General features: G+C 73.8%; 62 protein-coding genes and 1 pseudogene (2 of these 63 running past the window's edge). 14 read left to right on the top strand and 49 right to left on the bottom strand.

Going from position 1 to position 115343, the window contains the following annotated elements; translation table 11 throughout:
- From ACPC54_RS08980 to ACPC54_RS08965, 4 genes are all read left to right on the top strand, one after another.
- Positions 1–37: the 3' end of a hypothetical protein gene (locus ACPC54_RS08980; RefSeq protein WP_498962807.1), read on the top strand. Its footprint begins 641 nt before the window's first position; 37 of the gene's 678 nt are visible here — the last part of the coding sequence; its start codon lies off the left edge, out of view; it ends in the stop codon at positions 35–37.
- A 67-nt stretch (positions 38–104) separates the two neighbouring features.
- Positions 105–899, top strand: coding sequence for a DsbA family protein (locus ACPC54_RS08975; RefSeq protein WP_498962805.1), 795 nt, complete (start codon positions 105–107; stop codon positions 897–899).
- Positions 896–1516, top strand: coding sequence for a vitamin K epoxide reductase family protein (locus ACPC54_RS08970; RefSeq protein WP_498962803.1), 621 nt, complete (start codon positions 896–898; stop codon positions 1514–1516). Before ACPC54_RS08975 ends, ACPC54_RS08970 begins: the two co-directional genes overlap by 4 nt.
- 65 nt (positions 1517–1581) lie before the next feature.
- Complete coding sequence (locus ACPC54_RS08965) at positions 1582–2166, top strand: dihydrofolate reductase family protein (protein ID WP_498962801.1); 585 nt, start codon at positions 1582–1584, stop codon at positions 2164–2166.
- A gap of 21 nt (positions 2167–2187) precedes the next feature.
- Here the strand turns inward: ACPC54_RS08965 and ACPC54_RS08960 are convergent, their stop codons facing one another.
- Genes ACPC54_RS08960 through ACPC54_RS08945 form a run of 4 tightly spaced genes read right to left on the bottom strand, consistent with a single transcriptional unit; the run spans position 2188 to position 4497 of the window.
- Positions 2188–3171, bottom strand: a complete 984-nt coding sequence (locus tag ACPC54_RS08960; protein WP_498962799.1) for an adenosine deaminase — start codon at positions 3169–3171, stop codon at positions 2188–2190.
- Positions 3172–3221: 50 nt separating this feature from the next.
- Positions 3222–3344, bottom strand: a complete 123-nt coding sequence (locus ACPC54_RS08955) for a hypothetical protein (protein WP_498962797.1) — start codon at positions 3342–3344, stop codon at positions 3222–3224.
- On the bottom strand, positions 3341–3907 hold the full coding sequence (locus ACPC54_RS08950) for an MFS transporter (protein ID WP_498962795.1): 567 nt from the start codon (positions 3905–3907) through the stop codon (positions 3341–3343). The genes ACPC54_RS08955 and ACPC54_RS08950 overlap by 4 nt, the downstream gene beginning before the upstream one ends.
- Positions 3904–4497 carry an ArsR/SmtB family transcription factor gene (locus ACPC54_RS08945; RefSeq protein ID WP_498962793.1) on the bottom strand — a complete coding sequence of 198 codons (594 nt, stop codon included), beginning with the start codon at positions 4495–4497 and terminating at the stop codon, positions 3904–3906. The genes ACPC54_RS08950 and ACPC54_RS08945 overlap by 4 nt, the downstream gene beginning before the upstream one ends.
- A gap of 127 nt (positions 4498–4624) precedes the next feature.
- Here ACPC54_RS08945 and ACPC54_RS08940 point away from each other — a divergent pair, with 127 nt between their 5' ends.
- Together ACPC54_RS08940 and ACPC54_RS08935 are read left to right on the top strand one after the other, a co-directional pair.
- Entirely contained in the window at positions 4625–4906 is a 282-nt protein-coding gene (locus ACPC54_RS08940) for a DUF6158 family protein (protein WP_498962791.1), read from the top strand.
- Between the two features lie 110 nt (positions 4907–5016).
- On the top strand, positions 5017–6405 hold the full coding sequence (locus ACPC54_RS08935) for an NADP-dependent succinic semialdehyde dehydrogenase (protein WP_498962789.1): 1389 nt from the start codon (positions 5017–5019) through the stop codon (positions 6403–6405).
- A 31-nt stretch (positions 6406–6436) separates the two neighbouring features.
- Here the strand turns inward: ACPC54_RS08935 and ACPC54_RS08930 are convergent, their stop codons facing one another.
- A complete protein-coding gene (locus ACPC54_RS08930) occupies positions 6437–6718 on the bottom strand; it encodes a hypothetical protein (RefSeq protein WP_498962787.1) in 282 nt (93 codons plus the stop codon).
- Positions 6719–6765: 47 nt separating this feature from the next.
- Positions 6766–7755 (bottom strand): non-homologous end joining protein Ku, encoded by a 990-nt coding sequence (gene ku, locus ACPC54_RS08925; protein ID WP_498962785.1) that lies wholly within the window; start codon positions 7753–7755, stop codon positions 6766–6768.
- 138 nt (positions 7756–7893) lie between these two features.
- Here ku and ACPC54_RS08920 point away from each other — a divergent pair, with 138 nt between their 5' ends.
- Positions 7894–8115, top strand: a complete 222-nt coding sequence (locus tag ACPC54_RS08920) for a hypothetical protein (protein ID WP_498962783.1) — start codon at positions 7894–7896, stop codon at positions 8113–8115.
- Between the two features lie 74 nt (positions 8116–8189).
- Here the strand turns inward: ACPC54_RS08920 and ACPC54_RS08915 are convergent, their stop codons facing one another.
- Positions 8190–9821, bottom strand: a complete 1632-nt coding sequence (locus tag ACPC54_RS08915; protein WP_498962781.1) for a tryptophan halogenase family protein — start codon at positions 9819–9821, stop codon at positions 8190–8192.
- Between the two features lie 189 nt (positions 9822–10010).
- Here ACPC54_RS08915 and ACPC54_RS08910 point away from each other — a divergent pair, with 189 nt between their 5' ends.
- Positions 10011–10181, top strand: coding sequence for a hypothetical protein (locus tag ACPC54_RS08910; RefSeq protein WP_498962779.1), 171 nt, complete (start codon positions 10011–10013; stop codon positions 10179–10181).
- A 74-nt stretch (positions 10182–10255) separates the two neighbouring features.
- On the opposite strand, the gene ACPC54_RS08905 is transcribed toward ACPC54_RS08910, so the two are convergent.
- The 4 genes from ACPC54_RS08905 to ACPC54_RS08890 all read right to left on the bottom strand — a co-directional run bounded on the left by ACPC54_RS08905 (position 10256) and on the right by ACPC54_RS08890 (position 17047).
- The gene (locus ACPC54_RS08905) at positions 10256–12232 is read right to left on the bottom strand and encodes an AfsR/SARP family transcriptional regulator (protein ID WP_498962777.1); all 1977 of its coding nucleotides are present in this window, start codon (positions 12230–12232) and stop codon (positions 10256–10258) included.
- A 243-nt stretch (positions 12233–12475) separates the two neighbouring features.
- Entirely contained in the window at positions 12476–15133 is a 2658-nt protein-coding gene (locus ACPC54_RS08900) for an AfsR/SARP family transcriptional regulator (protein WP_498962775.1), read from the bottom strand.
- A 160-nt stretch (positions 15134–15293) separates the two neighbouring features.
- Positions 15294–15509, bottom strand: coding sequence for an acyl-CoA carboxylase epsilon subunit (locus ACPC54_RS08895; protein WP_498962773.1), 216 nt, complete (start codon positions 15507–15509; stop codon positions 15294–15296).
- Entirely contained in the window at positions 15506–17047 is a 1542-nt protein-coding gene (locus ACPC54_RS08890; protein ID WP_498963206.1) for an acyl-CoA carboxylase subunit beta, read from the bottom strand. Before ACPC54_RS08890 ends, ACPC54_RS08895 begins: the two co-directional genes overlap by 4 nt.
- A 595-nt stretch (positions 17048–17642) precedes the next feature.
- Here ACPC54_RS08890 and ACPC54_RS08885 point away from each other — a divergent pair.
- A complete protein-coding gene (locus ACPC54_RS08885) occupies positions 17643–19595 on the top strand; it encodes an ABC1 kinase family protein (protein ID WP_498962771.1) in 1953 nt (650 codons plus the stop codon).
- Positions 19596–19658: 63 nt separating this feature from the next.
- Here the strand turns inward: ACPC54_RS08885 and ACPC54_RS08880 are convergent, their stop codons facing one another.
- From ACPC54_RS08880 to ACPC54_RS08720, 33 genes and pseudogenes are all read right to left on the bottom strand, one after another.
- Positions 19659–19979: a TipAS antibiotic-recognition domain-containing protein gene (locus ACPC54_RS08880; protein ID WP_498962769.1), complete on the bottom strand. Its 321-nt coding sequence runs from the start codon at positions 19977–19979 to the stop codon at positions 19659–19661.
- A gap of 55 nt (positions 19980–20034) precedes the next feature.
- On the bottom strand, positions 20035–21264 hold the full coding sequence (locus tag ACPC54_RS08875; protein ID WP_498962767.1) for a cytochrome P450: 1230 nt from the start codon (positions 21262–21264) through the stop codon (positions 20035–20037).
- Between the two features lie 31 nt (positions 21265–21295).
- Positions 21296–21838, bottom strand: coding sequence for a hypothetical protein (locus tag ACPC54_RS08870; protein WP_498962766.1), 543 nt, complete (start codon positions 21836–21838; stop codon positions 21296–21298).
- Between the two features lie 67 nt (positions 21839–21905).
- Positions 21906–22763, bottom strand: a complete 858-nt coding sequence (locus tag ACPC54_RS08865) for a tryptophan 2,3-dioxygenase (RefSeq protein ID WP_498962764.1) — start codon at positions 22761–22763, stop codon at positions 21906–21908.
- A gap of 31 nt (positions 22764–22794) precedes the next feature.
- Positions 22795–23586: an ABC transporter permease gene (locus ACPC54_RS08860; RefSeq protein ID WP_498962762.1), complete on the bottom strand. Its 792-nt coding sequence runs from the start codon at positions 23584–23586 to the stop codon at positions 22795–22797.
- A 1-nt stretch (position 23587) separates the two neighbouring features.
- The gene (locus ACPC54_RS08855; RefSeq protein WP_498962760.1) at positions 23588–24595 is read right to left on the bottom strand and encodes an ATP-binding cassette domain-containing protein; all 1008 of its coding nucleotides are present in this window, start codon (positions 24593–24595) and stop codon (positions 23588–23590) included.
- Between the two features lie 29 nt (positions 24596–24624).
- Positions 24625–30018, bottom strand: coding sequence for an amino acid adenylation domain-containing protein (locus ACPC54_RS08850; RefSeq protein ID WP_498962758.1), 5394 nt, complete (start codon positions 30016–30018; stop codon positions 24625–24627).
- Positions 30015–37898 (bottom strand): amino acid adenylation domain-containing protein, encoded by a 7884-nt coding sequence (locus tag ACPC54_RS08845; RefSeq protein WP_498962756.1) that lies wholly within the window; start codon positions 37896–37898, stop codon positions 30015–30017. The genes ACPC54_RS08850 and ACPC54_RS08845 overlap by 4 nt, the downstream gene beginning before the upstream one ends.
- Positions 37895–44386, bottom strand: coding sequence for an amino acid adenylation domain-containing protein (locus tag ACPC54_RS08840; RefSeq protein ID WP_498962754.1), 6492 nt, complete (start codon positions 44384–44386; stop codon positions 37895–37897). The genes ACPC54_RS08845 and ACPC54_RS08840 overlap by 4 nt, the downstream gene beginning before the upstream one ends.
- Positions 44387–44483: 97 nt before the next feature.
- Positions 44484–48422: an amino acid adenylation domain-containing protein gene (locus ACPC54_RS08835; protein WP_498962752.1), complete on the bottom strand. Its 3939-nt coding sequence runs from the start codon at positions 48420–48422 to the stop codon at positions 44484–44486.
- A 385-nt stretch (positions 48423–48807) separates the two neighbouring features.
- A pseudogene (locus ACPC54_RS08830) lies at positions 48808–61485 on the bottom strand (amino acid adenylation domain-containing protein); the annotation flags it as partial.
- 246 nt (positions 61486–61731) lie between these two features.
- Complete coding sequence (locus ACPC54_RS08825) at positions 61732–61866, bottom strand: hypothetical protein (protein ID WP_498962750.1); 135 nt, start codon at positions 61864–61866, stop codon at positions 61732–61734.
- Between the two features lie 450 nt (positions 61867–62316).
- Positions 62317–62529, bottom strand: a complete 213-nt coding sequence (locus tag ACPC54_RS08820) for an MbtH family protein (RefSeq protein ID WP_045702199.1) — start codon at positions 62527–62529, stop codon at positions 62317–62319.
- A gap of 32 nt (positions 62530–62561) precedes the next feature.
- Positions 62562–63206, bottom strand: a complete 645-nt coding sequence (locus tag ACPC54_RS08815) for a 2-hydroxychromene-2-carboxylate isomerase (RefSeq protein ID WP_498962747.1) — start codon at positions 63204–63206, stop codon at positions 62562–62564.
- A 13-nt stretch (positions 63207–63219) separates the two neighbouring features.
- On the bottom strand, positions 63220–63966 hold the full coding sequence (gene fabG / locus ACPC54_RS08810) for a 3-oxoacyl-[acyl-carrier-protein] reductase (protein WP_498962745.1): 747 nt from the start codon (positions 63964–63966) through the stop codon (positions 63220–63222).
- 30 nt (positions 63967–63996) lie between these two features.
- Entirely contained in the window at positions 63997–64491 is a 495-nt protein-coding gene (locus ACPC54_RS08805; protein ID WP_498962743.1) for a 3-hydroxyacyl-ACP dehydratase FabZ family protein, read from the bottom strand.
- Positions 64488–64898: a 3-hydroxyacyl-ACP dehydratase FabZ family protein gene (locus ACPC54_RS08800; protein ID WP_498962741.1), complete on the bottom strand. Its 411-nt coding sequence runs from the start codon at positions 64896–64898 to the stop codon at positions 64488–64490. Before ACPC54_RS08800 ends, ACPC54_RS08805 begins: the two co-directional genes overlap by 4 nt.
- A complete protein-coding gene (locus ACPC54_RS08795; protein WP_498962739.1) occupies positions 64895–65155 on the bottom strand; it encodes an acyl carrier protein in 261 nt (86 codons plus the stop codon). Before ACPC54_RS08795 ends, ACPC54_RS08800 begins: the two co-directional genes overlap by 4 nt.
- Positions 65156–65288: 133 nt before the next feature.
- Positions 65289–66392 (bottom strand): beta-ketoacyl synthase N-terminal-like domain-containing protein, encoded by a 1104-nt coding sequence (locus tag ACPC54_RS08790; protein WP_498962737.1) that lies wholly within the window; start codon positions 66390–66392, stop codon positions 65289–65291.
- Positions 66393–66473: 81 nt separating this feature from the next.
- Positions 66474–66890, bottom strand: a complete 417-nt coding sequence (locus ACPC54_RS08785; RefSeq protein ID WP_498962735.1) for a hypothetical protein — start codon at positions 66888–66890, stop codon at positions 66474–66476.
- Entirely contained in the window at positions 66890–67297 is a 408-nt protein-coding gene (locus tag ACPC54_RS08780; protein WP_498962733.1) for a hypothetical protein, read from the bottom strand. Before ACPC54_RS08780 ends, ACPC54_RS08785 begins: the two co-directional genes overlap by 1 nt.
- Positions 67297–67656 carry a hypothetical protein gene (locus tag ACPC54_RS08775; protein WP_498962731.1) on the bottom strand — a complete coding sequence of 120 codons (360 nt, stop codon included), beginning with the start codon at positions 67654–67656 and terminating at the stop codon, positions 67297–67299. Before ACPC54_RS08775 ends, ACPC54_RS08780 begins: the two co-directional genes overlap by 1 nt.
- Positions 67653–68621 carry an acyl-CoA thioesterase family protein gene (locus tag ACPC54_RS08770; protein ID WP_498962729.1) on the bottom strand — a complete coding sequence of 323 codons (969 nt, stop codon included), beginning with the start codon at positions 68619–68621 and terminating at the stop codon, positions 67653–67655. The genes ACPC54_RS08775 and ACPC54_RS08770 overlap by 4 nt, the downstream gene beginning before the upstream one ends.
- A complete protein-coding gene (locus tag ACPC54_RS08765) occupies positions 68618–69472 on the bottom strand; it encodes an alpha/beta fold hydrolase (protein ID WP_498962727.1) in 855 nt (284 codons plus the stop codon). Before ACPC54_RS08765 ends, ACPC54_RS08770 begins: the two co-directional genes overlap by 4 nt.
- Positions 69472–70419, bottom strand: a complete 948-nt coding sequence (locus tag ACPC54_RS08760; protein WP_498962725.1) for a beta-ketoacyl synthase N-terminal-like domain-containing protein — start codon at positions 70417–70419, stop codon at positions 69472–69474. Before ACPC54_RS08760 ends, ACPC54_RS08765 begins: the two co-directional genes overlap by 1 nt.
- On the bottom strand, positions 70416–71555 hold the full coding sequence (locus ACPC54_RS08755; protein ID WP_498962723.1) for a beta-ketoacyl-[acyl-carrier-protein] synthase family protein: 1140 nt from the start codon (positions 71553–71555) through the stop codon (positions 70416–70418). Before ACPC54_RS08755 ends, ACPC54_RS08760 begins: the two co-directional genes overlap by 4 nt.
- Positions 71552–72814: a beta-ketoacyl-[acyl-carrier-protein] synthase family protein gene (locus tag ACPC54_RS08750; RefSeq protein ID WP_498962721.1), complete on the bottom strand. Its 1263-nt coding sequence runs from the start codon at positions 72812–72814 to the stop codon at positions 71552–71554. Before ACPC54_RS08750 ends, ACPC54_RS08755 begins: the two co-directional genes overlap by 4 nt.
- A gap of 62 nt (positions 72815–72876) precedes the next feature.
- Positions 72877–73125: an acyl carrier protein gene (locus ACPC54_RS08745; protein WP_498962719.1), complete on the bottom strand. Its 249-nt coding sequence runs from the start codon at positions 73123–73125 to the stop codon at positions 72877–72879.
- A gap of 203 nt (positions 73126–73328) precedes the next feature.
- Positions 73329–74084: an IclR family transcriptional regulator gene (locus ACPC54_RS08740; protein ID WP_498962717.1), complete on the bottom strand. Its 756-nt coding sequence runs from the start codon at positions 74082–74084 to the stop codon at positions 73329–73331.
- 3 nt (positions 74085–74087) lie between these two features.
- Positions 74088–74837: a thioesterase II family protein gene (locus ACPC54_RS08735; protein WP_498962715.1), complete on the bottom strand. Its 750-nt coding sequence runs from the start codon at positions 74835–74837 to the stop codon at positions 74088–74090.
- Positions 74834–75778: an ACP S-malonyltransferase gene (locus ACPC54_RS08730; RefSeq protein WP_498962713.1), complete on the bottom strand. Its 945-nt coding sequence runs from the start codon at positions 75776–75778 to the stop codon at positions 74834–74836. Before ACPC54_RS08730 ends, ACPC54_RS08735 begins: the two co-directional genes overlap by 4 nt.
- A 564-nt stretch (positions 75779–76342) precedes the next feature.
- Positions 76343–77302, bottom strand: coding sequence for a hypothetical protein (locus tag ACPC54_RS08725; RefSeq protein ID WP_498962711.1), 960 nt, complete (start codon positions 77300–77302; stop codon positions 76343–76345).
- Positions 77303–77820: 518 nt separating this feature from the next.
- Positions 77821–78738, bottom strand: coding sequence for an alpha/beta hydrolase (locus ACPC54_RS08720; protein WP_498962709.1), 918 nt, complete (start codon positions 78736–78738; stop codon positions 77821–77823).
- A gap of 452 nt (positions 78739–79190) precedes the next feature.
- Here ACPC54_RS08720 and ACPC54_RS08715 point away from each other — a divergent pair, with 452 nt between their 5' ends.
- The 3 genes from ACPC54_RS08715 to ACPC54_RS08705 all read left to right on the top strand — a co-directional run bounded on the left by ACPC54_RS08715 (position 79191) and on the right by ACPC54_RS08705 (position 82771).
- Positions 79191–80255, top strand: coding sequence for a polyprenyl synthetase family protein (locus ACPC54_RS08715; RefSeq protein ID WP_498962707.1), 1065 nt, complete (start codon positions 79191–79193; stop codon positions 80253–80255).
- Positions 80256–80830: 575 nt separating this feature from the next.
- Positions 80831–81514 (top strand): aggregation-promoting factor C-terminal-like domain-containing protein, encoded by a 684-nt coding sequence (locus ACPC54_RS08710; RefSeq protein WP_498962705.1) that lies wholly within the window; start codon positions 80831–80833, stop codon positions 81512–81514.
- A 252-nt stretch (positions 81515–81766) separates the two neighbouring features.
- A complete protein-coding gene (locus ACPC54_RS08705; protein WP_498962703.1) occupies positions 81767–82771 on the top strand; it encodes a glycosyltransferase family 2 protein in 1005 nt (334 codons plus the stop codon).
- Positions 82772–82775: 4 nt separating this feature from the next.
- Here the strand turns inward: ACPC54_RS08705 and ACPC54_RS08700 are convergent, their stop codons facing one another.
- A complete protein-coding gene (locus ACPC54_RS08700) occupies positions 82776–83399 on the bottom strand; it encodes an HIT family protein (protein WP_498962701.1) in 624 nt (207 codons plus the stop codon).
- A 116-nt stretch (positions 83400–83515) separates the two neighbouring features.
- Here ACPC54_RS08700 and ACPC54_RS08695 point away from each other — a divergent pair, with 116 nt between their 5' ends.
- Positions 83516–86404 (top strand): FAD-binding and (Fe-S)-binding domain-containing protein, encoded by a 2889-nt coding sequence (locus ACPC54_RS08695; RefSeq protein ID WP_498962699.1) that lies wholly within the window; start codon positions 83516–83518, stop codon positions 86402–86404.
- A 143-nt stretch (positions 86405–86547) separates the two neighbouring features.
- Complete coding sequence (locus tag ACPC54_RS08690) at positions 86548–87063, top strand: hypothetical protein (protein ID WP_498962697.1); 516 nt, start codon at positions 86548–86550, stop codon at positions 87061–87063.
- A gap of 143 nt (positions 87064–87206) precedes the next feature.
- Here ACPC54_RS08690 and ACPC54_RS08685 read toward each other — a convergent pair whose 3' ends face one another.
- The 4 genes from ACPC54_RS08685 to ACPC54_RS08670 all read right to left on the bottom strand — a co-directional run.
- A complete protein-coding gene (locus ACPC54_RS08685) occupies positions 87207–87998 on the bottom strand; it encodes an ABC transporter permease (protein WP_498962695.1) in 792 nt (263 codons plus the stop codon).
- A complete protein-coding gene (locus ACPC54_RS08680) occupies positions 87995–88969 on the bottom strand; it encodes an ATP-binding cassette domain-containing protein (protein ID WP_498962693.1) in 975 nt (324 codons plus the stop codon). The genes ACPC54_RS08685 and ACPC54_RS08680 overlap by 4 nt, the downstream gene beginning before the upstream one ends.
- A gap of 331 nt (positions 88970–89300) precedes the next feature.
- Positions 89301–101027, bottom strand: a complete 11727-nt coding sequence (locus ACPC54_RS08675; RefSeq protein WP_498962691.1) for an amino acid adenylation domain-containing protein — start codon at positions 101025–101027, stop codon at positions 89301–89303.
- Between the two features lie 14 nt (positions 101028–101041).
- A protein-coding gene (locus tag ACPC54_RS08670; protein WP_498962689.1) for an amino acid adenylation domain-containing protein crosses the window boundary here: on the bottom strand, positions 101042–115343 show its 3' portion. 1322 nt of this gene lie beyond the right edge of the window; 14302 of the gene's 15624 nt are visible here — the last part of the coding sequence; its start codon lies off the right edge, out of view; its stop codon occupies positions 101042–101044.

The following is a 115343-nucleotide window of genomic DNA, read 5'->3' as shown; positions in this document are numbered from 1 at the left end:
CCGGCGCGGTCCGCCGGTGTTCGCCCTGGCCGCCTGAGACCTCCGTTTTCCGGCGGTCGGCCCTCTCGCACCCACGCACGCCCGAGAGCACAGGACGACACCCCATGAGCAACTCCCGTAGGACCGACAAGAAGACCTCCGCCACCGAGCGCATGCGCGTCGCCCGCGAGCAGGCCGAACGATCCGAGCGCGTCCGCCGCCGGGTGGTGGTCGGCGTCGCCTCGGCCGCCGTGCTGGCCCTCGCGGCCGGGGTGGCCTTCGCGGTCGGCGGCTCCTCCGGCTCCGGTGCGAACGCCGCCGCCAAGGGCCCGCTGGTAGTCCCGGCCCACACCACCGGCACCGACGGCACCGTGATCACCTACGGCAGGGCCGACGCCCCGCACACGCTCTCGGTGTACGAGGACTTCCGCTGCCCGTTCTGCGAGAAGCTGGAGACCACCACCGGCAAGGCGATCCAGCAGCTCGCCGACGACGGCACGTACAAGATCGAGTACCACCTGGCGACGTTCCTGGACAACAACCTCGGTGGCCAGGGCTCGCGCACCGCGCTGGCGGCGGCCGGGGCCGCGCTGAACGAGGGCGTGGACAAGTTCAAGGCCTTCCACGACGTGCTCTACGCCAACCAGCCGGACGAGCGCAGCGACGCCTTCGCCGACGTCAACCACGTCCTCGACCTCGCCGGGCAGGTGCCCGGCCTCAAGACGGACGCCTTCGTGAAGGCCGTCCAGGAGGGCACCTACGCGCCGTGGGCGGCCAAGGTGAACGAGGAGTTCGACAAGAGCGACGTCACCGGCACGCCGACCGTCGAGCTGGACGGCAGGAAGCTGGACGTCCTCACCGGCGGCAACGCCGTCTCGCCCGAGCAGTTCACCGCGCTGGTCAAGCAGGTCGCCGGATGACGGCCCCCTCGGCCCCCGCCGCCCGGGCGTACGGCGCGAGCCGCCCGTACGCCTGGCTGCTGCTGATCGGCGGCGCGCTCGGCCTGTTCGCCTCGGCCGTCCTCACCCTGGACAAGCTGCGGCTGCTCAAGGACCCGTCGTACGTCCCCAGTTGCAACATCAACCCGATCGTCAGCTGCGGCTCGATCATGCGCAGCGCGCAGGCCGAGGCCTTCGGCTTCCCCAACTCGCTGCTGGGCCTGGTCGGGTTCGGCGTGGTGATCGCGGTCGGCGCCGGGCTGCTGTCCGGCTCGACGCACCGGCGCTGGTTCTGGCTGGGCCTGCAGGCCGGGACGGTGTTCGGGATCGGCTTCGTGACCTGGCTGATGTACCAGGCGCTCTACCGGATCGGCGCGCTCTGCCCGTACTGCATGGTGGTGTGGGCGGCGATGATCCCGCTGTTCTGGTACACCACGCTGCACAACCTGCGCTCCGGCGTGATCCCGGTCGGCCGCCGGCTGCGGCCGGTGGTCCGGGAGGCGGCCCGCTACCACTGGGCCGTTCCGGCGCTCTGGTACGCGGTCGTCGCGCTGCTGGTGCTCAACCGGTTCTGGTACTACTGGAGCACCCTGATCTGATCCCCGCCCGCCGTCCGCTCCCGCCCCGGGGGCGGACGGCGGGCCCTCCGCCCCGCGAGGTCGTCATGCGACGCAGGATCGTGCTCTTCAGCAACATCTCCCTCGACGGCTACTTCGAGGGCCCGGACCACGACCTCGGGTGGCAGCACGTCGACGACGAACTGCACCTGCACTTCAACCGGGAACTCGCCCGAATGGGTGGATTCGTCTCCGGCCGGCGCACCCACGAGCTGATGGCCGCCTACTGGCCCACGGCCGACCGGGACCCGGCCGCCACCGGCCCGATGCTGGAGTTCGCGGACATCTGGCGCGCGATGCCGAAGACCGTCTTCTCCCGCACGCTCGACCACGCCGACTGGAACACCACGATCGTCCGCGAGGTCACCCCCGAGACGGTCGCCGCCCTCACCCGCGGCCCCGGCGGCGACCTCTCCCTCAGTGGCGGGGAGCTGGGCGCGGCCTTCCTCGCCCAGGACCTGATCGACGAGTTCCGGCTCTACGTCGCACCGGTGATCCTCGGCCGCGGCACCCTGCTGTTCCGCCCGACCGAACGGCCCGTCCCGCTCACCCTCACCGGCACCCACCGCTTCACCGGCGGCGTGACCCTGCTGCACTACCGGCGCAGCGGCCCGTCGCCCCTGGACGGGTGACGGGCCGCGCACGGGCACCGGTCAGAAGATGAACTCGGCGACCTCCGCCAGGAGTTCGGCCTTGCGCTCGTCGCTGATGAACGAGGCGCGGAAGGAGTTGGCGGCCAGCAGCCGCAGCGTCTCCCGGTCGAGGGCCAGGGCCGCGCGGACGGCGCGGAAGTTGTCCTCGACGTAGCCGCCGAAGTACGCCGGGTCGTCGGAGTTGACGGTGACCAGCAGCCCCGCGTCCAGCATCTCGCGCAGCGGGTGGTCGGCGAGGGTGTCGATGCAGCGCAGGCGCACGTTGGACAGCGGGCACAGGGTCAGCGGGACCTGCTCGCGGACCAGGCGGGCGACCAGCTCGCCGTCCTCCAGGCAGCGCAGGCCGTGGTCGATCCGCTCGACGCCGAGGACGTCCAGCGCCTCGGTGATGTACGAGGCCGGGCCCTCCTCGCCCGCGTGGGCGACCCGGCGCAGCCCGGCATCGGCGGCCCGGCGGTAGACCTCGCGGAACTTCGCGGGCGGGTTGCCGACCTCGGCCGAGTCCAGGCCGATGCCGGCGATCCGGTCGAAGTACGGGCGGGCGGCCTCGAAGGTCTCCAGCGCGGATTCGGCGGACTCGTCCCGCAGGAAGCACATGATCAGCTGGGTGCTGATGCCGTGGCGCTCCTCGCTGCGCGCCAGCGCGGCGGTCAGCCCGGCCACGACCGTGCCGAGCGGCACGCCGCGGACGGTGTGCGCCTGCGGGTCGAAGAAGATCTCCGCGTGCCGCACGCCCTGCTCGGCGGCCCGGGCGAGGTAGGCCTCGGCGAGGTCGGTGAAGTCCTGCTCGGTGCGCAGCACGGCCATCAGCGCGTAGTACAGGTCCAGGAAGGACTGCAGGTCGCTGAAGGAGTACGCGGTGCGCAGCGCCTCGGTGTCGACGTAGGGCAGCTCCACGCCGTTGCGGGCGGCGAGCGCGAAGGCGAGTTCGGGCTCCAGGGTGCCTTCGATGTGCAGGTGGAGTTCGGCCTTGGGAAGCGGCATCTTCGATCTGTCCGAGCTGTCGGGGATGGAATCTGAAGGTAGGGGTGGATTCATCCTATGATCTGGGGTGCTTCGGCGGGTCGGCCGGGCAACTCCCGCAGGGTGCGCAGCGGCGAGAGCAGCGGCGAGAGCAGCGGCAGCACCCCGAAGAGCGCGAGCAGCGCCGTCGTCATCCACATCGTGGCGCGCGTCCCGTGGCCGCACCGAGCAGTTGGACGGTCAGCCCGGCCAGCCCCCGTCCGGCGACCTGGGCGGCGGAGGCGCTGCCCTCCAGCTTGGCGTTCGCCTCGATCAGGTCGGCGGCGGGCACGAGTTCGGGCAGGTAGGCGCGGTAGGACGCGTCGAAGAACACCGCCGCCGTACCGGCGAGGAAGGCGACGGCGAGCAACTGGGCCAGGGTGAGCACGCCGAGCACGGCGGCCAGCGGCACGCTCGCGAAGAGCGTCGCCGAGCCGAGGTTGCAGGCGATCATCACGATCCGCCGGGGAGCCCGACCGACCCAGACCCCGGCGGGCAGGCCGAAGAACAGCCAGGGCAGCCAGACCGTCGCGGTCAGCAGGCCGACCGCGAACGGCCCGGCGTCCAGCGTCAGCACGGCGACCAGCGGCAGGGCGAGCGAGGTGATGCTGCCGCCGAGCTTGCTGACGCTCTCCCCCGCCCACAGCAGCCGGAAGTCCCGGTCGGCCAACAGCCCCCAGCGGGACGGGACTTCGGCCGACAACAGAGTCGTGCTCACGGCTGCGCCGGGACGCTGTGGGCGAAGGCCAGGACGGTCTCGCGCTCGCGGCCGTCCTCGGGCACCGGCCGGTCCGCCCACCGCTGGATCACCGCGTCCAGGTCGGCGGCCAGCTCCCTGGCCTCCTCGGGGGTGAGCCGCAGCCAGCTCTGGGTGGCGATCGCGCAGCCGTCCTGCCACTCGGCCGGGTAGCCGCCGCGCCGCAGCGCCCACTCGCGGACCAGCTCGACCTGGCGCTCCAGGAGGATCGAGCCGGCCGCGTCGGCGACCGCCTCGGCGACCGGGTCGCCGTCGAAGTCGGCCCTGGCCCAGGTGAGTTGCCGGTCGGCGAGGCGCCACCAGCGCTCACGCCGGTTGCGGGCGCGCTCGGGGGCCTCTTCGATCAGGCCGCTCTCGGCGAGCACCTTGAGGTGGTGGCTGACGTTGCCGACCGCCTGCCCGGTGCGCTCGGCGAGCTGCCCGACGGTGGCGGGGCCGCCCACCTTGAGCACGTCGATCAGGCGGCGGCGCAGCGGGTGGGTGAGGGCGGCGAGCACCCGGGAGTCGGAGATCTCCCGGGTGGAGCGCGGGTCGTCCGTGGTGTCGTCCATGACCGGGAGAATACGCACAAGAGCTCTTGTACGACATCTCTTTTACAACTCTTCTTGTCCGAGCGTGCGGGCCCGTCCGGGTGTACCAAGGTGAGTGGGGGGCTTCCCGCCGAGGAGGTACCGAGACATGCGGCACGTCGACGACCCGCACATCCGGCCCGAGGGCGTCTCCCCGCACGCGCTGGGCAACGACACCCTGCTGCACGAGCTGGAGCAGCTGCACCGCACCCGGCACGAGACGTTCCTGTACGGCTCCGAGGACGCGCTCAAGCGGCACACTCTGCGCATGGGACAGCTGGAGGCCGAATACCTGCACCGGTTCCCCAACCGCCTGGTGACCGCCTCCCGCACCCGGGCCGGGGCCCGGGCGCGGGAGGCGGCGGCGCGCGCCGAGTCCCTGCCGGAGTAGGAGAGGGCACGCCCGTACGGCCCGGTGGGACACGCCGGGCCGTATGGGCGTGCCCGGGGGTGGGGCGTCGGGGAGGGTGGGAGACACGCACTGACCCCCGGGAGCCCCGCATGCCCATCGCCAGCGTCAACCCCGCGACCGGCGAGATCCTGCAGACCTTCGAACCGCTCGACGCCGCCGGCACCGAGCAGCGCCTGGCCCGTGCCGAGGCCGCCTTCCACGGCTGGCGCACCACCCCGTTCGCCACCCGCGCCGAACTGCTGCACCGCGCCGCCGACCTGCTCGACCAGGACCGCGAGGCGGTCGCCCGCACCATGACCGAGGAGATGGGCAAGCCGATCGCCGCCGCCCGTGCCGAGGCCGCCAAGTGCGCCAGGGCGATGCGCTGGTACGCCGACCACGCCGAGGCGCTGCTCGCCGACGAGCACCCGGCGCCGGCCGACGTCGCCGACACCGGCGCCTCGCGGGCCTACGTCCGCTACCGCCCGATCGGGCCGGTGCTGGCCGTGATGCCGTGGAACTTCCCGTTCTGGCAGGTGATCCGGTTCGCCGCGCCGGCCCTGATGGCGGGCAACGTCGGCCTGCTCAAGCACGCCTCCAACGTGCCGCGCACCGCGCTGGCGATCGAGGACCTGTTCCGCCGGGCCGGCTTGCCGGAGGGCTGCTTCCAGACCCTGCTGATCGGCTCCGGCGCCGTCGAGGGCGTGATCCGGGACCGCCGGGTCGCCGCCGTCACCCTCACCGGCAGCGAGCCGGCCGGCCGGGCGGTCGCCGCCACGGCGGCCGACGAGGTCAAGAAGTCGGTGCTGGAGCTGGGCGGCAGCGACCCGTTCGTCGTGCTGGCGAGCGCCGACGTGGCCGCGGCGGCCCGCACCGCCGTCACGGCCCGGACGCAGAACAACGGCCAGTCCTGCATCGCCGCCAAGCGGTTCATCGTGCACACCGACGTCTACGACCCGTTCGTCACCGCGTTCACCGCGGCGATGCGGGCGCTGCGGATCGGCGACCCGATGGACGAGGAGACCGACATCGGCCCGCTGGCCAGCCGCCAGGGCAGGGACGACCTGGAGGAACTGGTCGAGGACGCCCGGGTGCACGGCGCCCGGGTGGAGTGCGGCGGCGGGCGGCCGACCGGCTGGGACGACGGCTGGTTCTTCGAGCCGACGGTGCTCACCGGCATCACCCCGGCGATGCGCATCCACCAGGAGGAGACCTTCGGGCCGGTCGCCACCGTCTACCGGGTCGCCGACCTGGAGGAGGCGGTGGCGCTCGCCAACGACACACCGTTCGGGCTCAGTTCCAACGTGTGGACCACGGACGGGGCCGAGCAGGAGCGCTTCGTGCGCGACGTCCAGGCCGGCGGGGTGTTCTTCAACGGGATGACCGCCTCGCACCCGGCGCTGCCGTTCGGCGGGGTCAAGCGCTCAGGGTTCGGCCGGGAGCTGTCCGGGCACGGCATCCGGGAGTTCTGCAACGTCACCACGGTCTGGATCGGCTGAGCACCCCCGGGCCCGCGCGCCGCCGACCGGGTCAGGAGGCCGCCATCCGGTGCCTGCCCCGGCCGGGCGTGGCCCACCGGGCGAGCATCCCGGCCAGGGCGACGAACGTCAGGAACCAGAAGAAGGCCATCAGGCCGATCATCGGATCCCAGTCCACCTGGACGGCGACCATGGCCAGGCCGATCGAGAGCGCGGTCATCACCGTCACGACCGTGGGGCTGAGGCTGAGCAGCCAGTGCCAGGCGCGCTGCGCCGGGCTCCGGCGCGGCGCTTCGGGGCCGGTGTCGAGTTCCTTGTAGGTCAGCAGGTCCATCGGGATCGCCTCCGGTGTTTCGGGGGTTACGGCCGGTTCCGCGCGGGTCAGGAGGCCTTGCGCGGGGACGCGGACTTCCTGGTCGTGGTCTTCGCGGCCGTGGACTTCTTCGCGGTCGTGGACTTCGCGGTCGCGGTCTTCTTCGCCGCGGCGGCCTTCTTCGCCGGGGCGCGCTTGCGCGGGGCGGGCTTCCCGGGCCCGTCCGCCTCGTCGGCCGCGTCGGCCGCGTCGGGCTCCGCCTCCGCGGGCGCGCCGGCCCGCCCGCCCCTGGCCTGCTTGAGGCTGCTGCGCAGCGCCTCCATCAGGTCGATCACGTTGTCCGGCGCCTCGCCGGCCTCCTCCTCGTGCGGCAGCTCGACGCCCTCCAGCCGGGCGCTGACGACCTGCTGCAGCGCCTCCTGGTAGTCGTCGTGCAGCTGGGAGAGGTCGAAGTCCTCGGACAGGGTGTCCATCAGCGAGCGCGCCATCTTCAGCTCCTGCGGCCGGACCGTGACGTCCTCCTCCGGCGCGATGCCCGCCGCCGGGCGCACCTCGTCCGGCCAGATGCAGGTCTGCAGCACCAGCGTGCCCTCGTGGACCCGCAGCACCGCCGGGGACTCCCGGGTGCGCAGCGCGATCTTGGTGACGGCGATCCGCCCGGACTCGACCAGGGCGTCGCGCAGCAGTGCGTACGGCTTGGCGGCGGCCTTGTCGGCCACGCCCACGTAGTAGGCCTTGGAGAACATCAGCGGGTCGATCTCGCCCGCCTCCACGAAGGCCAGCACGTCGATGACCTTCTTGCTGGGCAGCGGCAGGTCGGCCAGGTCCTCGTCGGTGAGGGTGACGGTGCGGCCGTCCGGCGACTCGTAGCCCTTGGCGATCTCCGCGTACGGGATCTCCGCTTCCTCCCGCTCGCAGTACCGCTTCATCCGCACCCGGCCGCCGTCCTTGGCGTGCACCTGGTGCAGCGGGACGTCGTGCTCCTGGGTCGCGGAGTAGAGGTGGACGGGGATGCTGACCAGCCCGAAGCTGATCGTCCCCTTCCAGGTGGTCTGCATGGGGCCGCTCCTGGGAAAGCGCCGAGGTCACCGACAACGCCCCGAGAGTCCCACTGTGCCCGGGTTCGCCCCGATCGGCCACCGGGTCGCCCGCCCGGGCGGCGGCGGGCCGAGAATGGGCCGTGGAGGTCGGTGCGGATGCCCTTCGAGGAGCAGGCCCCGCCGCCGGAGTGGACCGCCTACCTGGTGGTGTACGCGGTGCGGGGCGAGGCCGGGGTGCGGCGGGCCCGGGTCGCGGTGCTGCCCGGGTACTCGCGGGAGGCCGACCTGCCGCGGATCCTGGCGGCGCGGCTGACCGGGCGGCCCGCGGACGCCGCCCGGATCACCGTGCTCGGCCTGACCGCGCTCGACGAGGCCTGACACGGTCGAGAGCCCTGACACGGTCCGAGGCCTGACGCGGTCGACGCGCCCTGGCGGAGCGGGCCGCGGACCGCTCAGCCGCCGGGGCGCAGCACGGACTGCGGGTGGTCGGCGACCGAGCGGCCGTGCAGGTGGCGCAGGTAGTCGTGGGCGTCCGGCAGGGTCTCGACCAGGTTCTGCTGCTGGCGCTTGATCCGCTCGAAGAGCGGTTCGGCGCCGCGCACCGAGTCCGGCCGGTGGGCCAGCACCGGCAGCGGCGCGTCCGGCTCCAGGCCGAGGCCGGCCAGCACGGCGCAGTAGCTGGCGGCCGACCAGAGCCGGCCCGGCTCGGCCGCGCCGCCGTGGTGCGGCCACTGCTCCGGCTGCGGGGCGCCGAGCGGCAGGCCGGCCCGGTAGGCGACGGTCTTGGCCCGCAGGCTGTCCGGGAGGACGACGTCGCGGTGGGCCCGCCAGAACGGGGTGTCGGTGCGCCGGGAGCAGGCGAAGTGGGCCTGGACGAAGTCCCGGGACTCGTCGAACTCGGCGGCCACCTCCCGGTTGAAGCCGTCCAGCACGGCCGGGTGGAAGGCGTCCGCGGGGAAGTGGCGCACCAGTTGGCGCAGCGCGCTCGCGACGAAGTGCAGCGCGGTCGGCTCCAGCGGCTCCAGCAGGCCCGCGCTGGCGCCGATGCCCACGCAGTTGCGCACCCAGGCGCGGCGGGTGCGGCCGGCCCGGAAGGCCGTCTCGCCGACCTCGGCCTGGGCCGGGTCGACGCCCCAGAGGCGGCAGAGCTGTTCGGTGGCCGAGCCGGCGTCCACGAAGGCGCTGGCGTAGACGTAGCTGGACTCGAAGCGGCCGAGCACCGGGACCTTTCCGGCCCAGCCGGCCGGCATCGCGACGACCGTGCTGTACGGCTCGATGCCGTGGGCGTAGTCGTCGTGCGGCAGGCGCACCGTCACCGCGCGGTCGCAGAGCAGCTGGTCGCCGAGGTCGAGGTAAGGCTCGGCCATCACCTGGCGCAGCAGCCGGGAGCGGGGGCCGGAGCAGTCGACGAAGAGGTCCCCGCTCAGGGCCTCGCCGGCCGTGGTGTGGAGCGTCTCCAGGAAGCCGTTGGCGTCGAGTTCGACCCGGGCCAGGGTGCCCGGCACCCGGTGCGCGCCCAGCCGGAGGGTGGCGTGGCGGCGCAGGAAGTCGGTGAAGCTCGCCCGGTCGAGGTGCCAGCCGTAGCGGGTCGCGGGCCGGCCGTCCATCCAGCGGGGGGAGCGCCGGGCGTCCAGCAGGGGCGGTTCGCGGAAGCAGGCGCGGTCGAAGGGCTCGGTCGGCCCGCCGTGGTGGCGGCGGTGGTACCAGTAGTGCGACAGCGGGATCTCGTCGTACTCGGGCAGCAGGCCGTACGGGTGGTAGAAGGCGTCCGTGCCGCCCTCCGGGAGGGCGCGCGGGGCCGGGTCGCCCGGGCCGGGGGTGCGCCAGTTGAGGAACCGCACGGCCGTGCCGAAGGTCGCCTCGGACTCCCGCATCCAGTCGTCCTCGGCGATGCCGAGGGTGCTGAAGAACGAGCGCTGGAGGGTCGGCGGGGCCGCCTCGATGCCGGCGTCGCCGGCCGTCTCCGGCTCCTCCAGGACGGTCACCGAGACGGTGCCCTGCAGGGCCTTGCGGAGGTAGGCCGCGGTCATCCAGCCGGCCGGGCCGCCACCGAGGACGACCACGCTCGAAATGCGGGCCTGCATCTGTGCTCCCTTGTCCGCCGACGCCGATGCCCGACTCAGCGTGCGGGAGGGACCTATAGCAGGGCTATAGCCGTGCCTATATCGGTGGCGCCGCCCTGACGTCGAAATATATGAATTTCATAGCGTTCGGACGGACGCTCGCGAGGCGGGCGGAGAACACCGTTGCGCAATCCGAGCCGGGAGGTCGAAATGAACCAGAACACCGCCCCGAGCTGTCTGCGGCCTGCGGAGCAGGACGGCACCGTGGAAGCCATGGACAGCCTGGAGCGCGAGTTCCGAGAGTGGCTGGAGCAGAACGATCCGGGCGAGCTGAGCGCGCTCCGCAGCCTGGACGGCGGGCACGCCGGCGGCTGCGGCTGATCGGGACCCCCCTCGGCGGCCGGGTCACGGACCGGGCCGCCGAGGGGGTGCGCAACCGGCGCGGGCCGCGCAGGTCAGAGCGCGTAGGCCCGGACCCGCGCCTGAACCGCGGCGGCGACCGCGCCCACCGGGCCCGCGGCCTCGACGGCTTCCGGCCCATCGGCGGCCCCTGGTCCATCGGTGGCCCCGGCGGCTTCCGCGGCTTCTGCGGCTTCCGCGGCCTCCCGGGCGAACAGCCGGACCAGCGGGGCGAAGCGGAACCGCGGCCGCGGCTCCTCCACCACGGTCAGCAGGCGCGCGTCGGCCAGCGCCTCCAACACCTCCTCGGCCGCCTCCTCCCCGGTCTCCAGCAGCAGCGCCGCCTCCCGCGCGGTGAACGTCGCGGCCTCGGCCGGCGCGAGCCGGTGCAGCGCGGCCCGGGCGGCCGGCGCGAGCGCCCGGTGGCTCGGGGCCAGGCTCTGCCGCACGTCCAGCGCGCCGAGCCGCAGTTCGTCCAGCCGGCGCTCGACCGGGGTCAGCCGGTCCGCGAGCGTGGCCGGCGACCAGTGCGGGTGGGCGGCCAGCCGGGCCGCGCAGATCCGCAGCGCGAGCGGCAGCCGGTCGCACAGCTCGACGATCCGGGCCGCCGACGCCGGGTCCGCGGACACCCGGTCCGGGCCGGTGACGGCGGCCAGCAGCTGGTAGGCGTCGGGGAAGTCCAGCGGACCGAGCGTCAGCGCGCGGCTGCCCTCCAGCCCGGCGAGCGGATCGCGGGAGGTGACCACCGTGCGACATCGCTCCGCGCCGGGCAGCAGCGGGCGGACCTGCCCGTCGTCGGCCGCGTCGTCCAGGACCAGCAGCATCCGCCGGCCGGCCAGCCGGCTGCGGAACAGCTGCGCCCGCTCGTCCAGGCCGTCCGGGATCTCCCGGCCGTCCGCGCCGAGCGCCCGCAGCAGCCAACCCAGCACGTCCGCGGGGTTCTTGGGCCGCTCGTCGCGGCCGCGCAGGTCGGCGTACAGCTGGCCGTCCGGGAACTCCGCCCGGGCCAGCCGGGCCGCCCGGACGACCAGCGCCGACTTGCCCGTCCCGCCCGGGCCGGTCACCACGGTGACCGGGGCCGCCGGGCGCGGCAGCCCCTCGGCCCGCTCGGCCGGCACTCTCAACCTGGCGGCCAGCACCGCGAGTTCGTCGGCCCGTCCGGTGAAGTCCGGGGAGTCGGCGGGCAGCATCGCGGGGCGCAGCGAGGTCCACAGCGAGGCCGGCGCGGCCGGGCCCGGCGGGGCCGCCCCGACCACCGGACGCTGCAGCACGGCCGGGGGCGGCTGCGCGGCCGCCGGGCCGGGCAGTTCGTCGCGCAGGATCGCCCGGTGGATCGCCTGCAGGCCGGCGCCCGGGTCCACGCCCAGGTCCTCGGCCAGCAGCAGCCGCCCGTGGTCGTACACGCCGAGCGCGTCGGCCTGCCGGCCGCAGCGGTGCAGGGCCGTCATCAGCTGGCCGCGCAGCCGCTCGCGCACCGGGAACTCGGCGACCAGGCGCAGGAGTTCTGGTACCAGCTCGTCGTGCCGGCCGAGTTCGAGGTCGGCCTCGATCCGGTGCTCCAGGGCGGCCAGCCGCAACTCCTCCAGCCGGGGCGCCTCGCGGTCCGCCAGGTGTTCGGTGGTGCCGGCGAGCGGGGTGCCGCGCCAGTGCGAGAGCGCGGTGCGCAGCAGCACGGCGGCGCGGTCGTGGCGGCCGGCGGCCAGTTCGGCACGGCCCTCCTCGGCGGTGCGCTCGAAGGCGTGCAGGTCGAGGGTGGCCGGGCCGAGGTCCAGCCGGTAGCCGGGGGCCTTGCGGACCAGGGCGACCTGCGGGCCGAGCCGGCCGCGCAGCCGGGACACGTAGGTGTACAGCTGGGCGTTGCGGGTGGCGGGCGGCTCCCAGCCCCAGAGCAGCGCGCTGAGCCGGTCGTCCGGCATCAGCCGGCCGCCCGCGAGCAGCAGGGCCGCGAGGACGGTGCGCTGTTTCGCACCGTCGAGCGGTATCGCCCGGCCGTCGTCCACGACGTCCACCGGACCGAGGATCCGGAACTCCATGTGACACCCCCACCCCGGGTGTGGCGGCCTCGACGAGCGGGCCGCACCCGGACCTTGTCCCCCAGATGGCGCCGACGATACTGATCAGGGTTTTCCCTGCGATGTCGGCCTGATTTCGCTGCGCTGGATCCAACTCGCCTGCGGCGAAACTGAAATGAAAGAGGCCCTGATCGGCCTGCTCGGTTCCCTCGCCGGCACCGCGACCGGGGTGGCCGCGGTGCCGGGTCGGCGGGCGGGCCGGCCTCATGATTCGAGCAACCGCCACAGCGCCTCTGCGCTCACCGTCTCGGCGCCGCGCAGGAGTTCGTCCAGCCGTCTCGCCTTGGCGCTCCAGAACGAAGCGCCGACCTCCTCGAACAGCCGTTCCGCCTCGGTCAGGCAGCCGGCGGCGGCCACCCGGTCGCCGCTCAGCGCCGTCACACAGGCCATCGCCAGCCCCGCCCGGGCGACCAGGAACCGGCCCGGCACCGAGCGGGTGGCCTCCAGGCGGTCGCTCGCCGGGCCGGCGCCGTCCAGGGCCAGCCGGCGGCCGCCCCGGGCGCTGGGCACGTCGTACGGCCGCGGGTGCAGCGCGAGGTTGTGCCGCACCAGGGCCCGGCCGCAGTGCTCGAACAGCCGCAGTGCGACGTCCAGGCGCTCGGTCTCCTCCTCGTGGTAGCGCCACTGGACGATCTCCAGGGTGCCGAGCGGGCCGAGCGCGTGCGGCGCCGGGGTCTGGGCGAGCTCGTCGCCGGTCCGCAGCGCCGCAGCCGGGACGCGCTCGCCGTACAGGCGGCGTTCCAGCGGGCGTTCGCGCTCGCGGTCGAGGCTGGCGCCGGTCATCGCCAGGTCCCAGGCGAGGGCGGCCTCGCCGGACCGGGCGGCCTGCTCGACCGCGCCGACGATCGCGGCGCGCTCGGCCTCGAACCAGCCCGCCGGGTCGGCCAGCAGGTCGGCGACCAGCTGCTCGGGCAGGTGGTGCCGGTGGTCGGGGCCGTCGGCGTCGGGGTGGTCGCCGCCGTGGACGCGCCGGTGCGCCTCCCGGGCCAGGAACAGCCAGCCGCCGAACGCCCGGCGCAGGCCGGCGCGGCGCTCGGCCTCGCCCACCCGCTCCTCGGCGCACTCGTGGGCGAACAGCCGCAGCAGGCCCTTGAAGCGGTAGCGGACCCGGCCGGCGACGGGGCCCGGAAGCACGTCGAGGAGCTGGGCGTCGACCAGCTCCTCGATCAGGTCCTCGGCCTCTAACACCCCGATGTCGAGCAGCGCGGCGCCGGCCCAGGCGGCGAAGTCGGGGACGTTCAGCAGCCCGAGCAGCCGGTACATCCGGGCGGCCCGCTCGGGCAGGTCGCGGTAGCTGAGCCGGAAGACGGCCCGCACCCCGCACTCGTCCGGGCCGAGTTCGTCGAGCCGGCGCTGCCGGTCCTCCAGCCGGGCCACCAGGGTGCGCACCCGCCAGTGCGGCCTGGCGGCGATCCGGGCGGCGGCGATCCGCAGCGCGAGCGGCAGCCGGTCGCACAGGTCGGCGAGCCGGGCGGCCTCGGCGGGCTCGGCGACGATCCGGCCGTCGCCGACCACCCGGTCGAGCAGGGTGACGGCCTCGTCGGGGTGGAGCGCGTCCAGCGGGAGGTGGACGAAGTCGTAGTCGCCGGCCAGTCCGCCCATCGGGGAGCGGCTGGTGATCAGGACGCCGCAGCGGCCGCTGCCGGGCAGCAGCGGGCGGACCTGGGCGACGGAGCGGGCGTTGTCGAGCACCACGAGGACCCGGCGGCCGCCCAGCACGCTGCGGAACAGCGCGCCGCGGTCGGCGAGGTCGGCGGGGATCCGCTCGGCGGGCACCCCGAGGGCGAGCAGGAAGCGCTCCAGCACCGCGCCGGGTGCGGCGGGTTGGTCGCTCTGGTGGAAGCCGCGCAGGTCGGCGAAGAGCTGGCCGTCCGGGAAGCGGGCGGCGACCCGGTGGGCGCAGTGCACGGCCAGCGCCGTCTTGCCGACCCCGCCGATGCCGGTGACCAGGCCGACCGGCACCGCGTCGTGGCCGTCGCGCGCGTCCAGCAGCCGGTCCAGGAAGGAGAGTTCGTCCGCGCGGCCGGTGAACGCGGCGACGTCGGAGGGCAGCTGGGCGGGGCCGGCGGTCGGCGGCGGGGCCGGCGCCGGCTCGGCGGGCGGGACGAGGCGGGGCGAGTCGGCCAGCACCGCCTCGTGCAACTCCCGCAGCGCCGGGCCGGGTTCGATGCCGAGCTCCTCGATCAGCAGCCGGCGCCCCTCCCGGAACGTCTCCAGCGCCTCGGCCCGCCGGCCGCAGCGGTACTGGGCGAGCATCAGCTGCGCCCGGGCCTGCTCGCGCAGCCCGTTCTCCCGGATGAAGGCCGACAACTCGCCGACCAGCTCCCGGTGCTGGCCCAGTTCCAGGCGCAGCGCGGTCAGCTCCTCGTAGGCGTCCAGGCGCAGTTCGGCGAGCCGGGCGGCCCCGGCCTCGACCCGCTCCCCGGCGACGCCCTCCAGCGCGGCGCCGCGCCACATCCCGAGGGCGGTGTCGAGGAGCCCGACCGCCCCGGCGGTGTCGCCGACCCGGGCGGCCTCCCGGGCCCGGGCCGTGCACTCCTCGAACTCGACGGCGTCGATGCGGTGTTCACCGACGAACAGCATGTAGCCGGGGTGCATGGTGACGATCAGGTCGTCGGCGCCGACCGCCGCCTTGAAGGTCTTGCGCAGGCCGGAGACACAGATGGCGATCTGGTTGACGAAGGTGTTCGGCGGGTTGCCGTGCCACACCGCGTCGGCCAGCGCGTCGACCGAGACCACCCGGTTCGCGAAGAGCAGCAGCATCGAGAGGATGGTGCGCTGACGGGCCCCCGCCACCGGCACGGGGGTTCCGTTCGCCTGGACGTCCAGAGCGCCCAGGATCCGGAACACCACCTGCAGCACCAGCCGCCTCCCTCCGGCCGCAGCCCTATCACAATCGAGCGGCGATCTCGTCATCGCCGTCGTTCGTAACAGATTCCTGACGAGCGTCACAAGTCACGCTTCAGGAAGCTGCCATGACAAGCGACCACTGTCCTCTTGCCCGGTGAGCCCGGGTCGGCTATCAGCTGAGCGCCATCCAGGACCCCGGTCTGATCTCCTCGGCGCGCACCCGTTGCCAGGTGGCCGCACGGCCCGGGTCCCGGCCCGCGGCGCGGCCGCCCCCGCGGGCGGCGAGGGCGGCCAGCACACCGGTCAGCACGGCGAGGTCCTCCGGCGAGGGTGCGCCCCGCAGGACGCGCACCGGGGGCGGCACCGCGCGGGCCGGGGCGCCGGTCACAGCGGCGGGTTGCCGTGCTTGCGGGCCGGCAGCAGCGCGTGCTTGGCGCTCAGCATGGCGACCGCGTCGATCAGCACCCGGCGGGTGTCGGCCGGGTCGATGACGTCGTCCACGAGGCCGCGCTCGGCCGCGTAGTACGGGTGCATCAGCTCGGCCGTGTACTCCTTGACCAGCTGCGCGCGGGTCGTGTCCGGGGTGTCCGAGGCGGCGATCTCGCGGCGGAACACCACGTTGGCGGCGCCCTCGGCGCCCATCACGGCGATCTCGTTGGTCGGCCAGGCGAAGGCCAGGTCGGCGCCGATGGAGCGGGAGTCCATCACGATGTAGGCGCCGCCGTAGGCCTTGCGCAGGATCAGCGAGATGCGCGGCACGGTGGCGTTGCAGTACGCGTACAGCAGCTTGGCGCCGTGCCGGATGATGCCGTTGTGCTCCTGGTCGACGCCGGGCAGGAAGCCGGGCACGTCGACCAGGGTCACCAGCGGGACGTTGAAGGCGTCGCACATCTGGACGAAGCGCGCGGCCTTCTCCGAGGAGTGGATGTCCAGCACGCCGGCCAGCGACTGCGGCTGGTTGGCGATGATGCCCACCAGCCGCCCGTCCAGCCGGGCCAGCGCGCAGATCACGCTGGTCGCCCAGCGCTCGTGGACCTCCAGGTACTCGCCGAGGTCGACGACCTCCTCGATCACCTTGCGCATGTCGTACGGGCGGTTGCCGTCGACCGGCACCAGGTCCAGCAGCGCCTCGCAGCGCCGGTCGGCCGGGTCCCCGGTCGGGACGACGGGCGGCGCCTCGCGGTTGTTCTGCGGCAGCAGCGACAGGAGGTAGCGGACCTCCTCGATGCAGGACTGCTCGTCGTCGTAGACGAAGTGTGAGACGCCGGAGACGCCGGCGTGCACGTCCGCGCCGCCGAGGCCGTTCTGGCTGATCTTCTCGCCGGTCACGGCCTGGACGACGTCCGGGCCGGTGATGAACATCTGCGAGGTCTCGCGGACCATGAACACGAAGTCGGTCAGCGCCGGGGAGTAGGCGGCGCCGCCGGCGCACGGGCCGAGCATCACCGAGATCTGCGGGATGACGCCGGAGGCCCTGGTGTTGCGCTGGAAGATGCCGCCGTAGCCGGCCAGCGCCGAGACGCCCTCCTGGATCCGGGCGCCCGCGCCGTCGTTGAGCGACACCAGGGGCGCGCCGGCCGCGATCGCCAGGTCCATCAGCTTGTGGATCTTCTGCGCGTGGGCCTCGCCCAGCGCGCCGCCGAAGATCCGGAAGTCGTGCGCGTACGCGAAGACCTGCCGGCCGTGCACGGTGCCCCAGCCGGTCACCACGCCGTCGGTGTGCGGCTTCTTGGCCTCCAGGCCGAAGCCGGTGGCCCGGTGCCGGCGCAGCTGCTCGACCTCGCGGAACGAGCCCTCGTCGAACAGCAGGTCGAGCCGCTCACGGACGGTCAGTTTGCCCTTGCCGTGCTGCGCTTCGGTCGCGCGGTCCTGGCCACTGAGGACGCCGTCCTTGAGGTTGCGCAGCTCGGCGACCCGGTCCTGCATGGTGGACGCTGAATTCGACACGGACATCCACTCCCTCCGGTTGAGCGCCCCCGGCGGGGGCTCACCGGCCGACTCTAGGAACGGGTCGGTGGTCACCGCGAGGAATCTGGCCCGGATATGTCCCGATCGTGCCATGGTCGCAATTCCGTTCCGGGTCACCGCGGGCCCCGATCGCCGATGTGTCAGCTACCGGACAGCGTCGAATCCGACTTCCGGCCACTTCCCCGCACCCCTCGCGAGGTGGGAGGCTGGCGGACCGAGCCGAACTCCACGGCCGATCTCCACCCCCCGCACCGGGATGCGCACGACGCGCGGGAAAGCCGCGCCGAAATGCCGGCCCTGAGCGCGTGTCCGGGAAACCGCGACGCCCCGGCCGATCCGATCGGAGCACAAGCCGACAATCGGGACACACGGCCCGCCCGGCACGGGATTCGGTGATGATGGCAGCGGGGGGAGGTGCGTCGCGGGGTGTCCGCTCCCCCGTTCACCGCCCAGGCGGCCGGCCGCTCCCGCGCGGCCGGCCGCGGCCCGACCGTTCGAGAGAAAGGAGGTACGGCCCGCCCCGCCGCCGCCCGGGACAGGCCGTACGTCGCTCATGCAGCTGGCTCTGCTACTGGTCCTGTCCGTCGTCGTGCCGCTGGTCTGCGTCGCGGCGCTCGCCACCGTGGTCCGGCGTCTGCTGGGGCTCCGGATCGGCCACACCCGCGCGATCCTGACCGCCCTGGTCGGCCTGGCGGCGGCCGCGGCGATCGGCGCGGCGATGGGCGACTCCCGGCGCGGCCCGATGGTGACCGTCCAGATCAGCCTCGCCGTCCTGTCCGCGATGATGTTCCTCGCGCTGTCCGAGGTGGTCCTGCCCAGCGGTTCGATCTCCGGTGTGGTCCGCTGGCCGCACGCCTTCCGCCGGCGGCTGGCCCGCACCCGGCGCTACACCGAGCTGAGCCGGATCGCGATGCGGCACGGGCTGGGCCGCTGGCTGCGCTCGCGCAACCGCACCGGGCCGCAGGCCGCGGTGGAGCGGGCCGCGCTGGCGGTGTCGCTGCGGATGGCGCTGGAGGAGGCCGGGGCGACCTTCATCAAGATGGGCCAGCTGCTGTCCACCCGGTACGACCTGCTGCCGCCCGAGTTCGTCGAGGAGCTGACCCGGCTCCAGCACCAGGTCCCGCCCGAGCCGTGGCAGGAGATCGAACGGGTGCTGACCGAGGAGCTGGGCCGGGCGCCCGGCGAGGTGTTCGCCGAGTTCGACCCGGAGCCGATGGCCGCCGCCTCGATCGCGCAGGTGCACCGGGCCCGGCTGCACTCCGGCGAGCAGGTGGTCGTGAAGGTGCAGCGGCCCGGCGCGCGGGCCACCGTGCAGCGGGACCTGGACATCCTGTTCCGGATCAGCCGCAAGCTGGCGGAGCACACCGAGTGGGGCCGCACGGTCGGCGCCATGGAGCTCGCCGAGGGCTTCGCCCGGTCGCTGCACGAGGAGTTGGACTTCCGGGTGGAGGCCCGTAACACCACCGCCGTCCGGGCCGGCATCGCGCGCTCGGCCACGGCCTCCGCCGTGGTGCTGCCGGACGTGCACGAGGAGTTCTCCACCCAGCGGGTCCTGATACTCACCTGGATGGACGGGCTGACCCTGGGCGGCGCCGGGGCCCCGCCGCCGGGCGAGGAGACCGCGCGCGAGGAACTGGCCCAGCAGCTGCTGGAGTGCATGTTCGAACAGATCATGTTCGGCGGGGTGTTCCACTCCGACCCGCACCCCGGCAACATCATGCTGCTCGCGGACGGCCGGCTCGGGCTGCTCGACTTCGGCTCGGTCGGGCGGGTCGACCGGGTGCTGCGGACCTCGCTGCGCAACCTGCTGCTGGCCATCCACCGCACCGACCCGGTGGCGCTGTGCGACGCGCTGCTCGAACTCGTCGAGCACGCCGAGGAGATCGACGAGACGAAGCTGGAGCGGGCGCTCGGCCGGTTCATGGCCCGGCACCTGACGCCGGGTGTGCGGCCGGACCGTGAGATGTTCGCCGACCTCTTCCTGCTGGTCGCCAGGCACGGCCTCACCTGCCCGCCGGAGATCGCCGCCGCCTTCCGCGCGCTGGCCACCCTGGAGGGCTCGATGGAGCTGCTGGTGCCCGGGTTCGACATCATCTCCCGGGCCAAGGGCTTCGCGAAGACCCAGGTGCAGCGCAAGCTCACCCCCGCCTCGATGGCCGAGACCGTGATCGAGGAGGCGCTGGCGATGGCCCCGATGCTGCGCCGGCTGCCCCGCCGGGTGGAGCGGATCACCAGCTCGCTGGAGCACGGCCGGCTCGGCGTGCAGGTCCGCTTCCTCGCGGACGAACGGGACCGCCGGTTCGTCCGCACGCTCGTGCACGAGGTGCTGCTCACCTTCATCGGCGCCGTGCTCGGCCTGATCGGGGTGCTGCTGCTCGGCACCAAGGGCGGTCCGGTGCTCGGGCACTCGCTGCAGCTGTTCCAGCTGCTCGGCTACAACCTGCTGGTCATCGCCAGCGTGCTCGCGCTGCGGGTGGTGTTCTCGATCTTCCGCTCGCAGCGCTGACGACCCGCAGCACGGCGCGGCCGCCCGCCGCGAGGGGACGGGCGGCCGCGCCGCGTGCCGGGACTACTGCGGCCTGCGCTCCCGGGCGTAGGCCTCCACGATCTCGGCGACGTAGTCGGCCAGGCCCGTGCGGAAGGCCTCGAAGCGGGCGTACGGCTCCGGGTAGGCCACGTAGAACCGGCCCATCTCGATGTAGAGGTCGAAGTCGACCGGCCACACCTCCGCGATCCAGCCGTGGTGCTCCGCGAGGGTGTCCAGCGCGCGCGGGTCGTCCGGCGCCGCCTTCTCGTCGAAGAGGGTGATCAGCTTGGTGATGGTGCGGTCCCAGCACCCCTTGACGTACGCCTCCTCCTCCGGGGAGAGCTCCTTCTCCTCGATGCTCATGCGGTGTTCCTCTCCTCGATGTGGTGCTCGTTGACGGCGGACTGCGGTGAGGTGCTCAGCGCTCCGGCCGGAAGGTCACCGGCAGGGTGCTGTAGCCGAACAGGAAGTTGGAGTAGACCCGGCTGGCCGGCCCCGCCTGCTCGACCTCGGCGACCTGCGCGCGCAGCCCGTCCAGCAGGGCCTTCAGCTCCTCGCGGCCGAGGAAGGCGCCCAGGCAGAAGTGCGGGCCGTAGCCGAAGGTGACGTGCTTGTTGGGGGTGCGGGCGAGGTCGAAGGCCTGCGGGTCGGCGAAGACCTGCTCGTCGAAGTTGGCGGAGGTGTTCCAGAGCGTGACGATGTCCCCGGCGGCGATCCGGTGGCCGCCGATCTCCTGGTCGACCAGGGCGCGGCGGCCGAAGTGCATCGCCGGGGTGGTCCAGCGCAGGATCTCCTCCGCCGTGCTCTCCACGCCGACCTTGCCGCTCTTGAACGCCCGCCACTGGTCCGGGTGCTGGACGAAGGCGAGGACGGCGCCGATCGAGGCCATCCGGCTCGACTCGTCGCCGCCCAGGATGAGGCTGTAGCAGTTGAAGACGATCTCGTCCTCGCTGAGCGGCACGCCGCCCACGGACCCGGTGGCGAGCGCGCTGATCACGTCGTCGCCGGGGTTGCGGCGGCGGGCCTTGGCGAGGTCGGAGAAGTACAGCAGGATCTCGTTGCGGGCCAGCCAGGCCTCGTCGGCCGTGCCGTCCGCGCTGTCCGCGCTGAGCACCTGCTTGTTCCAGTCCAGCAGCATCTGGCGGTCCTGCGGCGGCACCGCCATCAGGTCGCAGATGGTCCCCATCGGGATGTGCTCGGCGACCTCGGCGGCGTAGTCGAAGGTGCCCTTGGCGAGCGCCCGGGCCAGCAGGTCGGTGGTGCGGATGCGGACCTGCTCCACCACGTACGAGAGGGCGCGCGGCGAGAAGGACCGCAGCATCAGGTTGCGGATCTCCCGGTGGCGCGGGCCGTCGGTGACGGCGAGCATCTTGCCGCCGGCCGAGTCGCCGCCCTGCAGCAGGGTGGAGAGCACGTTGCCGCGCTCGGAGGTGAAGCGCTGGTTGTCCTTGTAGACGGACATCACGTCGTGGTAGCGGGTCAGCGCCCAGAAGGCGGGCAGTTCCGCGGTCGCGCGGTGCAGGTGGACCGGGCGCTCGGCGCGGAACTGCCGCCAGAGGGCGAACAGGTCGGTGTCGACGAAGGTCCGCGGATCGGTGAGGTCGACGGCGTCCAGGTCGAACCCGGACGCGGTGCTGAGTGCGGTCATCAGTGGTGTCTTTCCGAAGAGTCGGGCCGGGCTACCCGGCGGCGGCCAGACGGCGGCGGGCGGCCCGCAGCCACTCCCGGCGGATGACTCCGCTGGGCAGCCGGATCACCGTCCAGTACCGGCGGAAGCGGCGGCGGGTGACCGGGTCGGTGCTCACCACCCGGGTCTCGGTGAGCAGTTCGCCGTTTACGCAGCGGAAGTTGAAGGCCACCTTGTAGTGGCCCGGCCGGTCGAAGTCGCGGAAGCCGCGGGCGGGGTCCTCGCCGAGGTCGGCGACCCCGTTGCCGGGGCCGGTGACCGTGGCGGCGGCACCGACGACCAGTTCCTCGGGCGAGCGGTGCAGCACGCTGAAGCCGCCGGCGATCATCGCGTCCAGGAACGGGCGCGCGGTCTGGCCGCGCTTGGCGTTGATCGAACCGAAGTTCATGAGCAGGCGGAACACCGGGACGTCCCGCCACTCGACCGCCTCGACGGCCGCGATGGCCGCGGTGGCGTCCGGCGCCGGCCTCGTCCGGACGGCCAGCCGGTGCCGCTCGCGGTGATCCCATACCGGCAGCAGACGGTCCAACTCCATGGTGCCACTCCTGTTCTGTGACGGGCGCCGCGGGGTCGCCGCGGCGCCCGGAGGGGTGCCGGTCCGGCTAGGACGCCGCGGCGCCGTAGCCGAGCGGGCAACCGGTCGCGTCCGGCTCGGACCCGGTGTCCGCGAGGACGTCCGGCACGGCGCCGGCTCTGGCGTCGTGCAGCTCCGGGAAGAACCACTGCCCCAGAGTCTGCCGCAGGAACTCCGCGCCGGCACTGCCGCCCGTGCCGGGCTTGGCGCCCAACACCCGTACCACCAGCAGCCAGTGGCGGTAGCGCCACTGGTGGAAGGCGGCGTCGAAGTCCAGCAGGTCCTCCGCCAGCTCGCGCAGCTCGTCCGGCGCCAGGCCGGGGACGAACAGCTCGTCGACACCCAGCCCCTGACGCTCCAGCAGCGCGGTGAACGCCTCCCGCAGCGACGGCTCGGTGAAGCGCCGGTTCAGCCGCTCGCGCTCGGCCTCCGTGGAGCCCGGCAGCCGCAGGTGGCGACGGTCGCGCAGCCCGGAGATCATCTCCAGCTCGCGGAACTGCGCCGACTGGAAACCGCTGGACTCCCCCAGCGCGCCGCGGAACTCGTTGAACCCCTCGGGGGTCATCGTGCCCAGCACGTCCATCTGGACGATCCACAGCCGGACCATCTCCCGCACCCGGCGCAGGCCCCACCGGGCCGGACCGGTGCGGCCCTCGTCCATGGCGGCCCGCACCTGCTCCAACTCGTGCAGCGCGCAGGCGAACCAGACCTCGAAGGCCTGGTGGGTGACGATGAACAGGAGCTCGTCGTGGGCCTCGGTGCGCGGGCGCTGCAGCTCCAGCAGGCCCGCCACCTCCAGGTAGCTCCCGTAGCTGAGCGGGGCCTCCGGGGCGGCCGTGGCGCCGCCTGCCGGGCCGGGTTTCGGTTCGGTCATCATCTCGGACATCGGATCTCCCCCATCGAGTCTCAAGAATGCGTCAACGCGCAACGGCCGTCCGGTACTTGCGGACGGCCAGCGGCGCCACCAGGGCGAACAGCAGGACCATCCAGAGCAGGCTCAGCAGGACCGGGTGCTGGGCGGGGAAGGCGTCGGCGTTGGGCGCGGCCTGCGGGTTGCCCCACAGGTCACGGCACCCCCCGATGACCGCGCTCAGCGGGTTCCACTCGCCGATCACGGCCAGCCAGTGCGGCAGGCCGGTGAGCGGGATGTAGGCATTGGACAGGAACATCATCGGCATCAGCAGCACGTTCGGCACCGAGGAGGCGGTCTCCGCGCTGCCCGTCGTCAGCCCGATCAGCGCGCCGAGCCAGGACATCACCAGGCCGAAGAGCAGCAGCAGCCCGAATCCGGCCACCACCGACAGGACGCCGGTGTGGGTCCGCCAGCCGATCGCCAGGCCGACCGCCGCCATCGCCAGGCAGCTGACCGCGCGCAGCGCGGTGTCCCCGACCGTCCGGCCGAGCAGCACCGCCGCACCGGACATCGGCAGCGAGCGGAACCGGTCGGTCAGGCCGTTGCGCAGGTCCTCGACGATGCCGACCGCGGTGCTCTGGACGGCCGTCATGACGCCCATCGCGAAGATGCCCGCCATGATGTACTCGTGGTAGCCGCCGTTCGGGACGTCGATCACGCTGCCGAACAGCAGCCCGAACAGCAGCACGAAGATCATCGGCACCACGGTCGCCTCGACCAGCTTGTCGGGCGTGCGCATCAGGTGCCGCAGGTGCCGCTCGACGCACACCGTGCCATCGGCGATTACACCGGCCATGTCAGGCTCCGTTCCGTGTGGTCGCGCGGTCCTTCGTCGGCCGATCGCCGCCGTCCGCCTCGGCGGCGGGCCGGCCGCCCTGGCCGGTGAGGGTGAGGAACACCTCGTCCAGCGAGGGCCGGCGCAGCGCGAAGTCCACGAGCGCCACGCCCTGGCGGGCCAACTCGGCCGCGACGACGGCCAGGTCGTCCGTTCCGCCGGAGATCCGGACGGACGCGCTGCGCCCGTCCTCGGAGGCCGTCGGCGCCTCGCCGGACAGCCCGGCCAGCGCCGCCAGCACGGTCGGCAGGTGCTCCGGGTCGACCGGCCGCACGTCCAGGCGCTCGCCGCCGACCTTCTGCTTCAGTTCGTCCGAGGTGCCCTCGGCGACCACCTGGCCGGTGTCCACCACCATGATCCGGTCGGCCAGTTGGTCGGCCTCCTCCAGGTACTGGGTGGTGAGCAGGATGGTGACGCCGGCCGCCACCTGCTCCCGGATCATCGCCCAGAGCACGAGCCGGCTGGCCGGGTCCAGGCCGGTGGTGGGCTCGTCGAGGAAGAGCACCTTCGGGTCGGCGACCAGGCTGGCGGCCAGGTCGAGCCGGCGGCGCATGCCGCCGGAGTAGGTGCCGGTCCTGCGACCGGCCGCCTCGGTCAGTTCGAAGCGCTCCAGCAGCTCGTCCGCGCGCCGGCCCGCGGCGGCCCGGCCGATCCCCTGCAGCCGGCCGACCATCTGCAGGTTCTCCCGGCCGGTCAGCACCTCGTCCACCGCGGCGTACTGGCCGGTCAGGCCGATGCTGCGCTGGACGTCCCGGCGCTGGGTGCGGACGTCGTAGCCGGCCACCTCGGCGGTGCCCTCGTCCGCGTCCAGCAGCGTGGCCAGGATCCGGACGGTGGTGGTCTTGCCCGCCCCGTTCGGCCCGAGGACGCCGAGCACGGTCCCCGCCGGGACGGTCAGGTCGACCCCGCGCAACGCCTCGTGGTCGCCGTACCGCTTCCGCAGGCCGACGGCCCTGATCGCTGTCTCCATGCCTCTCCTCCAGTGGGTCGTCGGGACGTTCAGTTGCCGCGGCGCAGGCGCTCGGTGAGCACGCGGCCGATCTCGGCGATCACGGCCGTCGCCGCGAGCCCACCGTGCGTGCAGGCGAGGTCGTGCTGCTCGAAGCCGCCGGTCAGGTACGGCTTCCAGTCGTCGGTCCGGGGCGAGTCGGCGGTCCGGCCCTCGGTGGCGAAGAAGAACAGCACCTCGCCGCGGAAGACTCCGGGGCGCGCCGCCTCCGCGATCCGTCCGTTGTTCAGCACGACCCGCTCGATCGCCTCGACGTGCCGGGCCCGGATGCCGGGCAGGAGGGCCTCGCTCAGCAGGGCCGCCGCGTCGGCGTGGCTCAGCGTCCCGGCCGCCAGGTCGGCGCCGGCCGGGCCGACCAGGTCCAGCAGTTCGCGCTGGAACGCCGCCTCGTCCGTCGACACGCGGGCCGCGTGCGGGAAGGCGTCCAGCAGGGTGAGCAGCGCGACCTGCTGGCCGGCGGCCTCCAGCTCGGCGGCGATCGTCTGGGCGACCAGGCCGCCGAGGGACCAGCCGAGCAGGTGGTACGGGCCCTCGGGCTGCACCTCGCGGATCCGGGCCAGATAGTCCCCGGCCATCTCCTCGACGCTGCCGGGCAGTTCGCCCTCGCCGCGCAGGCCGCGGGCCTGCAGCGCGTAGAGCGGGCGGTCCGCCTCGATGGTCTGCAGCAGGCCGGAGTAGATCCAGCCGAGGCCCAGCCCGGGGTGGACGCAGAACAGTGGCGCCAGGGTGCCCTCGGCGCGCAGCGGCAGCAGCACGTCCAGGGAGTCGTCGAAGGCGTCCGCGCTCCGGCCGGGGGTGAGCGCCCCGAGCAGGTTCGGGACGACCCGGCCGGCGGCGGGCTCGGCGCCGCCGATTCCACTGATCGGCTGGTCGGGCGCCTCGCCGGCGGCGGTCAGCAGGGCGGTCAGCCGCTCGATCAGCCGCTCGGCGGTGGCGCGGTCGTACCGCCCGGTGTCGTACCGCAGTTCGCCGTCGATGCCGGCCGGCGCGCCGGCGGCGTCGAAGCGCTCGGTCAGCCGGGCGGCCAGCTCGGCCTCGGCGGCGGGCTCGGCGACGGCGTACGGCTCGGTGCGCAGGCCGGGCAGCTCGAGGCCCGGCTCGGCGGCGGCGCGCACGGTCAGCAGCACCTGGACCAGCGGGCGCCCGGGCCGCAGCGTGTCGGCCAGCCGGTCGTACGGCAGGTCCTGCTGCGCGGCGGCCGCCAGGTCGGTCTCCCGCACGCGCGCGATCAGCTCGCGGAAGGTCGGGTCGCCGGACGTGTCGGTGCGCAGCACCAGGGTGTTGGCGAACCGGCCGACCAGGTCGCCCAGCGCCTCCTCGGTGCGGCCGGGGACGGGGCTGCCGATCGGGACGTCCGCGCCGGCGCCGAGCGCGCTCAGCAGGGCGGCGAGGCCGGCCCGGAGCACCATCGGCATGCCGGCCTGGCCGTCCCGGGCCAGCCCGGCGAGGCGGGCGTGCAGCCTGGCGTCCAGCCGGAAGGCCACGGCCTCGGCGCGGTGGGCGGCGGCCGGGCGGTCGGCGGGCAGCGCGAGCTGCTCGGGCAGGCCGGCCAGGGCCTCGCGCCAGTAGCCGAGCTGGCGGCCGGCGCGGCTCTTCGGGTCGTTCTCGGCGCCGAGGGAGCGGCGCTGCCAGAGCGCGTAGTCGGCGTACTGCACCGGCAGCGGCCGGAAGGCGGGCGCCTCGCCGCGGCCGCGGGCCGCGTAGGCGGTGGCCAGGTCGCGGGCGAGCGGCGCGACCGACCCGGCGTCGGCGGCGACGGCGTGCAGCGTGAGCAGCAGCACGTGCTCCTCGGCGCCGAGCGCGAACAGGTCGGCGCGCAGCGGCTGGTCGACGGTCAGGTCGAAGCCGCGGGCGGCGGCCTGCTCGACCAGGCCGGCCAGGGCGTCCTCGGTGGTGTCCGTGACGGTCAGGGCGGGCCGGGCGGCGGCCGGGTCGAGGACCTGCTGGCGCGGCTCGCCGTCGTGCTCGGGCAGGACCGTCCGCAGGCTCTCGTGCCGGTCGACGAGGTCGGCCAGGGCGGCGCGCAGCGCGTCCCGGTCGAGGGCGCCGTGCAGCCGGGCGGCGAGCGCGGTCCGCGGTGCGGGGCGGCCCGGCTCGCGGCTGTCGGACCAGATCCGGTGCTGGGCGACGGACAGCGGCAGGACCTCGGGCCGGTCCTCGGCCCGCAGGACGACCTTGATGCCGCCGGCCTCGACGAGCCGCTCGGCGAGCTGGGCCACCGAGGGCGCCTCGAACAGGGCGCGGATCGGGAGCGCGACGCCGAGATCCGCGCGGACCCGGCTGATCAGCCGGGCGGCCAGCAGCGAGTGCCCGCCCATCTCGAAGAAGCTCTCGTCGACGTTCACCGCGTCGCGCTCCAGGACGGAGGCGAAGATGGTGGCGAGCGCCTCCTCCTCGGGGCCCTCGGGGGCCCGGCCGAGGCTGTCGGCGTCCGTGCCGGGGACGGGCAGGGCCTTGCGGTCCACCTTGCCGTTGGGCAGCAGCGGGAAGGCGTCGAGCACCACGAACGCGGACGGCACCATGAACTCGGGCAGCTTGGCGCCCAGGTACGCGCGCAGCTCGTCCACCGCGACGGTCTGCTCGGCGGCGGTGACCAGGTAGGCGACCACGCGCTTGTCGCCGGGCTCGTCCTCGCGGACGATCACGCTGGCGTGGCCGACCGCGGGGTGCAGGCCGAGGACGGACTCGATCTCGCCGAGCTCGATCCGGAAGCCGCGCACCTTCACCTGGTCGTCGGCGCGCCCGGCGAACTCCAGCGTGCCGTCGGCGCGCCAGCGGCCGAGGTCGCCGGAGCGGTAGAGCCGGGAGCCGGCCGGGCCGAAGGGGTCGGCGACGAAGCGCTCGGCGGTCAGGCCGGGGCGCTTGAGGTAGCCGCGGGCCAGGCCCTCGCCGGAGATGTACATCTCGCCGGCGACGCCGGGCGGCACCGGGCGCAGCGCCTTGTCCAGCACGTACACCCGGGAGTTGGCGAACGGCCGGCCGATCGGCGGGGTGCCGCCGGGGGTGAGGGCCCCGCTCATGGTGGCGCCGACGGTGGTCTCGGTGGGGCCGTAGCCGTTGAGCAGGCGGCGGCCGGGCGACCAGCGGGCGACCAGTTCGGGGGTGCAGGCGTCGCCGGTGGAGACCAGGGTGGCGCCGGCCAGCACCTCGGCGTCGGTGGGCAGCGCGGCCAGGGCGACCGGCGGCAGGGTGGCGTGGGTGACGCCGTGCCGGCGGACGACCTCGGCCAGCGGCTCGCCGGGCAGCAGGTCGTCGGCGGTGCCGAGGACCAGGGCGGCGCCGGAGAGCAGGCCCATCGCGATGTCCCAGAAGCCCGCGTCGAAGCTGACCGAGGCGAACTGCAGCACCCGGCTCCCGGGCCCGGCCTGGACGGTCTCGGCCTGGGTGGCGACCAGGCTGGCAAGGCCGCGGTGCGGGACCACGACGCCCTTGGGGCGGCCGGTGGAGCCGGAGGTGTAGATGACGTACATCGGGTTGGCCGGCCGCAGCGGGGCGGTGCGCTCCGCGTCGGTGGGGTCGGTGTCCGGGCGCTCGGCCAGGGCGGCGAGCACCGCCGGGTCGTCCAGCACCACGCGCGGCATCTCGGCGCCGGCGGCGTCGAGCAGTTCGGCGGTGGCGGTGGTGGCCAGGCCGACCACCGGGCGGGCGTCGGCGATCATGAAGTCGAGCCGGTCGGCCGGGTACTCCGGGTCGAGCGGCAGGTACGCGGCGCCGGCCTTGCTGACGGCCCAGAGCGCGACGATCAGGTCGACCGAGCGGGGCACCGAGACGGCGACGAACTGCTCGGGGCCGACGCCGGCCGCGATCAGGTGGTGGGCCAGCCGGTTGGCGCGGGCGTTCAGCTCGCCGTAGGAGACCACGGTGTCCCGGAAGAGCAGCGCGGGCGCGTCCGGGTCGGCGGCGGCGCGGGCCTGGAACAGCTCGGGCAGGGTGGCCGGGGCGACCTCGCGGGCGCTGTCGTTCCAGTCCGTCAGGAGGCTGCGGCGCTCGTCGGCGGAGAGCACGTCCAGCCGGCCGATCAGCTGGTCCGGGTCGGCGGCGATGGCGGTGAGCAGCCGGACCAGCCGGTCCAGCACGGCCGTGGCGGCCTCCTCCTCGTACAGGTCGGGGGCGTAGCACAGCCGCAGGTTCAGGTCCTCGCCCATCAGGCCGGCGGCGAGGTTCAGCGGGTAGTGGGCGCCGTCGCGGCCGTCCACGCCGGAGAACCGGACGCCGCCGACCTCCATCCGCTCGGTGGCCGGGTCCACCGGGTAGTTCTGGTAGACCAGCGTGGTGTCGAACAGCTCACCGTGGCCGGAGAGCTGCTGCGCGTCGGTGAGGCTGACGTGCTGGTAGGCGAGCAGTTCGGTCTGCTCCTGCTGCAGGCGGTCGAGCGCGCTCGCCAGCGAGTCGCCGGCGCGCAGCCGGACCCGGACCGGCAGGGTGTTGATGAACAGGCCGACCATGGTGTCGACGTCCGGGATCTCCGGCGGGCGGCCGGAGACGATCGCGCCGAACACCACGTCGTCGCGGCCGGTCAGGGCGCTCAGCAGCAGGCCCCAGGCGCCCTGGATCACGGTGTTGACGGTGAGTCCGCGGCTGCGGGCCAGCTTCTGCAGGGCGGCGGTGACCTCGGCGGGCACCTCCCGGTGCAGCCAGCCGGGCCGCACCAGCGCCCGGCCGCGGCTGGACGGGACGACCAGGGTGGGGTCGTCGATCCCGGCCAGGGCCTGCCGCCAGGCCTGCTCGGCGGCGTCGGCGTCCTGGCCGGCGAGCCAGGCGAGGTAGTCGCGGTACGGGGTGATCGGGCGCAGCACGGAGGCGTCGCCCTTGCTCGCATACAGCTCGAACAGCTCGCGGATCAGGATCGGGATCGACCAGCCGTCCATCAGGATGTGGTGCTTGGTCATCATCAGCCGGAACCGCTCGGGCGCCAGCCGCAGCACGGTGAAGCGGATCAGCGGCGGGCGGGTGAGGTCGAACGGGCGGGCCTGGTCCTCGTCGGCGAGCCGGGTGAGCTCGGCCTGCTGCCGTTCGGCGTCCAGGCCGCTGAGGTCGATCTGCTCCCACGGCACGGCGACCTTGCGGTGCACCAGCTGGACGGGCTTGCTCGCCTTGTCGTGGCGGAAGCCGACCCGCAGGTTGGCGTGCCGCTCCAGCAGGGCACGGGCGGCGACCCGCAGGGCGCGGGTGTCCAGCGGGCCCTCCAGGTCGAGCAGCATCTGGTGGACGTAGAGGTCGGGACCGTCCTCGTCGTAGAGGGCCTGGAAGAGCATGCCCTCCTGGAGCGGCGAGAGCGGGAGGATGTCCTCGACCGCGGACTTCTTCGCGCCCGTGCCCTGCGGCTTGGTGTTCTGCGGGCCGGTGGTGGTGGTGCCGGGCTTCTGCACGCCGGAATCGGTCACTTTGCGGTCTCCCATTCGTCCTCGAAGTCGTCGTCTTCGTCCAGCTCGTCGGCGAGGTCGTCGCCGATGTCGGCTGCGAAGCCGTCCAGTTCGTCCTGGCTCAGCGAGACCAGGGACAGGTCGGACGGGGTGAAGCCGCCGCTGTCGGGCCGGTCGGCATGCGCCGCCAACGCCCGGACGGCACGGCTGAAGCAGGCGGCCAGCTCGTCGACGTCCCGCTCGCGCAGCAGCGTCTGCGGCCAGGACCAGACGAGCAGCAGGCGCGGCCCGTCCGGGTGGTCCTCGGTCAGCGCGTTGAGGGCCAGCGCGTGGCTCATCGGCGTCTCCGGCTCGGGCCGGCCGCCTTCCATGGTCGCGCCGGACAGGACGCCCTCGTCGACGACCGGGGTCCACGGCTCGGCGGTCGCGCCGCCGGCGGCCGAGGTGCGGCCGAGGTAGTTGAAGCCGATCTGCGGGCCCAGGAGGTCGGCCAGCACCGCCCGGGTGTCGTGGTTGAGGTGGCGCAGCAGGCCGTAGCCGAGGCCGTGGTCGGGCACGGCGCGCAGCTGCTCCTTGACCAGCTTGAGTGCCTGGCCGACGCCCACGCCGCCGTCCGCGACCTGGGTCCGGTCCACCCCGGCGACGTCGAGCCGGACGGGGTGCACGCTGGTGAACCAGCCGACCGTGCGGGACAGGTCCACGCCCTCGACGACGTCCTCGCGGCCGTGGCCCTCCAGTTCGACCAGGACGGCGGTCTCCTCCTCCTCGCCCCGGCCGGCCCGCCATTCGGCGACGGCGAGGGCGAGGGCGGTGAGCAGCACGTCGTTGACGCCGGCGTGGTAAGCGGCGGGGAGCGTGGTCAGCAGCGGGGTGACGTACTCGGCCGGCTCGGTGCGGGTCAGGTAGCGCATGCTGCCCAGCACGTCCCGGTTCGGGTCGAGCGGCCGCTCGCCCAGCAGGGCGTCGGGCTCGTCCAGCATCTCCTCCCAGAGGGCGAGTTCGGCGATCCGCTCGGGCCGGTGGGCGAGCGCGACCAGGTGCTCGGCCCAGCGGCGCGCGGACGTCCCGGTCGGCTGCAGCTCCGGTTCGCGGCCGGCGGCCAGCGCCTCGCAGGCGGCGGCCAGGTCGGGGACCAGGACCTGCCAGGAGACGGTGTCCACGGCCAGGTGGTGCACGACCAGCAGCAGTCGGCCGGGGGTGTCCGGTCCGGCGTCGAACCAGACCACCTGCAGCATGACGCCGGCGTCCGGGTCCATCCGGGCCCAGGCCGCCACGTCCTCCTCGGCGCTGACGGCGCGCAGCGCGGCCGGGTCGAGGCCCGCCGTGTCGACGCGCAGGATGCAGCCGGCCGCGTCGACGGTGCCGCGCTCGGGCACGGTCGTCCGCCAGCCGCCGGTCTCCCGGGTCAGCCGCATCCGCAGGGCGTCGTGGTGGTCGAGCAGGGTCTGGACGGCCGCGGTCAGGTGCTCCTCGGTCAGGCCGGCCGGGGCGTTCAGCAGGGTGGACTGGTTGAACCGGCGGATCGGGCCGCCGCGTCCGCGCAGCGCGTGGACGGCCGGGGTGAGCGGTACCTCGCCGATGCCCTCGTCCGGCCCCTCGCTCACCACCTGGTCGAGGCTGCCCGCGACGGCGGCGAGGGCGGCGACGGTCTTGTGCTCGAAGACCTGGCGCGGGGTGATCACCAGGCCGGCCTTGCGGGCGCGGCTGACCAGCTGGATGGAGATGATGCTGTCGCCGCCGAGGTCGAAGAAGCTGTCGTGGACGCCGACCGCCGTCAGGCCCAGGAGGCCGGCGAACAGGGCGCAGAGCACCTCCTCGCGCCCGTCGCGGGCGTCGCCGCCGGTGCCGGCGGCGTTGAAGTCCGGGGCGGGCAGGGCCTTGCGGTCCAGCTTGCCGTTCGCGGTCATCGGCAGGGTGTCGATCACCACCACGGCGGCCGGGACCATGTAGTCGGGCAGCGACTCGCCGACGCCGGCGCGCAGTCCGGCGGGGTCGAGCTCGGCGCCGTCCCGGGGGACGACGTAGGCGACGAGCTGGCGGGCGCCGGGCTGGTCCTCGCGGACCAGGACGGCGGCCTGGCCGACGCCGGGCTGCCCGGCCAGGGCCGCTTCGACCTCGCCCAGCTCGATCCGGAAGCCGCGCAGCTGGACCTGGTGGTCCGCCCGGCCGGCGTACCAGAGCTGGCCGTCCGCGCCCCAGCGGGCCAGGTCGCCGGTGCGGTACATCCGCGAGCCGGCCGGTCCGTACGGGTCGGCGGTGAACCGCTCACCGGTCAGGTCGGGGCGGCCCAGGTAGCCGCGGGCCAGGCCGGGGCCGGCGATGTACAGCTCGCCGGCCACACCCGGGGCGACCGGCCGCAGGCCGGAATCCAGCACGTACAGGCGGGCGTTGAACACCGGGAAGCCGATCGGCGGGGTCGCCGAGCCGCTCAGCGGGGCGCTGAACGAGGAGATGACCGTCGCCTCGGTCGGGCCGTAGGCGTCCACCACACGGCGGCCCGGCGACCAGCGGGCCACCGCCTCGCCCGGGACGGCCTCGCTGCCGGTGACGATCGTGCCGCCCGGCAGCATCCGGTCGTTCGGCTCCATCGCGGTCAGCAGCACGGGCGGCAGCATGGCGTGGGTGACGCCGAACTCGACGAGGGTGCGCTCCAGTTCCTCGCCGATGTGCAGCCGCTCGGCGGGGACGACCACCAGGGCCGCACCCGAGAGGAGGCCCATGCACATCTCCCAGAAGGCGGCGTCGAAGCTGGGCGAGGTGAACTGCAGGACGCGCGAGCCGGGGCCCGCCTCCAGTCGCTCGACGTGGGTGGCGACCACGCTCGCCGCACCCGCGTGCGAGACCACGACGCCCTTGGGGCGGCCGGTCGAGCCGGAGGTGTAGATCACGTAGGCCGGGTTCGACGGGCGGGCCGGGCTGTGGAGTTCCGCCGGGGACTGCGCCTCGACGGCCGCGATCACGGCCGGGTCGTCCAGGACCACGACCGGACGGCCCGCGGGGACGCGCTCCGCGACGTCGGAGCGGGTGAGCACCAACGGCGGCTCGGCGTCCTCCAGCATGTAGGAGATGCGGTCGGCCGGGTAGGCCGGGTCGACGGGCAGGTAGGCGCCGCCCGCCTTCCACACCGCCAGGACGGCGACGACCAGTTCCACCGAGCGCGGCAGGGCCAGCGCCACGAACGACTCCGGGCCGACGCCCAGTCCGGCCAGGTGCCGGGCCAACTTGGTGGCCCGCGTGTCCAGTTCGGCCGCCGACAGCTCGCCGCCCGGGAACAGCAGGGCGGGCGCGTCCGGCGCCGCGGCCACCCGGGCCGCGAACAGCTCGGCCGTGGTCAGCTCCTCGACGGCGCGCGGAGCGCTGCTCCACTCCTGCAGCACCTGCCGGCGCTCGGCCTCGTCCAGCACCTCGATCTGGCCGATCCGCAGCTCCGGTTCGGCGGCCACGGCGGCCAGCACCCGGACGTACCGCTCGACGATCCGCTCGACCGTGCCGCGGTCGAAGAGGTCGCAGGAGTACATGACCAGGCCGTCGATGCCGCCGCCGGCCCGCTCGGCCAGCTCGAAGTCGAGGTCGAACTTGGCGCCGCCGGCGCCGACCGTCAGCTCGCGGCCGGTGAGGCCGGGCAGGCCGAGCTCGGCGGTCGCGTTGTTCTGCAGGACGAACATCACCTGGAACAGCGGGTGCCGGGCCAGCGAGCGGTCCGGGCTGACCGCGTCGACCAGGCGCTCGAACGGCACGTCCTGGTGCGCGAACGCCGCCAGGTCCGATTCCCGCACCCGGCCCAGCAGTTCGCGGAAGGTCGGGTCGCCGGAGGTGTCGGTGCGCAGCACCACGGTGTTCACGAAGAAGCCGACCAGGTCGTCCAGCGCCTCGTCGGTCCGACCGGCGACGGCGCCGCCGATCGGGACGTCCTCCCCCGCACCCAGCCGGGTCAGCAGCGCGACCAGACCGGCCTGCAGGACCATGAAGAGGGTGGAGCGGGACTCCCGGGCGAGCGAGAGCAGGCCGGCGTGCATCGCGTCGTCGAGCTCGAAGGTCACCATCTCGCCCCGGCGGCTCGCCACGGCGGGCCGGGAGCGGTCGGTCGGCAGCTCCAACTGCTCGGGGATGCCGACGAGTTCGCTCTTCCAGAAGTCGAGCTGGCGGGTGATGAGGCTGTCCGGGTCGCCCTCCTCGCCGAGCGTGTCCCGCTGCCACAGCGTGAAGTCGGCGTACTGCACGGGCAGCGGCCGCCACTGCGGCGCCCCGCCGGCCAGCCGCGCCGCGTAGGCGGCCGCCAGGTCGGCGCCGAGCGGCGCCATCGACCAGCCGTCACCGGCGATGTGGTGGAGCGTCAGCAGCAGGGCGTGGTCGTCCTCGCCCAGCACGAACAGCTCGGCCCGCAGCGGGATCTCGCGCTCCAGCTCGAAGCCGGTCGCGGCGGCGGCCGCCAGCGCGTCCGGCAGGGCGGCCTCGGTCGTCTCCCGGACCAGCAGCTCCGGCGCCGCGTCCGCCAGCACCTCCTGGTAGGGCACGCCGCCGTCCTCGGGGAAGACCGTGCGCAGGCTCTCGTGCCGGCCGACCAGATCGGCCAGGGCGGCCGTCAGCGCCTCCCGGTCCAGTGGACCGGCGAGCCGCAGCGCCAGCGGGATGTTGTACGTGCCGCTCGGGCCCTCCAGCCGGTGCAGGAACCACAGCCGCCGCTGCGCGAACGACAGCGGAACCCTCCCCGGGCGCACCGCCGGCAGCAGCGCCGGACGGGCCTGGCCGGCCTCTTCGGCGAGCCGCTCGGCGAGGCCGGCGACCGTGGGGGCCTCGAACAGGGTGCGGATCGACACCTCGACACCGAGCGCCGAGCGGACCCGCCCGACCAGCCGGGTGGCCAGCAGCGAGTGCCCGCCGAGGGCGAAGAAGTCGTCGTCGACGCCGACCGCGGGCGCGCCCAGCACCTCGGCGAAGATCCCGGCCAGGATCTCCTCCTGCGCCGTGCGCGGGCCGCGGCCGGCCCCGCCGGCGGCGAACTCGGGCGCGGGCAGCGCCTTGCGGTCGAGCTTGCCGTTCGGGGTGAGCGGGAAGGCGTCCAGGGCGACGAAGGCCGCGGGCACCATGTGGTCGGGCAGCGCCCGGGCGGCGTGCGCGCGCAGCGCGCCGAGGTCGAGGTCCGCCCCGGCCGCGGGCACCAGGTAGGCCGCCAGCCGCAGGTCGCCCGGCTGGTCCTCGCGGACCATGACGGCGGTCTGGGCGACCGCCGGGTGGGCGGCGAGCACGGACTCGATCTCGCCCAGTTCGATCCGGAAGCCGCGGATCTTCACCTGGTCGTCGGCGCGGCCGGCGAACTCCAGTGCGCCGGTCTCCGTCCAGCGGGCCACGTCGCCGGTGCGGTACATCCGCGCCCCGGGCGGGCCGTACGGGTCGGCGACGAACCGCCCGGCGGTCAGGTCGGGCCGGCCCAGGTAGCCGCGGGCCAGGCCCGCCCCGCCGACGTAGATCTCGCCGGCGACGCCGGGCGCGACCGGCCGCAGGCCGCCGTCCAGGATCTGGATCCGCAGGTCGGGGATGGCGCCGCCGATCATGCTGCCCGGCCCGGCGGCCGCGCTCGGGGCGTCCAGCGCCAGGTGGCTGACGTGCACCGTGGTCTCGGTGATGCCGTACATGTTGACGAGGACGGGCGCACGGTCGTCGTGCCGCTCGTACCAGTCGGCGAGCCGCCACAGGTCCAGCGCCTCGCCGCCGAACACCACGTGCTTCAGGGCGAGCCGGCGCCCGGTCTCCGGATCCTCGCGGTCCGCGCGCATCAGCTGGTAGAAGGCGGACGGCGTCTGGTTGAGCACCGTGACCCGCTCGTCGGCGAGCAGCCGCAGGAACTCCTCCGGCGAGCGGCTGACCGCGTACGGGACGACCACGAGACGGCCGCCGTGCAGCAGCGGGCCCCACAGCTCCCAGACCGAGAAGTCGAAGGCGTAGGAGTGGAACAGCGTCCAGACGTCCTGCGGGCCGAAGTGGAAGAACCGCTCGGTGGCGCCGAACAGCCGGACCACGTTCTGGTGCGGGACCACCACGCCCTTGGGGCGGCCGGTGGAGCCCGAGGTGTAGATGACGTAGGCGGGGTGCTCGGGGCGCAGCGCCACCACCGGGGCGGTCTCCGGCCGGGCGGCGAGGTCGGCCCGCACCCGCGGGTCGTCCAGCACGATCCGGGCGGGCGCGCCGTCGAGCTCCAGGTCGGTGGCGCCGCTGGTCAGCAGCAGGGCGGGAGCGGCGTCCTGGAGGGTGTAGGCGAGCCGGTCGGCCGGGTACTCCGGGTCGAGCGGGACGTAGGCGGCGCCGGCCTTGAGCACGGCGAGCACGGCGATCACCAGGTCGGCCGAACGGGGCAGCGCGAGCGCCACGAAGTCCTCGGGGCCGACGCCGCGGTCGACCAGCAGGCGGGCCAGCCGGTTGGCGGCGGCGTCCAGCTGCCGGTAGGTCAGCGCGGTGCCCTCGCAGCTCACCGCGACGGCCTCCGGCGTGCGGGCGGCCTGAGCGGCGAACAGCTCGGGAACGGTCGCGGGGGCCACCTCGGCACCGTCGCCGTTCCACTCGACCAGGACGCGGCGCAGCTCCTCCGGGCCGAGCAGGTCGATCCGGCCCACCGGCTGGGTGAGGTCGGCGGCGATCGCCTCGAAGAGCCGGACCAGCCGCTCGCCGACCAGCCGGACGGCCTCGTCGTCGAACAGCTCCGTCCGGTGGTCCAGCCGCAGCTGCAGCCGCCCCTGCTCCACCATGGCGATCAGGCCGAGCGGGTAGTGGGTGGCGTCGTACCCCCGCAGGTCGGCCAGCTTCAGCGGACCGTCGTCCGGGCCGAGCGACTGCGAGTCCATCGGGTAGTTCTCGAACACCGCGATGGTGTCGAAGAGCTTGCCGTGGCCGGCCAGCCGCTGCACCTCGGTCAGGCCCAGGTGCTGGTGCGCCATCAGGCCCGCCTGCTGCCCCTGCAGCCGGGTCAGGACGTCCACCAGCCGCTCGCCGGGCCGCAGTTCGGCCCGGACCGGCAGGGTGTTGATGAACAGGCCGACCATCGTCTCGACACCCGGGATCTCCGGCGGGCGGCCCGAGACGGTCGCGCCGAACACCACGTCCTCGCGCCCGGTCAGCTTGGCGAGCAGCAGCGCCCAGGCGCCCTGCACCACGGTGTTGAAGGTCAGCCCGTGCTTGCGGGCCTGCCCGCGCAGCCGGGTGGTCAGCTCGGCGGACAGCTCCACGATCCGGTGCGCCGGCGGGAGGACGGCCTCCTCGGCGTCGGCACCGGCCAGCAGGGTCGGCTCCTCCAGCCCGGCCAGCGCCTCGCGCCAGGCCTCCCGGGCCGCCTCCGCATCCTGCCCCGCCAGCCAGGCCAGGTACTGCCGGAACGGGGTGACCGCGGGCAGCGCGGTCTCGTCGCCCTCGGCCGTGTACAGCTCGAACAGCTCGCGCACCATGACGGGCATCGACCAGCCGTCGACCAGGATGTGGTGCTTGGTCACGACCAGGCGGTGCCGGTGCTCGGCGAGCCGGTACAGCGCGAAGCGCAGCAGCGGCGGGCGGGACAGGTCGAAGCGGCGGGCCCGGTCGGCGGCCAGCAGGCCGTCCAACTCGGCCTCCTGGGCGGCCGGGTCGGCGTACCCGGACAGGTCGGTCTCGCTCCAGGGCAGCTCGACCTCGTGCGGGATCAGCTGGACCGGCCGGGCCAGGCCCTCGTGCCGGAACGCGGCCCGCAGGTTGGGGTGCCGGCGCAGCAGGCCCTCGGCGGCGGCGCGCATCCTGGCCGGGTCGAGCGGGCCCTCGACGTCGAGGACCAGCTGCACGGTGTAGACGTCGGCGGCCTGCTCGTCGTAGAGCGAGTGGAACAGCAGGCCTTCCTGCAGCGGGGAGAGCGGGAGTACGTCCGCGAGGCCGGGCTTCGTCACTTTGAGAGCCTCCAGTCAGCTTCCAGCAGATTGATCTCGGCCTGGGACAAGGACACGAGAGTGAGGTCCGAGGGGGTGTGGCCGCCGCTGCCGGCGGAGCGGGCGTGCTCGGCCGTCACGCGCAGGGCGCGGAACCACAGGTCGGCCAGTTCGGCGACGGTCTCCTCGGGGACGGCCCGGCCCGCCCAGGACCAGGTGGCCACCAGCCGCGGGCCGGTGGGGTGGTCCTCGGTCAGGGCCTCCAGCTCCACCAGGTGGGTCATCGGCATCGCCGGGTCGGCTCCGCTGCCCAGCGCGTCGGCCTCGGCGGCGGCCGACCACGGCTCGTCGCCGGCGGCGGGGAGCCGGCCCAGGTAGTTGAAGGCGAACTGCGGCTCGCCGAACGCCTCCAGCTGCGGCCCGGTCTCCGGGTTGAGGTGGCGCAGCAGCCCGTAGCCGAGGCCGTGGTCGGGCAGGGCGCGCAGCTGTTCCTTGACCAGCTTGAGCGCCTGGCCGACCGGTGCGCCGCCGGCCCACAGGCCGGCCCAGTCGCGGACGGCCGGGGCGAGGCGGACGGGGTGCGCGCTGGTGAACCAGCCGACCGTGCGGGAGACGTCGGCACCGCCGACCACGTCCTCGCGGCCGTGGCCCTCCAGGTCGACCAGGACGGAGCCGTCGCCGGCCCGGCCGTGCCGGCGCCGGTGGTCCGCGATCGCCAGTGCGAAGGCGGTGAGCAGCACGTCGTTGACGCCCGCGTGGTACGCGGCGGGGACGCTGGTCAGCAGCTCCGCGGTGACGTCGCTGGGCAGGGTGCGGGTCAGGGTCCGCGTGGTGCCCGTCAGGTCCTCGGCGGGATCGAACGGGCGGTCGCCGACCAGCGGGTCGACGGCGTCCAACTGACGTATCCAGAGCGGTAGTTCGGTTCTCCTGGCCGGGGTCAGGGCGGCCTCGGCCAGGCCCCGGGACCAGCTCCGGAAGGAGGTGGCCACCGGGTCGAGGACGGGCTCGCGCCCGGCCGCGACCGCCTCCCAGGCGGCCGCCAGGTCGGGGACCAGGATGCGCCAGGAGACGCCGTCGACCACCAGGTGCTGGACGACCAGCAGCAGCCGGCCCGGCGCGTCCGGCCCGGCATCGAACCAGACCGCCTGGACCATGACACCGCGCTCCGGGTCCAGTCGGCCCTCCGCGGCCTCGCCCTCGCGGGCGACCAGCTCGCGCAGGGCCGGGCCGCCGGGGACGGTCAAGTCGATCCGGCGGATCAGCTCCGCGGCCCGGACTGCGCCGGTAGGCGGGACGTCCAGTTCTGGTCCGTCCGCGGCAGCCTCGGCCCCCGCGGGGACGAGCCGGGCGCGCAGGGCGTCGTGGCGGTCGAGGACGGCCTGCAGGGCCGCGGTCAGGTGCTCCTCGGTCAGCCCGGCGGGGACGTTCAGCAGCATCGACTGGTTGAACCGGCCGAGCGGGCCGCCGCGCCCGAACAGCCAGCGCATCACCGGCGTGGCCGGGACGCAACCCAGGCCGCTGTCCGCGACCGCGGGGGCCGCGTCCGACGCCAGCTCCTCCGCCACGGCGGCGAGGGCCGCGACGGTCCTGTGCTCGAAGACCTGGCGCGGGGTGATCACCAGCCCGGCCTTGCGGGCGCGACTCACCAGCTGGATCGAGACGATGCTGTCACCGCCGAGATCGAAGAAGCTGTCGTGCACGCCGACGCCCTCCAGCCCGAGGAGGCCGGCGAACAGGCCGCAGAGCACCTCCTCGCGCCCGTCACGGGCGGCCGTCCCGGTGGTCATGGTGGACAGGTCCGGGGCGGGCAGGGCCTTGCGGTCCAGCTTGCCGTTCGGCGTCACCGGGAACGCGTCGAGGACCACGACGGCGGACGGGACCATGTAGTCCGGCAGCGACTCACCCACGCCCGCCCGCAGTTCGGCCGGGTCGAGCACCGCACCGTCCGAGGCCACCACATAGCCGATCAGCTGGCGAACCCCCGGCTGGTCCTCGCGGATCAGCACGGCAACCTGGCCGACACCGGGCCGCCCGGCCAGGGCCGCCTCGACCTCACCCAACTCGATCCGGAAACCGCGCAGCTTGACCTGATGGTCCGCCCGGCCGACGTACGCGAGCTGACCGTCCGCACGCCAGCGCACCAGATCGCCGGTGCGGTACATCCGCGAACCCGCCGGGCCGTACGGGTCGGCGGTGAAGCGCTCGGCGCTCAGGCCGGGACGGCCCAGATAGCCCCGGGCCAGGCCGGGGCCGGCGACGTACAACTCACCCGCCACGCCCGGGGCGACCGGCCGAAGACCCGGATCCAGCACGTACAGGCGGGCGTTGAACACCGGGAAGCCGATCGGCGGGGTCGCCGAGCCGCTCAGCGCGGCGGTGTTCGTGGCGCAGACCGTCGCCTCAGTCGGACCGTAGGAGTTCACCAGCCGGCGGCCCGGCGACCAGCGGGCGACGACCTCACCGGACAACGCCTCGCCACCCGAGATCACGCACCCACCGGACAGCAGCCCGTCCTTCGGCTCCATCGCCGACAGCACCACCGGCGGCAGCGCCACATGAGTCACCTCGAACTCGGTCAGCGTCCGCTCCAGCTCCCCACCCGCCTGCAGCCGCTCCGCGGGGACGACCACCAGCGCCGCGCCAGAGAACAAGCCCATGCACAGCTCCCAGAAAGCACCGTCGAAGCTGGGCGAGACGAACTGCAGCACACGCGAGCCGACACCCACCTCCGTCAGCTCGACCTGGAACGCGAGCAGGTTCGCGATACCGGAATGCGAGACCACAACGCCCTTCGGGCGGCCGGTCGAACCAGAGGTGTAGATCAGGTACGCCGGATTCGACAGGCCCGCGGTGACCGCGAGCCCGGCAGGGGACTGCGCCTCGACGGACGTCATCACGGCCGCGTCGTCCAGCACCGTCACCGGCCGGCCGGCCGGGACCCGGTCGGCGACGTCCGAGCGGGTCAGGACGAGCAGCGGCCGGGCGTCGTCGAGCATGTAGGAGATCCGGTCGGCCGGGTAGGCCGGGTCGACAGGCAGATACGCGCCGCCCGCCTTCCACACCGCGAGCACCGCGACGACCAGTTCCACCGAGCGCGGCAGGGCCAGCGCCACGAACGACTCCGGGCCGACGCCCAGGTCGACCAGGTGCCGGGCCAGGCGGTTGGAGCGCGCGTCGAGTTCGGCCGCCGAGTAGCAGCCGCCCTCGAACGCCAGGGCCGGCGCGTCCGGCGCCGCCGCCACCCGGGCCGCGAACAGCTCCGCCGTGGTCAGCGCCGCCACGGCGCGGGGGGCGTGGTTCCACTCCTCCATCACCTTCCGGCGCTCGTCGGCGTCCAGCACCTCGATCCGGCCGAGCCGCTGGTCCGGCTCCGCGGCCACGGCGGCCAGCACCCGGACGAAGCGCTCGCAGATCCGCTCGGCCGTCTCCCGCTCGAAGAGGTCGCCGGAGTATTCGAGCTGGCCTTCGAGCCCGCCCTCGGCCCGCTCGGTCAGCTCGAAGGAGAGGTCGAACTTGGCCACGCCCGGGTCGGCCCGGCGCCAGTCGGCGCGCAGGTCCGCGAAGGTGAAGTGGGCCTGCTCGTTGTTCTGCAGGACGAGCATCACCTGGAACAGCGGATGCCGGGCCAGCGAGCGGTTCGCACCGACCGCGTCGACCAGCCGCTCGAACGGCACGTCCTGATGCGCGAACGCCGCCAGGTCCGACTCCCGCACCCGGCCCAGCAGTTCGCGGAACGTCGGGTCGCCGGAGGTGTCGGTGCGCAGCACCACGGTGTTCACGAAGAAGCCGACCAGATCGTCCAACGCCTCATCGGTCCGACCGGCCACGGCACCACCGATCGGCAGGTCCTCCCCCGCGCCCAGCCGGGTCAGCAGCGCGGCCAGACCGGCCTGGACCACCATGTACAGCGTCGCCCCGGACTCGCGGGCGAGCGACTGCAGGCCACGGTGCACCTCCGGCGGGACGGTGAACCCGAGGCTCGCGCCCCGGTAGCTCGCCGCCGCCGGACGCTGCCGGTCGGTCGGAATGTTCAGCTCTTCGGGAACGTCGGCGAGTTCGGACTTCCAGAACGCCAACTGCCGGGCGATCAGGCTCTCCGGGTCACCCTCCTCACCGAGCAGCCCCTGCTGCCACAGCGTGTAGTCGGCGTACTGCACCGCCAGCGGCTCCCACTGCGGAGCCCCACCGCGCACCCGCGCCCCGTAGGCCGCCGCCAGGTCCGCACTCAGCGGCACCATCGACCAGCCGTCCGCAGCGATGTGATGAATCGTCAGCAGCAGGACGGACTCGTCGGTGCTGACGACGAACAGCTCGGCCCGCAGCGGGATCTCGGACTCCAGCTCGAAGCCCACCGCCGCGGCCGCCGACAGGGCAGTCTCCAACTCGCCCGCCGCCACCTCGCGCACGGTCAGCTCCGGTGCCACGCCCTCCAGCACCCGCTGGATCGGCACGCCGCCGTCCTCGGGGAAGACCGTGCGCAGGCTCTCGTGCCGGCCGACCACGTCGCCGAGAGCGGCTGCCAGTGCCTCCCTGTCCGGCACACCCGAAAGCCGCAGCGCCATTGGCAGGTTGTAGGTCGCGCTCGGGCCCTCCAGGCGGTGGAGGAACCACAGCCGCCGCTGCGCGGAGGACAGCGGCATCCTCTCCGGGCGCACCGCCGGCAGCAGCGCCGGACGGGCCTCGTCGGCGTCGGCCAGCCGGGCGGCGAGGGCCGCCACGGTGGGCGCCTCGAACACGGTACGGACGGCCAGTTCGACGCCGAGCGCCGTACGGACCCGCCCGACCAGCCGGGTGGCCAGCAGCGAGTGCCCGCCGAAGTGGAAGAAGTCGTCGTCGATGCCGATGCCCGGCACCCCCAGCAGCTCCGCGAACACCGCGCAGAGCAGTTCCTCCTGCGGCGTGCGGGGCCGCCGGCCGCCGCCGGCGCCGAAGTCCGGCGCGGGCAGCGCCCTGCGGTCGAGCTTGCCGTTCGGGGTGAGCGGGAAGGCTTCGAGTGCGACGAACGCGGCGGGAACCATGTAGTCGGGCAGCACCCCGCCGGCGTGCGCACGCAGCTCGGAGGCGTCCGGCAGTTCGGTACCGGGGGCCGCGACCAGATAGGCGACGACGAGCTTGCCGCCGTACTGGTCCTCGCGGGCCATCACCGCCGTCTGCCCCACCGCGGGGTGGGCGTCGAGCGCCGCCTCGACCTCGGCCAGTTCGATCCGGAAGCCGCGGATCTTCACCTGGTCGTCGACCCGGCCGGCGAACTCCAGCTCCCCGGCCTCCGTCCGCCGCACCAGGTCGCCGGTGCGGTACATCCGCGCGCCGGCCGGACCGAACGGGTCGGCGACGAAACGCTCGGCAGTCATCCCGGGGCGGTTGAGGTAGCCACGGGCCAGGCCCGGCCCGGCGACGAACAGCTCGCCCAGACCGCCCGGGGGGACGGGCCGCAGCAGCGGGTCCAGCAGGTACAGGCGGGTGTCGGTGACGGCCTCGCCGAGCGTCGGGGTCGCCGTGCCGCTCAGCGGGCCGCTCGCCGCGGCGATGACCGTCGACTCGGTCGGGCCGTACCCCATCAGCAGGCGACGGCCCGGCGACCAGCGGCCGACGGTCTCGCCGGCCAGCGCCTCACCGCCGGAGAAGATGACGCCGCCCGGCAGCAGGTCGTCCCGGGGCTCCATCGCCGCCAGCACGGTCGGCGGCACCATCAGGTGGGTCACCCCGAACTCGACCAGCGTCCGCTCCAACTCCCCGCCCGGCAGCAGCCGTTCCGCGGGCACGACGACCAGGGCGGCACCGGTGAGCAGGCTGGTGCACATCTCCATGAAGGCGGCGTCGAAGCTCGGCGTGGCGAACTGCAGCACCCGCGAGGCGGCGGTCACCGCCGACCGCTCCAGGTGGGTGGCACGCAGGCTCGCCACACCGGCGTGCGAGACCACGACGCCCTTGGGACGCCCGGTCGAGCCGGAGGTGTAGATCAGGTAGGCCGGATTCGACAACCGCGCCGGGCAGACGAGTTCCGCCGAGGACTGCGCCTCGACGGCCGCGGCGACCGCCGGGTCGTCCAGGACCACGACCGGGCGACCCGCCGGGAACCGGTCCGCGACGTCGGAGCGGGTGAGCACCAGTGGCGGATCGGCGTCCTCCAGCATGTAGGAGATCCGGTCGGCCGGGTAGTCCGGGTCCACCGGAAGGTAGGCGCCACCTGCCTTCCACACCGCGAGCACGGCGACGACCAGTTCCACCGAGCGCGGCAGGGCCAGCGCCACGAACGACTCCGGGCCGACGCCCAGCCCCACCAGGTGCCGGGCCAACCGGCTGGCCCGTGCGTCCAGTTCGGCCGCCGACAGCTCGCCGCCCTCGAACACCAGCGCCGGCGCGTCCGGCGCCGCCGCGACCCGGGCCGCGAACAGCTCCGCCGCCGTCGCGGGCACGACCGCGACGGCGGGCTCGGACCCGGCCGGCACGGCCGGGTCGGTGGCGCCGGCGGCCAGCGCGGGCAGCCCGGCGTTTCCGGTTTCGGACATGGTTAATCAACCCTCATACGATTCGGTGTTGCGCCAGGAGGAGGGAAGCGAGCGAGCGCGGCCCGCCAGGAGGGGCGGAGCCGGCGGGCACGGCCCGTCAGGAGGGGCGGCGCGCCTCGGCGGCGTCGTCGATCGTGCGCAGTTCGTCCGCGAGGATCCGCCCGATCTCGGCGAGCGCCGCGGGCTTCATCAGGTCGTTGTGGTTGCGGTCCAGGTAGTAGGGGGTGATCCGGCCCGCGACGTAGGGGCTCCAGGTGGCCGGGGTCGGCGAGATGTCGACCTTGTCGAGCGAGGCCACGATGACCACGGCGTCGCCGCCGTACCGGGTCGGCTCGTACCCGTTGACCAGGTTGCGGCAGTTGGCGTAGACCTTGCCGGTCGCCTCGAGGTGGTGCCGCTCCAGGCTGGCCATCGAACTGCCCAGCTTGCGCAGGAGGTTGACGACCTGGTCGAACTCCAGCGGCTTGCGGCCCAGTCGGCGCCGGTCGAAGCCGACCCAACGCAGCAGGTCGGCGAGGATTTCCTGCTCGTCCAGTTCGGCGATCTTCTGACCGGGATAGGTGTCCAGGATCGCGAGCAGGCCGACCCGCTCACCCTCGCGCTCCAGGCGGGAGGCGATCACGTGCGCGGCGATGCCGCCGGAGGAGTAGCCGAGCAGGTGGTACGGCCCGGTCGGCTGGACCTTGCGGATCTGCTCGATGTAGTCCTCGGCCATCTCCTCGAAGCTGCCGGGCAGTTCACCCTCGCCGGAGAGGCCGCGCGCCTGCAGCCCGTAGACCGGGTGTTCGGCGCCCAGGTGCTTGATCAGGCCCGCGTAGAGCCAGGCGAGCCCGCCCGCCGGGTGCACGCAGAACAGCGCGGGGCGGTCGCCGTGCGGGCGCAGCGGCAGCAGCACGTCCAGCGGGTCCTCGCTGCCGCCGTCGTCCAGCCGGGCGGCGTACAGCGCGGGGGTGGGGGCCTCGAAGAGGGTGCGGATGGTGTGGGCGACGCCGAAGGTCTCCCGGACGCGGTTGACCAGGCGGGTGGCGAGCAGCGAGTGGCCGCCGAGGGTGAAGAAGTTGTCGTCGACGCCGATCCGGGGCAGGCCGAGGACTTCGGCGAACAGCTCGCAGACGATCCCCTCGCGCGGGGTGCGCGGGGTCCGGCCGGTGACGGCGGCGGCGAGGTCGGGGGCGGGCAGGGCCTTGCGGTCGAGCTTGCCGTTGGGGGTGACCGGCAGCCGGTCGAGGGTGACGAAGGCGGCCGGCACCTGGTGTTCGGGCATCCGCGCGGCCAGGTGGGCGCGCAGCTGCGCGTGGTCGGGCCGCGCGCCGACGGCGGCGGGCACCAGATAGGCGACCAGCCGGCGGTCGCCGGGGCGGTCCTCGCGGGCGAGGACGGCGACGGCGGCCAGTTCGGGGTGCTGAGCCAGCTCGGCCTCGATCTCGCCGAGTTCGATCCGGAAGCCGCGGATCTTCACCTGGTCGTCGGTGCGGCCGAGGTAGCGCAGCGCGCCGTCCGCGCCCCAGGCGGCGAGGTCGCCGGTGCGGTACATCCGCGAGCCGGGCGGGCCGTACGGGTCGGCGACGAAGCGCTCGGCGGTCAGGCCCTGCCGGTTGAGGTAGCCGCGGGCCAACTGGTCACCGGACAGGTACAGTTCGCCCGGAGCGCCGGGGGCGACCGGGCGCAGCCCGGCGTCCAGCACGTAGGTGCGGGTGTTCCAGACCGGACGGCCGATCGGCACCGCGCCGGGCTCGTCCCGGCACTCCCAGGAGGTGACGTCGACGGACGCCTCGGTCGGGCCGTACAGGTTGTGCAGCCCGGTGCCGGGGAGGGTGCGCAGCAGCCGGCCCTGGGTCTCCTCGGGCAGCGCCTCGCCGCTGGTGATCACCCGGCGCAGGCCGGTGCACTGCGCGGCGGCGGGCTCCTGGAGGAAGACCTGGAGCATGGACGGCACGAAGTGCGCGGTGGTGACGCGCTGGTCGCGGATCAGGGCGGCGAGGTAGGCCGGGTCCTTGTGCCCCTCGGGCCGGGCGAGCACCAGGGTGGCGCCCTGGATCAGCGGCCAGAAGAACTCCCAGACCGAGACGTCGAAGCCGGACGGGGTCTTCTGCAGCACCCGGTCGTCGTCACCGAGTCCGTAGGCGTCCTGCATCCAGAGCAGCCGGTTGACGATGCCGCGGTGCGGCACCAGGACGCCCTTGGGGCGGCCGGTGGAGCCGGACGTGTAGATGACGTACGCGGGGTGGTCCGGGCTCTGCCGCACGGCGGGCGGGCCGGCCGGGCGGTCGGCGAGCAGGCCGGGAAGCTCGGGGCCGTCCAACGGCAGCTGCGGGACGGCCAGTTCGGCGGGCATCCGGTCGCGGGCCGACGCGGTGGTGAGCAGCAGGGCCGGGCTCGCGTCCTCCAGCAGGAAGGAGATCCGCTCGGCCGGGTAGTCCGGGTCGATCGGCAGGTAGGCGGCCCCGGACTTGAGCACGGCGAGCAGGCCGACCACCAGCTCGACCGAGCGGGGCACCGCGAGCGCGACGATCCGCTCGGGGCCGGCGCCGCGCTCGACCAGCAGGTGGGCGAGCCGGTCGGCGCGCTCGTGCAGTTCGCGGTAACTGAGGCTCTGCCCCTCGAAGTCGAGCGCCTGCGCGTCCGGCCCGGCGGCGGCCCGGCCGGCCAGCAGCTGGGTGAGGGTGGTGGGCGGCAGCGGGTGCCCGGTGTCGTTGAGGGTGCGCAGGACGAGCTCGCGCTCGGCCTCGCCGAGCAGGTCGACCCGGCCGACCGCCTGCTCGGGCGCGGTGGCCGCGAGGTTGGCCAGGAAGCCGAGGAACCGGTCCTGATGGGCGGCGAGTTCGTCCCCGCTGTACAGCTCGGGGTTGGCGTCGAAGTCGACCTGCAGGCCGCGGCCGTCCGAGCGGTCGTAGAAGATCACCGAGAGGTCGTCGGAGGGGCCGATCGACAGGTTGTGCACGACGGCGCGGTGCGGCCCGAAGCGCAGGTCGTAGTCGAACATCATGATGTTGATCTCGGGCCCGGTGAGCCGCTGGTCCCCGGCGAGCAGGCCGCGGTCGCGGCGCAGGTCCTCGTAGCGGTAGCGCTGGTGCTTGAGCGCGCCCTTCAGTTCGACGGTGACCAGGCGCAGGGCCTCGGCGAAGGTGGCGGACGGGTCGATCGCCACCCGGACCGGGACGACGTTGGAGACCATGCCGGGCAGGCTGCGGGCAGCCTTGCCGAGCCGGGTGGCGACCGGCAGGCCGAGCACCACCTCGGACGCGCCGGTGGCGCGCTGCAGGTACAGGGCGGAGGCGGTGGCGACGACGGCCGGCCAGGTCGCGCCGGCCTCGCGGGCGGTGTCGCGCAGCGCGTCCAGGTGCTCGACCGGCAGGAAGGCGGTGCGCCGGACCAGCCCGTGCGCCAGGACCGGCTTGCGGGCGGCGAGGCCGACCGGCTCGGGGCAGTCGGCGAGCTTGCCGGCCCAGTAGTCGCGGTCCTCGGTGAACCGCTCGGAGGCCCGGTACTCCTGGTCGGCGGCGACCAGGGCGGCCAGCGGGCCGAACGGGTTGGCCGGGCCGGGCTCGCCGGCGGCGAGTGCGGTGTACACCTCCGCGGTGCGCTGGGCGAGCAGGGCGACGGTGAAGCCGTCCACCACCACGTGGTGGTAGCAGTAGAACCACAGGTGACGCCCGGGGGCCACCTTCAGCAGCTCGAAGTGGTACAGCCGGTCGCGGCCGGGGTCGAGGGCGACCGCCATGGTCCGCCGCATCCGGGCGACGGCGACTGCCTCCGGGTCGGCCTCGGCGGTGAGGTCGACGACCTCCAACAGCCGTTCGGGGACGGGCTGGATGTACTGCCACAGCTCGTCCCCGTCCTGCGCGATGCGCACCCGGAGGGTCTCGGCCTCGGTGACGACCTGCCGCAGCGCGGCCTCCAGCAGCGCCGCGTCCACGTCACCCTGGATCTCCAGGTATTCCGCGGCATTGAAGATCGGATTGTCAGGCTCCAACTGCTGGGCGAACCAGATTCCCGCTTGAGCCGCCGTCAAGGCAGCTCTGTCTCCCCCGGACATGCTGTTACTTCCATCCCTGGCGATAGCGATCGGTTGGAACGGGACCGGCCGCAGGACTGGGTGCGACGGAATCCCGAAGACTGAATTCCCAGAAGGTGAGATCTCTCCAAGCCTCAGAACGGGCCCTGCGATGCAGATCGCAGGAGACCGCGACGTCTGTTCGAGGCTGACGCCGCAAACTCTGGCACCGAGTAGTTCTGGTCACAATGCTCAATGCATCAAGTTGCCACCGGGGAGGACCGGAGTACGTGGGTCCGCCCCGATTCGTCATCCAGATGCACAGCAGCGCCCGGCCCGTGCCATCGGTACGGACCGGGCGCTCGTGACGGGCACCGAGCAGCCGTCGACCGGGATGTGGTGCTTGGTCACGGCCACGCGGGCTTCGTCAGTTCGGGAGCCTCCAGTCGGCTTCCAGCAGGTCGATCTCGGCCTGGGACAAGGACACGAGAGAGAGGTCCGAGGGGGTGTGGCCGCCACTGCCGGCGGTGCGGGCGTGCTCGGCCGTCACGCGCAGCGCACGGAACCACAGGTCGGCCAGTTCCGCCACGGTCTCCTCGGAGACGGCCCGGCCCGCCCAGGACCAGCTCGCCACCAGCCGCGGGCCCGTGGGATGGTCCTCGGTCAGGGCCTCCAGCGCCACCAGGTGGGTCATCGGCATCGCCGGGTCGGTCCCGCCCCCGAGCGCCTCGGCCTCGGCGGCGGCCGACCACGGCCCGTCACCGGCGGCCGGGAAGCGGCCCAGGTAGTTGAAGCCGAACTGCGGCTCGCCGAACGCCTCCAGCTGCGGCCCGGTCTCCGGGTTGAGGTGACGCAACAGACCGAAGCCGAGGCCGTGGTCGGGCAGGGCGCGCAGCTGCTCCTTGACCAGCTTGAGCGCCTGGCCGACCGGCGCGCCGCCGGCCCACAGCCCGGCCCAGTCGCGGACGGCCGGGGCGAGGCGGACGGGGTGCGCGCTGGTGAACCAGCCGACCGTGCGGGAGACGTCGGCACCGCCGACCACATCCTCGCGGCCGTGGCCCTCCAGGTCGACCAGGACGGAGCCGTCGCCGACCCGGCCGTGCCGACGTCGGTAATCCGCCACGGCCAGCGCGAAGGCGGTGAGCAGCACGTCGTTGACGCCCGCGTGGTACGCGGCCGGGACGCTGGTCAGCAGCTCCGCGGTGACGTCACTGGGCAGGGTGCGGGTCAGGGTCCGCGCGGTGCCCGTCAGGTCCTCGGCGAGGTCGAACGGGCGGTCGCCGACCAGCGGGTCAATGACGTCCAACTGACGCTCCCACAGCGACAGTTCCCTACGACGGGCGGGGCTCAGGGCGGCCTCGGCCAGGCCCCGGGACCAGCTCCGGAAGGAGGTGGCCACCGGGTCGAGGACGGGCTCGCGCCCGGCCGCGACCGCCTCCCAGGCGGCCGCCAGGTCGGGGACCAGGATGCGCCAGGAGACGCCGTCGACCGCCAGGTGCTGGACGACCAGCAGCAGCCGGCCCGGCGCGTCCGGCCCGGCATCGAACCAGACCGCCTGGACCATGACACCGCGCTCCGGGTCCAGCCGATCGGCCGCGGCCTCACCCTCGCGCGCCAGCAGCTCACGCAGGCCCGGCGCGCCGGGAGCGGCAAGGTCGACCCGGCTGACCAGCGCGGAGGCCCGGACGCTGCCGGGCGGCGGGACGTCCAGTTCCGGGCCGCCGGGGGCGCTCGTCTCGTCTACGGGGACGAGCCGGGCGCGCAGGACGTCGTGGCGGTCGAGGACGGCCTGCAGGGCCGCGGTCAGGTGCTCCTCGGTCAGCCCGGCGGGGACGTTCAGCAACATCGACTGGTTGAACCGGCCGAGCGGGCCGCCGCGCCCGAACAGCCAGCGCATCACCGGCGTGGCCGGAACGCGACCCAGGCCGCTGTCCGCGACCGCGGGGGCCGCGCCCGACGCCAGGTCCTGAGCGACAGCGGCGAGGGCCGCGACGGTCCTGTGCTCGAAGACCTGGCGCGGGGTGATCACCAGCCCGGCCTTACGGGCGCGGCTGACCAGCTGGATCGAGACGATGCTGTCACCGCCCAGGTCGAAGAAACTGTCGTGCACGCCGACCGCCGTCAGGCCCAGGAGGCCGGCGAACAATGCACAGAGCACCTCCTCGCGCCCGTCACGGGCGGCCGTCCCGGTGGTCATGGTGGACAGGTCCGGGGCGGGCAGGGCCTTGCGGTCCAGCTTGCCGTTCGGCGTCACCGGGAACGCGTCGAGGACCACGACGGCGGACGGGACCATGTAGTCCGGCAGCGACTCACCCACGCCCGCCCGCAGTTCGGCCGGGTCGAGCACCGCACCGTCCGAGGCCACCACATAACCGACCAACTGCCGAACCCCCGGCTGGTCCTCGCGGATCAGCACGGCGACCTGGCCCACACCGGGCCGCCCGGCCAGGGCCGCCTCGACCTCACCCAACTCGATCCGGAAACCGCGCAGCTTGACCTGATGATCCGCCCGGCCGACGTACGCGAGCTGACCGTCCGCACGCCAGCGCACCAGATCGCCGGTGCGGTACATCCGGGAGCCCGCCGGCCCGTACGGGTCGGCGGTGAAGCGCTCGGCGCTCAGGCCGGGACGGCCCAGATAACCCCGGGCCAGGCCGGGGCCGGCGACGTACAACTCACCCGCCACGCCCGGGGCGACCGGCCGAAGACCCGGATCCAGCACGTACAACCGGGCGTTGAACACCGGGAAGCCGATCGGCGGGGTCGCCGAACCGCTCAGCGCGGCGGTGTTCGTGGCGCAGACCGTCGCCTCCGTCGGACCGTAGGAGTTCACCAGCCGGCGGCCCGGCGACCAGCGGGCGACGACCTCACCGGACAACGCCTCGCCACCCGAGATCACGCACCCACCGGACAGCAGCCCGTCCTTCGGCTCCATCGCCGACAGCACCACCGGCGGCAGCGCCACATGGGTCACCTCGAACTCGGTCAGCGTCCGCTCCAGCTCCCCACCCGCCTGCAGCCGCTCCGCGGGAACCACCACCAGCGCCGCGCCAGAGAACAAACCCATGCACAGCTCCCAGAAAGCACCGTCGAAGCTGGGCGAGACGAACTGCAGCACACGCGAGCCGACACCCACCTCCGTCAGCTCGACCTGGAACGCGAGCAGGTTCGCAATACCGGAATGCGAGACCACAACGCCCTTCGGGCGGCCGGTCGAACCAGAGGTGTAGATCAGGTACGCCGGATTCGACAGGCCCGCGGTGACCGCGAGCCCGGCAGGGGACTGCGCCTCGACGGCCGCGATCACGGCCGGGTCGTCCAGAACCACGACCGGGCGCCCCGCGGGGACGCGCTCCGCGACGTCGGAGCGGGTGAGCACCAACGGCGGCTCGGCGTCCTCCACCATGTACGAGATCCGGTCGGCCGGGTAGGCCGGGTCGACGGGCAGATACGCGCCACCCGCCTTCCACACCGCCAGGACGGCGACGACCAGTTCCACCGAACGCGGCAAGGCCAGCGCCACGAACGACTCCGGGCCGACGCCCAGCTCGACCAGGTGCCGGGCCAGGCGGTTGGAGCGCGCGTCGAGTTCGGCCGCCGAGTAGCAGCCGCCCTCGAACGCCAGGGCCGGCGCGTCCGGCGCCGCCGCCACCCGGGCCGCGAACAGCTCCGGCGCGGTCAGCGCCGCCACGGCCCGCGGAGCGCTGCTCCACTCCCCCAGCACCTTCCGGCGCTCGTCGGCGTCCAGCACCTCGATCCGGCCGAGCCGCTGGTCCGGCGCCGCCGCCACGGCGGCCAGCACCCGGACGAAGCGCTCGCAGATCCGCTCGGCCGTCCCCGGGTCGAAGAGGTCACTGGAGTATTCGAGCTGGCCTTCGAGCCCGCCCCCGGCCCGCTCGATCAGCTCGAAGGAAAGGTCGAACTTGGCCACGCCCGCGTCGACCTGGACGGATTCGGCGCGCAGGTCCGCGAACGTAAAGTGGGCCTGCTCGTTGTTCTGCAGGACGAACATCACCTGGAACAGCGGGTGCCGGGCCAGCGAGCGGTTCGCACCGACCGCGTCGACCAGCCGCTCGAACGGCACGTCCTGATGCGCGAACGCCGCCAGGTCCGACTCCCGGACACGGCCCAGCAGTTCGCGGAACGTCGGGTCACCGGAGGTGTCGGTGCGCAGCACCACGGTGTTCACGAAGAAGCCGACCAGATCGTCCAACGCCTCATCGGTCCGACCGGCCACGGCACCACCGATGGGCACGTCCTCCCCCGCACCCAACCGGGTGAGCAGGGTCGCTATCGCCGCCTGGACCACCATGTACAGCGTCGCCCCGGACTCGCGGGCGAGCGACTGCAGGCCACGGTGCACCTCCGGCGGGACGGTGAACCCGAGGCTCGCACCCCGGTAGGTCGCCGCCGCCGGCCGCACCCGGTCGGTCGGAATGTTCAGCTCTTCGGGAACGTCGGCGAGTTCGGACTTCCAGAACGCCAACTGCCGGGCGATCAGGCTCTCCGGGTCACCCTCCTCACCGAGCAGCCCCTGCTGCCACAGCGTGTAGTCGGCGTACTGCACCGCCAGCGGCTCCCAGACCGGAGCCTCCCCGCGCACCCGCGCCCCATAGGCCGCCGCCAGGTCCGCACTCAGCGGCACCATCGACCAGCCGTCCGCAGCGATGTGATGAATCGTCAGAAGGAGCACACACTCCTCGGCGCCGACGACGAACAAATCGGCCCGCAGCGGGATCTCGGACTCCAGCTCGAAGCCGGTCGCGGCGGCGGCCGCCAGCGCGTCCGGCAGGGCGGCCTCGGTCGTCTCCCGGACCAGCAACTCCGGCGCCGCGTCCGCCAGCACCTCCTGGTAGGGCACGCCGTCGTCCTCGGGGAACACCGTGCGCAGGCTCTCGTGCCGGCCGACCAGATCGGCCAGGGCGGCCGTCAGCGCCGCCCGGTCGAGCGTGCCGGTGAGCCGCAGTGCCAGCGGGATGTTGTAGGTCGCGCTCGAACCCTCCAGACGGTGGAGGAACCACAGCCGCCGCTGCGCGAAGGACAGCGGAACCCGCCCCGGGCGCACCGCCGGTTCCAGCGCCGGACGGGCCTGGCCGGCATCGGCCAGCCTGGCGGCGAGGGCCGCCACGGTGGGCGCCTCGAACACGGTACGGACGGCGACTTCGACGCCGAGTGCGGACCGGATCCGCCCGACCAGCCGGGTGGCCAGCAGCGAGTGCCCGCCGAAGTGGAAGAAGTCGTCGTCGATGCCGATCTCCGGCACCCCCAGCAGTTCGGCGAACACCGCGCAGAGCAGCTCCTCCTGCGCCGTCCGGGGGCGCCGGCCACTGCGCGCGGCGGTGAAGTCCGGGGCAGGCAGGGCCTTGCGGTCCAGCTTGCCGTTCGGCGTCACCGGGAAGGCCGCCAGCGCGATGAACGCGGCGGGGACCATGTAGTCGGGCAGTGTTCCGCCGACGTAGGCGCGCAGCCCGGCGGTGTCCGGCAGTTCGGCGCCCGGTGCGGCGACCAGATACGCGACCACCTGCTTGCCGCCGTGCTGGTCCTCGCGCGCCATCACCGCCGTCTGTCCCACCGCCGGGTGCGCGGCGAGCACCGACTCGATCTCGCCGAGTTCGATGCGGAAGCCGCGGATCTTCACCTGGTCGTCGACCCGGCCCAGGTAGTCCAGCTCACCGCCCGTCGTCTGCCGCACCAGGTCACCCGTGCGGTACATCCGCGAACCCGCCGGGCCGTACGGGTCGGCGGTGAAGCGCTCACCGGTCAGGTCCGGACGCTTGAGGTAGCCGCGCGCCAGACCGGCACCGGCGATGTACAACTCACCGACCACGCCCGGCACCACCGGCCGCAGACCCGGATCCAGCACATACAACCGGGTCCCGAGCACCGCCCGGCCGATCGACGGCGTCGCCGAACCGCTCAACCCACTGCCACTGACCGTCGCCGCGACCGTCGACTCGGTCGGACCGTAGACGTTCAACAGCGTGCGCCCCGGCGACCAGCGCCCGACCACCTCACCCGGCAGCGCCTCACCGGCCGCCATCAGGAATCCGCCCGCCAGCACATCGTCGGTCGACTCCATCGCCGCCAACACGACCGGCGGCACCAGCGCATGGGTCACCCCGAACTCGACCAGGGTCCGCCGCAGCTCCTCACCCGCCTGCAACCGCTCCGCCGGAACCACCACCAGCGCCGCGCCCGAGAACAAGCCCATGCACATGTCCCAGAACGCGACGTCGAAGCTCGGCGAAGCGAACTGCAACACCCGGTCACCGGCACCCACCGGCGCCCGGTCGAGCTGAGTGGCGAGCATGCCCGCCACACCGGAATGCGACACCACAACACCCTTGGGACGCCCGGTCGAACCAGAGGTGTAGATCAGATAGGCCGGGTTCGACAACCGCGCCGGACTGACGAGTTCCGCCACCGACTGCGCCTCGACGGCCGCGATCACGGCCGGATCATCCAGCACCACGACCGGGCGCCCCTCGGGGACGCGCTCCGCGACGTCGGAGCGGGTGAGCACCAACGGCGGCTCGGCGTCCTCCAGCATGTAGGAGATCCGGTCGGCCGGATAGGCCGGATCGACGGGCAGGTAGGCGCCACCCGCCTTCCACACGGCAAGCACCGCGACGACCAGTTCCACCGAACGCGGCAAGGCCAGGGCCACGAACGACTCCGGGCCGACGCCCAGCTCGACCAGGTAGCGGGCCAACCGGGTCACCCGCGCGTCCAGTTCAGCCGCCGAGTAGACGCCGCCCTCGAACGCCAGGGCCGGCGCGTCCGGCGCCGCCGCCACCCGGGCCGCGAACAGCTCCGGCGCGGTCAGCTCCTCGACCGCGCTCGGAGCACTGCTCCACTCCGCCAGCACCTTCCGGCGCTCGGCCTCGTCCAGCACCTCGATCCGGCCGATCCGCTGGTCCGGCGCCGCGGCAGCCGCCGTCAGCACCCGGACGAAGCGCTCGCAGATCCGCTCGGCGGTCTCCGGGTCGAAGAGGTCACAGGAGTACTCGACCAGGCCGTCGATCCCGCCCGCAGCTTGCTCGATCAGCTCGAAGGCGAGGTCGAACTTGGCCACACCCGGGTCGACCTGGACGGATTCGGCCTGCAGGTCCGCAAACCCGAACCGGGCCTGCTCGTTGTTCTGCAGGACGAGCATCACCTGGAACAGCGGGTGCCGGGCCAAGGAACGGTCCGGGCTGACCGCGTCGACCAGGCGCTCGAACGGCACGTCCTGGTGCGCGAACGCCGCCAGGTCCGACTCCCGCACCCGGCCCAGCAGTTCGCGGAAGCTCGGGTCGCCCGAGGTGTCGGTGCGCAGGACCACGGTGTTCACGAAGAAGCCGACCAGGTCATCCAGCGCTTCGTCGGTACGCCCGGCCACGACCCCGCCGATCGGCACGTCCTCCCCCGCCCCGAGCCGGGTCAACAGCGCGGCCAGACCGGACTGCAGGACCATGAACAGGGTGGAGCGGGACTCCCGGGCAAGCGAGAGCAGGCCGGCGTGCACCGCCGGCGGGACGGTGAACCTGAGGCTCGCACCCCGGTAGGTCGCCGCCGCCGGGCGCTGCCGGTCGGTCGGAATGTTCAACTCGGCGGGAGAACCGGCGAGTTCGGACTTCCAGAACGCCAACTGCCGGGCGATCAGGCTCTCCGGGTCACCCTCCTCACCGAGCAGCCCCTGCTGCCACAACGTGAAGTCCGCGTACTGCACCGCCAACGGCTCCCACTGCGGAGCCTCACCGCGCACCCGCGCCCCGTAAGCCGCCCCCAGGTCCGCGCCCAGTGGAACCAACGACCAGCCATCACCGGCAATGTGATGCAGCGTCAACAGAACAACGTGGTCGTCCACACCCAGCATGAACAGCTCGGCCCGTAGCGGGATCTCGGACTCCAGCTCGAAGCCCACCGCCGCGGCCGCCGACAGGGCAGTCTCCAACTCGCCCGCCGCCACCTCGCGCACGGCCAGCTCCGGCGCCACATCTTCCAGCACCCGCTGATACGGCACGCCGTCGTCCTCGGGGAACACCGTCCGCAGGCTCTCGTGCCGCGCGACCAGATCGGCCAGGGCCCCCGCCAGGGCCGCCCGGTCGAGCGTGCCGGTGAGCCGCAGTGCCAGCGGGATGTTGTAGGTCGCGCTCGAACCCTCCAGACGGTGCAGGAACCACAGCCGCCGCTGCGCGAACGACAGCGGAACCCGCCCCGGGCGCACCGCCGGTACCAGCGCCGGACGGGCCTGACCGGCATCGGCCAGCCGGGCGGCCAGCCCCGCGACCGTGGGCGCCTCGAACACGGTACGGACGGCCAACTCGACACCCAGCGCCGAACGCACCCGCCCGACCAGCCGGATGGCCAGCAGCGAATGCCCGCCGAAGTGGAAGAAGTCGTCGTCGATGCCGATCTCCGGCACCCCCAGCAGCTCCGCGAACACCGCGCAGAGCAGCTCCTCCTGCGCCGTCCGGGGGCGGCGGCCACTGCGCGCGGCGGTGAAGTCCGGGGCGGGCAGGGCCTTGCGGTCCAGCTTGCCGTTCGGCGTCACCGGGAACGCGTCGAGGACCACGAACGCGGCGGGGACCATGTAGTCGGGCAGTGTTCCGCCGACGTAGGCGCGCAGCCCGGCGGTATCCGGCAGTTCGGCGCCCGGTGCGGCGACCAGATACGCGACCACCTGCTTGCCGCCGTGCTGATCCTCGCGCGCCATGACCGCCGTCTGACCCACCGCCGGGTGCGCGGCGAGCACCGACTCGATCTCGCCGAGTTCGATCCGGAAGCCGCGGATCTTCACCTGGTCGTCGACCCGGCCCAGGTAGTCCAGCTCACCGCCCGCCGTCTGCCGCACCAGGTCACCCGTGCGGTACATCCGCGAACCCGCCGGGCCGTACGGGTCGGCGGTGAAGCGCTCACCGGTCAGGTCCGGACGCTTGAGGTAGCCGCGCGCCAGACCGGCACCGGCGATGTACAACTCACCGACCACGCCCGGCACCACCGGCCGCAGACCCGGATCCAGCACATACAACCGGGTCCCGAGCACCGCCCGGCCGATCGACGGCGTCGCCGAACCGCTCAACCCACTGCCACTGACCGTCGCCGCGACCGTCGACTCGGTCGGACCGTAGACGTTCAACAGCGTGCGCCCCGGCGACCAGCGCCCGACCACCTCACCCGGCAAGGCCTCACCGGCCGCCATCAGGAATCCGCCCGCCAGCACATCGTCGGTCGACTCCATCGCCGCCAACACGACCGGCGGCACCAGCGCATGGGTCACCCCGAACTCGACCAGGGTCCGCCGCAGCTCCTCACCCGCCTGCAACCGCTCCGCCGGAACCACCACCAGGGTGCCGGCCGAGAACAGACCCATGCACATGTCCCAGAACGCGACATCGAAGCTCGGCGAAGCGAACTGCAGCACCCGGTCACCGGCACCCACCGGCGCCCGCTCCAGCTGAGTGGCGAGCATGCCCGCCACACCGGCGTGCGACACCACAACGCCCTTGGGACGCCCGGTCGAACCAGACGTGTAGATCAGATAGGCCGGGTTCGACAACCGCGCCGGACTGACGAATTCCGCCACCGACTGCGCCTCGACGGCCGCGATCACGGCCGGGTCGTCCAGCACCACGACCGGGCGGCCGGCCGGCACCCGGTCGGCCACGTCCGAGCGGGTCAGGACGAGCTGCGGCCGGGCTTCGTCGAGCATGTAGGAGATCCGGTCGGCCGGATAGGCCGGGTCCACGGGAAGGTACGCGCCACCCGCCTTCCACACCGCGAGCACCGCGACGACCAGCTCCACCGAACGCGGCAAGGCCAGGGCCACGAACGACTCCGGCCCGACCCCCAACTCGACCAGGTGCCGGGCCAACCGGGTCACCCGCGCGTCCAGTTCGGCCGCCGAGTAGACGCCGCCCTCGAACACCAGGGCCGGCGCGTCCGGCGCCGCCGCCACCCGGGCCGCGAACAGCTCCGCCGCCGTCAGCTCCTCGACCGCGCTCGGAGCACTGCTCCACTCCGCCAGCACCTGCCGACGCTCGGCCGCGTCCAGCACCTCGATCCGGCCGATCCGCTGGTCCGGCGCCGCCGCCACGGCGGCCAGTACCCGGACGAAGCGCTCGCAGATCCGCTCGGCCGTCTCCCGCTCGAAGAGGTCACAGGAGTACTCGACCAGGCCCTCGATCCCGCCCTCGGCCCGCTCGATCAGCTCGAAGGCGAGGTCGAACTTGGCCACACCCGCATCCACGCGGCGCCAGTCGGCGCGCAGGTCCGCAAAGGTGAACCGGGCCTGCTCGTTGTTCTGCAGGACGAGCATCACCTGGAACAGCGGGTGCCGGGCCAGCGAGCGGTTCGCACCGACCGCGTCGACCAGCCGCTCGAACGGCACGTCCTGGTGCGCGAACGCCGCCAGGTCCGACTCCCGCACCCGGCCCAGCAGTTCGCGGAAGCTCGGGTCGCCCGAGGTGTCACTGCGCAGGACCACGGTGTTCACGAAGAAGCCGACCAGATCGTCCAACGCCTCGTCGGTACGCCCGGCCACGACCCCGCCGATCGGCACGTCCTCCCCCGCGCCCAACCGGGTGAGCAGGGTCGCCATCGCCGCCTGGACCACCATGTACAGCGTCGCCCCGGACTCGCGGGCGAGCGACCGCAGGCCTGCGTGCACCTCCGGCGGGACGGTGAACCCGAGGCTCGCACCCCGGTAGCTCGCTGCCGCCGGCCGCACCCGGTCGGTCGGAATGTTCAACTCGGCAGGAGATCCGGCGAGTTCGGACTTCCAGAACGCCAACTGCCGGGCGATCAGGCTCTCCGGGTCACCCTCCTCGCCGAGCAGCCCCTGCTGCCACAACGTGAAGTCGGCGTACTGCACCGCCAGCGGCTCCCAGACCGGAGCCTCACCGCGCACCCGCGCCCCGTAGGCCGCCGCCAGATCCGCACTCAGCGGAACCAACGACCAGCCATCACCGGCGATATGATGAAGTGTCAGTAACAGGACGGACTCGTCGGCACTGACAACGAACAGCTCGGCCCGCAGCGGGACCTCGGACTCCAGCTCGAAGCCGACCGCCGCGGCCGCCGACAGGGCAGTCTCCAACTCGCCCGCCGCCACCTCGCGCACGGTCAGCTCCGGCGCCACATCCTCCAGCACCCGCTGGAACGGCACACCCTCGTCCTCGGGGAACACCGTCCGCAGGCTCTCGTGCCGGCCGACCACGTCGCCGAGAGCGGCTGCCAGCGCCGCCCGGTCCGGCACACCCGAAAGCCGCAGCGCCATCGGCAGGTTGTAGGTCGCGCTCGGACCCTCCAGCCGGTGCAGGAACCACAACCGCCGCTGCGCGAACGACAGCGGAACCCGACCCGGGCGTACCGCCGGTTCCAGCGCCGGACGGGCCTCGCCGGCATCGCTCAGCCGGGCGGCCAGCGCCGCCACGGTGGGCGCCTCGAACACGGTACGGACAGCCAACTCGACACCCAGCGCCGAACGCACCCGCCCGACCAGCCGGGTGGCCAGCAGCGAATGCCCGCCGAAGTGGAAGAAGTCGTCGTCGATGCCGATGCCCGGCACCCCCAGCAGCTCCGCGAACACCGCGCAGAGCAGTTCCTCCTGCACCGTCCGCGGCCGCCGCCCACCAGCCGCGGCGCCGAAGTCCGGCGCGGGCAGCGCCCTGCGATCCAGCTTGCCGTTCGGCGTCACCGGGAACGCGTCGAGGACCACGACGGCCGCCGGGACCATGTGGTCCGGCAGCGACCCGCCCACGCCCACCCGCAGTTCGGCCGGGTCGAGCACGGCGCCGTCCCGGGGGACGACGTAGCCGACGAGCTGCCGGGCACCGGGCTGGTCCTCGCGAGCCAGGACTGCGGCCTGTCCGACGCCGGGCTGCCCGGCCAGCGTCGCCTCGACCTCGCCCAGCTCGATCCGGAAGCCGCGGATCTTCACCTGGTCGTCGACCCGGCCGGCGAACTCCAGCTCCCCGGCCTCCGTCCGCCGCACCAGGTCGCCGGTGCGGTACATCCGCGAACCCGCCGGACCGAACGGGTCCGCGACGAAACGCTCACCACTCAGACCCGGACGACCCAGGTAGCCACGCGCCAGACCCGCCCCGGCGATGTACAACTCGCCGACCACACCCGGCCCCACCGGCCGCAGGCCCGGATCCAGCACGTACAGCCGGGCGTCCACCACAGGCGCACCGAGCGGCGGGGTCTCCGTGCCGCCCAGCGGTCCGCTGAGCGTGACGACGACGGTCGCCTCGGTCGGGCCGTACGCGTTCACCAGATGGCGGCCCGTCGACCAGCGGCCGGCGACCTCGCCCGACAACGCCTCGCCGCCCGAGACCAGCCGGCCGCCCGGCAACAGGTCGTCGCTCGGCTCCATCGCCGCCAGGAGGACCGGCGGCAGCAACACGTGGGTCACCCCGAACTCGACCAGGGTCCGCCGCAGTTCCTCGCCCGGGAGCAGCGTCTCGGCGGGCGCCACGACGAGGGCCGCGCCGGAGAACAGCCCCAGGCACAGCTCCCAGAAGGCGGCATCGAAGCTGGGCGAGGCGAACTGCAGCACCCGGGAGCCCGGGCCCGCCTGCAGCCGCTCCAGCTGGGTGGCGAGCAGGCTCGCCGCACCGGAATGCGACACCACGACGCCCTTGGGGCGGCCCGTCGAGCCGGAGGTGTAGATCAGGTAGGCCGGATTCGACAACCGCGCCGGACTGACGAGTTCCGCCGCGGACTGCGCCTCGACGGCCGCGGCGACCGCCGGGTCGTCCAGCACCACGACCGGGCGCCCCTCGGGGACGCGCTCCGCGACATCGCAGCGGGTGAGCACCAACGGCGGCTCGGCGTCCTCCAGCATGTAGGAGATCCGGTCGGCCGGGTAAGCCGGGTCGACAGGCAGATACGCGCCGCCCGCCTTCCACACCGCCAGGACGGCGACCACGAACTCCACCGAGCGCGGCAGGGCCAGCGCCACGAACGACTCCGGGCCGACGCCTAACTCACTCAGGTAGCGGGCCAACTGGGTTGCCCGCGCGTTCAGTTCGGCCGCGGAGAGCTCGCCGCCCTCGAACACCAGGGCCGGCGCGTGCGGCGCCGCCGCCACCCGGGCCGCGAACAGCTCCGCCGTCGTCGCGGGCACGACCGCGACGGCCGAGGACACAGCCGGTTCAGTGCCGACTGCGGCGCCGGCCGTCACGGGCAGCCCGGTGCTTCCGGTTTCTGGCATGGTTGATCCACCCTCACACGGTTCGGTGTTGCGTCAGAAGGAGGGACGAGCACGACCCGTCAGAGGGGCGGCGCGCTTCGGCGGCGTCGTCGATCGTGTGCAGTTCGTCCGCGAGGATCCGCCCGATCCCGGCGAGCGCCGCGGGCTTCATCAGGTCGATGCGGTTGCGGTCCAGGGAGGTTCGGGCATCCGCGCGGCCAGGTGGGCGCACAGCTGCGCGTGGCCGGACTGCGCGCCGAACTGCGCGGCGGCGGGCGTCGCCGCGCCCAGGAGTGCCGCGTCCACGTCACCCCGGATCCCCAGGTCTGCTGCGGCATGGACGATCGAATGGCCGGGCTCCAGCTGCCGGGCGGGCCGGACTCCCGATTGAGCGGCCGTCAGGGGAACTCCGTGTCCGCCGTGCATGCTGTTCGTCCACCCCTAGCGACCGATCGGAACGGCACCGGGCGCGCGGCTCGGCAACGGGATTCCTGGAATGCGAAATTCTCAGGAGGCGAGATTGCTGGGGGCCTCAGGACGGGATCCTGCGATACCGATTGCAGGAATCTGTCAGTTCTCCGAGGCCGACGCGCAAATCCTGCACCCGATGCGGTCTGGGTCACAATGCCCGGTGCATCAAGCTGCCAACACGAATGTGTGGAGGATGTGGATGCGTGAAATTCGGCATCCCCATGCACAAACGCGAACGCCCGGCCCGTGCCAGTGGCACGGACCGGGCGTGGGTGCGCGGGAAGGTCAGGCGCCCATGGCGGTGACCAGGCTGCGCGGGCGCATGTCGACCCAGTTCTCGTTGATGTAGTCCAGGCACTCCTGGCGGGCCGCCTGCCCGTGCGCGACCGTCCAGCCGGCCGGCACCTCGGCGAACACGGGCCAGAGCGAGTGCTGGTTCTCCTCGTTGACCAGGACGTAGTACGAGGCGCTGTCGTCCTCGAAGGGGTTGGTGGCCATGGGTGTGCTCCTGTTCCTGATGGACTGACGGGTTAGCCGGCGACGCCGGCGGTCCTGGCCGCGGCACGCCCCCGGATGGAGGCGACGAAGCCGGGCAGCCGGTCGACGCCCCAGAACTTCTCGAAGCCGTCGATGAAGTACGGCACGCCGAACACGCCGTCCCGGTGCAGCGCGGCCAGCGCGGCGAGTCCGCGCTCGCGCACCTCCGGGTCCGCCGCGGCGCCGCCCAGCAGCTCGGGGTCGAGCCCCAGCTCCGGGCCGAACCCGGCGATCACCTCGGGGTCGGAGATGTCCAGGCCGTCCTGCCACCGGGCGCGGTAGACCCGGTCGATGAACTCCCGTCCCCGGCCGTGCTCTTCGGCCACCAGGTAGGCGAGGTGGGAAACCTCCCAGCGGGGCTCCCGGTCCAGCGGCCAGACCATCTCCAGGCCGCGCTCGCGGGCGAGCCGGCGCACGTCCTGGAGGATGTACAGGTGCTTCTCGCGGGACATCGCGACGTACGGGAGCTGGACGCCGTTCTGCGCGAGGTGCTCGTTGTGGTGGTCGTCCGGCTCCCAGAACGGCAGCCACTGGATCGACTCGGCCACGTCCGGGTAGCGCCCGATCAGGTCGCGGTAGGCCATCCAGGAGTACGGGCTGCGGAACGAGAAGTACCAGCGGGGCGGTTTCCGCGCCATGGTGCCGCCTTTCTCAGATGGTGATGCCGCCGTCGATCTGCAGGACGGCACCGGTGATGTACTGCGCCTTGTCCGAGACCAGGTACCCCACGAGGTCGGCGACCTCCTCGGCCCGGCCCATCCGCTTCATCGGGATGGACTTCAGGGCCTCCTTCAGGGCCTTGCCCTCGATGGCCGCCGTCATGTCGGTCTCGATGAACCCGGGGGCGACGGTGTTGACCCGGATGCCGTACCGGCCGGTCTCCTTCGCCAACGAGCGCGAGAAGCCGATGATTCCGGCCTTGGACGCCGAGTAGTTGGACTGCGTGGCGTGCCCGTACACCCCGGCCACCGACGAGATGTTGACGATGGCGCCGGCCTTGCGCTTCATCATGCTGAAGACGACGGCGCGACAGACATGGTAGACGCCGCCCAGGTTGGTGTCGATGACGTCCTGCCACTGGTCGTCGGTCATCAGCACCAGCGGGTTGTCGCGGGTGATGCCGGCGGCGGTGACCAGGGCGTCGATCTCGCCGAGCTGCTCCTCGACCTCGGCGACCAGCTCGCGCACCGAGTCGGCGGCGGTCACGTCGGTCTTGCGGGCGAGCACCTTGACGCCGAGCGCCTCGACCTCCTTGACCAGGTTCTGCGCCGCCTCCTCGTCGGAGCGGTAGCAGAACGCCACGTCGAAGCCGTCGCGGGCGAGCGTCAGCACGGTGGCGCGGCCGATCCCGCGCGAGCCCCCGGTGACCAGCGCCACGCGGGAGGTCTTCTCCTCCATCAGTCCTCCATCAGTGTCGTCGGTTCGGGGTCACGCGGACGCGGGCTCGGACTCGGTCGGGCGCAGCACCTCGGCGGGGCGCATGGCCACCACCACGGACGCCACGGTCAGCACCGGCTGCCCGGCGACCAGGCTCTCGCCCTCGAAGATCACGGTGTCACCGACGGCGCGGGAGATCCGCACCCGGTGCTCCAGCACGTCGCCGGGCAGCACCTGGCCGTGGAACCGGACGCCGGACATGCTGCCGAACAGCATGACCTTGCCGCTCAGCACGTCGGGGTTCGGGTCGTCCCAGGTGCCGAGCAGTCCGGCGCTCTGGCACCAGGACTCGACCAGCAGCGACTGCGGGTAGCCGAAGCCCTCCGGCGGGGTGTCCGGGCCGAGTTCGGCGTACCACGGCTCGTTGCAGGTCACCGCCTTGATCGCGGTGATCCGCTGCCCCGGCTCCACTTCGAGCACCCGGTCCACCAGCAGCATCGGGAAGCGGTGCGGCAGTCGGCTGCGGATCTCCACCTGCCCGGTCATGCGGTCACCTCGCCCTGGTAGCGCAGCCGCAGCTTGGCCGCGTCGCCGCGGGCCGAGCGGACGGTCGCCTTGCAGATCCAACTGCCGTTCTTCTCGCGCCAGTCGAGGTCGACGTCGAGGACGTCGCCCGGGTAGACCGGGCTGGTGAAGCGGGTCGACTCGACCTCCGCGAGGGCCACCGGGCCGGCCTCGGCCGGGGCGGTGGCGAGCGCGCCGGCGTGCGTCAGGTCCACCAGGCAGACGCCGGGGAAGATCGGGAAGCCCGGGTAGTGGCCGGGCAGCACCGTCTCGTCGGGCGCGACGGTGAAGCGCACCGAGGCGCGCGGGCCGTCGACCGCGGTGACCTCGACGGGCCCGGCCAGCGGGGTCGCCCGCCGGCCGGCCCGGGTCGGGGTGTCGACCGTCATCCGCGCGCCTGCACCTTCGCCTGCAGCAGCTCGTAGGCCCGCGACAGGCAGGTGAACTGCTTCAGCTCGGACTCCGGGATCTTCACGCCGTACTTCTTCTCCAGCACCACGACGACCTCGAGCGCCATCAGCGAGTCGACCTCCAGGTCGTCCACGAAGTCGGCGTCGTCGGTGAGCTCGTCCACCTCGATGTCGAGGACCTTCGCGACCACCTCGCGCAGCTCCTCCAGGTTCAGCTCGGCGAGCTGTCCGCTCATCAGTCCGTCCTCATTTCGGTTCGACAACGTGTGATTGGTGTTGCATCGGTCCCGGCGGCCGGCCGGCCGGCGTCGCGTCGGCGAGCGGCCGGCCGGCCACCGGTCCGCGCGGAGTGGCTCCGCGGCGGTTCGTTCAGCGCAGGCCCAGCACGGCGCAGCCGACCGAGCCGGCCCGGTCGACCGAGGTGATCACGCCGATCTGCCCGGCGGCGCCGCCGGGCTGGTCGGCGGCGTGGACGAGCAGCGCGGCGGCCTGGAAGGCGGCCGCGGCCGCACCCGTGTCGCCGATCAGCTCGGCCGGGGCCAGGTCCACCGCACCGGCGGCACCCAGCACCTCCTGGACGGCGGCGATCTCGGCCTCGCCCTCGGCACCGGGGGCGCCGGAGCGGGCGACCGCGGAGACCTGGGAGACCTCGACGCCGGCCTGCTGCAGGGCCCGGCGCACGGTGCGCGCCAGGACGTTGCGGACGTCGCCGTCCAGCGCCACGCCCAGCTCGACGGCCAGCACCTCGGCCAGCACCGGCTGCTCCTCGCCGTTCTCCGCCGGCGGCTCGACCAGCAGCACCGCGCAGCCCTCGCCGAGCGGGGACGCCGCGGCACCGGCGGTGGCGTGGTGCTCCAGCCAGGCGCGGGCGGAGGAGAACTCCTCGGCCGCGCCGGTCAGCACGGTGCGGGCGCGCCCGGCGGCGAGCAGCCGGCGGGAGTAGCTGAGCGCGTGCAGGCCGGCCACCCGGCCACCGGCGATGGTCGCGTTCGGGCCCTTGAGCTGGTACCAGATGGCGCACTGGCCGGCGGCGCAGTTCATCACGGTGTTGGGGAACTTCGCCGGGTCGACGAAGAACGGCTCCTGGCCGGTGAACGAGTCCCGGGTGAAGTCCATCATGCTCTGGGCGCTGCCGGTGGTGGTGCCGAGCGCGAGCGCGGCACGGTCGCCGGTGCCCACCGTGCGGTTGCGGTCCCCGTCGTCCAGCAGGGCGCCGACCGCGGTGACGGCCAGGGCGGTCACCCGGTCCATCGAGCGGGTGCCCTTCTTGCCCAGCACGGCGCGCGCGTCGAAGTCGGGGACGACGCTGGCGGTGCCGTCCGAGGTCTGCGCCAGCTCCGGCGCCAGGGCGGTGCCGGTGGTCCGCCGCTCGCGCAGGCCCTGGGTGAAGGCGTCCCGGCCGATTCCGAACGGCGAGACCGCCGACCAGGCGGTGATGACCGGGCGTCGTGTGCCGGTCAGGGTGGTAGTCATACCTGCTCCGACTCCTTTCGATCTCCTCGCCGGTGGCCCCCGGCGCAGTGGTGGGAACGGTTCAGTGGGTGGCGGCCGGACTCACAGGAAGTAGACCGCGCGGTACTCGGGCCAGCGCAGCGCGAGTTCGCCGTCCGCCGCGACCCGGATGCCGTCCAGCAGGACGCCGTCCAGCGGCGCCGCGAAGCCGAAGGCGGCCAGCGCCGACTCCTCGACCCAGACGCGCACGCCGGCCTCGATCAGGGTCCGCAGGTTGACCCGGGAGTCGGTGACGGTGTCCAGCTCGGCGTCGCCCAGGCGCAGCGACGGCGTCGGCCGGGCCCGCACCGCGTGGGTGGCGGCCTGGCCGCGCAGCAGGATGTCCAGTCCGCCGTGGTGCCGGTGCAGCTCGTTGGCGAGGTAGAAGGCGTCGAAGAACTGCTTCTCCACGGCGCCCCGGTAGCCGCGTTCCATGATGCCCAGGGACCGCTTCTGGGCCTGGGGGTCCTGATCGCTCATCAGATGACTCCGACCATCAGGGTCCGGGTGGCCGCGGCCACGTTCACGGCGTAGCCGGCCGGCGGGCGCATGACGACCTCCGGCAGGTGGTCGACGGCGCCGCGGTCGTCGCTGCAGAACCGGCAGCCGTACCAGTACAGCTGGTCCGGGAACGCCTTGAGCATCCGCTGGGCGAGCGCCGCCGTGGTCGGGTACTCGGTGTTCCACGACGAGAGGTTGCGCGGCTTGTCGTCGGTCAGGCCGCGCTGGGTGAGCAGGGTCGCGTTGCCGCAGGTCCAGATCTGGACGCTGGCGCCGCGCTCCAGCAGGGCCTGCGCCAGGCGCAGCGCGGTGGTCGTGCGGTCGTCCTCGTTCGGCGAGCCCATCAGGGTGATGAGCACGTCGGTCGGCGGGATCCGGCGGGCCATCAGTGCCACACCACGTTCGCGTCGGGGTCCAGCACCCAGCTCGCCACTTCGTCCATCCCGGTGACCTTCACGCCGCTGCGCAGCGTGTTCTCCTCCAGCCCCCGCTGGATCAGCGAGAAGCCGTCCGCCACCAGGAGGCCGCCGGCCTCCTGGAAACCGTCCAGTTCGGCGTCACTGCCCGGGAAGGCGAGCGCGACCCCGTCCTGGACGAGGAACATCACGACCGGGCGCCCGGCCCGGGCCTGCGCGACCGCGTCACGGCGGAAGCCCGCCTCCTGCGGCGCGCAGTGCCCCTGGCTCTCGATCAGGAGGAACCACGGCTCACCCGGGGTCCGGACGGCCCGGTCGTCGTTCGTCACGCGCTCTGCACCCCGTTGATCGCGTCCAGGACGCGCTGGTCGAAGTTGACCAGGCTCCAGTCACGGCGGTTGCCGATCACCGCGTAGCCGTGCACGATGCTGCCGGTGGCGGCCTTGACCAGCTTGCCGTCGCGCAGGACGTAGAAGTCCATCCGCGAGGTGTAGGTGAACTCCTTGAAGACCTCCTCGACGGTGTACACCGTGTAGAGGTCCTCCTCCATCAGCGCCTCGTCGAGGATGCGGATGTTGGAGCGCGGCACGACCGGGATCCACTTGCGGTCGTCCAGCAGGGTCTTGATGGAGATGCCGCGGTCCATGACGAACCGGTCCTTGCCCTCCTCCATCAGGCGCAGGTAGCCGGACATCTGGATGCGCTCGGTGAAGTGGCAGTACGGGTACGGGATGTTCCACTTCCAGGCGTACGCGTTCTTGCCGGCGGTGAGCGACGCGAGGATCTCCTCCTCGGTCGGGGCGGTGGTGCCCTCGGCGCGCTCCAGGTCGTCGCCGAGCTTGGCGACGGCGAAACGGGCGAGCTGCTCCGGGACGGCGCCGGCCGCCTCCAGGTAGGTGTCGATCCGCAGCGAGACGCGGACCTTGGAGGTGACGGCCTTCAGGACCTCACCGTCGCGCTCGACGTTGATGACGACCTTGAAACCGATCGTCCCGTCCTCGTCCTTGGTCCACGGGGAGACGACGGCCTCGGCCTGGTCGTCCATGTGGAAGGCGTGCAGGATGCGGGTGTCGATGTCGACGAGGTCCAGGCCCAGGCCGTGGGTCTCGTACAGGCCGCGGGCGGGCAGGCCGACCTGGCGGAAGTGGTCCAGGACGGCTTCCTCGACCATGTAGTTGACGTGCTTGAAGCCGATCCAGGTGCAGATGTTGGAGCCCTCGTAGCGGGGGCGCACGATCGTGGTGGTCGGGCTCTCCAGGAGCGCCTTGACATTGGTATCGGTCACAGTGGTCATGAGTGGTGCTCCAAGACTGTCCGGGGGCCGGACCCGGGCTGCGGGTCGTCGGCCAGGGTGGAGTTGACGAACTCACGGATGTCGGCGGCGAACTGCTCGGGCCGTTCGATCATCGGGAAGTGTCCGGTCGGGTACACGAGGTGGCGGGCGTCCGGCAGGTCGGCTGCCAGGGCCCGGCCCTCGTGCGGCGGCGCGCCGATGTCGTGCTCGCCGCTGATCAGCAGGGTCGGCACGGTGATCCGGCCGGTCCGCTGGAGGGGGGTGGCGAGGTAGAGCCCGAAGAACCGCATCCAGCCGTACGGGCCGATCCGGTCGCGCACCCGGTACGCCATCGCGCGCTGGATGTCCGGGTCGAGCCGGCCCTCCGAGGCGAGCTGGAGGCCTTCTTCCAGGATCAGGTGGAAGTCGGTCACGTAGTAGGTGAGCGCGTCCCAGTCGAAGTCCTCCGTCGAGGACCGGTAGAACGGCGAGACCAGCACCAGGGCGCGGATCCCGAACTCCTCGAACGGGTCGACCCCGCGCTGGAGTTCCTGGTCGATCAGTTCCATCAGGACGTTGACCGCCATCGAGTGGACGACGAGCACCTCGGCCCCGCCGGGGACGAGCCGCAGCGCCTCGGCGATCCAGCCGCCGAGCGCGGGGCCATGCGTCCAGTCGCCCAGTTCGCCGTCGCGCCAGGGCAGTTGGGCCGCCCAGAGCTCGTGGCCGTCCGCCATCAGGCCGGCGCACTTGTCGTAGACGCCCGCGTTGGCACCGAGCCCGTGGATCAGCAGGGTGCGCAGCCCGGATCCTCCGACCCGGTGCACCAGCACCGGGGCGGAGTCCTCGGGCTTCGGCGAGCGAGCCGCCATCACGCGGCTCCGGGCGCCAGGAGCACCAGGCCGGCACTGGCGTCGGCGTTCTCGCCGCCGGCCAGCGCGTAGACCGCACCGGCGCCGCCGTCCTCGAACCAGCCGACCGCGGCCGCGCACTGCAGCACCCCGAGCGCACCCGAGGGCTCGCCGGCGGACTCCGGCAGGCCGACCCGGGGCACGCCGGGCAGCAGCGCCGCGTCGAGCGCGGCGGCGGCACCGCCGGGCACCTCCCAGCGGGCGGGCTCTGCGGACGCCGCGAGGCGGTCCAGCACGTCGCGGACGGCCGCGGTGCGGACGTAGCCGCCGAGCACCGCCTTGACGGTGCCGGAGCGCTCCTGGACGGCCTCGGCCCGCTCGACCACGATCGCCGCGCCGCCGTCGACCGAGGGGCGGCCGCCGGTCAGCTTGCGGACGACCTCGTTGTCGGGCTCGACGCCGAGCACCAGCACGCGGTCGACCCGGCCGGCCTGGATCATCGTGATCGCCCAGTGGACGGCGTCCAGGCCGGAGGTCGGGCCGTTGCAGACCATCAGGTTCGGGCCGCGCAGGCCGAACCGGATCGCCACCGAGGAGGCGATGACGTTGCTGGACGCGTTCGGCAGGTCCATCGGGCTGGTCCCGTTGACCGTCTCCTCGCGGATCGTGTCCAGGGCCCGGGTGACGGTGTCCAGGTTGCCGTAGTTGGAGCTGGCGACCACGCCGATACTGCTCGCCGGCACGGTCGTCCCCTCCTCCCCGACGAGCCCGGCGTCGGCCAGCGCACGGGCGGCCAGCGCGTAACCCAGCTGGGTGGCGCGGTCCTTGTAGCGCAGGCCCTTCTTGCCGACGATGGCGGCCGGCTCGACGGCGGCCGCGCCGCTCTCGGGGCCGGCGGCCAGCGCCCGCGCGGAGTCCGCGCCGGGCACCAGGACGGCGGCGCCGCTCACCACGATGGTCGCGCTCACTTGTCCGCCTCCACGATCGCGACGGCGTTGATGCCGCCGAAGCCGAAGGCGTTGAGCTGCGCCACCCGCATCGACTGGTCGGTCGCCGCCTCGCCGGTCACCCAGCGGAACTTCGCGGCCTCGTCCACCGGGTCCTCCAGTCCCACGGTCGGCGGGACCCGACCCTCGTTCATGGCCCGCAGGCCGACGATCAGATTCAGCAGACCGGAGGCACCCGAGGTGTGGCCGGTCATCGACTTGACCGCGGTCAGCAGCGGCCGGCCGGCGTCCGCGCCGAACACCTCGGCCAGGGCGGTCGCCTCGGCCTCGTCGTTCAGCAGGGTGCCGGTGCCGTGCGTCATCACCAGGTCCACGTCGGCGGGCTTGATGCCGGCCAGGCCGTAGGCGGTGCGCATCGCCTCGGCGATGCCCTCCGGGTGCGGGGCGGTGACGTGGTAGGCGTCGCAGTTGACCGCCACGCCGCGCAGCCGGCCGTGCGCCTTGCGCCCGCCGTCCTCGCGGCGCAGCACCACGGCGCCCGCGCCGTCGCCCATCAGCACGCCGGTGCGGTTGCGGTCGAAGGGCCGCACCCGGTCCGGCGCGACCGGGTGGACGCGCTCCAGCAGGCCGAACATGCTCTCGGTGAGCACGTCCACGCCGGCCACGATGACGGTGTCCGTCTCGCCCTGCTCCAGCAGGTCGGAGCCGAGCGCCAGCGCGTACAGCGAGGCCGAGCAGGCGTTGGAGAAGGTGTGCGTCACGTCGGCGCCGAACCGCTCGCGCAGCGCGGTGCCGAAGTGCAGCCCGGCGTCGGTGAACGGGGTGCCCTCGCGCCACCACAGCTCGGCCGAGCGCAGCTCGCGCAGGCCGGTGCCGATGAGCACGGGGATCCCGCTCAGGTCCTCGCCGATGCCGGCGTCCGCGACCGCCTGGGCGATCGCCTCGGTCAGCAGGCGGGTCGCCCGGGCCGGCACGTCCTGGCCGGGCGCGGGGCGGTCGTCCACCTCGTAGGCGTACTTGGCGCGGAACCGGGTGCTGTCGAAGCCCCGCAGCTCGGCGTGGCCGGTGCGGCCGGCGCAGAGGCTGTCGAAGACCTCGTCGACGCCCGTGCCGATGCTCGCCACCGCGCCCATGCCGACGATCGGGCGGCTGATCATGCGGTCTCCTCCTGTCCTTCGTACTTGCCGAGGAGCACCACCGCGTTGTTGCCGCCGAACGCCAGGCCGTTGTTCTGGACGATCCGCAGGTCGGCCTCGACGGCGTTGTTGGGCACGCAGTCCACGTCGCACTCCGGGTCGGTGGTGACGTGGTTGATGGTCGGCGGGATGAAGCGGTTGGCGATCGCCAGCGCGCAGCCGATCGCGGCCAGCGCACTGGCCGCGCCCATCGAGTGGCCGAGCATCGACTTCATCGAGACGGTGCGCGGCGTACCCTCGCCGAACACCTCCCGGATGGCCGCGACCTCGGTCAGGTCGTTCGCCTTGGTGCCGGTGCCGTGCGCCGAGATCAGGTCGACCTGGTCGCGCGAGACCCCGGCGTTCTCCAGGGCGAGTTCCATGCAGCGGGCGAGGCTGGCCTGGTTCGGCGCGACCGGGTGGTACGCGTCGCAGTTGAGGCCGTAGCCCAGCACCTCGGCGTAGATGCGCGCCCCGCGGGCGAGCGCCGACTCCAGGCGCTCCAGGACGAGCACGCCCGCGCCCTCACCGGTGAGGATGCCCTTGCGGTCGATGTCGAAGGGCTGACAGCGGTCCGGCGCGATGGTGCCCAGCCGGTAGAAACCGGTGAAGGTCTTGCGGCACATCGCGTCGGCGCCGCCGCAGAACGCGAACTCCGCCTCGCCCGACCGGACGGCGTCGAAGCCGTTGCCGATCGCGTAGTTGCCTGCCCCGCAGGCGGTGGGGACGGTCACCGCCTCGACGTTCTCCAGGCCCAGTTCCTGGGCGATGGCGGCCGAGAGGCGGCCGGCCGGCACCCGCCGGGTGGCGACCGGGTCGAGCTTCTCCGGCCCCATCTCCAGCTCCGCCTGGACGAGTTGGTCCAGGTCGTACGACTCGCCGTCGGTGGTGCCGATGGAGATCAGCCCGCGCTGGTCGCGCAGCTGGCCGGCGTCCAGGCCGGCGTCCTTCAGCGCCATCCGGGCCGCCGCCACCGAGAACTGCGTGGCCCGGCCGAGCTGTTGCGCGTCGAGGCGGCTGATCCAGTCGTTCGGATCGAAGCCCACCACCTCGCACCCGTTGGCGTGGGCGTAGCCCTCGGTCTCGAACACCGAGATGGGCCTGGCCCCGCTCCGTCCCTCACGGAGCCCCTGCAGGAACTCCTCCGCCCCCAGCCCGATGCTGGAGACCACACCGAGCCCGGTGAGGACCACCCGGTGCTGCCCTGCCCCTGCCGGGTCAGTGCCGTGTTGTGCCGACATTCCGACCTCCCGATCCGCCTGCCTGCTGGCCTGTCACCCGTGGTGTGGCCACGGGGCTGCGACTACCAGCCGGCCGGCTCCGCCACGACCTCGTAGACGCCCTCGAGGTTGACCATGCGGGGCAGCTCGGTCTGGTTGATGACCACGCCGAACTCCTTCTCCAGCGCGGCGAGGATCTCGATGGCGCGCAGCGAGTCGGCGCCGTGGTCCTCCTTGAAGAGGCTGGTCTCGGTGACCTCGTCCTCCTCGATCTCCAGAATGTCGCAGACGATTTCCTTGATGGTCTCGATACGCTCGGCGCGAGCAGTCATGATGGATCTACCTCTCGAAAGAAATCGGATGAACCAGTGAATTGGAATTCACCGGTTGCGCCGGACGGCGCCGGCGAATTGGGCGCCGGGAATATCCCCCGCGGCGCTTCATGACAGTTTCTAACAATTCCGTTCGGGTGCCCGCAAGAACCGCTGCAGCAAGCTGCCAGACCGTTGCGTAACCCTTCGGATGCGTCCGGTTGTTACCTGATCAGGCCGTCGGACAGCTGAACCGCGGCGTCGACCAGGTCGTTGGCGAAGCGGCGGGCCGGCGTCCTGGTCAGGGTCGCCACCGGTCCGTCCAGCGTCACCGCGGCGACGACGCGGTTCCCGTACCCGCGCACCGGGACGGCCAGCGAGGCCACCCCGGCCTCGCCCGCGCCCAGGCTCTGCGCCCAGCCCTGCCGGCGGACGCCGGCCAGGGTCGCGGCGCCGAACCCGGCACCGCGCAGCCCCTGGTGCAGCACCTCCGGCTCCTCCCAGGCCAGCAGCACCTGCGCGGCGGCGCCGATCTTCATCGGCAGCACCGCGCCCACCACCGTCCGGGCCGAGCCGGGGCGTTCGGCGGCCTCCGCCGAGAGCACGCAGACCCGCAGGTCGCCCTGCCGGCGGTAGAGCCGGGCGCTGGCGCCGGTGCGGTCGCGCAGCGACTCCAGGACGGGGCCGGCGCCGATCACCAGCCGGTCCCGGCCGGCCTCCACCGCCAACTCGCCGAGCCGGGGCCCGAGGACGAACCGGCCCTGCCTGTCCCGGGTGAGCATCCGCAGGTTCTCCAGAGCCACCGCGAGCCGGTGCACGGTCGGCCGGGCGAGCCCGGTGACCTCGGTCAGGGTGCGCAGCGAGGCCGGCCCCTGGGCCAGCACGCCGAGCAGCTGGGCGGCCTTGTCGAGCACGCCGACACCGCTGGTGTCCGGTGCGGTCTTGCGGCCGATCGTCCTGGTTCCCCCCGTGGACCCCATCGGTCAGGCCAGTCTGGCGGCCAGGTCGCGCACCAGCGCGTCCCGCTGCCCGTTCAGGTAGAAGTGGTCGCCGGGGAACACCGACAGCTCGAACCCCTCCGTGGTGACGTCCGCCCAGAAGCGCATGTCGTCCGGCCGGACCCCGGGGTCGCGGTCCCCCGTGTAGGCCACCACCGGGCTGTGCACCGGGTGGGCGGGCCGCGGGTGGTAGGTGCCGACGATCCGGAAGTCGGCCCGGATCGCGGGCATCACCAGGTCGAACAGGTCCGGGTCGGCCAGCAGGTCGGCGTCGGTGCCGCCGAGCCGGCGGACCTCCTCGACGATCGCCGGATCGCCGCCCAGGTACGCCTCCTTGGGCTCGACCCGGTGCGGTGCCATCCGGGACGAGACGTACAGGCCGGAAAGCCGGACGCCGTGCAGGTTCTCCAGCCGCAGCGCGACCTCGTAGGCCAGCGAGGCGCCCATGCTGTGCCCGAACAGCGCCAGCGGCACGTCGGCGAGCGGCAGCAGCGCGGCGGTCACCGCGTCGGCCAGCGCCGGCATGCTCTCCAGGCACGGTTCGGCGATCCGCTCCTGCCGGCCGGGGTAGCGCGCCGCCAGCAGTTCCACGCCCGGGCCGAGCCGCTGGGCCCAGGGGTGGAAGACGGAGGCCGTCCCGCCGGCGTGCGGCAGGCAGACCAGCCGCCGGGCCGGCCGGCCGGCGGGTGCCGGGTAGCGCCGGAACCAGGCGCTGTCGACGGTGGTGAGGGTCATGCGGGCTGCTCCTGCGCGGCCTCGACGAGCTTGCGGAGGGCGTCCGGGCTGTCGACGGCCGACAGCGCCGTCCCGGGCGAGATCCGGCGGATCAGCCCGTTCAGCGTCTTGCCCGGGCCCAGCTCGATCAGGCGGGTGCAGCCGAGCTCCTCGGTGAGCGTGTGGACGCTCTCCTCCCAGCGCACCGGGGAGGTCAGCTGGCTGACCGCCAGGGCGGGCCAGTCGCAGTCCCCGCGGTAGGCCCGGGCATCGGTGTTGGCGACCACCGGCGGGTGCTCCGGCGCGAACCGGGCCTCGGCCAGCGCGGCGGCCAACTGCTCGGCGGCGGGCGCCATGTACGGGCTGTGGAAGGCGCCGCCGACCGCCAGGTTGATCAGCTTGGCGCCGATCTCGGGGGCCCGCTTGCCGGCCTGCTCGATGCCCTCGCGCGAGCCGGAGAGCACCACCTGGCCGGGGGCGTTCATGTTCGCCACCCAGACCTCGACGTCGTCCGCGCGCATCGACTCGACGAGCTCCGACACCTTCTCCAGCGGGGCCGCGACCAGGACGCCCATGGTGCCGTCCACCGCCTCGGCGGCGGCGCGCATCGCCCGGCCGCGCGCGGCCACCAGCCTGGCGCCGTCCGCCAGGCCGAGCGCGCCGGCGGCCACCAGGGCGGTGTACTCGCCGAGGCTGTGCCCGGCGTAGCCGGCCACCTCGGTCACCAGGCCCGCGCGGCGGGCCTCGTCGTGGGCCATCACCGCGACGGCGAACACCGCCAGCTGGGCGAGGTCGGTGCGCCGCAGCAGGTCGGCGTCGGTGCGCAGCAGCAGCTCCTCGACGTCCTCGCCGGCGTGCCGCGAGATCTCCTCCACCAGGCCCCAGGCCTCGGTGTCGCGCCACGGGGCGCCCATCTCCTGCTTCTGCGTCCCCTGCCCGGGAAACACCAGACCGATCGTCACGGAACCACCCTCCACCCATCATGCGTCGATGCCGGACGGCGCCGGCGAAAACCCCGGGCGGAGGACCGGACCCCGTTCGGGGGAAGACGGGGATCCGGGCCTCCGTCATCGGTCGTCGGAGCGCCTGCTTCCCTGCGCCGAGGCCGGGGGAAGGGCCTGCGCGGGTGCCGGCGGTCCGGCCGGGACCGGAAGGTGAGGCTCCCGGACGCCGGACGACTCCGACGAGGAATTCAGCGCCCGTACCCCCGGAATTCACCGGGGGCGCCTCGCCGGGCGCAATTCCCGGAACATGTCTAACCGTCGCCGGGGGCGGGCCGCAACAACTGCTACAGGAACCTGCCAGACGCCAGGGCCGAAAGTCCCGGCCGGTCGGAGGCGTTGCCGAGACCGGCCGACCGGTATGCGTTCCGTTCGGAATGCGCGCCCTGACGGCCTGGCCGGATTCATTCACTTCGGTGGCGAACAGACGACGATCCCCGGTGGCGGGCCGTCACAGCCCGCCACCGGGGATCCGGATGGAGTGTGGCCCACATCACGGGCCGATCGTGCCGGGAATACGGAGAGTCAGCCGCGGCGCGGGGCCGCGGAACGGCCGCCCGGGAGGGCGCCGGAGTCCTCCGCCGTCCGCTGCGGGTACACCCAGCCGGTGTCCGCGCCCCGGCCGGCCGACACGGCGGCGACCGGGTTCGGCTGCGCCGCCAGGCTCGCCGGGGCGGCCGGGTTCGGCGCGGCGGTCGGGAGCAGGCCCAGCTCGAAGGCCCGCGCCCCGGCCTGGAAGCGGGAGTTGGCGCGCAGCAGTTCCATGATCTCGGCCACGTACCGGCGGTACGTGCGCACCGACACGGACAGCTCGCGGGCGGCGACCTCGTCGGTGACCCCGGCGTTGAGCCAGCCCAGGATCCGCACCGCGAACTCGGTGCGGGCCCGGTCGCCGAAGTCGACGTGCTCGCTGGCCGGTACCGCGTGCCGCCACACCCCGCCGAACAGCGTGTACAGCGTCCGCAGCACCGAGGGGACGCGGACCAGGGAGGCCTCGCGCACCGCCGAGGAGGACTCCACGCACACCAGCGCGGAGGTCTCGTCGACCAGCACCGCCTCCAGCATCGGCATCCGGGCCAGCCGGACCTCGACCTGCCGGCCGCGCGCCGACTGCACCCGCAGGAACTCGCGGTCGAACATCGACGGCGGACAGAGCAGCCGGACTCTCACGTCACTGCCCCGGGCGGCCAGCAGCCCGTGCAGCGCGAGGTGGATCGTCTTGGCGTGCACCGCGTCCGACGCGAACACCACGTCGACCGAGGACCTGGCCCCCGCGATCATCTCCTCGATGGTCCCCAGCACCGTGACGTCGTCCGCCGGCACCATGGCGACGGGCGCCTGTCGCGACCTGCGGTCACGGTGCTTCGCCACGCTCGCCTCGATCAGGGTGCGGACCTCCAGGAGCGCCTGGACCACTTCGTCCCCACCCGCCGGCGCTCCGGCCGTCACCGGGAGTTCTTCCCCCGCGAGTATCGAATCCGTCAACGGTCCAGCCTCCATGCCCCTTCGAGGCCGCCCGACCGGCCCTCGCATGGTATTCCGGACACAACAACAATCACTGTTCTCATGACTCCCCCGTCATGGTCACGTCCAGGCAATATTCAGACGCGCCCGGCCCGGCGAACGTACCACCAGGACCTAGCCGGTCACGCCCGTAAATCCCCGGCCCCGATCCGGTCGAGTGGGTCCAACTGATCAAATGGACCACGGGCTCCCCGCCGGGCTCTTCGCGGTCGGCGAGTTCGCGACCTGGGGCCGTAGCCGCACGAAAAGGCCCGAGGCGCGATGATCCAGAACCGAGCCGAACGCTAACCCGGTCGCCGATGCTCCGTCAACGCAGATCAGATAGGTGATCGATCAACCAAACTGGCTGTAACAAAGGGAATGTGACGCAGCGTCATAGTCGCCGTTTTCGATCATGACGGGCGACCCCGCCGGAGAATCCGATTCGGCCATCCTGGCCGATTGCCGCCGCAGCCGGAACCGATCCGCCACGCCATCCGTCACTGCCCGGCGGCCAGCGCGAGCGGCGCCGACGGCCGGCCGGGCGGCCGCGACGGCAGCCCCATCTGCGCCAGCACCGCCGCCCCCAGCCGCGATTCGGGCCGGCCGAGGTCGTAGGGCAGGTCGAAGTGGTGGCGCTCCGGCTCCACCAGGCTCACCACCGGCGCGCCCATCCGGCGCGCCACCTCGGCGAAGTCCTCGTGCTGGCGGCCGTACTCGCCGGTCTCGTTCGCGCCGCGCGCGATGACCAGCGGCGGCAGGTCGGGCCGCAGGTGGTGCAGCGGGCTGTTGCGGTACGCGGCGGCCGCGTCCAGCCCGAGGGCGTCGTTGACGTAGGTCAGCCGGATCGGCTCCAGGTCGTACACGCCGCTGAGCAGGGCGGCGCCGGCGATCCGCCCGGCCGCCGCGCGATCCGGGTCCAGCAGCGCCATGACGGCCAGGTGCGCCCCGGCCGAGCTGCCGCTGAGGTGGATGCGATCCGGATCCACCCCGAGGGAGGCGGCGTTGGCGGCCAGCCAGCGCACCGCCCGGCGCACCATGGCGACGATGTCGTCCAACGGGTGGGCGGGGGCGAGCCCGTAGCCGACCGCGGCGAAGGCGGCGCCGCGGTCGACGAAGTCCGGGGCGGCGAAGGCCGAGTCCGCCTTGCCGAGCTCCTGCCAGTACCCGCCGTGGACGAAGACCTGCAGCGGCGCGTCCGGCCCGGGCGCCGGGAAAAAGTCCAGCAGCTCAGGGGCCTCGGGCCCGTACCGCAGGTCCCGGCGGACGGTGAGCCGGGCCCGGGTCGCGGCGCTGTGCCGGGCGTAGCCGGCGAGTTCGCCGGACAGGTCCTCGATGCAGGAGCTCGGCGAGTACGCCACGGCCAGCTCGGCGTGGTCGAACTCGCGGTAGACGCGGGCGGGGTGGGTGGTGGCCATCGGCAGGATCCTCGGAGTCCTCGGCTGGTCGCGGAGAGTGTCCGACGCCGCGCGGGGATGCGCACGGCAGCGGTTGGGGAGAGGTGCACCGCGGGACGGTCGACGCCACCGCGCCCGGCGGTGACGGACCGTCCGGCGTGGGGGCCTGCGGTTCGAACGGGGCCCCAGTGAAGCAGTGCCGCCACCCCCGCGTCCCCGGGCGGCCGGGAACAGGACATGAAGCTGACACGAATCCTTCCCCGCGCCCCGTAAGGACCGTTTCGACACGGACTGTCGGATTGCGGCAGCCGGCTGCCAAGTGAACGACGCTGTCGTCACCTTCCTGCCAATCGAACAGACTCGTCCGAACGGCGCCCCGGCCGTCCGTAGGGTCGGAGAGCGGGGTGGCGAGCGCCCGCGCACAGAACCACGAACACGCCGGGCACGAGCACCCGGACCGGCGGGAGGGCCCGATGACCAGCCTCACCACAGGCGACGCCAAGTCCGTACCGCCGCAAGGCCGTTCAGTGCAGCAGCCGGACCGCCTGGTAGACGTGATCACGATCGCCGACCCGGAGCTGGAGGCTCGGCTGCGCCGCCGCCTCGACGAGGTCGAGCAGCGCCTGCTGGAGTGCACCCACGGCGACGGCACCGCCCCGGCCGCGGACGCGACCAGCCACCTGGTCGCCGCCGGCGGCAAGCGGATGCGGCCGCTCCTCGCCCTGCTGGGCGCCGAGTTCGGCGATCCGGCGGCGGACGGCATCGTCGACGCCGCCGTCATCACCGAGCTGGTCCACGTCGCCTCGCTGCACCACGACGACGTGATGGACGCGGCCCCGACCCGGCACGGCGCCCCGAGCGTGAACGCCCGCTGGGGCAACACCATCGCCGTCCTCACCGGCGACCGGCTGCTCGCCCGGATCGCCAAGCTCGCCGCCGGGCTCGGCGACGGCGCCCTGCGGCTCTACGCGGACACCGCCAACCGGCTGGTCCGCGGCCAGCTGCGCGAGCTGTCCGGCCCGGCCGGCCCCGACGACCAGCCCGACCACTACTTCGCGGTGATCGCCGACAAGTCCGGCTCGCTGATCTCCGCCTCGGTGCGCCTCGGCGCCCGCCAGGCCGGCGCGCCGCTCTCGACCGAGCTGGCCCTCGCCGAGTTCGGCGAGTACCTGGGCACCGCCTTCCAGATCTCCGACGACCTGCTCGACATCACCTCGGAGCGCAGCCAGTCCGGCAAGCAGCCCGGCACCGACCTCGCGCTCGGCATCCCGACGCTGCCCGTCATCTTCGCCCTCAACGACACCAGCCCGGAGGGCGCCGAACTGCGCGAGCTGCTGGAGGACGGCGCCCTGGGCGACGAATCGCTGCGCGGGCGGGCCCTCGACCTGCTCCGCTCCTCCCCCGCCCTGGACCAGGCCCGGGCCGTGCTCACCGACCACCTCGACCGCGCCCGGGCCGCGCTGGCCGAGCTGCCGCCGGGGCCGGCCGCCCCGACCCTCGCCTCGCTGTGCGACCTGATCACCGACCGCACCGGCTGAGCGCCCCGCGACGGTGACCGCCCGGTCACGCTGCGCCGAAGTCCCTCGGTGAAACGTGTGAGGCCGCGCACAGGGCCCCGGCCGTCTACTGCTCCCGATAGTGGACGAGCCGCGGCCGGGCGCCGTCCAGCCGCCCCGGGCGGACCCCGGCCCGGCGCCGTGCGGTCGCGCCGGGCCTGAAGAAGCCAGGCCACCGCCCGTACCGGCCTCCGATCCGGCCGGTGCCGCCCGGCCGCGAACCCCGGATGCGCAAGTCGGACATTTCACCACAAAGCACCTCACAGGCCGTCGCGCGGGAGCCCGACGACCACGATCCGCCGTAGTAGCGAGCGTCTTTGCGGCGCGTTCCGGGGCCTGCCAAGAATGGTCCGTCGCCAGGCAGCGCGGTCGGCCCGACCCGCCGCGCAGCCCGCCCGCCCCGCCGCCGGTCGCCGGGGCGCCAAGGCCGTCCCGGACGGCCGCGCGGGCCCCGCTCACCCGGAGCCCGCGCGATGCCCCGCGCCCGGTGCCACCGGCACGGCGCCGGACGGCCCGCCGGCCAGGCCGGCCCACGACGGAAAAGGATCGACCGCTCCATGCAGCTCAGCCATGCCCGCCGCAACTCCCTGATCACCGGCATCGCCACCCTCGTGGTCGCGAGCGCCGCCACGGCCGCCCTCGCCATCCCGCAGGCCGGGAACACCACCGCCGACGCCGCCCCCGTGGCCGCCGTCTCGGTGGACGGCAAGCCGGCCGCCGACCAGGCCACGGCCGACACCGCTGCCGCTGCCGCCGCCCAGCAGGCCGCCCAGGACGCGCAGGCGGCCCAGGCGAAGGCCCAGGCGGACGCCGCCGCGCAGGCCGCGCAGGCCGAGGCCGACGCGAAGGCCCAGGCCGACGCCAAGGCCAAGGCGGACGCCGACGCCGCCGCCTCCCGCTCCCAGGAGCGCCGGAACCTGGCCGCTCAGACCACCCCCGGCACCCCGGACTTCTCCGGCACCCCGCAGCAGATCGCCGCCCAGATCGTCCCGGCCGGCCAGCTGCAGTGCTTCAGCAACATCGTCTTCCACGAGAGCAGCTGGAACCCGCTCGCCGTCAACGCCTCCTCCGGCGCCTACGGCCTGGTCCAGGCCCTGCCCGGCTCGAAGATGGCCTCCGCCGGCGCCGACTGGCGCACCAACCCGGCCACCCAGATCAAGTGGGGCCTCGACTACATGAACTCCCGCTACGGCAGCCCGTGCGCCGCGTGGTCGTTCTGGCAGGCCCACCACTGGTACTAAACCGGCCCGCAGCGCCTCCCCGGGCCCGCGACGCACCCGTGCGTCGCGGGCCCCGGCGCGTCCCGGCCCGCGGCCGGATCCGCGCCGCCCGCCCGGCGGCGCACACGGGTCGTGCGCGCACGGCGTGGACACGGTCCGGCAAAGGCGACGTGAAGATATGGCGCACGGTCGTACGATTTGCCAGGAATTGCCAGCAATTACCCCGCGTCAAGGCTTTGCCACGGTTCGCGCTCCCTCTTACGCTCCGGCGTCATGCCCTCACCCCTGATCAGCGTCGTCGTCCCCGCCTACGACCCGCACGAACAGCTCGCCGCCTGCCTGGACTCGCTGCTCGCGCAGTCCCTGGCCGAGGTCGAGGTGATCGTGGTCGCCGACCGCTCGCCCGAGTCCGCCGGCGACCTCGCCGACGCCTACGCGGCGCGCCACCCCCGGGTGTCGGTGCTGCGGCTGAACGCGGCGGTCGGGGTCGGGGTGAGCCGCAACGCGGGGGCGGCCCGGGCGCGCGGCGAGTACCTGCTGTTCCTGGACGCCGACCACCTGGTCCCCCAGGACGCGCTGCAGTCCCTCGCCGACCGGCTCCGGGCGACCGGCCCGCTGGACGTCCTGCTGTTCGGCCACTCCCGGCAGCACAACGACCGGATCTGGCCCGGCGGGGCCGAGGCCCTGCTCGCCGAGGTCGGCCCCGACCCGTTCGAGCCCTTCGACCGGCCCGAGCTGTTCGGCGCGCCGCCGCTGATCTGGGACCGCCTGATCCGCCGCGGCCACTGGGAGGAGCTGGCGCTGACCTTCCCGGACGGCCGCTACGAGGAGGTCCCGGTCGTGCACGCCGCGCTGGCCGGCGCCCGCAAGGCCGCCGTGCTGCCGCGCGAGTGCGTCCAGCTGCGCCGCCGGGAGACCGTCCACCCGGCGAGCGGCCCGGGCAGCAGCGTCTTCGACCTGTTCGAGCAGTACGAGCGCAGCTTCGCGCTGCTCACCGACCAGCCGCACCTGTACGCGGTGCGCGACGCCCTGTTCGTCCGGATGATCCGGCACTACCTGTTCGTCTTCGACCTGGCCGGCTGCGTCACCCGGGCCGAGCGGCCGCAGTTCTTCCACCGCGCCGCCGAGCACCACCGCCGCTTCCTGCCGCCCGGCCACCGCAGGCCGGGCGGGCGCGAGGGCATCAAGTTCGCCCTGCTGGCCGGCGGCGCCTACCCGGCGTTCGAGGTCGCGAAGCTCTCCCACATCGCCCGCGGCACGCTCACCGGGCGGAAGTGACGGCTCAGCGGTGCGCGGTGCCGCCGTCCGCCGCCATCGCGACGGCGATCCGGTGGTCCCGCTCGCGCTGCACCTCGGCGGGCAGCGCCGGCAGCACGTCCATCCACAGCGGCAGCGTCGAGCCGCGCAGCTGGCCCATCCCGGCGGGCCGGGCGATCAGCCACAGGTGCAGGTGCGCGGCGCCGTCGCCCCAGCGGTTCACGTGGACGCGGCCGACGCCGCCGAGCGACACCACCGCCCGCTCCACCCGCTGGAGCATCGGGCCGATCTCGGCGGCGCGTTCGACCGGCAGGTCCCGCAGGTCGTGGTGGGCGCGCGGCCACAGGAGCAGCGTGGCCGACAGGCCGTTCGGCTCGTAGGCGGCGAGCCGCCAGTGCTCGTCGGTCCACAGGAAGTCCGCGTCGGGGCGGGCGCAGTCCCGGCAGCTCTCCGGGCCGTCCTCGCCGTGCCGGGGCGGCTCGGGCAGCTCGGGCGCGCGCAGCTCACGGACGGTCAGTTCGCCGTCGTACGGGAAGATCTCCCAGGACGGCGCGCCGTCCGCCGGGACGGGCAGCGGCTCGCCGATCGGGAGCCGGGCGAGGTAGGCGTCGGGGCCGGCCGGGTCCCCGGCCGCGGAGTCGATGATCACATCGGCTGAGGGTGCCACACGACACCCCCTCGGCGGTACCCCCGTCGTGCCAGGTACCCGGAGGGCGCCCCGGCTGCCATGCTCGGGAGGCCGTCGCCGACGCCCTGGAGGTCCTGGTGAGCCGTCCGAACGCCGCCCCCGGGGGCGAGTTGGCCCGCGAGCTGGCCGCCGTGCTGCGCGGCGAGGTCCGCTTCGGCACGGCCGAGCGGGCCGTCTACGGCCACGACGCCTCGAACTACCGGCACCCGCCGCTCGGCGTGGTCAAACCCGCCGACCTGGACGACGTGCGCACCGCGGTGGCGCTGTGCCGCCGGTACGGCGCGCCGGTGGTGCTCCGCGGCTCCGGCACCAGCATCGGCGGGCAGGCGATCGGCCCCGGCGCGGTGGTGCTGGACTTCCGCCGCCACCTGGGCGCCGTGCTGGCCGTCGACCCGGAGGCCCGCACCGCGCGCGTCCAGCCCGGCACCGTGCTGGACGACCTGCAGCGCGCCGCCCGCCCGTACGGGCTGCGCTTCGGGCCGGACCCGTCCACCCACAGCCGCTGCACCCTCGGCGGCATGATCGGCAACGACTCCTGCGGCTCGCGCTCGCTCGCCTGGGGCCGCACCTCCGACAACGTCGAACGGCTGGAGCTGCTGCTCGCCGACGGCACCGAGCTGACCGTGGGCGGCCCGCTCACCGCCGCCGAGCGCGCCGCGCTCCGCGACCTGCCCGGCCCGGTCGGCCGACTCCACACCCGGCTGCAGGAGTTCACCGACCGCAACCTCGCCACGATCCGCCAGGGCATGCCCCGACTGCCCCGCCGCACCTCCGGCTACCCGCTGGACGCACTGCTGCCCGAGCACGGCCACCACCTCGCCCGGGCACTCACCGGCACCGAGGGCACCTGCGCGGTGCTGCTCGGCGCCACCGTCCGGCTGGTCGAGGAGCCGCCCGCCCGCGCCCTCGTGGTGGCCGGCTACCCCGACGAGGGCGCCGCCGCCGACGCCGTCCCCGACCTGCTGCCGCACCGCCCGCTGACCGCCGAGGGCATGGCCGCCGACCTGATCGCCGCCCTGCTCGCGGCCGGCCCGCGCCCGCGCGCCCTCGACCGGCTGCCCGCCGGCGAGTGCTGGCTGTTCCTGGAGACCGGCGGCGACACCCCGCTGGCCGCCTACCAGGCCGCCCGCGCGCTCGCCGACGCGGTGCGCCGCGAACGCTCCGCCACCGTCGCGCTGGTCACCGACCCGGAGGAGCAGCGCCAGCTGTGGGCCGTCCGGGAGGCCGGCGCGGGCATCGTCACCCGGCTGCCCGGGGGCGGCGAGGCGTGGCCCGGCTGGGAGGACTCCGCCGTCCCGCCCGAGCGGCTCGGCGACTACCTGCGGGACCTGCGCGGCCTGCTGCGCCGGCACAGCCTGCGCGGCGTCCCGTACGGGCACTTCGGCGACGGCTGCGTGCACCTGCGGATCGACTTCCCGCTGGACCAGCCGACCGGGGTCCTGGTCTTCCGGGAGTTCCTGGAACAGGCCGCCGACCTGGTCGCCTCCTACGGCGGATCGCTCTCCGGCGAGCACGGCGACGGACAGGCCCGCGCCGAGCTGCTGCCGCGCATGTACCCGCCCGAAGTCATCGCTCTGTTCGGCGAGTTCAAGCGGATCTGGGACGAGGGGAACCTGCTCAACCCGGGCGCCCTGGTCGACCCGCGCCCGCTCGACACCGACCTGCGCTTCGTCACCTCCCCGCGCCGCCCGCTGCCGCTCGCCCTGCCGTACGAGCAGGACGGCGGCAGCCTCGCCAGGGCGGTGCACCGCTGCGTGGGCGTGGCCAAGTGCGTGGCCCCGGACAGCGGGGTGATGTGCCCCAGCTACCAGGCCACCGGCGAGGAGCGGCACTCCACCCGCGGCCGGGCCCGGCTGCTCGCCGAGCTGCTGCGCGGCGAAGTCGTCACGGACGGCTGGCGCTCGAAGGAGGTCGCGGAGGCGCTGGACCTCTGCCTGAGCTGCAAGGGCTGCGCGAGCGACTGCCCGGTGCACGTCGACATGGCGACCTACAAGGCCGAGTTCCTGTACCAGCACCACCGGCACCGGCCACGCCCGCTCTCCCACTACTCGATGGGCTGGCTGCCGCTGTGGCTGCGGGCCGTCGCGCTCGCGCCGGGCGCCGCCAACGCGGTGGCCCGCTCCCGGGCCGGCGCGCTGGTCAAGCTGCTCGGCGGGATCGACCGGCGCCGGGTGCTGCCGGTGTTCCCGGCCGAGACCTTCACCCGCTGGTACCGGCGCCGGCGCGCCACGCGGCCGGCCCCGGCGGGCGCCCGGCCGGTGCTGCTGTGGCCGGACACCTTCTCCGACCTGCTCCAGCCCGGGGTGGCCCGCGCCGCCGTCGAGGTGCTGGAGCACCTGGGCTTCGACGTCCGGCTGCCGGCCGGCCCGGTCTGCTGCGGCCTCACCTGGTACTCCACCGGCCAACTCGGCACCGCCCGAAGGGTGTTGCGGCGCAGCCTGGGCGCACTGGCGGCGGCCGGGCTGCCGGCCGACACCCCCGTCATCGGCCTGGACCCGAGCTGCACCGCCACCCTGCGCGAGGATCTGCCCCGGCTGCTCGGCCCGGACGGCCGCCCGCTCGCGCGACGCACCCGCACCTTCGCCGAGTTCCTCGACGAGTACGCCCCGGACGCCCCGCTCCCGCGCGTCCCGCTGGACGCCGTCACCCAGACCCACTGCCACCAGCACGCGGTGCTCGGCAGCGACGCCGACCGCCGGGTCGAGGCCCGCCTCGGCCTGCACAACCGGGTGCTGCCCGCCGGGTGTTGCGGCCTGGCCGGGAACTTCGGCTTCGAGCGGGGCCACTTCGAGGTGTCCCGGACGATCGCCGAACGCGTCCTGCTGCCCGCGGTCCGTGCCGCCGCGCCCGGCACCGTGGTCCTGGCGGACGGCTTCAGCTGCCGCACCCAGATCGCCCAACTCGCGGACGGCCGCCAGGCCCTGCACCTGGCCGAACTGATCGCCCGGGCGCTGCGCTCCTCGTGAGCCGGTCCGGGCGGGTGTGACGGAGCACACGCGCCCCACCAGGCTTGCGAACGAGGCGTCAGCTCCCGCACTCCCCCCACAGGAGGAGGCCTCCGACCCGTAGGGAGGACTTGCCGCGGCCGTCCGGCGGCGATCATGGAAGCATGACCATTGCCCCGAACGCTCCTGTCCCGGCGCCCCGTTGGGCGGTCCGCTGCGCGCACGCCGCGGTCCTCGTCAACCTTCCCTCCGGGCTGTGGCGGATCGCGATGGCCTGCGGCCTCCCGGTGGGCTACAGCGACGAGGTGCTCCGCCACGACTTCCACATCCCCGGCATCGGCATCGTCTACGTGGCCGGGCTCAGCGTGGTCTGCGAAGCACTGGCCCTGCTGACGCTCGGTCTGGTCCGGCCCTGGGGCGAGGTGGTGCCGCGCTGGATCCCGTTCATCGGCGGCCGCCGGGTCCACCCGCTCGCCGCCGTGATCCCGGCCGGCCTCGGCGCGATCGCCCTCACCGTCCTGTGGAGCGGATTCCTGACCTGGTGGAACGTCGAGCACCGCCCGGCGTTCGAGGGGCCGTGGAGCGACATCGTCGGCGTCTGCTACCAGCCCCTGGTCCTGTGGGGCCCGCTGCTCGGCGCCGTGACCGTCAACTACTACCTCCGCCACCGCCGCCGTTGAACACCGAGGTCCCCGGCCGGACGGCCGGGGACCTCGGCGGTGGAACGACTTCGGCCCCCGGCCGGCTCGGCGAGCCGGCCGGGGGCCGAAGTCGTGGAACGGGGTGCCGACCGCGCCGCGGACGGGCGGTCAGGAGCAGCGGCTCAGCGCGCGGCCACCTTCTGGTAGGCGCGGCCGGCCAGCGGGATCGCGACGGCCAGCAGGATCACGGTGAACCCCACGGCGAGCGGGGCGGGGTGCTGGGCCGGGAACGCCGTGCTGGACGTCCCGAGCGAGTTGCCGAACAGGCTCCGGGAGGCCGCGACCACGGCGCTCACCGGGTTCCACTCGGCGATGGTGCGGAGCCAGGAGGGGAGCCCGTCGAGCGGGATGAAGGCGTTGGACAGGAACGCCAGCGGCATCATGATCATGGCACCCAGCGCGTTCACGGCCTCGACGCTGCGCAGCGCCAGGCCGAGCAGGGCGCCGATCCAGGACAGCCCGAAGCCCAGCATGAGCAGCAGGGCGAAGCCGCCCAGCGTCGAGAAGAAGCCGTTGTGCACGCGCCAGCCGATGAGGAACCCGACCACGGCCATGACGAGGCAGGTCCACGCCCCCAGCACGAGGTCGGAGACCGTCCGGCCGATCAGCACCGCCGACCGCGAGATCGGCAGCGACCGGAACCGGTCCACCAGCCCGTTCTCCAGGTCGGCCACCACGCCGAGGGCGGTGAGGGAGACGTTGCCCAGCATCACCTGAACGAAGATGCCCGACATGATGTATTCCTGGTAGGACCCCCCACCCGGCACGCTCATCGCGCTGCCGAAGAGGTACCCGAACACCACCACGAAGGCCACCGGAAGGACCGTCAGGCTGAGCAGCCGTTCCGGCATCCGCTTGATGTGGCGCATGTGACGGCCGGTCAGGGCCCATGCGTCGCTGAGGGTCTCGTTCATGCCTGCACCTCCTCCTTCTTCTTGTCGTCCGCCGCGGACGAGTTCCCCGTCAGGGACAGGAAGACGTCGTCCATGGACGAACGGCGGACGGCGAAGTCCTCCACGCTCACGCTCGCGGCCTCCAGTTCGGCGGCCACGCCGGCGATCGCCCGCATCCCGCCCGTCAGCGGTATCGACACCCGCCGGTCGTCCTCGTCCACCTTCGGTTCCTCGGTCGAGGCGGCGGCCAGCGTCTTCACCACCAGCGGCAGGTCGGCGGCATCGGTGACGGAGACCTCCAGCCGCTCGCCGCCCACCTTGCGCTTGAGCTCGTCCGGCGCGCCGTCCGCGATCACCCGGCCGCTGTCGATCACGGCGATCCGGTCGGCGAGCTGGTCCGCCTCCTCCAGGTACTGGGTGGTCAGCAGCACCGTCACGCCGTCGGCGACCTGCTGCCTGATCATCCGCCAGAGCCCGAGCCGGCTGGTCAGGTCCAGGCCGGTGGTCGGCTCGTCGAGGAAGACCACCGGCGGCCTGGCGATCAGGCTCGCGGCGAGGTCCAGCCGGCGGCGCATACCGCCCGAGTAGGTCTTGGTGAGCCGGCCCGCCGCGTCGGTGAGCTCGAACTGCTCCAGCAGCTCGGTGGCCCGCACCTTGGCCTGCGCGCGGCCCAAGTGCAGCAGTGTGCCGATCAGTTCGAGGTTCTCGCGGCCGGTGAGCCGCTCGTCGACCGCCGCGTACTGGCCGGTCAGGCCGATCCGCTTGCGGACCTCCCTGGCCTGGGTGGCCACGTCGAAGCCGGCCACGGTGGCCCGCCCGGCGTCCGGGGTGAGCAGCGTGGCGAGGATCCGGACGGTGGTGGTCTTCCCGGCGCCGTTCGGGCCGAGCACCCCGAGCACCTTGCCGGGGGCCACGGAAAGGTCGACCCCGGCGAGCGCCTCATGATCGCGGTACCGCTTGCGAAGTCCCTCTGCCTCAATAGCTAATTCCATACCGCTACTCATTCCGTTGAGATGCCGAACGGGAGACCCTGGATCACCGTGTCCGGAACACGACCCAGCTGGCCAAATGCCTGTCTAACAGCGGCTCGTCGCGCCCCACAAGCAACGGTGCAGCTAACTGCCAAGCGGCGGGTTCATCCGGGATTCCGGATCCCGTCCGGTGGGACGAACGGCCCGCTTTTGGCAGGTGCGGCCACCCGTGGCGCCCACCGGGCCGGATGGGGCCCGGGTGGGCACGGGCGGCCGCACCTGCCGCGAGGAGGGGCGCGGCGGCGCCGCCGCACCTCTCCTCGCGGGCGCGGCGGCGCCGCCGCGCTCCCGGTTACTGGAGGTCGAGCAGCAGCTCGTTCACCACCCGGCCGATCTCCGGGCCCGAGGTCGGGCCCATCATCGCGTTGTGCCCGGCGTCGATCAGCCGGGTCCGGATCTGCCCCCGGATGCTCGGCTGCCACTTCCCGGTGGACCACTCGGCCCGGCTCTTGCCCTCCTCCCCGGACTCCTCGACACCGGACACCAGCATGAAGAGGTCACCGTCGATGGGGGTCGGCTTGAACCCGCCGGCGACGCGGAAGTTGTTGGCCGTCACCTTGGCGACGCCGTCGATCTGCTCCGCGGTGAGGCTCGCCAGCGCGCTGTCCCGGGTGCGGACGATCTCCATCGCCTTCGCGTGGTCGATGTCCTCGCCGTTCAGCTCGGCGATGTCGAAGCCGACGAAGTCCAGGATGGACTTGAGGACGCTCTGCTCGTCCGGTGCCTTGAAGCCCTCCATGTGCTCCTCCTCGACCGGGACCTGGTCGACGTTCACCATCAGCGCCACCCGCTCGCCCGCGGCCTGCAGTTGGGCGGCCATCTCGTGGATGACCAGGCCGCCGAGCGACCAGCCCAGCAGGTGGTACGGGCCCTCCGGCTGGACCGACCGCATCAGGCCGATGTAGTCGGCGGCCATCTCCGGTACGTCGGCCGGCAGCTGCTCGCCCGCCCGGAAGCCGCGCGCCTGCAGCGCGTAGACCGGGAAGTCGGGGCTGATCTGCCGCAGCAGCGCGGAGTAGGGCCAGCCGAGACCGCCGGCGGGGTGCACGCAGAACAGCGGCGCCCGGCTGCCCTGGGTGCGCATCGGCAGCAGGGCGTCGAACCCGTCCTGGTCGCCGTAGGAGCCCAGCCGCTCGACCAGGTCGACGATCCGCGGCGCGTCGAAGATCGCGCCGTTGCTCAGCTTGACGCCGAGCACCGAGCGGATGCGGCCGACCAGTTGGAGGGTGGAGATGCTGTCGCCGCCCAGCTCGAAGAAGCTGTCGTCGATGCTCACCCACCGGACCCCGAGCACCTCCGAGAAGAGGCCGCAGAGGACCTCCTCCTGCGGGTTGCGCGGCCCGCGCCCGAGCGGGCGGTCGGAGAAGTCCGGGGACGGCAGCGCCTTGCGGTCCAGCTTGCCGTTCGGCGTCTGCGGGAACTCCGGCAGGACGACGATCGCGGCCGGGACCATGTACTCCGGCAGCCTGGCGCCGACGTGGGCGCGCAGGTCGATCGGCTCGATGTCGTGCCCGGGCGTCGGGACGACGTAGCCGACCAGCTGCTTGTTCCCCGGGCGGTCCTCGCGGACGATCACCGCGACCTGGCCGACGTCCTCGCGCCGTGCCAGGACCGCCTCGATCTCACCCAGCTCGATCCGGAAGCCGCGGACCTTGACCTGGTCGTCGGCCCGGCCCACGTAGTCCAGCTGGCCGTCGGCGCGCCAGCGGGCCAGGTCGCCCGTCCGGTACATCCGGGCGCCGGCCGGGCCGAACGGGTCGGCGACGAAGCGCTCCGCGCTCAGCCCCGGGCGCTTCAGGTAGCCCCGGGCCAGGCCCGGACCGGAGACGTAGAGCTCGCCCACGACCCCGGGCGGGGCCGGCTGCAGGCGGGCGTCGAGCACGTACGACCGGCCGTTCACCACCGGCACGCCGATCGGCGGAGCCGCCGCCTCGGTGAGCGGCCGGCTGATCGAGGTGCACACCGTCGACTCGGTCGGCCCGTACGCGTTCAGCATCCGGCGGCCCGGCGACCACCGGGCGACCAGCTCGCCGGAGAGCGCCTCGCCGGCCGCGATCAGGGTCCCGCCGGGGAGCATGTCGTCGGTCGGCGGCATCCCCGCCAGCACCACCGGCGGGACGACCATGTGCGTGACCTGGTGCTTGACCAGCGTCTCGGCCAGCGGGTCGCCCGGCTGGACGGCGTCCGGTCCGGGGACCACCAGGGCCCCGCCCGAGAACAGCGCCATGGCCATCTCGAAGAACGCCGCGTCGAAGCTGGGCGACGCGAATTGCAGCACCCGGCTGCGCTCGTCGACGAAGAGCCGTTCCCGCTGGAAGGCGACCAGGGCGGCGATGCCGAGGTGGGAGACCACGACGCCCTTCGGCCGGCCGGTCGACCCCGAGGTGTAGATCAGGTAGGCCGGGTGCAGCAGCCGGGCGGCGGCCCGGGGCGCGTCCTGGGGCCGGTTCCCGAGTTCCGCGACCACGGCCGGGTCGTCGAGGACCAGCCGCGACGTCCCCTCCGGGAGGACGCCGGCGACCTCGGCGGCGGTCAGCACCAGGGCCGGTTCGGCGTCCTGCAGCATGTACGCGATGCGCTCGGCCGGGTAGTTCGGGTCGACCGGGAGGTAGGCGGCGCCCGCCTTCCACACGGCGAGCGCGCTCACCACCAGGTCCACCGACCTGGGCAGGGCCAGGGCCACGAAGTGCTCGGGGCCGATGCCCAGGCCGACGAGGTGGTGGGCGAGGCGGTTGGCCCGGGCGTCGAGCTCGGCGGCCGACAGCTCACCGTCCGCGTGCACCAGCGCGATCGCACCGGGGTCCGCGTCGACCCGGGCCGCGAACAGCTCCGGGATCGTCGTCGGCGCCACGTCGCGCGCGGTGTCGTTCCACTCGGCCAGGACGCGCTGCCGCTCCTGGGCCGACAGGATGTCCGCGGTGCCGACGGTCAGTCCGGGGTCGGCCGCGAACGCCTCCAGCAGGCGGATCAGCCGGGCACCGAGCAGTTCGGCCGTCTCCCGGTCGAACAGGTCGGTGGCGTAGTCGATCGAGCCGTGGATGCCGGCCGGCGCGCCGTCCCGGGTGAACTGCTCCGCCAGCGACACCGACAGGTCGAACTTCGCCGCCGGCAGGTGGACCGGCTGGCCGGCCGCCACCAGGCCCGGCAGCTCGACCCTGGCCTCCGAGTTGTTCTGGAAGGCCAGCATCACCTGGAACAGCGGGTGGCGGGAGGTGGAGCGGGCGGGGTTCAGCAGCTCGACCAGCCGCTCGAACGGGATGTCCTGGTGGGCGAAGGCCTCCAGGTCGGTCTCCCGGACCCGGCCGACCAGCTCGCGGAAGGTCGGGTCGTCGGACACGTCCGTGCGCAGCACGAGCGTGTTGACGAAGAACCCGACCAGGTCGTCCAGCGCCTCGTCGGTACGGCCGGCGACGACGGTGCCGACCGGGATGTCCGTTCCGGCCCCCAGCCGGTTCAGCAGCGCGACCAGGCCGGCCTGGACCACCATGAACAGGCTGCTCCGGGTGTCCCTGGCCAGCGCGGCCAGGAGCTCGTGCGCCCGCGGCGACAGGTGGACCGGGACGCTGTCCCCCCGGTGGCTCATCACCGCCGGGCGCGGCCGGTCGGTGGGCAGGTCGAGCTCCTCGGGGAGCGCGCCGAGCGCGGTGCGCCAGTACGCGGCCTGCTGGGACAGGGCGCTGTTCGGGCTGTCCTCGTTGCCCAGCACCCGCTGCTGCCACAGCGTGTAGTCGACGTACTGGACCGGCAGCGGGGCCCACTCCGGCGCCCCGCCCTCGCAGCGGGCCCGGTAGGCGGCCCCCAGGTCGCGGGCCAGGGGCGCCATGGACCAGCCGTCGCCGGCGATGTGGTGCACGACGATCAGCAGCACGTGCTCGGTCTCGCCCAGCGCGAAGAGGTGCGCCCGCAGGGGCACCTGCTCCGTCAGGTCGAAGCCCTCCGCGGCGGCCTCGCGGACCACCGTGTCGAGGTCCTCGGGCGTGACCTCGACCACCGACAGGCGCGGGCGTGCCACCTCGGTGTCCAGGACCGCCTGCCGGGGCCGGCCGTCGTGCGAGGGGAAGACCGTGCGCAGGGTCTCGTGCCGGGCGACGACGTCGCCCAGCGCGAGCTCCAGCGCGCCGGTGTTCAGCTCGCCGAACAGGCGCAGGCCCAGCGGCATGTTGTAGGTCGCGCTGCCGCCCTCCACCCGGTTGAGGAACCACAGGCGGCGCTGGCCGAAGGAGAGCGGGATCTCGTCCGGGCGCTTCACCACGGTGAGCGCCTCCCGACCCGCCTGCGCGGCGTCGAGCCACTCGGCCAGGTCCGCCACCCGCGGGCTCTCGAACAGCGAGCGGACCTCCAGCTCGACCCCGAGCGCGGTGCGGATCCGGCTGGTCAGCTTGGTGGCCAGCAGGGAGTGCCCGCCCAGCTCGAAGAAGCTGTCGTCGATGCCGACCGCCTCCAGGCCCAGGACCTCGGCGAACAGCCGGCACAGCACCTCCTCGCGCTCGGTGCGCGGAGCGCGCCCGGCCGCCGCCCCGGTGTAGTCCGGGGCGGGCAGCGCCCGGCGGTCGAGCTTGCCGTTCCCGCTCAGCGGCAGCGCCGCCAGGGTCACGGACGCGGAGGGCACCATGTACTCCGGCAGCACCTCCGCGGCCCGGGCCCGCAGGGCCGCCGGGTCCACCTCGGCGCCAGCGGCCGGCACCACGTACGCCACCAGCCGCTTGTCGCCGGGCCGGTCCTCGCGCACGACCACCGCGACCTGGCCCACCGAGACGTCCAGGGCGAGGACGGCCTCGATCTCGCCCAGCTCGATCCGGAAGCCGCGTACCTTCACCTGGTCGTCGGCCCGGCCGAGGTACTCCAGATCCCCCTGCGGGGACCACCGCACCAGGTCGCCGGTGCGGTACATCCGCGCACCGTCTGCGGCGAACGGGCAGGCCACGAACCGCTCGGCGGTCAGCCCCGGGCGCTCCCAGTAGCCCCGCGCCAGGCCGGCGCCCGCCACGTACAGCTCGCCGGCCACGCCGGGGGCCACCGGGCGCAGCGCCGGATCCAGCACGTACGCCCGCACGTTGTCCAGAGGCCGTCCGATCGGCACCACACCCGGCACCCCCGAGGCGTCCGCCATCCGGAACGTCGTCGCGAACGTCGTGGTCTCGGTCGGGCCGTAGCCGTCCACCACCACGGTCCGCGGGCAGGCGTCCATCACCTGGCGGACCGCCTGCGCGGGGACCACGTCGCCGCCGGTCCACACCTCGCGCACTCCCCGCAGTGCGGCCGGCGCCTCCTCCGCCACCAGGCGGAACAGCCCGGCCGTCAGCCAGAGGCCGGTCACCGCGTGCTCGGAGACGACGCGCTCCAGCACCGCCGGGTCCACGTCCCTGGCCGGCGCCACCACCACGGCGCCGCCCGACAGCAGCGGCACCCACAGCTCGTAGGTGGACGCGTCGAAGGCCTGCGGCGAGTGCAGCAGCACCCGCTCGTGCGCCCCGCCGGCGAACGCGCGGTCCCCGGCGAGCGCGACCACCTCCCGGTGTGCCACGCCCACGCCCTTGGGCAGGCCCGTCGATCCGGACGTGAACATCACGTACGCCAGCTGCTCCGGCGCGACGGGCACCCCCGGGCGACCGTCCGGCAGATCGGCGAGCCGCGGCTCGTCGTCCACCACGACGACCCGTGCGCCGTGCTCGAACGCCGTGCCCGACGACGCCCGGTCGGTCAGCAGGAGCGCCGCCCCGGTCTCGCGCATCACCAGCTCCAGCCGCGACGCGGGCGCCCGGCTGTCCAGCGGCACGTAGACGCCGCCGGCCTTCAGCACCGCGAGGGTCGCGACCACCAGCTCGGCCGAGCGCTCCAGCAGCAGCCCGACCCGGGCCTCGGCCGTCACTCCGTGCTCGGCCAGCAGGCCGGCCAGCCGGTTCGCCCGCGCGTCCAGCTCCCGGTACGTGAGCGCGACGTCGCCCGAGATCAGGGCGACCGCGTCCGGCGTCCGGTCGACCCGGGCCTCGAACCGCTCCACCACCGAGCCGGCCGGCCCGGTCACCGCCGTGTCGTTCCACTCCACCAGCACGCGCCCGCGCTCGTCCTCGGAGAGGAGGTCGAGGCGGCCCACCGGGAGCTGCGGGTCGGCCGCGAACGCCTCCAGCAGCCGCACCAGGCGGGCGACCGTCCGGTCCACCCACTCACGGTCGAACAGGTCGGGGCGGAAGTCGGCGCGCAGCTTCGTGGCGGTGCCGACCGAGGCCACGGCCAGCGTGAGCGGGTAGTGCGCACCGTCGCCACCGCCCTCGCCGCGGGTGAGGCCCAGGTCGCCGACCGACCGCTCCAGCGCTTCCAGGTCGATCGGGTAGTTCTCGAACACCACGAGCGTGTCGAAGAGTTCGCCCGCGACCCCGGCCAGCTGCGCGACGTCGGTCAGCCCGAGGTACTGGTGCTCCATCAGCTCGGACTGCTGGTCCTGCAGCCGGCTCAGCAGGTGCCCGAGGGGCTCGGCCGGGTCCAGCCGGACCCGGACCGGCAGGGTGTTGATGAACAGCCCCACCATCGACTCGATCCCCGCGACCTCCGCCGGCCGCCCCGACACCGTGGCGCCGAACACCACGTCGTCCCGGCCGGTCAGCTGGCCCAGGGCCACCGCCCAGGCCGCCTGGAACAGGGTGTTGAGGGTCACGCCGTGCCGGCGCGCACCCGCGTGCAGGGCCTCGGCGAGGGTCTGCGGCAGCTCCCGCACGATCTGCTGGGGCAGCACCGACGGCCGGGCCGGGTCGGCCGGGGCGAGCAGGGTCGGCTCGTCCAGGCCGTCGAGCGCCTTCCGCCAGGCGGCCTCGGCCGCGCCGCGGTCCTGCTTGGCCAGCCAGGCCAGGTAGTCGCGGTACGGGGCCACCCGCGGCAGTGCCGAGTCGTCGCCGCGCTTCTTGTAGAGCTCGAACAGCTCGCCGACGAGCACCGGCAGGGACCAGCCGTCCAGCAGGATGTGGTGGTTGGTCATCACGAAGCGGTAGCGGTCCGGCCCGAGCGTCATCAGCGCGAACCGCACCAGCGGCGGACGGCCGACGTCGAAGCGGCGGGCGCGGTCCTCGTACATCCAGCGGCTGAGCTCGGTGTCCCGCTCGGCCTCACCGAGACCGCTCAGGTCGGCCTCGTACCAGGGCAGTTCGATCTCCCGCGGGACGACCTGGACGGCGTCCCCGGAGCCCTGGTGGCGGAAGGCCGAGCGCAGGTTGGCGTGCCGGCGCAGCAGGGCGGCCACGGCCAGCTTCAGGGCCCCGGTGTCCAGGGCACCCTCGATGTCGAAGACGTTCTGCACGGTGTAGACGTCCGACGCCGTGCTGTCGAACATCGCGTGGAACAGGAGCCCCTGCTGCAGCGGTGCCAGCGGGAGGACGTCCGCCAGCTGGGGCTGTCCGGCCTCCAGGGCCTCGATGTCGCGCTGGGACAGGTCGACCAACGGGAGGTCGGACGGCGTGTAGCCGCCGGCCCGGGGACCTTCCGCGTGCGCCACGACGGCGCGCAGCGCCCGGAACCAGGTCTGCGCCAGGTCCTCGATCTCGGCCTCGGTGAACAGCTCGCCCGCCCACGCCCAGTTGGCCACCAGCCGCGGCCCGTCGCCGTGGTCCTGGGTCACCGCGTTCATGGACAGCGCGTGTTCCATCGGCTGCGCCGGATCGACGCCGCCGTCCAGGGTGTCCGAGGTCAGGGCCTCGCCGTCGGAGGACTGCCCCGAGCCCGTGCCCATCCGGCCGAGGTAGTTGAACAGGACCTGCGGGGTGGGGAGTTCGGCGAGGGCGGCGGCGGTCTCCGGGTTGAGGTAGCGCAGCAGGCCGAAGCCGGCGCCCTTGTCCGGCAGCGCGCGCAGCTGTTCCTTGACGGCCTTGATCGCCCGGCCGACCGCCGGTCCGCCGTCCCACACCTCGGCCCACTCACCGGGCTCCACGCCCGGGTCCAGGCGGACCGGGAAGAGGCTGGTGAACCAGCCGACGGTGCGGGACACGTCCGCGCCCGGCACCAGGTCCTCGCGGCCGTGGCCCTCCAGGTCCACCAGCACCGCGGACCCGTCGCCCAGGCCGCGGCGCTCGCGCCAGTTGGCCAGCGCCAGGCCGAAGGCCGTCAGCAGCACGTCGTTGACGCCCGCATGGAAGGCCGCCGGCACCCGGCTCAGCAGCGGGCCGGCCACCTCGGTCGGCAGGGTCAGCGACAGCGCCCGTGAGGCCCCGGACAGGTCCCGGGCCGGGTCCAGCGCCCGCGCGCCCAGCAGCGGGTCGGCGGTGCCCAGGATCTCCTGCCACAGGCCCAACTCGGCGACGCGCTGCGGGTCCCGCGCCGATTCCACCAGGCCCGAGGCCCAGCTGCGCAGCGAGGTGCCCACCGGCTCCAGCGCCGGCACCCGACCGGCCACCACCGCCTCGAAGGCCGCCATCAGGTCCGGCACCAGGATCCGCCACGACACGCCGTCCACCACCAGGTGGTGCACCATGACCAGGAGTTGGCTCGCCCCCTGGGCGCCGGCGTCGAACCAGACCACCTGCACCATCCGGGCCTCACCGGGCGCCAGCCGCTCCTGCGCCGACCGGGCCTGCGAAGCCATCTCCGCGCGCCACGCCTCGCCGGACAGCCCGGCCGCGTCCACCCGGCGCACCACGTCGGCCGCGCGCACGGCACCCGGCGCCAGCACGCGCAGCGACCAGGCGTCGCCTTCGCCGCGGTCCAGCCGCAGCCGCAGCGCGTCGTGGTGGTCGAGCACCGCCTGCACCACCGACAGCAGCCGGTCCTCGTCCAGGCCGGCCGGCACCGGCGACATCATCGCCTGGTTGAAGGAGTCGATGGACCCGCCCTGCTCGCGCAGCCAGTGCATGATCGGCGTCAGCGGCAGGTCCCCGACCGCGTCGTCGTCGCCGTGGCTCTCGGCGCTCGCCGGCGCCGCGTCCTCCAGCAGGGCCGCGAGTGCCGCGACGGTCTTGTGCTGGAAGATCTGGCGGGGCGTCACCACCAGCCCGGCCTTGCGGGCCCGGCTGACCAGCTGGATCGAGACGATGCTGTCCCCGCCGAGCGCGAAGAAGCTGTCGTCGATGCCGACCGACTCCAGGCCCAGCACCTCGGCGAACAGCGCGGCCAGGGTCTCCTCGACGGCCGTCCGCGGCGTGCGACCGCCGGCGGCGGACGCGAACTCGGGGGCGGGGAGGGCGGCGCGGTGCAGCTTGCCGTTGGAGGTGAGGGGCAGGGCCTCCAGGGTGACGATCGCGGTGGGGATCATGTACTCGGGCAGCGCGGTGCCCAGGTGGGCCCGCAGCTCGTCGGCGTCGACGTCCTCGGCGCGGCCGGCCGGGGTGACGTAGCCGACCAGCTGCTTGACGCCCGGGCGGTCCTCGCGGGCCACCACGGCGACCTGGTCGACGGCGGGGTGCCGCGCCAACACGGCCTCGATCTCGCCCAGTTCGATGCGGAAGCCGCGCACCTTGACCTGGTCGTCGGCCCGGCCGAGGTACTCCAGCTCGCCCGCGGCGGACCAGCGCACGACGTCGCCCGTGCGGTACATCCGCTCGGCCTCGCCGAACGGGTTCGCCACGAACCGCTCGGCGGTCAGCGCGGACCGGTTGAGGTAGCCCCGGGCCAGGCCCGAGCCCGCGAGGTACAGCTCACCGGCGACACCCGGCGCCACCGGACGCAGCCACTCGTCCAGCACGAACGCCCGGGTGTTCTCCATCGGCCGCCCGATCGGCGGCACCCCGTCCGCGTCCGCGTCCGTGAACCAGGTCGTCGCGTAGACCGTCGCCTCGGTCGGCCCGTAGATGTTCGCCACCCGGGCGCCCGGCACCGCGGCCCGGGTCGCGTTCACCGTCTGCGCCGACAGCGCCTCACCGCAGAACACCACCGAGTCCGCGGACAGCTCGACTCCGCCCTGCGCCAGCACCGACGACAGCGCCGAGGGCACCGCGCTGATCAGGCTTCCGCTCCACCGCCCTTCCGGGACCTCCAGGAGCGCCAGCACGTCGCGCATCAGCTCGATCGACCCGCCGCAGAGCAGCGGACCGAAGATCTCGAACACCGACACGTCGAAGTTCAACGAGGTGGTGGCGAGCACCCGCGACAGGCCCTCGGCGCCGTACTCGCGCGCGGCCCAGGCCGCGAAGTCCACCACGCTCTGCTGCGACACCACCACGCCCTTGGGCCGGCCCGTCGAACCAGAGGTGTAGATCACGTACGCGGGGTTCCCCGGGAGCAGTTCGCCCCGGCGCTCCCCGGCCGACAGGTCCGCGTCCGAGGCCGCGGCCAGCACGTCGGCCAGCGCCGGGTCGTCCAGCACCACCCGCTCGGCCGTGACGGCGTCCCCCAGCGCGCCCTGAACATCACCGGAGGTCACGACCAGCACCGGCCGCGCGTCCTCCAGCATGAAGGCGATCCGGTCCGCCGGGTACCCCGGATCCACCGGCAGATACCCGGCACCGGACTTCACCACCGCCAGCAGCGCGACCATCAGGTCCACCGACCGCGCCAGCGCCAGCGCCACCAGCGCCTCCGGCCCGGCACCCCGCTCCACCAGCACCCGCGCCAACCGGTTCGCCCGCGCGTTCAGCTCCGCGTACGTCAGCGACGCACCGCCGCAGACCAGCGCCACCGCGTCCGGGGTCCGCGCCACCTGCGCCTCGAACAGCCCCGCCAGCGTCCCCGCCGGCACCGCGCGCGCCGTGTCGTTCCAGTCGGCCAGCACCCGCTGCCGCTCGGCCGGCAGCAGCACGTCGACCGAGCCCAGCGGCAGGGCGTCGGCGCCGATCAGGTCCTCCAGCAGGCGCAGCAGGCGCCCGACCAGGTTCTGCGCCGCGTCGTGGTCGAGGATGTCGGGGCGGTAGCCGACCTCCAGCCTCAGCGTGTGGCCCAGGTGGGCCGTCAGGCTGAGCGGGTAGTGGGTGCCCTCGCGGTTCTCCATGCCGACGATGCCGAGGGTGCCGGCGGACTTCTCCAGGCTCTCCGCGTCGATCGGGTAGTTCTCGAAGAGCAGCAGCGTGTCGAACAGCTCGCCCCCGGTCCCGGCCAGTCGCTGGATGTCCGCGAGGCCCAGGTGCTGGTGCTCCATCAGGAGGGTCTGCTCCGCCTGGACGCGGTTCAGCAGCCGGCCGATCGTCTCGGCCGGGTCCAGGCGCACCCGGACCGGCAGGGTGTTGATGAACAGCCCCACCATCGACTCGATCCCGGGGACCTCCGGCGAGCGCCCCGAGACCGTGGTGCCGAACACCACGTCGTCCTGCCCGGTCAGCGAGCCGACCAGGACCGCCCAGACGGCCTGGACCACGGTGTTCACGGTCAGGCCCTGGCTCCGGGCCCAGCGGGTCAGCCCGGCGGTCAGCTCCTCGGAGAGCACCGCCTTGAGGCGTTCCGGCGTCATCGCGGTCCGGTCGGGATCGGGCGCCGCCAGCAGGGTCGGGGCCTCCAGGCCGTCGAGCGCCTGCCGCCAGGCGGCCTCGGCCGCGCCCCGGTCCTGCTTGGCCAGCCAGGCCAGGTACTCGCGGTACGGGGTCACCCGCGGCAGCGCCGAGTCGTCGCCACCCCGCCCGTACAGCTCGAACAGCTCGCCCAGCAGCACCGCGCCCGACCAGCCGTCCAGCAGGATGTGGTAGCTGGTGAAGACGAAGCGGTACCGGTCCGCCGCGAGCCTGATCAGGGTGAACCGCAGCAGCGGCGGCTTCTCCAGGTCGAACGGCTCGGTCCGTTCCCGGTCCAGCACCCGGCGCAGCTCCGCGCCCTGCTCGTCCCCGGCCAGCGCGCTGAGGTCGACCTCGGTCCACGGCAACTCGACCTGGCGCTGGATCACCTGGACGGTCTCGCCGTTCTTGCGCGCCCGGAAGCCGGCCCGCAGGTTGGCGTGCCGCTTCAGCACACCGGCGGCGGCGGCCTGGAGCGTGCGCGCGTCGAGGTCGCCCTCGATCTCGAACACGAACTGCACGGTGTAGACATCCGACGTCGAGTCGTCGTACATCGCGTGGAACAGGAAACCCTGCTGCAACGGAGACAGGGGAAGGATGTCTTCGATCCCGGACTTCTTCACTTTCGATGGTCCTTTCAGAATCCGAGTTCGTCTTCGAAATCGTCGATGTCGTCCTGCGTCAGGCCGGCCAGGCTGAAGTCGGACGGTGTGAAGCCGCCGGCCGTCGGCGCCTGGGCGTGGGCCACCACGGCGCGCAGCGCCCGGAACCAGGTCTCCGCCAGGTCACGCACCTCGGCCTCGGAGAACAGCTCCCGCGGCCACGACCACCCCACGGTCAGGTGCGGTCCGTCCGCGCGGTCCTGCGTGGCGGCGTTGACCGCGAGGGCGTGCGGGGCGGGCATCGCGGGGTCGCTGCCGCCGCCCAGGCCCGGCGCCTCGGGGGCGGCGGCCCAGTCGGTGGACGCCGCGGCCGGCTCCCCGCCGGCGGCGAACCGGCCGAGGTAGTTGAACCCGATCTGCGGGGCCGGGAACGCTCCCAGCTCCTCGGCCGTCCGCGGGTTCAGGTGGCGCAGCAGCCCGTAGCCCAGCCCGTTGTCGGGCACCGCGCGCAGCTGTTCCTTGACGGCCTTCAGCGCGCGGCCGATCACCTCGCCGCCGGCCCAGGCCTCGTCCCACTCGTCCTCGGCCACGCCCGGGTCCACCCGGACCGGGTACTGGCTGGTGAACCAGCCCACCGTCCGGGAGAGGTCGGCGCCCGCCACCTCCTCCCGGCCGTGGCTCTCCAGGTCCACCAGCACCGCGGACCCGTCGCCGAGGCCGCGCCGCCGGCGCCAGTCCGTCACCGCGAGCCCGAAGGCCGTCAGCAGCACGTCGTTGACGCCCGCGTGGAACAGCGCCGGGACGCTGGTGAGCAGCGGCTCCGTCGTCTCCGGGGGCAGCGTCACCGAGAGCTGGTGCAGGCCCGCGGCGGTGTCGCGCCGCGGGTCGAGCGCCCGGGCGCCGAGCACCGGGTCGGGGGTGCCGAGCAGCCCCGACCACAGCGGGAGTTCGGCCACCCGGTCCGCGGCCCGCGCCTGCTCGGTGAGCAGCTGCGACCAGCGGCGGAACGAGGTTCCCACCGGCGCCGGTTCGGGCCGGCGGCCGGCCGCGACCGCCGCGTGGGCGGCGGCCAGGTCGGGCAGCAGGATGCGCCAGGACACCCCGTCGACCGCCAGGTGGTGCACGATCAGCAGCAGCCGGCCGGTGACGCCCGGCCCGGCGTCGAACCAGACCGCCTGGACCATCCGGCCGTCCTCCGGCGCGAGCCGGGCCTGCGCGGCCCGGGCGTGCTCGCCCATGACCGTGCGCAGCGCCGCGTCGTCGGCGACCCCGGCGGTGTCCACCCGGTGGACCAGCTCCGCGGCCGGGACGGCGCCGGCCGGCCGCACCTCGAACGACCAGTCGTCCCCGGTACGGTCCAGCCGCAGCCGCAGCGCGTCGTGGTGGTCCAGCAGGGCCTGCACGGTCGCGGTCAGCCGGTCGAGGTCCAGGTCCGCGGGCGACAGGACCAGCATGGACTGGTTGAACCCGCCGATCGGGCCGCCCAGTTCACGCAGCCAGTGCATGATCGGCGTCGGCGGGAGCTCGCCCGTGCCGGCCCCGGCCTCCTCCGCCACGACCCCGCCGGCGCTGCCCGTGATCGCCGCGAGCGACTCCACCGTGCGGTGCTCGAACACCTCGCGGGGGCTGAGCACCAGTCCGGCCTGCCGGGCGCGCCCGACCAGCTGGATGGCCACGATGCTGTCGCCGCCGAGCTCGAAGAAGCTGTCGTCGATGCCGACCTTCTCCACGCCCAGCACGTCCGCGAACAGCCCGCACAGCACTTCCTCGCGCTCGGTGCGCGCGGCCCGGCCGGCCGAGGCGTACACCGGGGCGGGCAGCGCCCGGCGGTCCACCTTGCCGTTCGAGGTCAGCGGCAGCTCCGCCAGCAGCACGACCGCGGACGGCACCATGTACTCCGGCAGGACCGCACCGACGTGGGCGCGCAGCTCGGCCGGGTCGGGCTCGGCGCCGGGCTCCGGCACCGCGTAGCCGACCAGCCGCCGGTCACCGGGCCGGTCCTCGCGGACCACGACGGCGACCCGGGCCAGCGCCGGGTGGGCGGCCAGCACGGACTCGATCTCGCCGAGCTCGATCCGGAAGCCGCGCACCTTCACCTGGTCGTCGGCCCGGCCCAGGTACTCCAGCTCGCCGGCCGCGTTCCAGCGCACCAGGTCACCGGTGCGGTACATCCGCTCGCCACCCGCCCCGAAGGGGTCGGCGACGAACCGCTCGGCCGTCAGCGCGGACCGGTGCAGGTAGCCGCGGGCCAGCTGCGCACCGGCCAGGTACAGCTCCCCGGCGACCCCCGGCAGGGTCGGCCGCAGCGCCGCGTCGAGCACGTACACCCGGGTGTTGCCCAGCGGCCGGCCGATCGCCGGCGCGCCGTCCTCGGGCACCAACGGCCCGCTCGCGGTGGCGGCCACCGTCGCCTCGGTCGGACCGTAGGCGTTGATCATCCGCCGCCCCGGCGCCCAGCGGGCCACCAGCTCGGCCGAGCACGCCTCACCACCGGTGACCAGGCAGCGCAGGTCCGGCAGCGCCGTCTCCGGCAGCGTCGCGAGCATCTGGGCGGGCAGCATCACGTGGCTGGCCCGGCTGTCCGCCAGGATCCCGGCCAGCTCCTCGCCCACGAGCCGGCTGTCCGCGGCCGGCAGCACCAGCGCCGCGCCGGCCAGCAGGCTCATCGCGAGGTCCGCGACCGAGGGGTCGAAGGTCGTCGCCACCGCCTGGAGGACCCGGCTGTCGCCGTCGAGCTCCAGGGCCGCGATGTGCGCGAAGGCCATGTTGACCAGGCCGCGCTGCGGGACCACCACGCCCTTCGGCTGCCCGGTGGAGCCCGAGGTGTAGATCACGTACGCGGGCGAGCCGGGCAGCAGCGGCGCGCGGCGGTCGGCCGGGCCGGGGCGGGTGGCCGGGGCCGCCGCGAGTGCCGCGACGGTCTCCCGCGCGTCCAGCACCAGCCGGGCGACCGGGCCCGCCGGCAGGACCGCCGCCCGCGCCGACGTGGTCACCACCAGCGACGGCTTCGAGTCCGTCAGCAGGTAGTCGAGCCGCTCGGCCGGGTACTTCGGGTCGACCGGCAGGAACGCCGCGCCCGCCTTGCCCACGGCGAGCTGGGCGACGACCAGCTCCACCGAGCGCGGCAGGGCCAGGGCCACGACCTGCTCCGGCCCCACCCCCAGCCCGATCAGGTGGTGTGCCAGGCCGTTGGCCCGGGCGTCGAGCTCCGCATAGCTGAGCGAGGCGCCCCCGGAGACCAGCGCCTCGGCGCCCGGCGTGCGGGCGACCTGCGCCTCGAACAGCTCGGTGAAGGTGCCCGCGGGGACGTCGAGCCGGCTGTCGTTCCACTCCGTCAGCACCTGCTCCCGCTCGCCGGCGGACAGCACGTCCACGGCGGCGACCGGCGCGCCCAGCTCGGCGTCGATGGCCTCCAGGACCCGGACCAGACGGCCGACCAGTCGCCCGGCCGCCTCCCGGTCGAATACGTCGGTCCGGTAGTCGGCCCGCAGGACGAGCCGGCCGTCCATCGGCAGGACGGCGATGCCGAACGGGTAGTGCGCCGCGTCCGCGCCGCTGCGCTTGCTGATGCCGAGGTCGTCGGCCGTCCTCCGCAGGCCTTCGACGTCCACCGGGTAGTTCTCGAACACGACCATCGTGTCGAAGAGTTCGCCGAGCCCGGCGAGCCGCTGGACGTCGGCCAGCCCCAGGTACTGGTGGGTCATCAGCGCGGCCTGCTGGTCCTGGATCCGGGACAGCAGCCCGCCCAGGCTCTCGGCCGGGTCCAGCCGGACCCGGACCGGCAGGGTGTTGATGAACAGCCCGATCATCGACTCGACGCCGGGGATCTCCGCGGGCCGGCCGGAGGCCATGGCACCGAACACCACGTCCTGCCGCCCGGTCAGCTGCCCCAGGGCCACCGCCCAGGCCGCCTGGAAGACGGTGTTCAGCGTGACGCCGTGGCGCCGGGCACCGGCCGTCAGCGCGGCCACCAGGGAGTCCGGCAGCTCGTGGACGTCGTACCGCGGCAGCGCCGCCCGGCGGGTCGGGTCGACCGGGGCCAGGAAGGTCGGCTCCTCCAGGCCGTCGAGCGCCTGGCGCCAGGCGGCCTCGGCCGCCTCCCGGTCCTGCGCGGCGAGCCAGCCCAGGTAGTCGCGGTACGGGGTCACCCGCGGCAGCGTGGCGTCGTCGCCGCGCTGCTTGTACAGCTCGAAGAGCTCGCCGAGCAGGATCGGCGTGGACCAGCCGTCCAGCACGATGTGGTGGTTGGTGAAGACCAGCAGGTGGCGGTCGTCACCGAGCCTGACCAGCGTCAGCCGCAGCAGCGGCGGCCGGCGCAGGTCGAAGCGGCGGGTCCGGTCCTCCTCCAGGATCCGGGCCAGCTCGGCCTCGCGCTCGGCCTCGCCGAGCGCGCGCAGGTCGATCTCGGACCAGGGCAGCTCGACCTCGCGCAGGACGACCTGGACCGGGGTCTGCTGCCGCTCGTACCGGAAGCCCGCCCGCAGGTTGGCGTGCCGGCGCAGCAGCGTGGCCGTGGCCAGCTTCAGGGCCTCGGTGTCCAGCGCGCCCTCGATGTCGAAGGCCTGCTGGACGGCGTAGACGTCGACGGCCTCCTCGTCGTAGATGGCGTGGAACAGCAGACCGTGCTGCAGCGGCGACAGCGGCAGGACGTCCGCCAGCCGGGGTTCCCCGGCCTCCAGGGCCTCGATCTCGCCCTGGGTCAGGCCGACCAGCGGGAGGTCGGACGGCGTGCGGCCGCCGGCCCCCGGGCCCTCGGCGTGCGCCACGACGGCGCGCAGCGCCCGGAACCAGGTCTGCGCCAGGTCCTCGATCTCGGCCTCGGTGAACAGCTCGCCCGCCCAGCTCCAGTTGGCGACCAGGCGCGGGCCGTCCGCGTGGTCCTGGGTGATCGCGTTCATCTCCAGCGCGTGCGCCGCCGGCATGCCCGGGTCGTGGCTGTCGCCGAGGTCCACGCCGGTGTGCGTGGCCCAGTCCGCGGCCTCGGCGCCGTGGTCGGCGCTCCGGCCCCGGCCGAGGTAGTTGAACAGGACCTGCGGGGTGGGGAGTTCGGCGAGGGCGGCGGCGGTTTCCGGGTTGAGGTAGCGCAGCAGGCCGAAGCCGGCGCCCTTGTCCGGCAGCGCGCGCAGCTGCTCCTTGACGGCCTTGATCGCCCGGCCGACCGCCGGTCCGCCGTCCCATACCTCGGCCCACTCACCGGGCTCCACGCCCGGGTCCAGGCGGACCGGGAAGAGGCTGGTGAACCAGCCGACGGTGCGGGACACGTCCGCGCCCGGCACCAGGTCCTCGCGGCCGTGGCCCTCCAGGTCCACCAGCACCGCGGACCCGTCGCCCAGGCCGCGGCGCTCGCGCCAGTCGGCCACTGCCAGGCCGAAGGCCGTCAGCAGCACGTCGTTGACGCCCGCGTGGAACAGCGCCGGGACGCTGGTCAGCAGCGGGCCGGTGAGGTCGGTCGGGAGGGTCAGGGAGAGCGCCCGGGAGTCGCCGGACAGGTCCCGGGCCGGGTCCAGCGCCCGCGCGCCCAGCACCGGGTCGGCGGTGCCCAGGATCTCCTGCCACAGGCCGAGTTCGGCGACGCGTCGCGGGTCCCGCGCCGCCTCGACCAGGCCCGAGGCCCAGCCGCGCAGCGAGGTGCCCACCGGCTCCAGTACGGGTGCCCGGCCCGCCGCGACGGCCTCGAAGGCCGCCCGCAGGTCCGGCAGCAGGATCCGCCAGGAGACCCCGTCCACCACCAAGTGGTGGAGCATCAGCAGCAGTTGGCCACCGGCACTCCGGCCGGCGTCGAACCAGACGACCTGCAGCATCCGCCCTTCGGCGGGCGCCAGCCGTGCCTGGGCGTGGCGCGCCTGCCGCGACACCTCCTCGTGCCACGCCTCGCCCGCGAGCCCGGAGGCGTCCACCCGGTGCACCACATCAGCGGCCCGCACCGAGCCCGGCGCCAGCACCCGCAGCGACCACGCGTCGCCTTCGCCGCGGTCCAGCCGCAGCCGCAGCGCGTCGTGGTGGTCGAGCACCGCCTGCACCACCGGCAGCAGCCGGTCCTCGTCCAGGCCGGCCGGCACCTGCAGCAGGCTCGACTGCTTGAACCCGTCGACGGGGCCGCCGAGTTCGCGCAGCCAGTGCGCGATCGGGGTGAGCGGCACCTCGCCGACACCGTCGTCCGCGTCCGCCACCGCCGCGGCCTCGGCCACCGCCGCCACGGCGGCGAGTGCGGCCACGGTCTTGTGCTGGAACACCTCGCGCGGCGTCAGCACCAGCCCGGCCTTGCGGGCCCGGCTGACCAGCTGGATCGAGACGATGCTGTCCCCGCCCAGCTCGAAGAAGCTGTCGTCGATGCCGACCGACTCCAGGCCCAGCACCTCGGCGAACAGCGCGCACATCAGTTCCTCGCGCGCGTCGCGCGCGGCACGACCGGTCGAGGTGTACTCGGGCGCGGGCAGCGCCCGGCGGTCCAGCTTGCCGTTCACCGTCAGCGGCAGCACCTCCAGCGACACGAACGCCGAGGGCACCATGTACTCCGGCAGCGCGGCCGCGACGTGCGCCCGCAGGGCCGCCGCGTCCGTCTCGGCACCCGTGGCCGGGACGACGTACGCCACCAGCCGCTTCACGTCCGGCTGGTCCTCGCGCACGACCACCGCGACCTGAGCGACGTCCTCGCGCCGCGCCAACACCGCCTCGATCTCGCCGAGTTCGATCCGGAAGCCGCGCACCTTCACCTGCTCGTCGACGCGGCCGACGTACTCCAGCCGGCCGTCCCGGCGCCACCGCACCACGTCGCCCGTGCGGTACATCCGGGACCCGTCCGCACCGAACGGGTTCGCCACGAACCGCTCGGCGCTCAGCGCGGCACGGTTCAGGTAGCCACGCGCCAGACCGGCACCCGCGACGTACAACTCGCCCATCACACCCGGCGCCACCGGGCGCAGGCGCTCGTCCAGCACGTAGAGCCGCGTGTTCCAGATCGGACGGCCGATGGCGACGGCGTGGCCGTCCGCCTCGTCGCCCGGGCCGACCCGGAACTCCATGCAGCCGACCGTCGTCTCCGTGGGCCCGTACTCGTTCACCACGGTCGCGCCCGGGTTCTCCCGGCGCCAGGCGTCCATCACCCCGACGAGCAGCTGCTCGCCGCCCACGACCAGCTCCCCCGCGGGCGAGTAGGCCCCCGGAAGCGCGGTCAGCAGCGGCAGGTGGCTCGGCGTCGCCTTCACGAAGGTGATCCGGCCCGCGTCGGCACCCGCCTCCGGCAGGCCGCCCTCCTCCAGCGGCGCGATCTCGACGCAACCGCCGGCGAGCAGCGGCGCGAACAGCGTCGTCACCGTCAGGTCGAACGCCACCGACGAGTGCAGCAGCGCCGTCCCGCCGACCCCCGGGTACGCCGCGCAGGCCCACCGCAGGTAGTTCATCAGCGAACGGTGCTCGATCGCCACGCCCTTGGGACGCCCGGTGGAGCCCGAGGTGTACAGGACGTACGCCGCGTTCACCTCTCCCGGGCGCACGGTGCGGGCGCCGTCCGACAGCACGAGCCCGTCGAGCGCCCGCCGGACCTCGGGACCGTCCAGCACGACCCGCGGGACAGCCGTCTCCGGCAGCCCCGCGGCGACGCCCGCGCTCGTCACCAGGCAGACCGGCTCGGCCTCCTGGAGCACGGTGGCGATCCGCTCCGCCGGGTAGTCCGGGTCCAGCGGCACGTACGCGGCGCCGGCCTTCAGCACACCGAGCAGGGCGACCACCAAGTCCGCCGAACGCTCCATCACGACGGCGACCAGGCGCTCCGCGCCGGCACCCAGGCCGGTCAGGTACCGCGCCAGCCGCTCCGCCCGCTCGTCCACCTCGGCGTACGTCAGCGAGACGCCGTCGTGGACCACGGCGGGCGCGGACGGCGTCCGGGCGGCCTGCGCCTCGAAGGCCTCCGGCAGCGTCGTCGCCCGCAGGTCGTGCGCGGTGTCGTTCCACTCGACCAGCAGGCGGTGGCGCTCCTGCTCGGACAGCACCTCCAGCGTGCCGACCGGGCGGTCCGGGGCGGCGGTCAGCTCGTCGAACAGGCGGCCCAGACGGTCGGAGATCTCCTGGGCGGTCTCCCGGTCGAAGAGGTCCGTCGCGTACTCCAGACGGCCCCCGATCCCGGCCGGGTCGGCGCCCTCCGAGAAGCGCTCCTCCAGCTGGAAGGACAGGTCGAACTTGGCCGCGTCCAGGCTGACCGTCTCGGCGGCCGCCCGGATCCCCGGCAGGTCCAGCACGGCCCGGGCGTTGTTCTGGAACGACAGCATCACCTGGAAGAGCGGGTGCCGGGCCAGCGAGCGCTCCGGGTTGAGGATCTCGACCAGGCGCTCGAACGGCACGTCCTGGTGCGCGAAGGCCGCGAGGTCGGTCTCCCGTGCCCGGCCGACCAGTTCACGGAACGTCGGGTCGCCGGAGACGTCGGTGCGCAGCACCAGCGTGTTGACGAAGAAGCCGACCAGTTCGTCCAGCGCCTCGTCGGTGCGGCCGGCGATCGGCGAGCCGATCGGGATGTCCGTGCCGCAGCCCAGCCGGTTCAGCAGCGCGGCCAGACCGGCCTGCACCACCATGAACACGCTCGCCCCGCACTCACGGGCCAGCTCCACCACCCGCCGGTGCGCCTCGGGCGAGAGCCCGAAGTCCACCGACGCACCGCGGTAGCTCAGCTCCGCCGGACGCTGCCGGTCCGCCGGCAGCGCCAGCTCCTCCGGCAGATCCGCCAACTCGCGCTGCCAGTATGCGATCTGACGCGACAGCTCGCTCGACGCGTCGTCCTCGCCACCCAGCACCCGCTGCTGCCACAGCGTGTAGTCCGCGTACTGCACCGGCAGCGGCTCCCACCCAGGGGCCGCACCGGCACACCGGGCCGCGTACGCCACCGACAGGTCCCGGCCCAGGGGGGCCAGCGACCAGCCGTCGCAGGCGATGTGGTGGACGACCAGGAGCAGGACGTGCTCCTCCTCGCCCAGGGCGAACAGGTGGGCCCGGACCGGCGTCTCGGTGGACAGCTCGAAGTCCCGCTGGGCGGCGGCCATCAGCGCGCCTTCGAGCCCGTCCGCGGCGACCTCGACGACCGGCAGCCCGATGGACGCCTGCTCGGTGCCGAGCACCGACTGGCGCGGGCGGCCGTCCTGTTCGGGGAAGACGGTGCGCAGGCTCTCGTGCCGGGCGACCACGTCCCCCAGGGCCGCTTCCAGCGCCGCCACGTCCAGCGGGCCGGACAGCCGGGCGGCCAGCGGCAGGTTGTAGCCGCCGTTCGGGTTGTCGAAGCGGTTGAGGAACCACAGCCGCCGCTGGGCGGCGGACAGCGGGATCTCCTCCGGACGCTCCATCGCGGCCAGGGCCTGGCGGGTCTCCCCCGCCTCGCCCAGCCGCTCGGCGAGCAGGGCCACCGTCGGCGCCTCGAAGAGGACCCGGACCGACAGCTCGACGCCGAGCTCGGACCGGATCCGGCTGGCCAGCCGGGTCGCCAGCAGGGAGTGCCCGCCCAGGTCGAAGAAGCGGTCGTCGATGCCGACCGACTCCAGGCCCAGCACCTCGGCGAACAGGGAGCACAGCAGCTCCTCCCTGGGGTCACGCGCGGCTCGGCCCGCGGCCGAGGCCGTCAACTCCGGTGCGGGCAGGGCGCGGCGGTCGAGTTTGCCGTTGGGGTTCAGCGGCAGCGCGTCCAGCACCATCACCAGGTTCGGCACCATGTACGCCGGCAGCGACGCACCCGCCGACGCCCGCAACCGCGCCGCGTCCACCTCCGCACCCGCGGCCGCGACCACGTACGCCACCAGCCGCTGGTCACCGGGCTGGTCCTCACGCACCACCACCGCGACCTGACCCACCGAGACCTCGCGCGCCAACACCGCCTCGATCTCACCCAGTTCGATGCGGAAACCACGCACCTTCACCTGGTCATCAGCCCGGCCCAGGTACTCCAGCTCGCCCGCGGCGGACCAGCGCACCACATCACCCGTGCGATACATCCGCTCCGCCGAACCGAACGGGTTCGCCACGAACCGCTCAGCCGTCAGACCCGCACGGTTCAGATAGCCACGGGCCAGGCCCGAGCCCGCCAGATACAACTCACCCGCCACACCCGGCGCCACCGGCCGCAGCCACTCGTCCAGCACGAACGCCCGCGTGTTCTCCACCGGCCGCCCGATCGGCGGCACCCCATCCGCGTCCGTGTCCGTGAACCACGCCGTCGCATACACCGTCGCCTCGGTCGGCCCGTAGATGTTCGCCACCCGCGCACCCGGCACCGCCGCCCGCACCGCGTTCACCGCATGCGCCGACAACCCCTCACCCGCGAACACCACCGAACCCGCGGCAAGCTCCACCCCACCCTGCGCCAGCACCGACGACAACGCCGACGGCACCGCACTGATCAGGCTCCCACTCCACCGCCCACCAGGGACCTCCAACAGCGCCAGCACATCCCGCACCAGCTCGATCGACCCACCGCACAACAGCGGACCGAAGATCTCGAACACCGACACATCGAAGTTCAACGACGTCGCCGCCAGCACCCGCGACAGGCCCTCGGCGCCGTACTCGCGCCCGGCCCAGGCCGCGAAGTCCACCACGCTCTGCTGCGACACCACCACGCCCTTCGGGCGCCCGGTCGAACCAGACGTGTAGATCACGTACGCGGGGTTCCCCGGGAGCAGCTCACCCCGACGCTCCCCGGCCGACAGGTCCGCGTCCGAGGCCGCGGCCAGCACGTCGGCCAGCGCCGGGTCGTCCAGCACCACCCGCTCGGCCGTGACGGCGTCCCCCAGCGCGCCCTGAACATCACCGGACGTCACCACCAGCACCGGCCGCGCGTCCTCCAGCATGAAGGCGATCCGGTCCGCCGGGTACCCCGGATCCACCGGCAGATACCCGGCACCGGACTTCACCACCGCCAGCAACGCCACCATCAGGTCCACCGACCGCGCCAACGCCAGCGCCACCAGCGCCTCCGGCCCGGCACCCCGCTCCACCAGCACCCGCGCCAACCGGTTCGCCCGCGCGTTCAACTCCCCGTAACTCAGCGACGCACCGCCGCAGACCAGCGCCACCGCGTCCGGCGTCCGCGCCACCTGCGCCTCGAACAACCCCGCCAACGTCCCCGCCGGCACCGCACACGCCGTGTCGTTCCACTCCACGAGCATGCGCGTGCGCTCGGACTCCGACAGGACGTCGACCGTGCCCAGCCGGGCGGTCGGATCGGTGACCAGCGCCTCCAGCAGGCGGACCAGCCGGGCCCCGATGAGCTCCGCCGTCGCCGCGTCGAACAGGTCCGCCGCGAACTCGACCTCGCCGTGCATGCCGACCGGGCGGCCGTCCTCGCCGAAGCCCTCCCGGACGGAGACCAGGAGGTCGAACTTGGCCGCCTCCAGGCCGACCGGCTGTTCGCCGACCACCAGGTCCGGCAGGTCGAAGCCGACCCGGGCGTTGTTCTGGAACGCCAGCATGACCTGGAAGAGCGGGTGGCGCGCGAGCGAGCGCTCCGGGTTCAGCACCTCGACCAGCCGCTCGAACGGCACGTCCTGGTGCGCGAACGCCGCCAGGTCCGTCTCCCGCACCCGGCCGACCAGCTCACGGAACGTCGGATCGCCCGACACGTCGGTGCGCAGCACCAGCGTGTTCACGAAGAACCCGACCAGCTCGTCGAGCGCCTCGTCGGTCCGGCCGGCGATCACCGTGCCGATCGGGATGTCCGCGCCGCCGCCCAGTCGCGACAGCAGGGTGGCCAGCGCCGCCTGCACCACCATGAACACGCTTGCCCGGCTCTCCCGGGCCAGCGTCACCACCCGGTCGTGCACCGCCGCGGGCACCGTGAAGGGCACCCGCCCGCCGCGGTAGGACGCCACCTGCGGCCGCGCCCGGTCCACCGGCAGCGCCAGCTCCTGCGGCAGCTGCGCCAGCGTCTCGCGCCAGTAGTCGATCTGGCGTGCCAGCAGGCTCTCCGGGTCGCCCTCCTCGCCGAGGACCTCCCGCTGCCACAGCGTGTAGTCCGCGTACTGCACCGGCAGCGCGTCCCATCCGGGCGCCGCACCGGCGCAGCGGGCCGTGTACGCCGCCGACAGGTCCCGGGTGAACGGGGCCACCGACCAGCCGTCACCGGCGATGTGGTGCACGAGCACCATCAGCACGTGCTCGTCCTCGGCCAGCCGGAACAGGCACGCCCGGACCGGCGTCTCGACGGCCAGGCCGAAGCCGGTGCCGATCGCCGCGGCCAGCGCGGCGTCCAGCCGGTCGGCCGTGGTCTCGACCACCGGCAGCTCGGGGCGGGCCTGCGCCGCCGGCAGCACGACCTGCCGGGGCTCGCCGGCCACCTCGGGGAAGACCGTGCGCAGGGTCTCGTGCCGGGCCACGACGTCGCCCAGCGCGGCCCGCAGCGCCGCCACGTCCAGCCGGCCGGAGAGCGGTGCGACGAGCGGCAGGTTGTAGGTGCCGTTGGGGCCGTCGAAGGTGTTGAGGAACCACAGCCGGCGCTGTGCGAAGGAGAGCGGCAGGTCCTCGGGCCGCTCCGTCGCGCGCAGCGGCGCGCGGCCGCGGTCCGCCGAGTTCAGCTGCTCGGCGAGCCCCGCCACGGTGGGCGCCTCGAAGACCGCCCGGACGGCCAGTTCCACGCCGAAGGCGGACCGGACCCGGCTGGTCAGCCGGGTGGCCAGCAGGGAGTGCCCGCCGAGGTCGAAGAAGCTGTCGTCGATGCCGACCTTGTGCAGGCCGAGCACCTCGGCGAACAGGCCGCAGAGGATCTCCTCCTGCGGGGTCCGCGGGGCACGGCCGCCCGCGGCGGCGTCCAGCTCGGGTGCGGGCAGCGCCCGCCGGTCCAGCTTGCCGTTGGGCGTCAGCGGCAGGGCCGGCAGGACGACCGACGCGGCCGGGACCATGTAGTCGGGCAGCTGCTCGGCGACGCGGGTCCGCAGGGCCCGGACGTCCGGCGTCTCCGGGCCGGACGGCACCACGTAGGCGACGATCCGCTTGTCGCCGGGCCGGTCCTCGCGCACCACGACCGCCGCCTGGGCGACGCCCGGGCAGCCGGTCACCACGGACTCGATCTCGCCCAGCTCGATCCGGAAGCCGCGGACCTTCACCTGGTCGTCGACGCGTCCGAGGAACTGCAGGTCGCCGTCTGCGTTCCAGCGGGCCAGGTCGCCCGACCGGTACATCCGGGCGCCGGGCGCACCGAACGGGTCCGCGACGAACCGCTCCGCCGTCAGGCCCGGCCGCCCCAGGTACCCCCGGGCGAGGCCTCCGCCCGCGAGGTACAGCTCGCCCGCCACGCCGGGCGGCACCGGGCGCAGGCCGGCGTCCAGCACGTACAGCCGGGCGTTGCCCTGCGGCCTGCCGATCGGCACGGCTCCGGGCCGGATCTCGGTGCCGGGGTCGATCCGGAACTCGGCGCAGTTGACGGTCGCCTCGGTCGGGCCGTAGACGTTGATCACCGTCACCTGCGGGTGCCGGTCGCGCCACTCGGTGAGCATCTCGCCGAGCAGGGGTTCGCCGCCGAGCAGCAGTTCGCCGGCGGGCGAGAACGCGTCGGGCAGGGCGGCGAGCAGCGGCAGGTGGCTGGGGGTCGCCTTCAGGAAGGTGCACGGCCGCTCGGCCAGGCGCCCGGCGGCGGGGCCGCCGTCCTCCAGGGCCGTCACGTGGACGCAGCCGCCGACCACCAGCGGCGTGTAGAGCGCGGTCACCGTCAGGTCGAACGAGATCCGCGAGTGGAGGACGGCGACGCCCTGCGCGCTGCGGTACTCGCGGCTGGTCCAGGCGAGGTAGTCGGCCACCGAGCGGTGCTCGACCACGACGCCTTTGGGGCGGCCGGTCGAGCCGGAGGTGTAGATGACGTAGGCCGGGTGGCGCGGGCTCAGCGGGGCGTGCCGGTCGGCGTCCGACAGGTCGGTTCCGGCGTGGGCGGCCAGCGCCCGGACCGTCCCGGGGTCGTCCAGGACCACGCGCGCCGGCGCGTCCCCGGGCAGTGCGGCGGCCGTCCCGGCCAGCACGACCGCGCAGGCCGGGCGGGCGTCCTCGATCATGAACGCGATGCGCTCGGCCGGGTAGTCCGGGTCCACCGGCAGGTAGGCGGCGCCGGTCTTGAGGACGGCGAGCAGGGCCACGACGGCCTGCGCCGTGCGCGGCAGGGTGAGCGCGACGAGCTGCTCCGGGCCGACGCCGAGACCGACGAGGTGCCGGGCCAGCCGGTTCGCCCGGGCGTTCAGCTCGGCGTAGGTCAGTTCCGTGTCGTCGTCGACCACGGCGACGGCGTCCGGCGTGCGGGACGCCTGTGCCTCGAACAGCTCCGGGAGGGTGGCGCCGGGCACCGGCATCGCGGTGTCGTTCCACTCCTCCAGGATCCGCTCG

It is taken from the genome of Kitasatospora sp. NPDC094028, assembly GCF_049543595.1.
GTDB lineage: Bacteria > Actinomycetota > Actinomycetes > Streptomycetales > Streptomycetaceae > Kitasatospora.
Note: the sequence above shows the minus strand (reverse complement) of the source record. Positions and strands in the feature narration are given on the sequence as shown.

Bases quoted from the DNA above. Each gene is read 5' to 3' on its own strand.
- ACPC54_RS08865 (WP_498962764.1), bottom strand. From the start codon at position 22,763: ATGTCCGAGATGATGACCGAACCGAAACCCGGCCCGGCAGGCGGCGCC.
- ACPC54_RS08975 (WP_498962805.1), top strand. From the start codon at position 105: ATGAGCAACTCCCGTAGGACCGACAAGAAGACCTCCGCCACCGAGCGC.
- ACPC54_RS08880 (WP_498962769.1), bottom strand. From the start codon at position 19,979: ATGAGCATCGAGGAGAAGGAGCTCTCCCCGGAGGAGGAGGCGTACGTC.
- ACPC54_RS08940 (WP_498962791.1), top strand. From the start codon at position 4,625: ATGCGGCACGTCGACGACCCGCACATCCGGCCCGAGGGCGTCTCCCCG.
- ACPC54_RS08755 (WP_498962723.1), bottom strand. From the start codon at position 71,555: ATGATCAGCCGCCCGATCGTCGGCATGGGCGCGGTGGCGAGCATCGGC.
- ACPC54_RS08890 (WP_498963206.1), bottom strand. From the start codon at position 17,047: ATGCAGGACCGGGTCGCCGAGCTGCGCAACCTCAAGGACGGCGTCCTC.
- ACPC54_RS08960 (WP_498962799.1), bottom strand. From the start codon at position 3,171: ATGCCGCTTCCCAAGGCCGAACTCCACCTGCACATCGAAGGCACCCTG.
- ACPC54_RS08840 (WP_498962754.1), bottom strand. From the start codon at position 44,386: ATGTCCGAAACCGGAAACGCCGGGCTGCCCGCGCTGGCCGCCGGCGCC.
- ACPC54_RS08795 (WP_498962739.1), bottom strand. From the start codon at position 65,155: ATGAGCGGACAGCTCGCCGAGCTGAACCTGGAGGAGCTGCGCGAGGTG.
- ACPC54_RS08965 (WP_498962801.1), top strand. From the start codon at position 1,582: ATGCGACGCAGGATCGTGCTCTTCAGCAACATCTCCCTCGACGGCTAC.
- ACPC54_RS08945 (WP_498962793.1), bottom strand. From the start codon at position 4,497: ATGGACGACACCACGGACGACCCGCGCTCCACCCGGGAGATCTCCGAC.
- ACPC54_RS08935 (WP_498962789.1), top strand. From the start codon at position 5,017: ATGCCCATCGCCAGCGTCAACCCCGCGACCGGCGAGATCCTGCAGACC.
- ACPC54_RS08920 (WP_498962783.1), top strand. From the start codon at position 7,894: ATGCCCTTCGAGGAGCAGGCCCCGCCGCCGGAGTGGACCGCCTACCTG.
- ACPC54_RS08710 (WP_498962705.1), top strand. From the start codon at position 80,831: ATGCAGCTCAGCCATGCCCGCCGCAACTCCCTGATCACCGGCATCGCC.
- ACPC54_RS08790 (WP_498962737.1), bottom strand. From the start codon at position 66,392: ATGACTACCACCCTGACCGGCACACGACGCCCGGTCATCACCGCCTGG.
- fabG (WP_498962745.1), bottom strand. From the start codon at position 63,966: ATGGAGGAGAAGACCTCCCGCGTGGCGCTGGTCACCGGGGGCTCGCGC.
- ACPC54_RS08885 (WP_498962771.1), top strand. From the start codon at position 17,643: ATGCAGCTGGCTCTGCTACTGGTCCTGTCCGTCGTCGTGCCGCTGGTC.
- ku (WP_498962785.1), bottom strand. From the start codon at position 7,755: ATGCAGACCACCTGGAAGGGGACGATCAGCTTCGGGCTGGTCAGCATC.
- ACPC54_RS08875 (WP_498962767.1), bottom strand. From the start codon at position 21,264: ATGACCGCACTCAGCACCGCGTCCGGGTTCGACCTGGACGCCGTCGAC.
- ACPC54_RS08785 (WP_498962735.1), bottom strand. From the start codon at position 66,890: ATGAGCGATCAGGACCCCCAGGCCCAGAAGCGGTCCCTGGGCATCATG.
- ACPC54_RS08690 (WP_498962697.1), top strand. From the start codon at position 86,548: ATGACCATTGCCCCGAACGCTCCTGTCCCGGCGCCCCGTTGGGCGGTC.
- ACPC54_RS08715 (WP_498962707.1), top strand. From the start codon at position 79,191: ATGACCAGCCTCACCACAGGCGACGCCAAGTCCGTACCGCCGCAAGGC.
- ACPC54_RS08740 (WP_498962717.1), bottom strand. From the start codon at position 74,084: ATGGGGTCCACGGGGGGAACCAGGACGATCGGCCGCAAGACCGCACCG.
- ACPC54_RS08705 (WP_498962703.1), top strand. From the start codon at position 81,767: ATGCCCTCACCCCTGATCAGCGTCGTCGTCCCCGCCTACGACCCGCAC.
- ACPC54_RS08820 (WP_045702199.1), bottom strand. From the start codon at position 62,529: ATGGCCACCAACCCCTTCGAGGACGACAGCGCCTCGTACTACGTCCTG.
- ACPC54_RS08870 (WP_498962766.1), bottom strand. From the start codon at position 21,838: ATGGAGTTGGACCGTCTGCTGCCGGTATGGGATCACCGCGAGCGGCAC.
- ACPC54_RS08910 (WP_498962779.1), top strand. From the start codon at position 10,011: ATGAACCAGAACACCGCCCCGAGCTGTCTGCGGCCTGCGGAGCAGGAC.
- ACPC54_RS08720 (WP_498962709.1), bottom strand. From the start codon at position 78,738: ATGGCCACCACCCACCCCGCCCGCGTCTACCGCGAGTTCGACCACGCC.
- ACPC54_RS08930 (WP_498962787.1), bottom strand. From the start codon at position 6,718: ATGGACCTGCTGACCTACAAGGAACTCGACACCGGCCCCGAAGCGCCG.
- ACPC54_RS08915 (WP_498962781.1), bottom strand. From the start codon at position 9,821: ATGCAGGCCCGCATTTCGAGCGTGGTCGTCCTCGGTGGCGGCCCGGCC.
- ACPC54_RS08905 (WP_498962777.1), bottom strand. From the start codon at position 12,232: ATGGAGTTCCGGATCCTCGGTCCGGTGGACGTCGTGGACGACGGCCGG.
- ACPC54_RS08805 (WP_498962743.1), bottom strand. From the start codon at position 64,491: ATGACCGGGCAGGTGGAGATCCGCAGCCGACTGCCGCACCGCTTCCCG.
- ACPC54_RS08955 (WP_498962797.1), bottom strand. From the start codon at position 3,344: ATGACGACGGCGCTGCTCGCGCTCTTCGGGGTGCTGCCGCTGCTCTCG.
- ACPC54_RS08745 (WP_498962719.1), bottom strand. From the start codon at position 73,125: ATGACTGCTCGCGCCGAGCGTATCGAGACCATCAAGGAAATCGTCTGC.
- ACPC54_RS08685 (WP_498962695.1), bottom strand. From the start codon at position 87,998: ATGAACGAGACCCTCAGCGACGCATGGGCCCTGACCGGCCGTCACATG.
- ACPC54_RS08970 (WP_498962803.1), top strand. From the start codon at position 896: ATGACGGCCCCCTCGGCCCCCGCCGCCCGGGCGTACGGCGCGAGCCGC.
- ACPC54_RS08750 (WP_498962721.1), bottom strand. From the start codon at position 72,814: ATGTCGGCACAACACGGCACTGACCCGGCAGGGGCAGGGCAGCACCGG.
- ACPC54_RS08780 (WP_498962733.1), bottom strand. From the start codon at position 67,297: ATGGCCCGCCGGATCCCGCCGACCGACGTGCTCATCACCCTGATGGGC.
- ACPC54_RS08835 (WP_498962752.1), bottom strand. From the start codon at position 48,422: ATGTCCGGGGGAGACAGAGCTGCCTTGACGGCGGCTCAAGCGGGAATC.
- ACPC54_RS08860 (WP_498962762.1), bottom strand. From the start codon at position 23,586: ATGGCCGGTGTAATCGCCGATGGCACGGTGTGCGTCGAGCGGCACCTG.
- ACPC54_RS08765 (WP_498962727.1), bottom strand. From the start codon at position 69,472: ATGGCGGCTCGCTCGCCGAAGCCCGAGGACTCCGCCCCGGTGCTGGTG.
- ACPC54_RS08770 (WP_498962729.1), bottom strand. From the start codon at position 68,621: ATGACCACTGTGACCGATACCAATGTCAAGGCGCTCCTGGAGAGCCCG.
- ACPC54_RS08815 (WP_498962747.1), bottom strand. From the start codon at position 63,206: ATGGCGCGGAAACCGCCCCGCTGGTACTTCTCGTTCCGCAGCCCGTAC.
- ACPC54_RS08855 (WP_498962760.1), bottom strand. From the start codon at position 24,595: ATGGAGACAGCGATCAGGGCCGTCGGCCTGCGGAAGCGGTACGGCGAC.
- ACPC54_RS08800 (WP_498962741.1), bottom strand. From the start codon at position 64,898: ATGACGGTCGACACCCCGACCCGGGCCGGCCGGCGGGCGACCCCGCTG.
- ACPC54_RS08735 (WP_498962715.1), bottom strand. From the start codon at position 74,837: ATGACCCTCACCACCGTCGACAGCGCCTGGTTCCGGCGCTACCCGGCA.
- ACPC54_RS08680 (WP_498962693.1), bottom strand. From the start codon at position 88,969: ATGGAATTAGCTATTGAGGCAGAGGGACTTCGCAAGCGGTACCGCGAT.